This window comes from Enterobacter sp. HK169 (assembly GCF_001719105.1).
In the GTDB taxonomy this organism is placed as follows: Bacteria; Pseudomonadota; Gammaproteobacteria; order Enterobacterales; family Enterobacteriaceae; genus Enterobacter; species Enterobacter asburiae_B.
Genome location: NZ_CP017087.1, coordinates 3,529,373 through 3,642,329, shown reverse-complemented (window position 1 = coordinate 3,642,329; position 112,957 = coordinate 3,529,373). Strand labels below are relative to the sequence as shown.

Here is a 112,957-nt window from a genome sequence, read left to right as displayed (position 1 = left end):
AACGTGCTTTTTCAACTGCCCAGATTTGATTTTTTTCAGGTCCACACACTGCGGTTGACTACAAGATGGGGTCGCGACGGCATCCATCAAGGGGCAAGCATAAAAAAAATTTTAATTTCACCCTGATGAGATCATAGACGCCACCGATTGCGCCCATTATGATGCCGCGCCCAGTCAGGGAGAACTGACGCGGGTTTAACCATTTCACCATATTAATGATGATTTTTTTGAGGACTTATGGGCAACACTAAGTTGGCTAATCCGGCTCCGCTGGGCCTGATGGGTTTTGGCATGACCACTATCCTGCTGAACCTGCACAATATCGGGATGTTCCCGATGGATGGCATCATCCTGGCGATGGGCATTTTTTACGGCGGTATCGCGCAAATCTTCGCGGGCCTGCTGGAATATAAGAAAGGCAATACCTTCGGCTTAACCGCCTTCACCTCTTACGGTTCTTTCTGGCTGACCCTGGTTGCCATTCTGCTGCTGCCTAAAATGGGCATGGCAGACGCGGCAAACGCCCACTTCCTGGGCGTTTACCTGGGCCTGTGGGGCGTCTTCACCCTGTTCATGTTCTTCGGTACCCTGAAAGGTAACCGCATGCTGCAGTTCGTTTTCCTGAGCCTGACCGTGCTGTTCGCCCTGCTGGCGATCGGTCACCTGGTGGATAACGAAGGCATCGTTCATGTTGCAGGCTGGATTGGTCTGGTTTGCGGCGCAAGCGCTATCTACCTCGCAATGGGTGAAGTGCTGAACGAGCAGTTTGACCGCACCGTTCTACCGATTGGTGAAAAACACTGATCCCTCTGTCGTGTCCGCCTCGCGGGCACGACATCCCCCCGCCTGACGAAGCCAAAATCCTAATACCAGCCCCATCAGCGAGAGCGCGAGTACATACCAGGCTGGCGCCATCGGCGACACGCCCATCAGTACGGTAACCGCAATAGGCGTCAGCCCGCCGAAAATGGCATATGAGACGTTGTAAGAGAACGAGATCCCGGTAAAACGAACTTCCGGCGGGAAAGCTCGTACCATGACGTAAGGCACAGCACCCACTACGCCCACGCACAGCCCTACCACGCCGTACAGCAGGAACAGCTGTTCAGGATGGCTGCCCGCCAGATGGTAAAACGCCCAGCTTGACGCGGCCAGTAGCAGGCTGCCGACGATAAAGGTAACGCTGGCACCGAAACGATCTGCTGCCAGCCCGGCGGCCAGACAGCCAAAGCAGAGCATGATTGTCGCGATACTGTTCGCCTGTAGCGTCACGGCAGGGGCGAAACCGTACTGCTTTTGCAGCCACACCGGGGACATCAATATCACCACCACAATGCCCGCCGAGAGCAGCCAGGTGAGCAGCATCGACACCACCACCGCTTTTTTATGGCGAACCACGACCGCCTTCACCGGCAGCTCCTGCGCCAGCGCTTTGCGCTGCTGCATCTCGAGGAAAATCGGCGTCTCCTGCAGCCAGCGGCGCAGGTACATCGCGACCAGACCAAACGCCCCGCCCAGCAGGAACGGAATACGCCAGCCCCAGTCATGCACGGCCTGCTGCGTCATGCTGGTGTTTACAATTGTCGCGACGACGGAACCGAGCAAAATCCCTACCGTTAAGCCCGCGGTTAAGGTTCCGCAGGCGATTCCAATGCGGCGCGCCGGAACATGCTCCGCGACAAACACCCACGCGCCCGGCACTTCACCGCCAATCGCCGCGCCCTGAAGAACGCGCATCAGCAACAGCAGCAACGGAGCGAGAATGCCCATCGAGGCATAGGTGGGCAGCAGACCAATAGCCAGCGTCGGCACGGCCATCAGCAGGATGCTAAGGGTAAACATCTTCTTACGCCCGACCAGATCGCCAAAGTGGGCCATGATAATGCCGCCCAGCGGACGCGCCAGATACCCGGCGGCAAAAATGCCGAAGGTTTGCACCTGACGCAGCCATTCCGGGATATCCGCCGGGAAGAAGAGTTCTCCCACCACGGCGGCAAAGAAAACAAAGATGATGAAGTCGTAAAACTCCAGCGCGCCGCCTAAGGCCGCGAGCGTGAGAGTTTTGTAGTCCTGTCGATTCAGAGGTCGGGTGTTATGTGACATAGCGAACCATTTGCGTATATTGTGGAATTATTTTTACAGCAATCGTAAAGAAAAAATTACTATACCGTAAAAGCTTTACCACGCCATCGCCGCTTCAGCTAATGCCACATATTGGTTAATTTCAGGAGATTGTTTCGCGACGTGCGTTTTTCGGGCGAAAAGCTGCTACCACTTTCTCATCGGTTTCCACATACGGACCGTCAAGCAGCTGTATACAATACGGTACACTTGCAAAGATGCCGTGAACGAGGACGCTGCCATCTTCCGCTTTCAGCCCTTCAAGCGTCTCTTTGATCGACTTCGGCTGCCCCGGCAGGTTCAGAATCAACGCCTGCTTGCGGATCACTCCCACCTGGCGGGAAAGAATGGCCGTCGGGACAAAGTGTAGACTTATCTGGCGCATCTGCTCGCCAAAGCCCGGCATTTCGCGATCGGCAATCGCCAGCGTTGCGTCCGGCGTCACGTCGCGGCGCGCGGGGCCGGTTCCGCCCGTCGTCAGAACAAGGTGGCAGCTCATCTCATCCACCAGCTCGCAGAGCGTCTGCTCGATGATCGGCTGTTCGTCAGGGATCAGGCGGGTCTGAATGTCAAAGGGGGTGGTCAGCGCGCTGCCAAGCCACTCTTCCAGAGCGGGGATGCCTTTATCCTGGTAAACGCCGCTGGAGGCGCGGTCAGAAATCGACACTAAGCCGATGCGTAAGGTATTCATATCCATTCCATTCAAAAAGTACTGATTAAAGGGAATGATACACGCAGAGAGGAGATTCAGACAGGGTACGAAAGAAGTCGCGTGACCGGGAGCCCGGTCACGCAGAATGATTACAGCAGGTCGCCGATCATTTTTTCCAGTTTACCCTGGTCAACAGCAAACTTACGGATACCGTCCGCCAGCTTATCGACAGCCATTGGATCCTGGTTGTGCTGCCACAGGAACTCGGATTCAGTGATGCGCTCTGGGCGTGCTTTCACTTCACCGGTGTAAGACAGCTTACGCTCGATGGTACCTTCGCTTTCTGCCAGCTCTTTCAGCAGCGCAGGGGCGATGGTCAGGCGGTCACAGCCAGCCAGCTCGATGATTTCACCGACGTTACGGAAGCTTGCGCCCATAACTACAGTCTCATAGCCGTGCTGTTTGTAGTATTCGTAGATTTCAGTAACAGAAACCACGCCTGGATCTTCAGCCGGCGCGTACTCTTTCTTATCGGTGTTGGCTTTGTACCAGTCCAGAATACGGCCCACGAACGGAGAAATCAGGTATACGCCTGCTTCTGCACATGCACGCGCCTGCGCGAAGGAGAACAGCAGGGTCAGGTTACAGTTGATACCGTCTTTTTCCAGCTGCTCTGCCGCGCGGATACCCTGCCAGGTGGAAGCCAGTTTGATCAGGATACGGTCGTTGCTGATGCCAGCGTCGTTGTACATTTTGATCAGACGTTTCGCTTTGGCGATAGACGCTTCGGTGTCGTAGGAGAGACGTGCATCCACTTCGGTAGAGATACGGCCAGGAACCAGCTTCAGGATTTCCAGACCGATGTTCACTGCCAGTTTGTCGGTGGCATCCACAACCTGCTGCGCGCGGTCGTTGCTCTGTGCTTTCGCCCAGGTCACTGCGTCGTCAATCAGTTTGCGATACTCAGGGATCTGTGCGGCGTTAAGGATCAGAGAAGGGTTAGTTGTGGCATCCTGCGGCTGGTACAGCTTCATTGCCGCGATATCTCCGGTGTCAGCTACGACAGTGGTGAACTGACGAAGGGAGGTCAATTTATCCGTCATGATAGTGTTTCTCTTTTAACGTGCCCTGGATAATTCACGCTACCGACAGCATGCCTGCAGCGGAAAAATGACAGGTTTACTTGTTAGGGGGATGTAACCGGTCTGCCCTGATGATAACACGACGGAGGGGTAGCGCAACCGCAGACAGTGCGCTTAGGTAGAGTATGGTAAACTCGGAAGATTAACAGGCTGCTAAGCAACAGCATGCCCAATCAGTGGTAGCGCTTACATATTCACTTTGGCATCAACAAGAGGGACGTTAATGCCTGATTTCTTTTTCTTTATTAACGAAGTCCTGTGGGGTTCGATAATGATTTACCTGCTTCTGGGAGCAGGTATTTGGTTTACGCTACGCAGTGGGTTTATCCAGTTTCGTTATATTCGCAAGTTTGGCAGAAGTCTGAAAAACAGCGTTACGCCCCAGCCGGGCGGATTAACGTCGTTCCAGGCACTCTGTACTAGCCTGGCGGCACGCCTCGGCAGCGGGAATCTGGCGGGCGTTGCGCTGGCAATCAGCGCCGGCGGGCCAGGCGCGGTCTTCTGGATGTGGGTGACGGCGCTACTCGGAATGGCCACCTCCTTTGCCGAAAGTTCGCTCGCCCAGCTGTATAAAGAGAAAGATAAAAACGGCCAGTTTCGCGGCGGTCCCGCGTGGTACATGGCGCGTGGCTTGGGGATGCGCTGGATGGGCGTTCTGTTCTCGCTTTTTTTACTGCTCGCGTACGGCCTTATTTTTAATACCGTCCAGGCAAATTCTGTCGCCAATGCCCTGCGCTATGCCTTCTCCTGCCCGGAGTGGGTCGCCGGTATTGCTTTAGCCCTCGTCGTTCTGCTCACCATTTCTGCCGGTCTCAGGGGCGTTGCCCGCCTGATGCAGTGGCTGGTTCCCGTTATGGCGCTGCTTTGGGTTGTCGCGAGCCTGTTCGTCGCCGCCCTGCATATCGACCAGGTGCCTGGCGTGATTGCGACCATCGTCAAAAGCGCTTTTGGCTGGCGCGAGGTAGCCTCCGGGGCGCTGGGCTACACCTTTAGCCAGGCGCTGATGGCGGGTTTTCAGCGGGGCATGTTCTCCAATGAAGCCGGTATGGGATCAACCCCCAACGCGGCCGCTGCCGCCTCTTCCTGGCCGCCGCACCCGGCCGCACAGGGCATTGTGCAGATGATTGGCGTCTTTACCGATACCATTATCATCTGTTCCGCCAGCGCCATGATTTTGCTGCTGGCAGGCCCCGTCCCGCACTCCTCTGGAACCGCCGGGATACAGCTTCTCCAGCAGGCGCTGGTGAACCTGACCGGCGGCTGGGGTGCAGGTTTTGTCTCGCTCGTCCTGGTGCTGTTTGCCTTCAGTTCGATTGTGGTGAATTACCTCTACGCCGAAAATAACCTTATTTTCCTGAAGCTCGACTCCCGTACCGCAATCGGAGCCCTGCGGCTCGCGGTCATTCTGATGATCATCGCTGGCTCCTTCCTCAGTATGCCGCTGGTCTGGCAGCTGGCCGATATCATTATGGCGCTAATGGCGATCACGAACCTTACGGCGATCCTGCTGCTCTCTCCCGTTGTGACCCTGATTGCCAGAGACTATCTGCGTCAGCGCAAACTCGGCGTTCCGCCGGTATTTGATCCCGCCCGTTATCCCGATATTAAGGCGCAGCTTGCCCCCGGCACGTGGGATGATTTGCCGCGGCAATAACAGCTATCGATCAATTCAGGGCGATTTTTTGCTAAAGTCGCTCTAAATTTCCTGCAAGGACTGGATATGCTGATTCTGATCTCACCTGCAAAAACGCTCGACTACCAGAGCCCGCTCGCCACCGAGCGCTATACCCAGCCTGAACTGCTGGACTACTCGCAGCAGCTGATCCGCGAAGCGCGTAAGCTCTCTGCGCCGCAAATCGCCTCGCTGATGAGCATCAGCGACAAGCTGGCCGATCTTAACGCGACCCGCTTTCACGAGTGGCACCCGGATTTCACCCCGGCTAACGCTCGCCAGGCGATTCTGGCGTTTAAAGGTGATGTCTACACCGGCCTGCAGGCGGAAGATTTTAGCGAAGCCGATTTCGATTTTGCCCAGCAGCATCTGCGCATGCTGTCGGGTCTGTACGGCGTACTGCGCCCGCTGGATCTGATGCAGCCGTATCGTCTGGAGATGGGGATTCGCCTGGAAAATGCCAAAGGCAAAGACCTGTATCATTTCTGGGGCGATATCATTACCGACAAGCTGAACGCGGCGCTGCACGCTCAGGGCGATAACGTGGTGATTAACCTGGCATCCGACGAATACTATAAGTCGGTGAAGCCGAAAAAGCTGGATGCGGAGATTATCAAACCGGTGTTCCTCGACGAGAAGAACGGTAAGTTCAAAGTGATCAGCTTCTACGCTAAGAAAGCGCGCGGCCTGATGAGCCGCTACATCATCCAGAACCGCCTGACGAAGCCGGAGCAGTTAACCAAATTTAACAGCGAAGGCTATTTCTTTGACGAGGCGTCGTCAGGGAAAGGCGAGCTGGTGTTTAAGCGCCACGAGCAGTAAAAACAAACCCCGCCAGCTGGCGGGGTTTTGCATTAATGGTGTTTCCAGTCCGGGCCGCGATCGTCACGGCGGTCATCGTGGTGATGGTCATCGTGACGATCGTCGTGTTTACGATGCTCATCATGTGGGCGCCAGTGGTTATCACGCCAGTCATAATGCGCCTTCCACCAGTCGTGGTCGCGCCAGCGGCCGCCGTCCCAGTAATGCCCGTTGTTATCCCGGTCGCCAATCTGCAGTTTGACTGCAGGTACGAGGGTAATTTCAGATGCCTGAACCGCCATGGGGGCGGCCAGCACCAGTGAAAGCGCGATGAGTGCAGGTTTCAGTGTAGACACAGGTGACTCCTTATTCTTCTTGCCCAACGTGGGCCGATGTAAGGAGAGTACGCGAGGGGAACGGGGGATGTTATTCTCTGCAATCCTAAACGCTAAGTGACCGCATTTATTGGGAATTTCTGCTTTTTTCCTGCTTTTTCTCTCCTTAATTTCTCCACAAAAAAGCCGGGTGGCGGCTTCGCCTTACCCGGCCTACGATCAGGTCGTCGTGGTCGTTGTAGGCCCGGTAAGGCGTAGCCGCCACCGGGCAACACAATCACGCGCGCGTCATCATCAGCTTACGCAGCGCGGCAAAATCCGCGGGCAGCTCATGTGACAGCAGCGGCAGGTCGGCGCGCTCGGCCAGCTCTTTCGGCAGCGGCAGCGTTTCGCCCAGGATCGCTTCCACGCTCTCTTTGAACTTCGCCGGATGCGCGGTGCCCAGGAACAGGCCATATTCACCCGGGTTAAGCTGGTCGCGCAGCGCGCGGTAGGCAATCGCCGCGTGCGGTTCAGAGATATACCCCACCGCTTTCATCTCGCGCATGGTCTCTTTGGTGGTTTCATCCGTCACCGCGGCGTAGCCCAGGTCACCCAGACGCCAGATCTTACGGCGGAACAGCTCTTCCACGCGCGGCCAGTTGTTCGGCTGTGACACATCCATCGCGTTGGAGAGCGTCGCCTGCGTGGCGTTCGGCGCCCACTTCCCGTCTTTCAGGAAGCGCGGCACGGTGTCGTTGGCGTTGGTCGCCGCGATAAAGCGTTTCACCGGCAGACCCAGGGATTTCGCCAGCAGACCTGCCGTCAGGTCACCGAAGTTACCGCTCGGCACGGAGATCACCAGCTGGTTGCGCGCTTCCTGCGGCAGCTGCGCCACCGCTTCGAAGTAGTAGCAGATCTGCGCCAGCAGACGGCTGATGTTGATGGAGTTGGCAGAGTTCAGACCCAGAGCCACCTTCAGCTCTTCGTCGTCGAAAGCCTGCTTGACCAGCGCCTGGCAGGCATCGAAATCACCGTCGATCGCCACGGTTTCAATGTTGCCGCCGAGCGTACAGAACAGTTTTTCCTGCAGCGGGCTGATTTTGCCTTTCGGATAGAGGATCACTACGCGGACATTTTTCAGGCCGTAGAAGGCATGCGCCACCGCCGCACCGGTATCGCCGGAGGTCGCGGTCAGGATGGTCACCGGTTTGTCGCCGCTGATGTGGGTCAGCATCTGCGCCATAAAGCGGCCGCCGAAGTCTTTAAACGCCAGGGTCGGGCCGTGGAACAGCTCCAGGCAGCCAACGTCAGGCTCAACCTGCTTCACCGGCGCCGGGAAAGCGAACGCCGCACGCACGCGCTCTTCCAGAAGCTCCTGCGGAATTTCGTCGCCGATAAACGCAGACAGAATTTTGGTGCTGCGGGTGACGAAGTCCTGCTTCAGCAGCTCGTCAATCTCGGTCAGCTGGAATTCCGGCAGGTCATGCGGGAAGAACAGCCCCTGATTTTTGCCCAGCCCCTGAGTTACCGCCTGCGCGAAGCTGACCTGCTCGTTATGATCTTTAAGGTTATAGAGTTTCATTAATTATCCCAGTACTCGTGCGCCAGCCGTGTCCAGACGGCAAATATGAACAAAGCCTTCCTGATTTTGCAGGTAGTGTTTAGAGAGCCAGTCCGCCACGCGCTGCGCGGTGTCAGGCTTGTCGCACAGGGCGAACAGCGTCGGGCCGGAGCCGGAGATGCCGCACGCCTGCGCGCCGATATCCATCGATGCCTGTCGCGCCTCGTTAAAGCCGGGCAGCAGCTTCGTGCGGTACGGCTCGGCAATGACGTCCTTCATCAGCTTCGCCGCCAGCTGCGGCTGACGGGTGTAGCAGGCGTGAATAAAGCCCGCCAGATGACGCCCGTGGGCGATACAGTCCTGGCGACGATACTGCGCGGGCAGGATCGCACGCGCTTCCGCGGTAGAGACCTTAATGCCCGGATAGGCCAGCACCCACAGCCACTCATCAAACCCTGGCACCTGCTGGCTGATGATGCCATTTTCTTCGATCATCAGCTGCATGCCGCCGAGGAAGCACGGCGCCACGTTGTCATAGTGAATGCTGCCGGAGATGCGCCCTTCCAGCTCGCCCATCAACCCCAGCAGGCGGTTGTTGTTCAGCGGCTTGCCGCAGTGCTCGTTCATCGCCACCAGCGCGGCGACCACCGAACAAGCGCTGGAACCCAGCCCCGAGCCAATCGGCATACTTTTTTCCAGCGTCATGGCAACCGGCACGTTTTTGCCGATCTCCTGACAGAAGCGTTCCCAGCACTGATAGACGATATTTTCGCGCGGCTCAGGCGGCAGTTTGCTGGCGAAGCGGCCGACGTTGTTCAGGCTGAAGCTGTCTGCCGCTTCCACCGTGACCGTATCGCCCAGCAGTGAACCATCCACCGGCGTCACCGCCGCGCCCAGCACGTCAAATCCGACGCTCATATTCGCGCTGGAAGCCGGGGCATAAACTTTGACCATGTTAAACTCCTAACTTCCATGACAGGGTACGCAGCAGATCGGCAAACACACCCGCCGCCGTAACATCGTTCCCTGCGCCATAGCCGCGAAGCACCAGCGGCAATGGCTGATAATAGTGGCTGTAAAACGCGAGGGCGTTTTCGCCGTTTTTAACTTTGTACAGCGGATCGTTGCCATCCACTTCGGCAATCTTCACCCGGCACACGCCATCTTCTTCAATGTTGCCAACATAGCGCAATACCTTACCTTCATCACGGGCTTTCGCAACGCGCGCGGCAAAAGCATCGTCAAGCTGCGGCAAATTTGCCATGAATGCAGCGACATCACCGCTGCTGTCAAATTCTGCCGGCAGGACCGGTTCAATCACGATATCGGAAAGCTCAAGCTCACGGCCCGTTTCACGTGCCAGAATCAGCAGCTTACGCGCCACGTCCATACCAGAGAGATCGTCGCGCGGATCCGGCTCGGTATAGCCCAGCTCGCGCGCGGCGCGGGTCGCTTCCGAGAGACTCATCCCCTCATCCAGCTTGCCGAAGATAAACGACAGCGAGCCGGAGAGAATGCCGGAGAAACGCTGCAGTTCGTCGCCCGCGTTCAGCAGGTTCTGCAGGTTCTCGATAACCGGCAGGCCCGCGCCCACGTTGGTGTCGTACAGGAACTTGCGGCGCGACTTGCTCGCCGCCAGACGCAGCTGGTGATAGTAATCCATCGACGAGGTGTTGGCCTTTTTGTTCGGCGTCACCACGTGGAACCCTTCGCGCAGGAAGTCGGCGTACTGGTCGGCCACCGCCTGGTTAGAGGTACAGTCGACAATCACCGGGTTAAGCAGGTGGTACTCTTTCACCAGACGGATCAGGCGGCCCAGGTTGAACGGCTCTTTCGCCTCGTTCATCTCGGCCTGCCAGTTTTCCAGGTTCAGACCGTGAACGTTGGTGAGTAGCGCTCTGGAGTTGGCGATCCCGCAGACGCGCAGATCGATATGTTTCTTCTTCAGCCACTCCTGCTGACGCTTCACCTGCTCCAGCAGCGCGCCGCCCACGCCGCCGACGCCAATCAGGAACAGCTCGATGACCTGATCGGTGTTGAACAGCATCTGGTGAACCACGCGTACGCCGGTGGTCGCGTCATCGTTGTCCACGACAACAGAAATTGAACGCTCTGACGAGCCCTGGGCAATCGCCACGATATTGATATTGGCGCGCGCCAGCGCGGCAAAGAACTTGGCGGAAATACCACGCAACGTACGCATGCCGTCGCCAACCACAGAGATAATCGCCAGACGCTCCTGAATGGCGAGCGGCTCCAGCAGCTCTTCTTTGAGTTCCAGATAGAACTCCTCCTCCAGCGCGCGACGGGCGCGCAGGCAGTCAGCCTGCGGCACGCAGAAGCTGATGCTGTATTCGGAAGAAGACTGGGTAATCAGCACCACCGAGATACCGTTGCGGGACATAGCCGCAAACACGCGCGCCGCCATGCCGACCATCCCCTTCATCCCCGGGCCGGAGACGCTGAACATCGCCATGTTGTTCAGGTTGGAGATGCCTTTGACCGGCAGACCGTCTTCATCGGTACTCGCGCCAATCAGCGTACCCGGCGCCTGCGGGTTACCGGTGTTTTTAATCAGGCAAGGGATCTGGAACTGGGCAATCGGGGAGATGGTACGAGGGTGAAGCACTTTGGCGCCGAAGTAGGAAAGCTCCATCGCTTCCTGGTACGACATCGACTTCAGCAGCCTGGCGTCCGGTACCTGGCGCGGGTCGCAGGTATAAACGCCGTCGACGTCAGTCCAGATCTCACAACAGTCCGCGCGTAAACAGGCGGCCAGCACGGCGGCGGAGTAGTCGGAGCCGTTACGGCCCAGCACCACCAGCTCGCCCTTCTCGTTACCGGCGGTGAAGCCTGCCATCAGGATCATATGGTCAGAAGGAATTTTGCTTGCGGCGATACGGCGGGTTGATTCGGCAATATCAACGGTGGATTCGAGGTAGTGGCCCACCGCCAGCAGTTTTTCAACCGGGTCGATCACGGTCACGCTATGTCCGCGCGCTTCCAGCACGCCGGCCATGATGGCGATAGAGAGTTTTTCGCCCCGGCAGATCAGCGCCGCGTTGACGCTGTCCGGGCACTGGCCGAGAAGGCTGATGCCGTGCAGGACATGTTTGATTTGCGCGAATTCCTGCTCAACGAAGGACTTCAGCTGAGCGTGTGGGAAGCCTGGCAGCGCCTCTGCCAGCCCTTGCAGCAAGTCAGCGAAGATACGCTCTGCGTCGCTGATGTTCGGGAGTGCATCCTGGCCACCGATGGTTTTTTCAATCATCGCCACCAGATGGTTCGTGATTTTTGCCGGGGCAGAGAGCACGGTAGCAACCTGCCCCTGCCTGGCGTTACTTTCCAGGATATCGGCAACACGCAGAAAACGTTCTGCATTTGCCACTGATGTACCGCCGAACTTCAACACTCGCATGGTTCTACCTCGTTTCCTTTAGCCGAAAAAAAAGCCCGCACTGTTCAGGTGCGGGCTTTTTTTTGTTTTTCCTGTACGCGTCAGCCCGCATCGTTACCTGTGGTAATGATGATGGTTGTAGTAATGGTGGTGATGCTGATGCGTTTCATGGATGTTGTGTACTCTGTCATTATTATCTGTCTGTCCTGTATTCTTTTAGGGTTAAAGGATCGGGCACCTTAAGTCAACGAATTTTTAATTTGATCACAATTCGGGAGACTCTCACGTCCCGCTGTTTGCAGATTTATTTTCATCCGATTCGCCCAATAGCAACCCTTCTGGACAGACTTATTCGCCATAGTAAAAACTTATGGCAGGATTTTACTCCGCCAATTTTTTTTCAATATCGTGCAGCAAACGGTGCAGCATTGCGGTGTCCCGCTGCTCAAGACGCCCCAAACGCTGCTGCAGCCAGTCAGCCATTTTTTGATCGTCCGCCACACCCAGCTGAGACAACAGTTGCTCAACGCGAGCGCGCAGGGCAGCCAGCTGATTTTCATTTGCCCCTTCTGCCGGAGGCTGGGGGATTTGTATTAGGGAGGCTAATTGATAGCAATAGACCATGACCGCCTGGCCTAAATTCAGGGAGGGATAATCGGCGACCATCGGCGCACCGGTAAGAACGTCCGCCAGCTCCAGCTCTTCGTTGGTCAATCCGGAATCTTCACGACCAAACACCAGCGCGGCTTTATCCAGCCACTGGCTTTTCTCGCTCAGCATCGGCACCAGCTCCGCTGGCGTGGCATAGTAATGGAACTTCGCCCGGCTGCGCGCGGTGGTCGCAACGGTAAACGAAATGTCGTGCAGCGCATCAGCAAGCGTCGCGTAAGTGGTTATATTATCGAGGATATCTCCCGATCCGTGCGCTACCCAACGTGCCGCAGGCTCCAGGTGGGCAGTGCTGTCCACGATACGTAAATCGGTAAAACCCATGGTCTTCATGGCGCGCGCGGCAGCGCCTATATTTTCGGCTCTGGCTGGGGCAACCAGTACAATCGACAGATGCATTTATGCTCTCTTTTTAATCAGTTAGCGGGCAAAAATGTGATGCACTTCAACATATTACGCGGCGCGAATTTACAAAAATGCAACACAAATCACCGAAATAGCGTTTCATAACAAATTAAAAACGCTAAACTATTCCTTGTCTGAACAATCAGTTAGAATGTTAACAGAACACTATTATCCCTATGTTTTATAATGATAATAGCGACATGAATACCCTATTCTGATTGGATTCGCTTCGTTTATAAATCAATGTCCGCAACTAGTTGGTTTATTGAAAAATTGTGACAAAGGCTAGCATTCCGCTACGATGATTTCATCAAACTGTTAACGTGCTACAATTGAACTTGATATATGTCAACGAAGCGTAGTTTTATTGGGTGTCTGGTGTCACTTAGCCTGTTATGTTGCTGTTAAAATGGTTAGGATGACAGCCGTTTTTGACACTGTCGGGTCCAAAGGGAAAGTACCCAAGACCAAGCTAATGATGTTGTTGACGTTGATGGAAAGTGCATCAAGAACGCAATTACGTACTTTAGTCACGTTAAGCCGATCATGTTAATTTGCGACATGCATCAGGCAGGTCAGGGACTTTTGTACTTCCTGTTTCGATTTAGTTGGCAATTTAGGTAGCAAACATGCAGACCCCGCACATTCTTATCGTTGAAGACGAGTTGGTAACACGCAACACGTTAAAGAGCATTTTCGAAGCAGAAGGCTACGATGTCTTTGAAGCGACCGATGGCGCAGAGATGCATCAGATCCTTTCTGAAAATGATATCAACCTGGTGATCATGGATATTAACCTGCCGGGCAAAAACGGTCTTCTTCTGGCGCGCGAACTGCGCGAGCAGGCGAACGTCGCGTTAATGTTCCTGACGGGCCGTGATAACGAAGTTGATAAAATTCTTGGCCTGGAAATCGGTGCGGATGACTACATCACCAAGCCATTCAATCCTCGCGAGTTAACCATTCGTGCACGCAACCTGCTGTCCCGCACCATGAACCTGGGTACGGTCAGCGAAGAGCGTCGTAGCGTAGACAGCTACAAATTCAACGGCTGGGAACTTGATATCAATAGCCGTTCGCTGATTAGCCCGAACGGTGAGCAGTATAAACTGCCGCGCAGTGAATTCCGCGCGATGCTGCACTTCTGCGAAAACCCGGGCAAAATTCAGTCCCGTGCAGAGCTGCTGAAGAAAATGACCGGCCGTGAGCTGAAACCGCACGACCGTACCGTAGACGTGACCATTCGTCGTATTCGTAAGCATTTCGAATCTACGCCAGATACGCCGGAAATCATCGCCACGATCCACGGCGAAGGGTATCGTTTCTGCGGCGATCTGCAGGAGTAATCCCGCAGTTAACGCATTAAAAAACGGCGCATTTGCGCCGTTTTTTTTATTTCCAAATCCGCATAGTATCGTTATCAGGTGCTGCGGGTGGCTCTGGTCGCTTCGGCTGAGAGAGCGAGTACCAGTCGAAATGCCGGGTCAGGTACATCACCGCGAACAGCGCCAGGGCAAGAACAGCAGAGCCCAGTAACAATGCGCTTTCCTCCGAGCGCAGCAGGAACCACATCACGACATCCAGTCCGAGTAGTGCCAGCACAAACAGCCCGCTGCGTTTCCAGCTTTTCAGCACGGCCTGCAGGTACATTCCGTTCATCGCTGCGCCAACCAGGCTTGCAACAATCCAGGCTGGCGTAAACCCGACGTGTTCAGACAGCGCCAGCAGCACCAGATAGAACAGGACCAGCGACAACCCCACCAGCAGATACTGCATCGGATGAAGGCGTAATCCGGTTAAGGTTTCGAAGACAAAGAAAGCCATAAACGTCAGCGCAATAAGCAAAATAGCGTATTTAATTGCCCGGTCGGTCAATTGATATTGGTCAGCCGGCGTCGCTACCGTCACGCTAAAGGCCGGGAGCGCCTCCCACTCCGGCGATTCCTTGCCGTAGAACCAGCTCTCAAGGTTATTTGCAAACCAGCTGCTCTGCCAGTTCGCCTGGAAACCAGACTCGCCTATTTGATGCTTAACAGGGAGATAATCGCCCATAAAACCCGGATGCGGCCAGTTGCTGTTGAGCGTCATTTCGCTATTACGCCCTACCGGCACCACCGCAAAACTGCCGGTTCCCGCCAGGCTGAGGGACATATCAAGCGCAAACGTTTTGGCTTCCAGCGCTTTGTCGGTCAGCAGGATATGGATCCCAGCAAGCGCACCGTAGACGCCTGAACCGGGTTCCACGCTTAGGGTCTCACCATTGATTTTAGAGATACTGACCGTGCCAATACCCCGCGCGTCGCCAACGCCCGTCACGATAAACGGCTGCCCTGTCGCGATCGTTTCCCCTTTCAACTGCTTCAGCTCTTCGGTATTAAACTGCGCTTTTATCTTCAGGTCCGTGTTCCAGATCTGCCCGTCATAGATACCAATATTTCTCGACTCAACGCGCTGGTTCCCTTCAACAACCAGAGATTCCGGCAGAATGAAATGCATGTAGCTTTTCTTGTATTCGACCTTCTTCTCGTCCTCTATCTTGTAGAAGATCTCCGTCATCGGAATCGCAATCATCGGGCCGACCAGTTTTTGCGGTCCGCTGGTACTCTGGCGAAGCGTATTTTCGACATCATTGCGGTAGCTCTCCCGCTCTGATATCAGGTTACTGACCATAAAAAGCGGGACTAACAGCAGCAGGATGCACCCCAGCAGGGTGCTAATTTTCCAGAACAGTGGGGATTTCATCATTACGTCTCCTTTATGATGAGGAGAGCGTAACCAGGCCGTGTGGGGTCAGTTTGAAGTTATGTGAAGGGACGGTGAAGTATCAGCGTGGCCATCACGCCACCTTCATCACGATTACGCAATATAATCTCTCCCTGATGCAGACGCGCCACCTCCTGAACAAACGCCAGCCCGAGTCCGCTGCTCTTCAATCCGTTCTCGCGCGGCAGAGAATAAAAGCGTTCAAAAATACGATCCAGCGCGTAATCCGGGATCCCGCTTCCGCTGTCGGTGACGATCAGCTGTATCTGCCCCTGCTCTTCCCGGGCCGCCAGTTCAATGGCGCCGCCCTGCGGCGTAAAACCGATAGCGTTATCCAGTAAATTACCGAGTGCCTGTTCGAGAAGGTCGGGATCGCCTTCAACATGAATCGAAGCGGGCTGAAGGGTCAGTACAATCTCTTTTGCTGCCAACAGCGCCGAGCGCGCGTCGGCAAGACGCGTAAACAGCAGGTCGACACGGACGATCTGAGGCGTAATTTCGACCCGATTTTCAAGACGCGACTGAGTGAGCAGTTTTTCAACCAGCGACTGCATACGCGCGTTTTGCACCAGAATATTATCGATAAACCGCGCGGCCACCTGCGGCGGCGGCTGCTCGGCGAGAATTTCCGCCGCGCCGCGTATGGCGGCGATGGGGCTTTTCAGCTCGTGGGTCAGCGCATGGACATAGTGTTCAATGTAGTTTTTCCCTTCCAGGCGAATGCGCATACTCTCCAGCGCCAATGCCAGCTTGTGCAGTTCGCTACTGCCAGGATTAGGCAGCGGGAGAGGCGTATCCGTGGTCACCGAGTCGGCATAGCGCGATAACGTCGCGATAGATCGATTGATCCACCACGCCACAACGAGGCCAATCAGGAGGGCAATGCCGAGCAGCGCCCCGCCTGCCCACAGGATCCGCCGCTCGCTGCGATGGATAACCGGTGCCATCGCGCTGTTAGGTTTCCCGACCGACAGCACGCCGATAATCTTGCCCTGCTCCACAACCGGCGCGGCAACATACATCACCGTGCTTTCCGGATCGTCGGGATGGCTTTGCGTACTGCGCGCGCCGTATTCGCCGCGAAGCGTCAGCCAGACATCGTTCCAGCGCGAGTAATCTTGACCCATGGCCAGACCGGCGGAATCAAACACGACGCGGCCCTGCGCATCGGTCATGTAGACGTGGTACTCGTTACGCACTTTATGAATCCCGCCGATATTGGCGCGGAAGGGGCGCTGATGAAGCTGAGAAAAGGCCTGCGCCAGTTTACCCTGCTGCGCATGGCCCGAAAGCAAATCATTACGCCCAATTTCAGCCAGCAGGGTCGCGGTATCGATTAACGTGCCCTCGGTTGCCCTGCGCACGCCGGGCTTTACTTCCTGAACAAAGATCGACAGCACAAACCACGCGGCGATGGCCACGATCAGGAAGTACCCCAGCAATAGCCGCATCCCAATGCGCATCAGTAAAGGCCCAGACTGTAGCCCATACCGCGATGGGTGCTGATGGGTGAGAGTTCCTCGTTCACAGCCCGCAGCTTGGCGCGCAGGGTTTTGATGTGGGTGTCCACGGTACGATCGAAGCTGTCGCCGTCTTCACCCCACACCTTGTCCATGAGCTGCTGACGAGAAAAGACCCGCCCGGGGGCCTGCAACAAGGTTTTGAGCAGCAAGAATTCGTAGCGGGTCAGGGGCAATGCTTCCCCGCACCAGCTGATTCGCGCGGCAGGCTCGTTCAGTTCAAACTGCCCGATACGCAACGTTTCTGATGGTGCGACGGATTTCTGCATGCGCCGTAAAATCGTCCGCACCCGGGCGCAGACTTCACGAGGGGAGAAAGGTTTCGCAACGTAGTCATCAGCCCCCATTTCCAGGCCAAGCAGCTTGTCTACCTCATCACTGCGCGCCGTCAGAAACAGCACGGGCAGTGAGGGATGCTGCGCCAGAAGCTGGCGGCAAAGCTCAAATCCACTGATGTCCGGCAGCCCGACGTCCAGAATAGCGAGCGCCGGAACCTGCCGCCGCGCCTCCTCCAGCACGGGTAAACCGCGTTCAAACGCCTTTACCGCGAATCCTTCCTGCTGAAGCATGTAGATCAGCGTATCGGCGATACTGGTTTCGTCTTCAACCAGCCAGACCACAGGTTGTTGCATAGTTCATCCCTGAATTAATGCCACGGCATAATCGGCACCGCGCTGATCGCGTTTTTCGGCGAGCCTTCCACCACTTTGTCAGAGTAGGCAAGGTAAGCCAGGGTGTTGCGTTTGGCATCATAGAAACGCACCACCTGCAGCTTTTTGAACACCAGCGAGGTCCGTTTCTGGAACACCACGTCGCCCTGCGCTTTGCCGTTTTTAATTTTATCACTCAATTCAACTGGCCCCACCTGCTGACAGGAAATCGCCGCATCGGAGGTATCTTCCGCCAGTCCCAGCCCGCCTTTGATACCACCCGTTTTCGCGCGGCTGACGTAGCAGGTGACGTTTTTCACGTCCGGATCGTCAAACGCCTCCACCACGATTTTGTGGTCCGGGCCGAACATTTTGAACACGGTATCGACGGAGCCAATCTGTTCTGCCTGCGCCACACGCCCAACCATCAACATCAACGCGGTGAAGATCAAAGTCTTGTATTTCATATTGTTACCATTCTTTAAAATTACACTGAGCGATTATTCAACACTTTAGACAAAAATGTAGCAAGATCACAGGATTAGAATATATCTGCCTGTAATGTGCTCTAAAAAGCATGAATGCGCAAAAAAAACACTGAATGCTAAAACATCAAAAAATGCTATTATCCGCTAACCTGTTATCAGGCACCTGCTGTTTTAAGGATGAGGATAGTATATGGATCAGGCTGGAATTATTCGCGACCTGCTCACCTGGCTGGAAGGTCATCTCGACCAGCCTTTGTCACTGGATAATGTGGCGGCTAAAGCAGGCTATTCCAAGTGGCATCTGCAAAGGATGTTCAAGGATGTCACCGGTCATGCTATCGGGGCCTATATTCGCGCACGTCGTTTATCAAAATCTGCTGTGGCATTGCGCCTGACCGCGCGGCCTATTCTGGATATTGCCCTGCAATATCGTTTCGATTCACAGCAGACCTTCACCCGCGCCTTCAAAAAACAGTTCTCGTTGACGCCAGCGCTTTATCGTCGCTCGCCTGACTGGAGCTCGTTTGGCATGCGTCCGCCGCTGCGTCTGGGCGAGTTCGCGATGCCAAAATACGAAATTGTCACGTTGCCTGAAACCCATCTGATCGGCACGACACAGAGTTACTCGTGCTCCCTGGAGCAGATTTCAGAGTTCCGTCATCAGATGCGCGTCCAGTTCTGGCGCGACTTCCTGAGCCACGCACCGACGATCCCGCCAATCCTGTATGGCCTCAACGAAACGCACCCAAGCCAGGAAAAAGACGACGAGCAGGAGGTGTTCTACACCACCGCGCTGACGCCAGAGATGGCCAATGGGTATATTCAGGGTTCGAAGCCAGTCGTGCTGGAAGGCGGCGAATACGTGATGTTCGCCTATGAAGGGCTGGGAACGGGGGTTCAGGAGTTTATCCTGACCGTTTACGGAACCTGCATGCCGATGCTGAATCTGAATCGCCGTAAAGGTCAGGACATTGAGCGCTACTACCCGGCGCAGGATGCCAAACCGGAAGAAGGCCCAATCAATCTGCGTATGGAATTCTTGATTCCGATACGTCGTTAACGCTGCAGTTCGTCAAGCGCAGGGGCATCAAGATGCGAAATGTCCCCTGCCATCTCTACTACCCAGCCCGACGCCAGCCACGCGCTTTCCTGATAATCAATCCGGGAAATGGAGCAGTTACGCAGGCGCAAACGGCGCTCAGCGTAAGCCGGTAACCCCAGAATGGTGCTCACCAGGCAACCCAACGCAATCCCGTGACTCACCAGCAGCGGACGGCTTCCCACCGGCAGCTTCAGGCACTCCGCCAGGGCGGCATGCATGCGTACGCTAAGCTCCTGCATGGACTCGCCTTCAGGAATACGGCCATCTTCGGTACCGTTCACCAGCGTGCGGCGCCAGCCCTCCTCCGCTTCCGTCAGCGTATCGATATGGCGTTTCTCCAGCACGCCCATATCCAGCTCGCGCAGGCGCGGCTCCAGCATGACGTCACAGCCGCAGGCATCTGCGATGATGCGCGCCGTCTGCTGTGTGCGACCTAAATCGCTGGTGATCACGTGGGTAATGCCCAGCGTTCTGGCGCGTTCCGCCACCTGCCACGCTTGCTGCACACCCTTCTCAGTGAGAGGACTGTCTGACTGGCCTTGAATACGTCGCTCGGCGTTCCACTGCGTTTCACCGTGGCGAACAAGGTATACCTGTAACATGCTTTTTTTCCGTTATACTGCGATGAGTTTTTTTTGAATCGAGCTTAATTATGCACCATGTTGTCTCTGCTACCACTAATCCTGCCAAAATTCAGGCAATTCTAAGGGCATTTGACGAGATCTTCGGCGCAGGATCCTGCCATATTGAGGCCATCGGCGTCGAGAGTGGCGTACCTGAACAGCCGTTTGGCAGCGAGGAAACGCGCGCTGGCGCACGAAATCGCGTGGCAAACGCTAAGGCCGCGGCACCGAATGCTGACTTTTGGGTAGCGATTGAAGCAGGTATCGACGAAGGCGCAACCTTTAGCTGGGTGGTCATCGAAAGCCGCGAGCAGCGCGGTGAAGCACGTTCGGCCACCCTGCCGCTGCCGGAGATCATTCTGGAAAAAGTCCGTGCGGGTGAAGCGCTCGGGCCGGTGATGTCGCAGTACACCGGCATCGATGAGATTGGCCGTAAAGAAGGGGCGATTGGCGTCTTTACCGCAGGCGCGCTGACGCGTTCAGGCGTTTATCATCAGGCCGTGATTCTGGCCTTAAGCCCGTTCCATAACGCGATTTATCGGTAAGTTTTTTGGCCGGATAAGGCAAAGCCGTCATCCGGCGTTTTTCAGCAATACCGCTTCCAGCCACTGGCGCAGCTCAACCGGGGCCGACTTCAGGCTGTTCGAGCCGCGGGTGATCGTTGCAATACCCGCGCCGAGCTCATTTTTCAGCTCGCGCTGGCTCATCTCTCCGCGCAGCAGCTCTTCAATGATCCGCACGCGTGTGCCCAGCGCCTCACGCTCGTCCGGCGTGAGCATCAGCTGCATAAGGGGTAAATGCAGATCCTGTTCGTAAGACTGACGCAGCAGCTCCACAAAACGAAGCCACTCCAGATGACGTTGTTCGGCCATTGCCGAGGAATACGGGGAATGCTGGGTCATGTTATGCTGCCTCTTGTACTCTTTAGCGAGTACAGCATAACACAACCCACGCCGATCAGTAACGTCTCTGCCACTCGGCATCGCTCATCAGGGTATCTTTCTGCCCCATGAAGTAGCGATAGTAAGCGTCATAGGCCAGCACGTTCTTCACGTAGCCGCGCGTTTCCGAGAACGGGATGCTCTCCACAAACGCTAACGCGTCGATGCGTCCGGCGCTGTTGCCGAGCCAGGTGCGCACGCGCCCAGGACCCGCGTTATACGCCGCAGAAGAGAAGATGCGGTTATTGCCGAACTGCTGATACACGTACTGGAGATAGCTGGTACCGATGTTGATGTTGGTATCCGGATCCAGAAGCTGCGACGGACTGCTGTAGCCCGGAATATTAAACATCTTCACCGTGTGCGTCGCCGTGCCCGGCATAATCTGCATCAGGCCGCTGGCGCCCACCGGGGAACGGACTTTCGGGTTCCACGCGCTCTCCTGACGGGCAATCGCCATCGCGTAGCTTTGCGGGATATCTTTGCCGCTGGTGTAGCGATCGAACAGATCTTTGTACGCCAGCGGGAAACGCTCTTCCAGATGATCCCAAAGCTTGCCGGCGATCGTCGCCTGCACGCTGAGATCCCACCAGTGATTATCAAACGCATAGCGGGCAAGCTGGGCTTTCTCATCGGTGGTGCGGCTGGTCACCAGATTCGCCCACTCGCTGCGCGCGGTGTTATCCATATTCCAGTACATCAGCTCGCGAACGCGCGCCATTTCTGGCCCCTGCGTCAGTGCCGGGTTCGCGTTAGCGGGCGCTTTATCTATACGGAAAGTGTATTCTTCGCCCAGACGCTGCGCGGCAGCCATTGGGTAAAACCCGCGCTGCTGCATCAGCGAATGGAGGATCTCTTTGGCCTCATCATCACGGCCGCGCTCCATCAGCAGATCGGCCTGCCAGTATCGCCATTCGTCTTTCTCTTTGGCCTCCATGGGCAACCGCGCGAGCCAGGTATTCAGCCCACGACGATCGCCCGTGCCCAGCGCCATGCGCACGCGGCGTTCCACCAGCGACGTAGAATTCGAACGCATAATCGCATCGTCACGCCAGCGCGCCTGTTCATCGGTCACATCGGTGCCCATCAGTCGCCACGCCACGATGTCGCGCAGCTCCTGGGTTTGCTCCTCATTGAGCTGCTGCGCCTGCACCAGCTGCGGGATCATCAGCCGCGCGTTTTCCACATCGTCACGCGCCACGCTGGCAAAGGCCACCGCCGCCATCTGGCGGGTAAAATCGGTCGCGCCCGTACTGCGGGCAAAGGTCAGGACGCTGTTTGGATCGTTAGCCAGCGAGATAACCGCCGTGGAGATCGTCTGGTAATCGGACGGCATCTGCCCCGCCAGCGTGGTCACCAGACGCGTGTTACCGGCTTTCATCGCCAGACGGATGCGTTCAAGGTAGGAGAGCGGATCCTGCTTGCCGGAAGCACGCCACGCGCTAAACAGAGAATCACAGGCGTTCGGCTGGTTTTTTCCGGTCAGCCAGAGCTCTTTCGCTCCGGCCCAGGCCTCTTCCTGCTGGCCGGTCGCCCATTTTGCGTAGTAATAGTTACACTGGGCTTCGGTGGCGTTCGGCTTTTCCGGGCTAAACGCCAGCAGTCCGCGCCAGTCTTCGCGACGCGCCAGCTCATTCACAAAACGAGACTGGAGATTTCGGGCTGGCGGCAGGGTTGGGTTCGCCTGAATGAAGTTATTCACGGTGACGGTAGGCTGGTTCATCAGATCGTCGGTTATCTGGCGATACTCCAGATACGGATACAGCGGATAATCCTTTAGCGTCGGCATCAGCGCCTGCACGGTATCCATCTGCTTGTTGTCCCACGCCTGTTTAATCTGGGCGTAGCGGTTACGTTGTTCATCCAGTGAATCGGCATGCACCGCCTGGCTTACCGCCATTACGCATACGCTGGCAGCCAGCAGACGCCAGACCACCCGTTTGGCTTTTTCCACAAGCTCTTCCTCATTGTTTTTTCGTCAATTGCAGCGTCTTGCCACGTCAAAGTCTAATTAACTTATGCTAACCAGGCATCCTTCAACGCGCCACGTCATGGACACTTTTTTACCTTTCTTGCGCGTTTTAACACTCCCGACGTTCCTGGCTGGGATTAGGACGTGAAAAAGGCTACACTTCGAGGCTGAAATTCCTTCTCATTACGATAAAAGAGGCGAAGTCCAACGTGGCTCAATTCGTTTATACCATGCATCGTGTCGGCAAAGTTGTCCCGCCGAAACGTCATATTCTTAAAAATATCTCGCTGAGCTTCTTCCCGGGCGCAAAAATCGGTGTTCTGGGTCTCAACGGTGCCGGTAAGTCCACCCTGCTGCGCATCATGGCCGGCATTGATACAGACATCGAAGGTGAAGCCCGTCCGCAGCCTGGCATCAAGATTGGTTACCTGCCGCAGGAACCTCAGCTGAACCCGGAACACACCGTTCGCGAATCCGTTGAAGAAGCGGTATCCGAAGTGGTTAACGCGCTGAAAGGTCTGGATGAAGTGTATGCCAAATACGCCGAGCCGGATGCGGACTTCGACAAGCTGGCCGCGCAACAGGGCAAGTATGAAGAGATCATCCAGGCGCACGACGGTCACAACCTGAACGTGCAGCTGGAGCGCGCGGCTGATGCCCTGCGTCTGCCGGACTGGGATGCGAAAATCGCGAACCTCTCCGGGGGTGAACGCCGCCGCGTGGCGCTGTGCCGCCTGCTGCTGGAAAAACCAGACATGCTGCTGCTCGACGAACCGACTAACCACCTGGATGCAGAATCCGTGGCGTGGCTGGAGCGCTTCCTGCACGACTTCGAAGGCACCGTTGTGGCGATTACCCACGACCGTTACTTCCTCGACAACGTCGCCGGCTGGATCCTGGAGCTGGACCGCGGTGAAGGTATTCCGTGGGAAGGCAACTACTCTTCCTGGCTGGAGCAGAAAGATCAGCGTCTGGCGCAGGAAGCTTCTCAGGAAGCGGCGCGTCGTAAGTCTATCGAGAAAGAGCTGGAGTGGGTTCGTCAGGGCGCGAAAGGCCGTCAGTCTAAGGGCAAAGCCCGTCTGGCACGCTTCGAAGAGCTGAACAACACCGAATACCAGAAACGTAACGAAACCAACGAACTGTTTATTCCACCTGGAGCACGTCTGGGGGATAAAGTGGTTGAAGTGACCAACCTGCGTAAATCCTACGGCGACCGTCTGCTGATCGACGACCTGACCTTCTCCGTACCGAAAGGCGCTATCGTCGGGATCATCGGTCCGAACGGCGCGGGTAAATCGACCCTGTTCCGCATGATGTCCGGTCAGGAACAGCCTGACAGCGGCTCTATCACCCTGGGTGAAACCGTGAAGCTGGCCTCCGTTGACCAGTTCCGTGACGCAATGGATAACAGCAAAACCGTGTGGGAAGAAGTGTCCGGCGGTCTGGATATCATGCGTATCGGCAACACCGAGATGCCAAGCCGCGCCTATGTTGGCCGCTTTAACTTCAAAGGCACCGACCAGGGCAAACGCGTGGGCGAGCTGTCCGGCGGTGAGCGCGGTCGTCTGCACCTGGCGAAGCTGCTGCAGGTGGGCGGTAACGTTCTGCTGCTCGATGAACCAACAAACGACCTGGATATCGAAACCCTGCGCGCGCTGGAAAACGCCCTGCTGGAGTTCCCGGGCTGCGCGATGGTTATCTCGCACGACCGCTGGTTCCTGGACCGTATCGCGACCCACATCCTGGACTATCAGGACGAAGGTAAGGTGGAGTTCTTCGAAGGTAACTTCACCGAATACGAAGAGTACAAGAAACGCACGCTGGGCGCCGACGCGCTGGAGCCGAAGCGTATTAAGTACAAGCGTATTTCGAAATAAAAGCAAAACGGCAACCTCGGTTGCCGTTTTTTATGTTTGTACCCTCTCCCCGTGGGAGAGGGCCAGGGTGAGGGCATCAGGCCGCACAAAATCACCCACCCACGTAATACCGCTTCACCTCGTCAAACTGCATCGCAAAGTCGATATAGCTCATCAGCGCAGGCGAATTCAGCTTGCGGCTTGGGTAGGCCAGCCACAGATCGTTACCTTCAACATTCCACTCCGGCAGCACCTGAACCAGCGCCCCTTTTTCAATTTTATCTTCTACCAGGAAGGCGGGAAGCAGAGTGATCCCCGCACCGGCAATCGCACACTCGCGGGCGTAGACCAGATTATCGGTCATGTGCGCGTTATCCGGCAGGTAGCGGTAATCCTCGCTCTCGCTTCGCAGAAGCCACTCCGACCACGCCCGGTGCGTAATGCAGCGGTGCTCCACCAGCTGACGGGGATGCGTCAGCGGCTCCCGACGCGCCAGATAGTCCGGCGAGGCCAGCATGTAGCGCGGGCAGTGCCCGATCATCCGGCCAATCAGGGAGGAGTCCTGCGGCTTGCCGGTACGCAGCGCTACGTCAAAACCGGCCTCGACCAGATCCACCACGTCATCAGAGATCGACACATCCAGCGACACGTCAGGATAGCGAAGCTGAAACTCGGCATTCATGTGCGCCAGCAGCGTCGCCCCAATTCCCGCCGGACAGGTGATCCGCAGCCGCCCGCTCGGGTTTTCGCGCAGCCGCTGAATGGCGTACTCGGCCCGCTCGCTGGCCGCCAGCATCTCGCGACAGTGCACCAGATAGTGCTCGCCCGCAAACGTGAGGCTGATCCTGCGCGTGGTGCGGTTCAGAAGGCGGATCCCCACCTGCTGCTCCAGCTGGCTAATTCGCTGGCTAACGCTGGATTTCGGCAGTTCGGCTTTCTGCGCGGCAGCGGTAAAGCTGCCCATCTCCGCCACCAGCGCGAACAGCGCCATATCCTGCAGCTGTTTAAACATGATTGTTCATCCTGTACGAACGCTGAGTTCTTGATTGTCCATCTTATCATGCAGCTGGCCACTTAATAGACTAGCCTCAACAAAACGCATGCCATTGAGGAACACACCATGTCTGTTAAAGCTATTGCCGTTAACCCAGAAAATCCGTCCACCTTCATTGAAATCACCCCGCCAATGCCGCGGCCCGGCGAGCACGATCTGCTGGTAGAGGTGAAGGCCGTCTCCGTTAACCCGGTCGATACCAAAGTCCACGCGGGCATCGCTAAAAACGGGCTGAACGAGCCGCGCATCCTCGGCTGGGATGCCAGCGGGATCGTCAAAGCGGTGGGGGCTGGCGTGACCGGATTTAAACCGGGTGACGAGGTCTGGTACGCGGGCGATATCACCCGCCCGGGCAGCAACACCACGCACCAGCTGATCGACGCGCGGATTGTCGGGCGCAAGCCTGACAGCCTCAGCTGGGCGGCTGCCGCTGCACTGCCGTTGACCGCGCTCACCGCGTGGGAAGGTCTGTTTGAACGCCTGAACATTCAGGATGCCGGGGCGGAAAAAACGCTGCTGATCATCGGCGGCGCGGGCGGCGTGGGATCGCTGGCGATCCCCTTTGCGAAGCACAACAGCAAGGTGAAGATCGTCGCAACGGCTTCACGAGAAGATTCCGCCCGGTGGTGCCGCGATCGCGGGGCTGATATTGTCGTCAACTACCGCGATCTGAAAGGCGAGCTGGCGAAACAGGGGCTCACCTTTGTGGATTACATTTTCATCCTCAACGACACCGACGGGCACTGGGATGCGGTCAGCGAACTGATTGCGCCGCAGGGGCATATCTGTTCCATCGTTGAAAATGAACATCCGCTGAACCAGGACAAGCTGAAGTCCAAATCCGCCGCCCTGCACTGGGAGTTTATGTACACCCGCAGCATGTACCAGACCGCGGATATGGCGCGTCAGGGTGAGATCCTCAATGAGGTGGCAAAGCTGGTGGATAACGGCGTGGTGGAAAGTTCGCTCAGTGAAACGCTGCACGGGCTGAGCGTGGAAAGCATTACCGAGGCGCACCGTAAAGTGCTGGAGGGACATATGCGTGGGAAAGTGGTGATTGAGTTCTGAGTGGCTTGATGCCCTCACCCCGGCCCTCTCCCACAGGGAGAGGGAGGTTAAAGTCCCCTCTCCCTTTGGGAGAGGGTTAGGGTGAGGGGTAAGTTTTTACCCCTGCTCCCCCATCATCTCCTTCACCAGCTCGACGCAGCGCAGGAAGCGGGAGTCGTAGTCAGACTCTTCCACATGGACAAACTCAACGTTGTTTTCGTTGAGCATCTCCACCAGCATGGACTGGAATTCCCGCCTGTCCACGGAGCTGCCGAGGCTGCGCATGCCGTCAGCGACCCACGGGGTGTTGTTCTCCAGCAGGATCACCAGGTCAAAGCGGTATTCGTCAATCAGCGCCTGCACGAACGGGTGCTCGCGCCCTTCGTATTTTTTACAGAACGCCTGTGTGGTCACGAAATCGGTATCGATAAACGCCACTTTGTTGGCGTATTTGACCGCAAAATCAATGTACTGGGCATGACCGAGCGCGATTTTGTCGTAATCGGAATATTGCAGCGCCATCTCGTCGCCGCCAAGGTGCGAGAAGACATAATCGCGGCCGTACTCCCACGCGCTGGTGGTATTGAAGATGTTCGCCAGCTTGTTGACCAGCGTCGATTTCCCGCTCGACTCGCCGCCCAGGATCGCGACGGTACGCACGAAGAACGGCTTCACTTCGGTCGGAATGTAATCCCAGTAGCGGAACGGGTTTTCGCGGATCTGCGCCCCGCTGATGTTCATAAAGGTGCGTTTCGGGTCGATCAGCACCGTCTCGATGCCCAGATGCTCGCGGAACTGCGGCGCGTCGGACTCTTCAGAGGTGTAGATCCAGTTAGGTGCAATGCCCTTCTCTTCCATAAACGCTTTGATGCCGTTGCTCCACACGTCCCAGCCGTGCGGATACGGCTCCATGCCCTCTTCGTTAAAGGCATGAATACGAATATTTTTCTGGTACTTAAAGGTCTGGAGCAGCCAGCGCAGGCGATCCGGCACGGTCGGCTGCTGCGACATGGCGCTGTCTTCAAACAGCTGACGGTCGCGGGTTTCGTCGTAGCCCATGATGATGTGCAGCTCGTCAACCTGGCTACAGGCGCGCTGGATCAGATAGATATGTCCGGTATGCAGGGGGTAAAACTTGCCGAACACCACGCCGATGTTCTTTTGCATACGCGGGAACTCCAGCCCCAGAAAGCGGTGCAGCGCTTCCAGCTTCTGCGCGCTGGGGCTTTTGATTTTGGCGTTCAGCAGCTGGCTCAGGTAGCCTTTGGTCATGCCGCTGGCGTCCGCCACCTGCTGCAGCGTGCAGCCCTTCTGGCGGATTGCGGTCTTGATGTAGTCAAATGATGACATAAATTACGGTGCCTCCTGCAAAATCAAATTTACGTAATTATAAGTCGTCAAAGACATTTAACGCATCTGCGAGTTTTTTCACGCCAAATACCTGCATCCCTTCCGGGATCTTTTTCGGCACGTTGGCGGCTGGAACTATCGCCCGGCGGAAACCGTGTTTTGCCGCCTCGGAGATACGCTCCTGGCCGCTGGGTACCGGACGGATTTCCCCGGCGAGGCCCACTTCGCCGAAGACCACCAGGTCCTGCGGCAGCGGCCTGTCGCGCAGGCTGGAGACCATCGCCAGCAGCAGCGCCAGGTCTGCGCTGGTCTCCGTGACTTTGACGCCGCCGACCACGTTAACGAAGACGTCCTGATCCGCCATCTGCAGCCCGCCGTGACGGTGCAGCACCGCCAGCAGGATCGCCAGACGGTTCTGTTCCAGACCGACCGCCACGCGCCGCGGGTTTCCCATCATCGACACGTCCACCAGCGCCTGAATTTCAACAAGCAGCGGGCGCGTTCCTTCCCATAGCACCATCACCGAGCTGCCGGAGGTGATCTCATCGCCGCGGCTCAGGAAGATGGCCGAGGGATTGCTGACTTCGCGCAGCCCCTGTTCGGTCATGGCAAACACGCCCAGTTCATTCACCGCCCCAAAGCGGTTCTTGTGGCTGCGCAGGGTACGGAAACGGGAATCCGCGTCGCCGTCGAGCATCACGGAGCAGTCGATACAGTGTTCAAGCACCTTCGGTCCGGCCAGCGAGCCGTCTTTGGTCACGTGGCCGACCATCACAATCGCCACGCCGCGCGTTTTGGCAAAGCGCGTCAGGTAAGCCGCGGTTTCACGCACCTGCGCGACGCTGCCCGGCGAGGACTGAATGTCCGCCATGTGCATCACCTGGATGGAGTCGATCACCATCAGCTTCGGCTGCTCTTCTTCGGCAATCATGCAGATCTGCTCGATGCTGGTTTCGGAGAGCATGTTCAGGTTGCCGGTCGGCAGGCCCAGACGGTGCGCGCGCATCGCCACCTGCTGCAGAGACTCTTCGCCCGTGACGTACAGGGTTTTCATCTGTTCGGCAAGCTTGCAGAGCGTTTGCAGCAGCAGGGTCGATTTACCCGCGCCCGGGTTACCGCCGATCAGGATCGCGCTGCCCGGTACCACGCCGCCGCCGAGCACGCGGTCAAACTCTTTGAACCCGGTGGAGAAGCGCGGCAGCTCTTCGAGGCTGATGTCCGAAAGTTTTTGCACCTTCGCCACGCCCGCGTTACCGGCATAGCCGCTCAGGCGCTCATTGCGCGCCACGCTCGGCGAAGCCGCCACACCACGCACTTCGGTGATGGTGTTCCAGGCATGACAGGCGCTGCATTGCCCCTGCCAGCGCGGATAATCCGCACCACATTCATTACAGACAAATGCGCGTTTTGGAGCTTTCGCCACGGTTTACCTCGTTATTTCTGTGCGGCCTGCGTGCCGGGTGGCGCTTACGCTTACCCGGCCTACAAAGCAGGCCGTTATTTCTGATTAATGCTGCCGGAGAGAATGCAGAACACCCCCATCAGGTCAGCGTGACGGATAGTGACTTCCGTCTTTTCATTCACTTTTGGCTTGGCATGGTAGGCAATGCCCAGACCGGCGGCTTTGATCATCGGCAGGTCGTTCGCGCCATCGCCGATGGCGACGGTCTGGACAACCGGAATTTCATATTTTTCCGCCAGACGCGTCAGCGTATTGGCTTTGTACTGGGCATCTACGATATCGCCAATCACCTGGCCGGTCAGCTTGCCGTCCATGATCTCCAGCTCATTGGCCACCACGGTGGTCAGATGCAGTTTTTCCCGCAGGTAATCCGCGAAGAAGGTGAAGCCACCGGAGGCGATCGCCACCTTCCAGCCGAGGGACTGCAGCTTCAGCACCAGCTGCGTCAGCCCTGGCATCAGCGGCAGCACGTCGCGCACCTGGCGCAGAATGTTGGCGTCGGCCCCTTTCAGGGTCGCCACGCGCTGGCGCAGGCTGGCGGTGAAGTCCAGCTCGCCGCGCATCGCACGTTCGGTGACTTCCGCCACCAGCTCGCCGCTGCCCGCCAGCTTCGCAATCTCGTCAATACACTCGATCTGGATCGCCGTAGAATCCATGTCCATGACCAGCAGGCCCGGGGTTTTCAGATGCGGAATTTTACCCAGCGGCGCGACGTCCAGCCCGGCGTCATGCGCCAGACGCGTTGCGCGCTGCGTCAGGGAACCCGCCAGGCGAATAACCTGGTAGTCTTCCACGCACCAGGCGGCGACGATGACCATTGCCGCACCCAGCTTGCTTTGATACTGGGTCAGGCGTTGCTTATCCAGACCGCGTCCGTAGAGGAGCCAGCCGCTACGACCGGCGTGGTAATCCAGAGGCATCACCTCATCGCCACTTAAAGAGAGCGGCAATCCTGGCCATAAAGAGACATCCGTTGGCAGGTCACACCAGGTAATGTTCGGCATTAAAGCTCCTGTAATTTCGTTCGCGCCGGAAGGTTGCAGAGGGAAAATAACGCATGAGGCTACCCTGTAACCATCACTTCTGGCAACATTAAGCCGTAAATTTTCAGCAGGTGGAATATGGCTCGCGCAAAACTGAAATTCCGGCTCCATCGCGCCGTGATTGTCCTTTCCTGTCTCGCACTATTAGTGGTGCTGATGCAAGGGGCATCGTGGTTTAGCCAGAACCATCAACGGCAACGCAACCCGCAGTTTGAAGAGCTGGCCCGCACGCTGGCACGCCAGGTGACGCTCAACGTCGCGCCGTCCATGCGTACCGAAACGCCGGACGAGAAGCGGATAGGCCAGGTTTTACGCCTGCTCACGGAGAATAGCCGCATTCTTGATGCCGGCGTCTATGATGAGCAAGGCAACCTGATTGCCCGCGCGGGCGAACACGTCGACGTGCGCGACAGGCTGGCGCTGGACGGGAAAAAAGCCGGGGGCTACTTTAACCAGCAGATTGTCGAACCTATTCAGGGGAAGAATGGCCCACTGGGCTATCTGCGCCTGACCCTCGATACCCACACCCTGCCTACTGAAGCCAAACAGGTCGATAATACCACCAATATTCTGCGCCTGATGCTGCTGCTTTCACTTGCCATCGGCGTTGTGCTGGCGCGCACCCTGCTTCGCGGCAAGCGCTCGCGCTGGCAGCAATCCCCGTTCCTGCTGACCGCCAGCAAATCCGTCCCCGAAGACGAAGAGAGCGAGAAGAAAGATTAGTGATAAAGTAGGCGAACGATTCGGAAAAGGAACTTTGCCATGACGACGTTACGCCTGCTTATCTCTGACTCTTACGATCCCTGGTTTAATCTCGCGGTAGAAGAGTGCATCTTCCGCCAGATGCCCGCCACCCAGCGCGTACTGTTTCTCTGGCGGAACGCCGATACGGTGGTCATCGGCCGCGCGCAAAACCCTTGGAAAGAGTGCAATACGCGGCGTATGGAAGAGGACAACGTCCGTCTCGCACGTCGCAGCAGCGGCGGCGGCGCGGTGTTTCACGATCTGGGCAATACCTGCTTTACCTTTATGGCGGGTAAACCGGAGTACGACAAAACCATCTCAACCTCCATCGTCCTTAATGCCCTCAATTCACTCGGCGTGACGGCAGAAGCGTCCGGGCGTAACGATCTGGTGGTGAAAACCCCCGAGGGCGACCGGAAGGTCTCCGGCTCCGCCTACCGCGAAACGATGGATCGCGGGTTCCACCACGGCACCCTGTTGCTTAACGCTGACCTCAGCCGTCTGGCGAACTACCTGAATCCGGATAAGAAAAAGCTCCAGGCCAAAGGAATTACCTCCGTGCGCGGCCGCGTGGCAAATCTGGTGGAACTGCTGCCGGGAATTACGCACGAGCAGATTTGCGATGCCATCCGTGACGCGTTCTTTGAACATTACGGCGAGCGCGTGGAAGCAGAAGTCATCTCCCCTGACAAAACCCCGGACCTGCCCAACTTCGCCGAAACCTTCGCCCGCCAGAGCAGCTGGGAATGGAACTTCGGTCAGGCTCCTGCCTTTTCCCATCTGCTGGACGAGCGTTTCACCTGGGGCGGCGTGGAGCTGCATTTTGACGTGGAGAAAGGCCATATCACCCGCACGCAGGTGTTTACCGATAGCCTGAACCCGGCACCGTTAGAGGCGCTGGCGGCACGTTTGCAGGGCTGTTTGTACAGGGCGGATATGCTGCAGCAGGAATGCGACGCGTTGATCGGGGATTTTCCGGAGCAGGAAAAAGAGCTGCGGGAGCTGTCGGCGTGGATTGCACAGGCCGTGCGCTAGGTACGGTCTGGTGCCCTCACCCCTGCCCTCTCCCATAGGGAGAGGGAGGGAAGAGACAGAATTACTCTTTATCGCCCAGCAGAACGGATTCCAGCGCGATTTTGATCATGTCGTTGAAGGTGGTCTGACGCTCGGCAGCGGTGGTCTGCTCGTGGGTACGGATGTGGTCAGACACGGTGCAGATGGTCAGCGCTTTCGCACCAAACTCAGCCGCGACGCCGTAGATACCTGCCGCTTCCATTTCCACGCCCAGGATGCCGTATTTCTCCATCACGTCGAACATCTCGCCGCCGTCCGGGGCATAGAACAGGTCAGCAGAGAAGATGTTACCCACGCGCGCTTCAACGCCCAGCGCTTTTGCCGCGTCAACCGCGTCACGCACCATGCCGAAGTCAGCAATCGCCGCGAAGTCATGGTCTTTGAAACGCATGCGGTTAACTTTGGAATCGGTGCAGGCACCCATACCGATAACGATGTCGCGCAGCTTAACGTCCATACGGACCGCGCCGCAGGAGCCAACGCGGATGATTTTCTTCACGCCGAAGTCGGTAATCAGCTCTTTGGTGTAGATAGAGCAGGATGGGATACCCATACCGTGGCCCATAACGGAGATTTTGCGGCCTTTATAGGTACCGGTGAAGCCCAGCATGCCGCGAACGTTGTTCACTTCACGCACGTCTTCCAGGAAAGTTTCTGCAATGTGCTTCGCGCGCAGCGGGTCGCCCGGCATCAATACGACGTCAGCGAAATCACCCATTTCTGCGTTAATGTGAGGAGTTGCCATCTTCAGTTCCTTTTACATTGTTGTTTTTGCCGGGTGGCGGCTACGCCTGACCCGGCCTACATTCTGTTCTCCCTCTCCCTGTGGGAGAGGGTCGGGGTGAGGGCATCAGGCCGCACCCAATCCGTTTAGAACATGGCCTTGCCATATTCCATGTCAGACGTACCAAAATATTTCGCCAGGGTCTGGCCGATGTCCGCGAAGGTTTCACGGTGACCGAGCGAGCCCGGCTTCACTTTCGGGCCGTACACCAGCACCGGAATGTGCTCACGGGTGTGGTCGGTACCGGTCCAGGTTGGGTCACAGCCGTGGTCCGCGGTCAGGATCAGAATGTCATCTTCACCCACCAGCTCCATCAGCTCCGGCAGACGGCGGTCGAACAGCTCAAGACCCGCTGCATAGCCCGCAACGTCGCGACGGTGGCCCCAGGAGGAGTCGAAGTCCACGAAGTTGGTGAAGACAATGGTCTTGTCGCCCGCTTCTTTCATCTCTTTGATGGTGGCATCGAACAGCGCATCCAGACCGGTGGCTTTCACTTTTTTGGTGATGCCGCAGTTGGCGTAGATATCCGCGATTTTACCCACGGAAACCACGTGGCCGTCTTTCTCTTCAACCAGCTTCTGCAGCACGGTTGGCGCCGGTGGCTCAACCGCCAGGTCGTGACGGTTACCGGTACGCTGGAAGTTACCCGCTTTGTCGCCCACAAACGGACGCGCGATCACGCGGCCGATGTTGTAGCCGCCTTCGGTCAGCTCTTCACGGGCGATTTCGCACAGCTCGTAGAGTTTATCCAGGCCAAACGTCTCTTCATGGCAGGCAATCTGGAACACGGAGTCAGCAGAGGTGTAGAAAATCGGCTTGCCGGTTTTCATGTGCTCTTCGCCGAGCTGATCCAGAATCACGGTACCGGAAGAGTGGCAGTTACCGAGGTAGCCCGGCAGGTTGGCACGCTTCACCAGCTTATCGAGCAGCTCCTGCGGGAAGCTGTTTTCGTGATCGGAGAAATAACCCCAGTCGAACAGCACCGGCACACCGGCGATTTCCCAGTGGCCAGACGGGGTGTCTTTACCGGAGGAGAGCTCGTGAGCCCAGGCGTAGGCGCCCACGACTTCCGCGTTGCCGTCCATACCGGCTGCGATTTTACCGGTAGAACCTTCATGCGCTTTCACCAGACCAAGGCGGGTCAGGTTAGGTAGAGTCAGAGGGCCTTTACGACCGTTGTCCGCTTCGCCTTTTGCACAGGCTTCCGCGATATGGCCCATGGTATCGGAACCCACGTCACCAAAACGTTCTGCATCTTCGGTTGCGCCGATGCCGAATGAGTCCAGCACCATAATAAATGCACGTTTCATAATTGTTCTCCGTACGTAGTGCTTCAAAAATTATCGATCAGATCAGTATACCGCTATTCGGTGATACGGCGATAGACAGTCGGTGTGGTTTCCGGCGCTTTATCGTCAAGCGTAATTGCCGCTTTCACCGCTTTAGCCGCTTCCTGCCAGCTGGCTTCGTCTTTCGCGTGGATCACCGCAAGCGGACGTTGACCGTCAACGCTGTCGCCCAGACGGGCCATATCGGTAAAGCCGACGCTGTAATCAATGGTGTCTGACGCCTGACGACGGCCGCCGCCCATCGAGACTACTGCCATACCCAGCGCACGGGTGTCCATTGCAGAGACAAACCCTTCGCTATCGGCATACACCGCTTTGCTGAGCGTCGCGGTTGGCAGGTATTTCGCGTAGTTTTCGACGAAATCGGTCGGGCCTTTCTGGGCTGCGACCATGCGGCCGAAAATATCCGCCGCTTTGCCGTTATCCAGCACCGCCTGCAGCTTCGCGCGGGCTTCTGCGTCGTCTTTGGCCAACTTGCCGGAGATTAACATCTCAACGCACAGCGCCATGGTGACGTCGAACAGACGCGGGTTACGGTATTCACCGGTGAGGAACTGTACCGCTTCACGCACTTCGACGGCGTTACCGGCGCTGGAGGCCAGCACCTGGTTCATGTCGGTGAGCAGCGCGGTGGTGCGCACACCCGCGCCGTTGGAGACGCCAACGATCGCTTCGGCAAGCGCAGCAGAAAGTTCATAGGTCGGCATAAAGGCGCCGCTGCCCACCTTCACGTCCATCACCAGCGCGTCCAGCCCTTCTGCCAGTTTCTTCGCCAGGATAGAGGCGGTGATCAGCGGGATGGAGTCAACGGTCGCGGTGATGTCGCGGGTGGCGTAGAAACGCTTGTCTGCCGGAGCAAGAGAGCTGGTCTGGCCGATAATCGCCACACCAACGTCTTTAATAATGTCGCGGAAGCGGTTGTCGTCCGGGAAGATATCGAAGCCCGGAATGGCTTCCAGTTTGTCGAGCGTACCGCCGGTGTGGCCCAGGCCGCGCCCGGAGATCATCGGGATGTAACCGCCACAGGCTGCCACCATAGGGCCGAGCATCAGAGACGTCACGTCACCCACGCCGCCGGTGGAGTGCTTATCCACAATCGGGCCGTTAAGGTTGAGGCTTTTCCAGTCCAGAACGGTTCCTGAATCTCGCATCGCCATGGTCAGCGACACGCGCTCAGGCATCGACATATCGTGGAAGAAAATGGTCATCGCCAGAGCCGCAATTTGCCCTTCTGAGACGGTGTTATCACGAATGCCGTTGATGAAGAAGCGGATCTCTTCATCGCTTAATGCATGACCATCACGTTTTTTACGAATAATTTCTTGTGCGAGAAACACGGTAACCTCCATGCGGAATCGGGGGAGTTGTGGCGGGTGGCGCTACGCTTACCCGCCCTACGATCCTGTCGACCGGATGAGCGAAGCGTCATCCGGCATTGTCTGGCAATCAGTAGCTGCTTGCGCTCTTACCGTCGCCATGACCCAGCGCTTTCAGCAGGCTGGCCAGCAGGCTGGACGCACCGAAGCGGTAGTGACGGGAATCGGCCCAGTCGGCGCCAAACAGCTCGTCGGCAATCGCCAGGAATTGCTGCGCGTCTTCAGCAGTACGCACGCCGCCCGCAGGTTTGAAACCAACGGTTTTGGATACGCCCATGTCGCGGATCACTTCCATCATGATGCGCGCGCTTTCCGGGGTCGCATTCACCGGCACTTTACCGGTAGAGGTTTTAATGAAATCCGCACCGGCTTTGATGGAGATTTCAGATGCCTTACGAATCAGCGCCTCTTCTTTCAGCTCGCCGGTTTCGATGATCACTTTCAGCAGCACATTTGCCGCCGCGCACGCGTCTTTACAGGCTTTCACTAGGTCAAAACCGACCTGCTCGTTACCGGCGATCAGCGCGCGGTACGGGAACACCACGTCAACTTCGTCTGCGCCGTAAGCAATCGCCGCGCGGGTTTCTGCCAGCGCGATCTCGATATCGTCGTTGCCATGCGGGAAGTTAGTTACGGTTGCAATGCGCACGTCCGGCGTACCCTGCTCTTTCAGCGTCTTACGGGCAATCGGGATAAAGCGCGGGTAGATACAGATGGCTGCGGTGTTACCCACCGGCGTTTTCGCCTGATGGCACAGGGCGATGACTTTTTCATTGGTGTCGTCATCGTTCAGGGTGGTCAGGTCCATCAGTTTCAACGCGCGCAGGCTGCTTGCAGTTAAATCGGTCATAACATTCTCCAACGGCAGTGCCGTATAAATTTTACCTTGCGGGTCTGTGAGTATTCTAACATTCACCCGCATCCACACTTCGACATTCATCACAGTTAATGAAAACTGCATACAAATTTGCATTACTGTAATGAGATCTTCTTCAAACTTTAGCGCGTAAATTGCTGACTAAAGCAGCGATACCCCCTGTCGGATCAAAAGCCCCGACAGGCTGGCTTCCTACAATCCGTTCATCATCCGCAGAACACTCAAGGAAGCGACTATGCCCCACTCCAGCCCCGACGCCCTGCAACAACGTTGCCAGCACATTGTGACAAGCCCGGTGTTAACCCCGGAACAAAAACGTCATTTTCTGGCGCTGGAAGCGGAAAACAACCTGCCTTACCCGGCACTTCCTGAGGCCGCACGAGCCGCGCTGGACGAGGGGGTTATCTGCGACATGTTCGAAGGCCATGCGCCTTACAAACCCCGTTACGTTCTGCCGGATTACGCAAAATTTCTGGCTAACGGTTCAGAGTGGCTGGAGCTGGAAGGCGCGAAAGATCTCGACGACGCCCTCTCGCTGTTAACCATCCTCTACCATCATGTTCCGTCCGTCACATCGATGCCGGTCTATCTCGGTCAGCTTGATGCGATATTGACTCCATATGTTAGAATTCTAACACAAGAAGAGATCGATAGCCGAATAAAACGTTTCTGGCGCTATCTCGACCGTACGCTGCCGGATGCGTTTATGCACGCAAACATCGGGCCTGAAGATACGCCCGTCACGCGCGCCATTCTGCGTGCCGATGCAGAGCTGAAGCAGGTCGCGCCGAACCTGACCTTTATCTACGATCCCGATATCACCCCACATGATTTGCTGCTTGAGGTGGCGAAAAACATTTGTGAATGCAGCAAACCGCATATTTCTAATGGCCCGATGAATGATAAAATTTTCACAAAAGGCCGTTACGGCGTGGTGAGCTGTTACAACTCCCTGCCGCTTGCAGGCGGTGGCAGCACTCTGGTGCGCCTTAACCTCAAAGCCATTGCTGAACGCAGCGCATCCATTGACGACTTCTTCACCCGCACGCTCCCGCACTACTGCCAGCAGCAAATTGCCATCATCGATGCGCGCTGCGGTTTCCTGTACGAGCAATCTGGCTTCTTTGAGAATAGCTTCCTGGTAAAAGAGGGGCTGACTGATGCGGATCGGTTTGTGCCCATGTTTGGCATGTACGGCCTGGCGGAAGCGGTAAACGCGCTCTGTGAGAAAGCAGGATTAGCGGGACGCTACGGAAAGGATGAACAGGCCAACGCGCTGGGCTATCGCATCAGCGAACAGCTTGCAGCGTTCGTTGAAAGCACGCCGGTGAAGCACGGCTGGAAGCATCGCGCGATGCTTCACGCGCAGTCGGGGATCAGTTCCGATTCGGGCACCACGCCGGGCGCGCGCCTGCCCTACGGCGACGAGCCGGATCCCATCAGCCATCTGCTGGCCGTTGCGCCGCATCACAAACACTATCACTCCGGAATCAGCGATATTCTCACCCTGGAGGAGACGGTCAAACGCAACCCGCAGGCGGTGGTTCAGCTTTGCCTGGGCGCATTCAGGGCGGGAATGCGTGAATTTACCGCCAACGTCGCGGGTAACGATCTGGTCCGCGTGACCGGATACATGGTTCGCTTGTCGGATCTGGAGAAATACCGGGAAGCCGGATCGCGCACCAATACTACCTGGCTGGGGGAAGAAGCCGCACGTAATACCCGTATTCTGGAACGTCAGCCGCGCGTGGTTAGCCATGAACAGCAGATGCGCTTTAGTTAGTCAGGTCATTCCTTTTTCCTGCGTGGACGGGCCGGGCAGCCGCCTGGCGCTGTTCCTGCAGGGCTGCAACCTGCGCTGTAAAACCTGCCACAACCCGTGGACGATCGGCCGCTGCAACGACTGCGGGGACTGTGTGCCCCACTGCCCGCACGACGCGCTGACGATTCAGGCCGGACGCGTCTGGTGGCAGGAGAGTGACTGCCTGCAGTGCGACACCTGCCTGCACCTGTGCCAGCAGCAGGCAACGCCTATGGCGCACCGCTTCAGCGTGGAAGAGATCCTCGCTCAGGTCCGCAAATCCGCACAGTTTATCGAAGGGATCACCGTCAGCGGCGGCGAAGCCACAACGCAATTGCCGTTTTTGATCGCCCTGTTCACCGCGATCAAAGCCGATCCCGCCCTGCGTCACCTCACCTGCCTGGTAGACAGCAACGGTCTGTTAAGCGAAACCGGCTGGCAAAAGCTGCTGCCGGTACTGGATGGCGCGATGCTGGATCTGAAGGCGTGGGGGAACGAGCATCACCGCTTCCTGACCGGGCGCGAAAACCCGCAGATTAAGCAGAGCATCCGCTGGCTGGCAGATCGTCACCGTTTGACGGAACTCCGCCTGCTGGTGATTCCGGAGCAGTGTGATTATCTGGAACACCTCAAACCGCTAACGACCTTTATCCACGGGCTTGGGAATGTGCCGGTGCGCATCAACGCGTTTCATGCGCATGGCGTTTACGGTGAGGCGGCCTCATGGCGCAGCGCCACGCCCGAGGACGTTGAACCGCTGGCGCTGGCGCTGGAAAAACAGAAGATAACGGTGATCCGTCCGGCGCTTTACCTATAGCGTGATGCCAAATACCGAACGGGTATTTTCCAGCAGCGCATCGGCAATCACCTCTTCAGGCTCTTTTCGCAGTTCACACAGGGTGGTAAACACGCGCGCCGCCTGTTCCGGGCGATTCGGCTGGCCCTGAAAACCATTCAGCGGCATATCCGGCGCGTCGGTTTCCAGCAGAAGCGCCGACAGCGGCAGCTGTGCCATCACGTCCCGGGTTTTACTGGCCCGCGGATAGGTGATGGTGCCACCGACGCCGATTTTATAGCCCAGTTCAATAAAACGCTGCGCCTGCTGCAGGCTGCCGGAGAAACCGTGCACGACCCCTTTTCGCGGCAGATCGATGCGTTTCAGGTGCATCGCCAGCTTATCGTGCGTGCGTCTTGAGTGGAGGATCACCGGCAGATCGTGGCGCTTCGCCAGCCTGAGCTGCGCGTCGAGGATCGTCTGCTGGCGCTCAAACTGTGGATCCTCACGATAAAGATCGAGGCCGATCTCACCGATGGCGACAAGTTTGTCTCCTGCGGTTTGCACAACCTCATCAAGCCTCTCAATGTGCTCATCAAGATGCCGTTCAATCACAATCGGATGCATGCCGAGCGCGGCATAGAGCGCGGGGTGCCGCGCGGAAAGATCCAGCACCCGGGAAAAATAGGCCGCTTCCACTGCCGGCACAATGATAGCCTGAACGCCTGCTTCGGCCGCTTTCGCTATGCTTTGCGCTTCATCCCCGGTAAACGGCGGAAAATCAAAGTGGCAGTGGGTATCGACAAAGCGGAGCGTCACGCCAGATCCTCGTTATCCAGTAAAGCGTCATTCGCCTGCGGAATATCCACCAGCGGCATCGTCAGGGCGTCGTTGGCGACAATCGCAGGCGGCAAAATAATGCGTTTATGGCGATGAAGCGGCGGTTGCTCCGCCAGCATTTTCCCCACCGTCGCCAGGAAGTAACGCCCGCACAGCCGCCCCGTTTTGTAATCCATGCGCAGCGCAGGGACACGGCTGCCCAGGGCCATGCTCAGCAGCGGCTTAGGTGGATAGATTTCAAAAATACGCAGCTTGCCCGGCGGTTTTTCAATGAAGCGCTGCATCGCGCCGTAGGTGGTTTCATGCTGCTTCGCGATGTTCACCAGCGGCTGCAGGCTGCTGTCGCCCAACCAGCGCTCCATCCGTTTGAACCACTGGGGCGTGTAATACATTTGCGACGGTACGGTACGGATCACCACAATGGTTTTCGCCCCGCGACGCGCGGCTTCCTGCACCGGCACCGCGTCACTGATCCCACCGTCCAGATAGCTAATGCCGTCCAGTAGGGCACCGGTACGATAAAAGCCGGGGATCGCGCTGGAGGCGCGGATGATGTCCAGCCAGTTCTCCTTCTGAGGAGAAAAATAGCCCGGCGAATAGTCATCGCCCCGGCTGGCGCACATCCAGAACTCTTTGCCGCTATCAAACAGACGGGCAGCGGTATCCATGGCCAGCGGCATCTGGCTGGAGGTCGATTCCAGCAGCCAGTCGAGATCGATCAGGTTGCCGCCGCGCACAAAACGCACCGGATTAAAAAATTCTTTCGCCGTGGTGTAGCGCATGATGACCTTTCGCGCATAGCCAGGCTGGTTACAGACATAAGCAGAGAGGTTCTGCGCCCCGGCAGAGGTGCCGAAGTAAAGGTCAAACGGGTTGAACTGCGCGCGCATAAATTCATCCAGCACGCCGGCGGTGAAAATGCCGCGCTGTCCTCCACCCTCGCAGACCAGCGCGAGTTGACCTGCGCGAAACGGTTTTAACGTCAGCGGCGCAATATTGCCGAGCGTAACGGGAATTCGTTGCCCCACCTCTGCTTTCCTGTTTTGATTATTTTATAACACCACAGTAACGCACCCGACCTGTTCCGCAAATAAGAAAAAGCCAGTCACAGTGACTGGCTTTATTTTGTTGAAGGAATATTGCGTTTGCTACGGACGTCTACGACCCGTAAACAGGCTGACCAGGAACAGAATAATACCCACAACGAAGACAATTTTAGCTGCCCATGCCGCTGTACCTGCCAGTCCACCAAAGCCCAATGCGGCGGCAATTAACGCGATAACCAGAAATATAATGCCCCAACGAAACATAAGCTTCTCCTTTACCATAGTTAATGTCGGCCGCTAAACGTGAGCGCTCAGGTCACTCACCGGCGTTTTTCCAGAGTCGTTCTTATTTCGCCCGCAGGTTTTAACCAGACGGGCGAATGGTCCAGATTTACTTCGTTTTCAGATCGTTTTTAACACTTTTCACACCGTCAATCGCTTTCGCGATGGACTCGGCGCGTTCACTTTGCGCCTGCGAATCTACCGTACCGGAAAGCTGAACCACACCATCGGTGGTTTCCACTTTCACCTTACGGGACGGCACGATGTCATCTGCTAAAAGTTTAGCTTTGATTTCGCTGGTAGTAGCGGCATCACCGGCATAACCTTTCACCGACGCGTTTTTACCGTCACGTACGTGCAGCTTATCGCTGACGGACGCAACGCCTTCAACGCCTTTCGCGACTTTCACCGCCTGTTCGGCCTGAGCCTGGCTTTCCACGAAGCCGCTCAGCGTGACCACTTTCTTGTCGGTCTTCACGGAAATATCGGTACTTTTGATGGCTTCATCATCCACCAGTGCGGCTTTCACTTTTGCTGTGATTGAGCTGTCGTCCATGAAGTTGCCGACTTTATTCATAGAGCTATCGATTTTTTGCCCTGCGGTATCGGCCGTGGACTGGGCTTTATCCATTGTGCTGCTTTCCGCCAGAGCGGAACCGCTCATCAGAACGCTACCCAGGGTTACAGCCAGCAGAGTTTTCGAAATCTTCAGTCTTGTCATATTCATCGATCTATTCCTGTGTTTACCCGTTATTCGGGCTACATACTTCCTTAGTAGTTTTATATATTGCGAATAAACACACGGGCAAAATGGATAACCTAAAGTCATGCATTGAACAGTTAATTTATCCACGCCCGGTGTTAAACACTGAGTTAAATATAGATCACTCTCACAGAGCCGCTTTCAGAATTGGGTAAAAAACGCGCGAATAGCGTGAAATTGCGTTGAATTAAGAACATTCCGCAAGGGATTAATAAGACAGGAATTAAAGAAGAGCACGGCGGGAGCCGTGCTCTGAGAGGGATTAGTGCTCGCGGGTTTTACGGAACTGAACGTCAGGGTAACGTTCCTGCGTCAGGTTCAGGTTCACCATGGTTGGCGCGATATAGGTCAGGTTATCGCCGCCATCCAGCGCCAGCTGAATTTCGTTCTTACGCTTAAATTCTTCAAATTTCTTCACGTCAGAACACTCAACCCAGCGCGCGGTCGCGACGTTCACGGACTCGTAAATCGCTTCCACGTTGTACTCGCTCTTCAGACGCGCGACAACCACGTCGAACTGCAGCACGCCGACCGCACCCACGATCAGGTCGTTGTTCGCGATTGGGCGGAACACCTGCACGGCGCCCTCTTCGGAGAGCTGAACCAGGCCTTTCAGCAGCTGTTTCTGCTTCAGCGGATCGCGCAGACGAATACGACGGAACAGCTCCGGTGCGAAGTTCGGAATACCGGTGAACTTCATCATTTCACCCTGGGTGAAGGTATCGCCGATCTGAATCGTGCCGTGGTTGTGCAGACCGATGATGTCGCCCGGATACGCCTCTTCAACGTGCGAACGGTCGCCCGCCATAAAGGTCAGCGCATCGGAGATCACCACGTCTTTCCCGGTACGCACCTGGCGCAGCTTCATGCCCTTTTCATACTTACCGGACACCACGCGCATAAAGGCCACGCGGTCGCGGTGTTTCGGGTCCATGTTGGCCTGAATTTTGAACACGAAGCCGGTGAATTTCTCTTCCTTCGCTTCCACTTCACGGGTGTCGGTTTTACGCGGCATCGGACGCGGCGCCCACTCCACCAGACCGTCCAGCATGTGGTCAACGCCGAAGTTACCCAGCGCGGTACCGAAGAAGACCGGGGTGATTTCACCGCTCAGGAACAGCTCTTTGTCGAATTCGTGAGACGCGCCTTTCACCAGCTCCAGCTCGTCGCGCAGCTGCGCGGCCAGCTCTTCGCCGACTGCCACGTCCAGCTCAGGGTTATCCAGACCTTTCACCACGCGAACTTCCTGAATGGTGTGGCCTTTACCGGTCTGATACAGGTAGGTTTCGTCTTTATAGAGGTGGTACACCCCTTTGAACAGCTTACCGCAGCCAATTGGCCAGGTGATGGGCGCACAGGCGATCTTCAGCTCGCTTTCCACTTCGTCCATCACCTCCATCGGGTCACGGATGTCACGGTCGAGTTTGTTCATAAAGGTGAGGATCGGCGTATCGCGCAGACGGGTAACTTCCATCAGCTTACGGGTCCGGTCTTCTACACCTTTGGCGGCGTCGATCACCATCAGACAGCAGTCCACCGCCGTCAGGGTACGGTAGGTATCTTCGGAGAAGTCTTCGTGGCCCGGGGTGTCCAGCAGGTTCACGAGGCAGTCGTGATACGGGAACTGCATCACTGAGGTGGTAATCGAAATACCACGCTGCTTTTCCATCTCCATCCAGTCAGATTTTGCATGCTGGCTGGAGCCACGGCCTTTAACGGTACCCGCAGTCTGGATCGCCTGTCCGAACAGCAACACCTTCTCAGTGATGGTCGTTTTACCGGCATCCGGGTGCGAGATAATGGCAAAAGTGCGGCGCTTGGCCACCTCTTGCAGATAAGGAGACAACGTCATAATTAAATCTTCTTTTATAAGCGCGGCAGCACGCCACGCATCATGGAATACAAAATTGCGGCTATTTTACCCATCAATGGGGGGCAGGCAATCATTGTTTACACAGGAGTTGCTCCAGTTCGTTCAACGACGTCACGGTCCAGGTCGGCTCGATGCCTTCAGGCTTCACGCGGCCATGCGCGTTGAGCCAGACGGTCGACAAACCTGACTTCATGCCGCCCAGGATATCTGACTCTGCCGTATCACCCACCATCAGGACGCGATCGCGGTCAGGATGACCGGCCTGGGCCAGCGCGTAGTCGAAAATACGCGGATCCGGTTTAGGTACGCCCACCTCTTCGGAGATCACCAGCGCGTCGAAATGATCGCGCAGGCCGGTGCGCTCGAGGCGGATCTGCTGCAGGGCGGTAAAACCGTTGGTGATGATCCCCAGTTTGACCTTGCCTTTCAACGCATTCAGCAGGGAAACCGCACCCGGCAGTGGCGCACAGATATCGGCCATCGCGTTCAGGAAGGCATCATTCAGCGTTCCCGGACTGACCTTTAAGCGTTCCGCCCAGACGTCAAAACGCTGGTGCTGAAGCTGTAACGCGGTGATGGCACCGTTCTGGTAATCCACCCACAGCGGCTTGTTTACCGCCTGATAGTCCTGAAAATCTTCAGCGGTGAAGGTCACGCTATAGTCGAGAAACATCCGCTGCAGGCCGCCGAACGAATCGAACGTAAACAGCGTTTCGTCGGCATCAAAGAAAATCCAGTCCCATTTCATCGTTACAACCTTATATTCGTTATCCAATCGGCAGAGCCATTATGATGGCGTCTTCACGTCCCTCTGCGGTGGGGTAGTAGTTACGGCGGACTGTCGCCTCGTTAAAGCCTAAGCTTTCATAGAGCGCGATGGCGGCGACATTCGACGCGCGCACCTCCAGCCACAGGGTGAAAACGTCAAGGGTTTCGAGCTCACGAATGAGGTGCTCGAGCAGTTCTCTTCCCAGCCCACGGCGCTGGAACGCGGGATCAACCGCAATATTAAACAGCGTCGCTTCATCAAGAACAACCTGCGTGATCGCGAAGGCGGCCATGGTGCCGTCAACGTCCAGACGGAAGTTCAGATACCGTTCGCCCTGATTGCTGGCGAAGGTTTTTTCGCTCCACGGAAACGCGTGGGCGCGTGTTTCAATCGCGAACGCGGTGGTCAGGTCAGGCGTCGTGAGGGAAGAAATCGTGTTCATATTCGCAGATTTGTTGCCATAGCGCGCTGCGCGCTTTTGGGTTGGCTTTCAGTTCGTCCAGCGCTGGCGTGCAGATCTGGCTCCCCTGGAGGGGGATCTCGTTTGTCTCTCCGATACGCCAGCTGTTACAGCGGCTATCAGGAGGAAGCATCGCGACACGCTCTGGCGTCAGCTGTAAAACCTGGTCGGCCGTCATCTTCAGGCTGCGAAGGACATCATCGATCAGGGGTTCATTCAGGGCAGGCAGTTCTTCCGCCACCATCACCAGGCGTACGTGCGCAGGGATGGAAATGGCGATTTCGCCCTGCAACGCCGTCGGGCGACGCAAAGCCCACTGGGTAATGCCCAGCTGCTGCAACTGCCAGTCTCGTCGGGATGTCATAGGGAAAACTCCTGTCTCTCAGGCGCGCAAATATAGCAAATGTGTCGAAAGTGCGCCATCTACCTACTATAATCCCCGCCTGAGTTTATTGAGGAACAATTCATGTCTGCATTTACCCCGGCAAGTGAAGTCTTGCTGCGTCACAGTGATGATTTCGAAGAAAGCCGTATTCTGTTTGCCGGAGATATGCAGGATGACCTGCCTGCGCGTTTCGACTGTGCTGAAAGCCGTGCCCACACCCAATACTACCACCACTGGCAGGTGCTGAGCCGCCAGATGGGCGAGCGCGCACGCTTTAGCCTGGTGGCGGAGCAGAGCGATATCGCCGACTGCGATACGCTGATCTACTACTGGCCGAAGAACAAGCCTGAAGCCCAGTTCCAGCTGATGAACCTGCTCTCCCTGCTGCCGGTAGGCTGCGATATTTTCGTGGTGGGTGAGAACCGCAGCGGCGTGCGTAGCGCTGAACAGATGCTGGAAGGCTACGCGCCGCTGAATAAAGTCGACAGCGCACGCCGCTGTGGTCTGTATCATGGCCGTCTGGAAAAACAGACAACGTTCGATCCACAGGCATACTGGGACGAGTACCAGCTTGACGGCCTGACCATCAAAACCCTGCCGGGCGTGTTCAGCCGTGACGCGCTGGATACGGGCAGCAAGCTGCTGCTCTCCACCCTGACGCCGCATACCAAAGGCAAAGTGCTGGACGTGGGCTGCGGCGCGGGCGTGCTCTCTACCGTGCTTGCCAGCCATTCACCAAAAGTGCGCTTAACCCTCTGTGACGTGAGCGCCCCGGCTGTTGAAGCCAGCCGCGCAACGCTTGCCGCAAACGGCATTGAAGGCGAGGTGATTGCCAGCAACGTCTTCTCCGACGTCACCGGTCGCTTCGACATGATTATCTCCAACCCGCCGTTCCACGACGGTATGGAGACCAGCCTTGAAGCGGCGCAAACGCTGATCCGCGGCGCAACCCGTCATCTGAACAGCGGCGGCGAGCTGCGTATAGTCGCGAACGCCTTCCTGGCGTACCCGAAAGTGCTGGACGAAACCTTCGGCTTCCACGAAGTGATCGCCCAGACCGGCCGCTTTAAGGTCTACCGTACCGTCATGACGCGCCAGGCCAAAAAGTAATCTCCGCTCCAGCAGGCCGGATAAGCGCAAGCGCCATCCGGCTCCGCATAGCGCCTGCATCGGCCATTTTTGCAGCAATCAAGGCGTCGCGCGCACTTTTCTGTTGACGTAAAGCTGAAAACATCTAGAATGCGCCTCCGTGGTTACGATACTTTTACAGTATCGATGGTATGCGAAGGTGGCGGAATTGGTAGACGCGCTAGCTTCAGGTGTTAGTGTCCTTACGGATGTGGGGGTTCGAGTCCCCCCCCTCGCACCATAAATCACAATGATATTGCTCGCACTGGGCGAAGGTGGCGGAATTGGTAGACGCGCTAGCTTCAGGTGTTAGTGTCCTTACGGATGTGGGGGTTCGAGTCCCCCCCTCGCACCAACGAGGCGATATCAAAAATAGTAAGATGACTGTGCGAAGGTGGCGGAATTGGTAGACGCGCTAGCTTCAGGTGTTAGTGTCCTTAGGATGTGGGGGTTCGAGTCCCCCCCCTCGCACCAATTATCTTACATCCCTTCTGAAGTTCCTCTTGTTTTCTCTGTTATTTCAAACTCATCAGTATCACCAGAATTCCACTGACCAGTGCTACGCATGATGGCAGTAAAACAAAGTGGCGCAGCTGCTTATGCCAGATCATGCCTGACGTGACTAACAGTCCTGACACAATGATCGCTTTCCAGGTATCAAGGGAGAGATCGGCAAACATCAACCCGCCGAGAATGGCTCCCGGTAGCAATACCCCCCAACCACTGCCAAGCGCCCTGTTCAACATGATCTGCCCTCTCACAACGATAATGATAACCAATATCATATGACACAGATTATCATTTGTCAGCTGAATGAATCAAAATCCATCGACCTTTACCTTTCCCGTAATGACAGGAATTGCCTAAGGTGATAAATTGCACACCTGTTAACAACATCTAAAGATTTTCTGATAATTACTCTTTGAGTTTTTTGCATGTTTTATTGCGAAACAGCACCTACTTATTTGTTTTAATTAAATTTTAATAAAAACGCACGACTATGACATCACAATCCTGGCGGTCTTTGGTTCACAGAAAATATCAATTGTCGTTACGTTTATTTTTATTTCTGAACGCAACCTCGGCAGTGTTCTCGGTAACAAATCCGCTCAATTCTGTACGCCTGTTATCTGCCCCACTTATTGCTATTTTCTCCATCAGCACCGGCCTGTTCGTCTGGCACTGGAGAAAGCGCGCGCGGAAGATAAATATTCCCGTTGTTTCAGGGATCTTCGGTATTTTGTGGGCCTGGCAAATTGAGTCTAAATTCGCCTTAATTACCCACGACCACGCGACGTATTTGTTAATCGCTCTATTAACGGTACTTTTTATCGGAACGCTGGCATTCGCGAGTAATATCAAAGCATTTACGCTGCACTCATTGCCCACCTTTATTGTCTGCCTGTGGCTAAGCGATCACGATATATGGCTGAGAATGACCTATTCTTTCGCACTTCCTGTGGTGGCAATTGCTATACATAACATTTTGCAAACGCGTAACGATCGTTTCGCTCAGGAATTGCTCTCGCGCCTGTTGGAAGAGCGAGAAACCCTTACCGATCTCAGCATGATGGACCCGCTTACCGGGCTCTATAATCGTCGCGGTCTGCAAAGCCGTCTGGAGAACCTGCCGACGGTAGAAAATGGCGAGCACTTTGTCCTGCTGATGGATATCGATCACTTCAAAGCCTATAACGATCACTATGGCCATATGATGGGCGATCAGGCGCTGAAGCGCGTCTCTGCGGCAATCCGCGACGCCGTGCGTTCTCGCGATATTGTGGCGCGTTTTGGCGGAGAAGAGTTCATGGTGCTGCTGACCAATATTTCACTCGAACATGCCCGCCAGACGGCCGAGCGGATCCGTCAGAAAGTCTACGATTTGAAAATCCCGCATCTGTTTAACGAGAGTGTCGCGACAAACGTCACCATCAGCATTGGTATTGCCATTTTCGAGGATGAAGACGTGGAAGGCGCGCTGGAAAAAGCGGACAAAGCCCTCTACGAAGCAAAGCATATGGGGCGCAATAACATTCTGTTAAGTGAAGAGCTGCAGACGGCATAAACATCACGGCGGTGTCTTAAAGACAAAAGTCTTGCCATTGATATGAGCAATAGTTAGGATTGGCAATCATTATCATTTAGATTTCTATCTATACTATGGCTACGCATACCGCACACATCGTCGAACCCCTCCTCTGGCGAGCGCCCCTCACCAGCGGGAATGCTTCGCTTGCGGATGACATACGGGATAAGATTGCGGAGACGCGCGCCCACCTGCTGGACTTTATCCGCCTTGATGAAGCGCACCCGAACCACGCCATGACGCTCTCAGAGTGGCGTCAACCGACAAAACTGCAGTCGCTGTTGGCCACCTATTCCGACCATATCTATCGCAATCATCCCACTCTTACGCGGGAAAATAAACCACTGCTCTCTCTTTGGGCGCAGTGGTATATCGGGCTGATGGTGCCTCCCCTCATGCTGGCGCTGTTAACCCAGAAGAGCATGCTGGAACTCTCGCCGGATAATTTCCACGTCGAGTTTCACGAAACCGGGCGCGCAGCCTGTTTCTGGATTGATCTGCACGAAGACCAGAACGCGGAACGCCTGACGGCTCAGGAACGCATGGAGCAGCTTATCACCCAGGCCCTGATCCCGGTCGTGGACGCGCTTGAAGCGACGGGAGAAATTAACGCGAAGCTTATCTGGAGCAATACGGGCTATTTAATCCACTGGTATTTAACGGAAATGAAGCCTCTGCTTGGTGATGAGAACGTTGATGCCCTGCGTCAGTCCTGTTTCTTTGCAAAACAGCTTTCCGATGGCCGTGACAACCCGTTATTCCGTACCGTCGTGCTCCGTGATGGGCTTCTGGTTCGCCGCACATGCTGCCAGCGCTATCGCCTGCCAGATGTTAAGCAGTGCGGGGATTGCACGCTGAAATAATCGGCCACGGCCTGATGCCCTCACCCTGCCCCTCTCCCACAGGGAGAGGGAACAAACACTAAAAACGGCAACCTGAGTTGCCGTTTTGCTTTAACCTAAGCCACCTGCTGATTGTCCTCTTCCGCGTTACGCTGTGCTTCTTCCGCTTCCTGCTCCAGCAGCTGTTTCTCGTACACTTTGAAGAACGGGAAGTAGATGATTGCCGATACGCAGGCCAGGACCACAACCAGAATAGCCGCGCGGAAATCCCAGCCCAGAGCCCACGCTGCGCCTATTGGCGCCGGTGCCGTCCAGGGAACCACTGAGATGACGCGGCCAATCAGGTCAAACGTCATCGCCGCCCAGGCTAGCACGGCATTTACCATCGGTGCCAGCAGGAACGGAATAAAGAACACCGGGTTCATCACGATTGGCGTACCGAAGATAACGGGTTCATTGATGTTGAAGAAGCTGGGTACCACGCTCAAACGCCCGATAGAGCGTAAATGCGCTGAACGGCTACGCAGATAGCAAATGACCAGCCCCATCGTGGCACCCGACCCGCCAATCACGATAAAGAACGTCCAGAACGCCTCCATAAAAATATGCGGCAGAGGCTGACTGGCGGCCAGCGCGGTCTGGTTCGCACCTAGGTTAGTCAGCCAGAACATCTGCAGCATCCCGGAGACGATGGCGGCTCCGTGGATCCCGGCGAACCACAGCAGATGACCAATCAACACGGCCAGCAGGATCGCAGGCAGGGAATCCGCTGCGGAAACCAGAGGTTTAAAGACCGACATAATGGCCTGCGGGATCAGCATGCCGAACTGAGACTGAATGAGCAGGCTCAGAGGATAAAGCGTCAACACCACTACCAGCACCGGGATGAGCAGATCAAAAGAGTTTTTGATCATCGGAGGAACCTGGTCCGGCAGGCGAATACCGATGTTATGGGCCTTGAGGAAACGCATCATCTCAACGCAGTAGATCGCCACCAGAATCGCGGTAAAAATGCCCGTCCCACCCAGGCTATCGACAGGCAGCGTGCCTTTGGTTTTCGGTGCCGCGACCAGCAAAAACGCCATCAACGACAGCATGGCGCACATAAACGGGTCTAACTGGTGTGATTTGACATAATGTTTGCCAAGGTTATAGGCGATGGCCGCACAGATATAAATGGACATAATGCCCATCGTCATATCAAACGGCGTCAGGATTTGGCCTTCAAACTGCTTCGCCATATCCAGCCAGGCTCGGGCGAAACCCCAGGTGGTATCCGGCGAAAACGGCGGGTATGCGAACACTAACAGAAACGAACCCACAATCATAAATGGCATCGCAGAGATAAACCCATCACGGATAGCCATGACATGACGCTGGGAAGAGATCCGCCCGGCAATCGGGCTCACGTAATTTTCAACAAAACGGAATATCAGGTTAAACGCAGCATGGTTGGCAGACATGGCAGATCTCCTGTCAGACGTTTGTTACGGGCGCATTTGCGCCGCACGTTGTTCCATAAATCACCTTCACAACCTTGCTGGCTTGTGGACCAGTGGTACTGCTCAGACGGAATGGTTTCATAATTTGCTCTTATTATTGGATACAGGGGACGTTACGTACTCAGTATTAATCGACGCATCACGCTCTGCAACCGGTTACTGTAACCGGTTTCCGTGATTGTGAAGAGGATCCAGAAATCAGCCGTTCGGGATATTTGTTACTGAAGAGATATTTACAGAGCATAAATTCTTATGACAGATTACGCAGGATATTTGTCAGGAGGAAACAATGAGTTTGCAGTCTGTACAGCAGTTTTTTGCCGACAACGCGCCGGATATAGACGTCATTGAACTTAGTCAGAGTACCGCTACCGTTGCGTTGGCTGCTGCCGCCCATCGTGTTGAACCGGGACAAATCGCCAAAACCTTGTCATTAAAGGTGAAAAATGAGGTGATACTGGTGGTGGCGAAAGGCGATGCGCGCCTGGATAACAAAAAGCTGAAAGATACGTTTGGTGCGAAAGCGCGCATGCTCAGCAGTGATGAAGTGGTGACCATCACAGGTCACCCCGTTGGCGGCGTGTGCCCGTTCGGCCTTGAAAACCCGCTCGCGGTTTACTGCGATATCTCATTAAAGCAGTACGCCGAAGTTCTGCCCGCAGCAGGCGCAATTCACAGTGCCGTGCGTATTTCACCTGACAGAATGGCAGAGCTGACTTCCGCAAAATGGGTTGATGTTTGCATCTGATTGATGCGCCAGAGCCTGTCTGGCGCGCAACAGACAGGTTATAAAAAAGTCGGCTTGCTGAGTATCGAACTTCGCGGTTCTCTTGCCGAAAGGTGGGTAATAATATCCGCCGCATCGAGCAGCCCTACGTCAGAGTTCACCCCCAGCTTGACCATCGCATTAAACTTATGCGCCCGGATGGTCTTAATATTGCGTTCAAGCTGTGCCGCGATTTGAGGAATGGAATAGCCGCAAGACATATAACGCAATATTGCCCGTTCCGTTGGGCTTAACATTCTGCTTTGACTCTGGTACCAGTGATTCATCATATTGTCATTGATGCGCAGGGTTTCGCTCAGCAACACCATGAGTTCCTTCTGCAGGTGCTCAAGCTTCAGCGATTTACTGACCACACCGTGAAGGCGTGACGGGGAAAGATGGCTAATCAATCTTGCTTCCATCTCATCAGCGACCAGGATAATGCGCTGGATATGGCCATGCGTAAACGCAAAATCCCGCAGGTGCGCCAGGCAGCTACGACGCTCTTCTCGCGCATCGGAATATGAATAGATCAGCGAGAAAAAATTGATGTGCTGAAGTGCTTTCTGAAAGCTATCAAATTCACTAAACAGATGCAGCTGATAATGATTCAGGCCGGGCATCGCAAAAAGATGCTGCAGCCCAACAGCACTCATCGTGCAATTTTCGACGATGGCGATATGTCTTGTTGAATCGGTTTTTTCCATTCCTCGAACTCTCCATAGGCTGACATCAAACTCAGCTCTCGCATTCCCTGTGTACTGTTTATCCAGGCGTACATATCGGCATTACTGCGTAATGACAGCCGTCGCATCGCACTGTTTTTCTGTGCACTGACGGTTTTATTGCTCTTCTTGAGCAATGTGGCGATTTGGTTAATCCCCCATCCTTTACCTAACAGCCGCAATACTTTGCGTTCGGAGTGCGTAAGGGCAATAATGTTTTCGTCTTCATCCCCCGTACTTTGAGGTTCAGGGGCTAACAACGTCTGGCTTACCCGCTCTGCGCGTTCGCTACCTGCCCGAATAGCGTTCACCAGGCCTTCAATGGGTTCCATATCAGAAAGCAGCGTACTTTCCGGGCGCACAAGTAGCTCAACGGCAATAGGGTTAAGCGGCCGCGAAACTAAAAAGATCCAGTGAATGTTCCGGTATTGATTCAATAAATTGAAATACTCTTCGAGCGCGCCCCGAGGATTCCAGTATTCGCCTGTAATATCAGCAATGATGACGTCAGCGCGGCGTAGCTGGAGCAGTGTTAACTCCTGCAATGAGCTGCAATAGGTCAATTCAAAATCGGGGAAATGGCGAGTCATTACGCCCCCCAACCCGTTTTGCATGACCGGTATCCGGCTAATGATAACGCTATGCTTACCGTGCAAAGACAACATAGACCCTCCGTGTCCATTCTTCATGTGATGAGTAACGTTAAAGTGCATCAACGTATGAGTATTTTCGTCCCTGAGTGTAAAGCAGGTTAATACAAGCAGAAGATGAGATGTATTCTTAGTTTAAGAAATACCTAAACAGCAGTAATATCTCACAAAGCGAAATTAAATTTAATTGCAGTGTCATTAAAATAACTACAATATAAAATTAGAATAACTAAATATATATAACTTATCTTTCAATAATTATAATTCACCAGAATGATGAATTAATCCCAACCCCTTCCGCACGTAGGGGCTGCAACTGTTTGCATAAACCTTGATCTGGCCCACAGCAAGAGGCACTGCACTTTGTGCTAAAAGTAATCGCTATGGGCCAACCGGCAACTTTCCACCTTCTTCAGGACAATACATGCAGGCAGATCGGTCAACGCAGCGTGCTATCACGCGGCTATGTATTCAGTGCGGTCTTTTTCTGCTCCAGCACGGCGCGGAAAGCGCGCTGGTTGAGGAGCTTTCCACCCGGCTGGGACTGGCGCTGGGTATGGATAGCGTTGAAAGCGCTATTTCATCTAACGCCATCGTGCTGACCACGATCAAAGACGGCCAGTGCCTGACCTCCACCCGCAAAAACCATGATCGCGGCATTAACATGCATGTCGTGACCGAAGTGCAGCACATCGTCATCCTTGCTGAACATAAGCTTCTCGATCTTCGGGAGATTGAAAAACGGTTCAGCCAAATTAAGCCATTGCGTTATCCGCGCTGGCTTGTCGTGGTGATGGTAGGGCTGTCTTGCGCCTGCTTTTGTAAGCTCAACAAAGGCGGCTGGGACGGCGCGATCGTCACCTTTTTCGCCAGCAGTATCGCCATGTATGTTCGCCAGCTGCTGACGCACCGGCAGCTGCATCCGCAAATTAACTTCTGCATTACCGCGTTTGTCGCCACCACGGTTTCTGGCCTGCTGCTGCGCCTGCCGCAGTTTGCCACTACCCCGACGATTGCCATGGCCGCCAGCGTGCTTCTGCTTGTTCCGGGCTTTCCGTTGATCAACGCCGTTGCCGACATGTTTAAAGGACACATCAATACCGGTCTGGCACGCTGGGCTATTGCCAGCCTGCTGACGCTGGCGACCTGCATCGGCGTTGTGATGGCCATGACACTCTGGGGGTTACGCGGATGGGCGTGATAGATTTTCTGCTGGCGCTGGCACAGGACATGCTTCTGGCCGCCATTCCTGCCGTCGGCTTTGCGATGGTGTTTAACGTTCCGCAACGCGCTCTGCGGTGGTGTGCGCTGCTGGGCGCGATTGGTCATGGCTCGCGAATGGTGATGATGACCGCAGGATTTAACATCGAATGGTCGACATTTATGGCCTCCATGCTGGTTGGCAGTATCGGCATTCAGTGGTCGCGCTGGTATCTGGCGCATCCCAAGGTGTTCACCGTCGCCGCCGTGATCCCAATGTTCCCCGGCATATCTGCCTATACGGCGATGATTTCCGCGGTGAAAATCAGCCATTTTGGCTACACCGAGCCTCAGATGATCCTCCTCCTGAGCAACTTTCTTAAGGCGTCGTCCATCGTCGGCGCGCTTTCCATCGGGCTGTCGATCCCCGGGCTGTGGCTGTACCGCAAACGCCCACGCGTTTGATATTTGTGTTATTTCGCTGCCATGGAGATAATCTTTCTGGTCCGTTTGGTGAAAATAAGGAAAGGATGTGGCTAACCCTGGCAGCGAACACCCCGAGCACAGCGAAGAATCCAGCCTGAAAGAGAAAATTTTTCAGAGCGCCATCGCGCTTTTTGCCGAGTATGGATTGAACGGTGCCCGCATGGAGCAGATCGCGGAGAAAGCGGGTACCACCAAACGCATGGTGGTTTATCATTTTAAGAATAAAGAGAATCTCTATCTTCTGGTTCTGGAACATGTTTACACCCAGATTCGCGCCAGTGAAAAAGCGCTAAGCCTGGCGGGAATGCCCCCCGTCGAAGCGCTGGTCAATCTGGTTGAAGCCACCTTTGACTATCATGCCGACCACCCGGACTACATCCGGATTATCTGCATGGAAAACATGCAGCGCGGCCGCTTTATGCAGCAGTCGAGCTATCTGCGCCAGGTTAACCGTAGCGCGCTCGACCTGCTGGAGGGCATCCTGCTCCGGGGCAAAGAAAAGCAGCTCTTCAGCCAGACGGTTGACGCCCGCGATCTTCACCGCCTGATAAGCAGCTTCAGCTTTCACTACGTTGCCAACAGCTATACCTTCACGCTCCTGTTTGAAGACGGGGCGGACGAACAGGCTCAGCGCCAGCACTACCGCAAAATGGCCGTTCAGGTGGCGCTCCGCTACACCTGCCCATAAAATTGCTTGCAATTAAATCGCACACTACCTATATTCATCTCATGAACGCGAAAACGAACGACGCAACCGCTGCGCTCAAGCTGGATAACCAGCTCTGCTTTGCACTCTATTCGGCAAATCTGGCGCTTAATAAGCTGTACCGGCAACTGCTGGCACCGCTGAACCTGACTTACCCGCAATATCTGGTGATGCTGGTACTGTGGGAGCAGGATGACGTCACGGTGTCGGACATCGGCGAACGCCTGTTTCTGGACTCTGCAACCCTGACGCCGCTGTTAAAACGGCTGGAAAGCGGTGGGTTAATCAACCGCCACCGTTCGCGCAAAGACGAACGTCAGGTCGCCGTCACCCTGAGTGAAGCGGGACGTGAACTTCAGCAGCAGGCATTGGGTATTCCCCATGCGGTGGGTTGCGCAGCGCAGTGTGATACCGACACTTTGCTGGCGCTCAAACAGCAGCTCGAACTTTTGCGACAACAGCTACACCGCGCGTAAAGCTATACTTTACGCGTGATTATTACCCATATATATCGCACGCTATTTAATAGCACACATCAAAGCAAGATGAGGAACCTGCCATGTCTTTAGAAAAAGTAGTGTATACCGCCAAAGCAAAAGCAACCGGTGGCCGTGACGGCCGCGCGACCTCTTCCGATGGCGTACTGGACGTAAAACTGGGCGTGCCAAAAGAGATGGGCGGCATGGGCGGAGAAGTAACGAACCCTGAGCAGCTGTTTGCTGCGGGCTACTCTGCCTGCTTCCTGGGCGCGATGAAGTTCGTGGCCGCACGCGACAAATTTACCCTGCCAAAAGATGCCTTTATTGAAGGCGAAGTGGGTATTGGCCCGCTGCCAACCGGTTTTGGTATCGAAGCAAAACTGAACATCCACGTTGAGGGTATGGATCCCGCGGAAGCCAAAAAGCTGGTCGATGCGGCGCACATTGTTTGCCCGTACTCTAACGCGACCCGCGGCAACATCGACGTGACCCTGAACATCATCGCGTGATAAATACCTGATGGCGCTGCGCTTTTCAGGCCTACGACCGTAGCCCCGGTAAGCGCAGCGCCACCGGGGAAATCCCCTCCTTCCCTTTCCTCTCTCTGTGCTACCATAAGCCCATATCACGCCCGTAGTAATCAGTAGAGTAAGCGTTATGTCCTCCAGAATTCTGACCACCAGCATTGCTGGCATTGATGCCTTTATGCGCGACCCACGCGGTGTGTTGACCCATGCCGAAGGCGGCACGGTTGCGGTTTTTGCCGACAACGCGCCGGCGTTCTACGCAATCACGCCGGAACGCCTGGCACAGCTTCTGGAGATTGAAGCGCAACTGTCACGCCCGGCGAGCGATATCACGCTGGACAACCAGTTCTTTGATGAACCGGTTAACGTCCCCGTGACCGTTCCGATGGGAAAATTTGCCCTGTACGCGGGCTGGCAGCCGGATGCGGATTTTCAGCGGCAGGCCGCGCTGTGGGGCATTGCGCTAACCCAGCCGGCCACCGCGGAAGAGCTCGCCGCGTTTACCGCCTGGTGGCAGGCGGAAGGTAAAGTCTTCACCCATATTCAATGGCAGCAAAAGCTCGCGCGTCATCTTCAAATTACCCGCGCCGGCAACAACGGCCAGCCCAAACGCGATATCAACGCGTTTTCCGAACCGGATAAACAGATCCCCAGCGGATTCCGAGGTGCGAAATGAAGAACGTCGGCGACCTGATGAAACGTCTGCAAAAAATGATGCCTGCCAACGTGAAGCCCGCTTTCACCACGGGTGAAGAGCTGCTGGCGTGGCAAAAAGAGCAAGGTGAGATCCGCGCCGCCGCGCTCGCCAGGGAAAACCGGGCGATGAAAATGCAGCGCACCTTTAACCGTTCCGGTATCCGTCCCCTGCACCAGAACTGCTCGTTCGATAACTATAAAGTCGAAACCAACGGACAAATGAACGCCCTTGCCGCCGCCCGTCAGTACGTGGATGAATTCGACGGCAATATCGCCAGCTTCATCTTTAGCGGCAAGCCGGGTACCGGAAAAAACCACCTTGCAGCCGCCATCTGCAACGAGCTGCTTCTGCGGGGTAAATCGGTTCTTATCATCACCGTGGCCGATATCATGTCCGCGATGAAAGACACCTTCAGCAACCGCGAAACCAGCGAAGAGCAATTGCTCAACGATCTGAGCAATGTCGATTTACTGGTCATCGACGAGATTGGCGTTCAGACAGAATCCCGCTATGAAAAAGTGATCATCAACCAGATTGTCGACCGCCGCTCCTCGTCCAAACGCCCCACCGGCATGCTGACGAACCACAATATCGACGAGATGACCCGCTTACTGGGTGAACGCGTCATGGACCGCATGAAGCTGGGTAATAGTCTTTATGTCATCTTCGACTGGGAAAGTTACCGCAGCCGCGTTACCGGCAAAGAGTATTAAGACAGTTCCAGGAATCGCCGCCTGGGCATAGGTATATACTGGAACCCCTTCGGCCCAAAACGGACCTTTTTGAGAGAGCCATGATGAAAAAACAGATTCTAATCAGCACCTTTTTAGGCGCGCTGCTGGTGACCGGCGCAGCGCAAGCGGCGTCCTGGCAGGAGTCCCTGTCAAGCGCGGCAAATGAGCTGACCAAAGAGAGCAGCAGCTCTCAGGGTGGACTCTCCGCCTCTTCCCTCACCAGCCTGCTGGGCAACAGCTCTCAGAGCCTTAGCGCGGGCACGATGAACAACGCGGCGGGGATTCTGGAATATTGCGCGAAGCAAAAGCTGGCCTCCGTGACCGACGCGCAAAACGTGAAAAACCAGGTGCTGGGTAAACTGGGGCTGGATACCCAGGAGCAAAAAGCGGACACCAACTATATGGACGGCATTCAGGGCCTGCTTAACGCGCAAAACGGGCAGCAGCTAAACCTGAGCACCCTCGGCAACTCTTCTCTGGCAAAACAGGTGAAAACCAAAGCCTGCGATCTGGTGCTGAAACAAGGCGTTAATTTCATCTCCTGATCCACCCCCTTTTTCTGCCACAACACGCCGCGTTTAATGCGATAGTCTTGCAACGCGGCGCTAAACGAACGTTTTTCCCACCTGCCACCGTCTCAGCGTCCGTTTGTCAGGATGCGACCTTCTTCATAAAAACGATTTTCTAAACCAAATCCTAACAACAGCACACTTTCGTGACACTAAAATTGCAGCTTAACGACATCGCAATTACATTGTATGACCCAAAAAATAAACAGTTAGCCAGCGAAGCACCTGGCGTCATGAGGATATGCTGTTGTCAGAATTCATGTCTCTTATCCTTTTTCTGGCTTCTGTCGGCGTTTACGCCTGGAAAGCCGGCCGTCACACCTGGTGGTTTATCGCCACGCTGGTGGTACTCGGCATTTTTATTATTTTAAACATTACCTTATACGCCAGCGACTACTTTACCGGTGACGGTATTAACGATGCGGTGCTCTACACGCTGACGAACAGCCTGACGGGCGCGGGCGTGGGCAAATACATTCTTCCGGGGCTCGGCCTTATCGTCGCGCTGGTGACGATTTTTGGCGCGCTGGCCTGGGTGCTGCGTCGACGTCGCCATCTTCCGCACCATCATGGCTACAGCCTGCTGGCGTTATTCCTGGCGCTGGCCTCCGTCGACGCCAGCCCGGCGTTCCATCAGATCACCGAGCTGGTGAAATCCCAGTCGCGCGACGGCGATCCGGATTTCGCGGCTTACTACAAAGAACCGTCCAAAACGATCGCCAGCCCGAAGCTCAATCTGGTCTACATCTACGGTGAAAGCCTGGAACGCACGTACTTTGATAACGATGCCTTCCCGAACCTGACGCCAGACCTGGGCGCGCTGAAAAACGAAGGGCTCGACTTCAGCCACACCATGCAGCTGCCGGGTACGGACTATACGATTGCCGGGATGGTTGCCTCCCAGTGCGGTATCCCGCTGTTCGCGCCTTTTGAAGGTAACGCCTCAGCCTCGATGTCGACGTTCTTCCCCCAGAATATTTGCCTCGGCGATATCCTGAAAAACTCCGGCTACGAAAACTATTTCGTGCAGGGGGCAAACCTGCGCTTTGCCGGAAAAGACGTGTTCCTGAAATCCCACGGTTTTGACCACCTGTATGGCTCAGAGGAGTTAAAAACGACGGTTGCCGATCCGAGCTACCGTAACGACTGGGGCTTCTATGACGATACGGTACTCGACGAAACCTGGAAGAAATTCGAGGAGCTTTCCCGCGCGGGCAAGCGTTTCTCCCTCTTTGCGCTGACGGTGGACACCCACCATCCGGACGGGTTCGTCTCGCGCAGCTGCAAACGCAAAAGCTATGACGTGGACGGCAAAAACAACACGTCTTTCAGCGCCGTGACCTGCAGCCAGGAGCACATTGCCGCGCTGGTCGATAAAATCAAAGCCTCGCCCTGGTTCAAAAACACGGTCATCGTCGTTTCGTCTGACCATCTGGCGATGAAAAACAGCGCATGGGATCGGCTCAACAAGCAGGATCGCAGCAACCTGTTCTTCGTCCTGCGCGGCGACCAGCCGCAGCAGGAGGTCATCGCCACCAAACGCAACTCCATGGATAACGGCGCAACCGTGCTGGACATTCTGGGCGGCGACAACTTTATTGGCCTGGGCCGCAGCACACTGTCGGGGCAATCCCTGTCGGAAGTGTTCCTCAACATGAAGGATAAAATCCTCGCCTGGAAGCCAGACATTATCCGCCTGTGGAACTTCCCGAAAGAGATGAAGGACTTTACCGTCGATCGGGATAAAAACACGATTGCCTTCTCGGGCAGCAGCTTCCGTCTACCGCTGCTGGTGCGCGTGTCGGCGGGGCGCGTCGAGCCGCTGCCGGAAAGCGAATATTCCGCGCCGCTGCGCTATCAGCTGGCCGATTTTGCCCCACGCGATAACTTCGTCTGGATCGACAGATGTTACAAGATGGGCCAGCTCTGGTCGCAGCCGCTGGCGCTTTCTACCGACTGGTGCGTCTCTCAGGGTCAGCTCGGCGGGGAGCAAACCGTACAGCACGTGGATAAAGCCCAGTGGAAAGGCAAAACCGCGTTTAACGATACGGTGATTGATACCGCGCGCTATCAGCGTAACGTCGACATGCTGAAAATCAGCGATAACGACATTCGCTACAAAGCGGACAGCTTTATCTTTAACGTGGCCGGCGCGCCCGAGGAAGTGAAGCAGTTTAGCGGCATCTCGCGTCCGGAGTCCTGGGGGCGCTGGTCCAACGCGCAGCTGGGCAATGAGGTGAAAATTGAGTACGCCCATCCCCTGCCGGAACAATTCGACCTGGTGATCACCGCCAGAGCGTATGGCCCCAACGCTAACAAGCCCGTACCGGTTCGCGTGGGCAGCCAGGAGCAGATGCTGACGCTCGGGAACGACGTGAGCACGCACACGCTGCATTTTGAGAACCCATCGCGCAGCAATACCCTGGTGATCGTGCCGCCGGATCCGCAGTCCACCAATGAAGGGAATATTCTCGGCCATTCACCGCGAGAGCTCGGCATTGGCATGGTCGAAATTAAAATTGTGAGTCGCGCAGGCTAATGGTCGACGTTAACATCACCGTCCGCCCCACGCGTCCCGGCGACGTTGCCTCCCTTCCCGCCATTGAACGCGCGGCGGGCGAGCGCTTTCGTGAAAGCCCGGATCTCGCCTGGCTTGCCGACGGTGAGGTCATTTCCGCTGAGCAGCACCTTGAGTATGCCGAACGTGGGCTAAGCTGGCTGGCGCTGGCGAACAGCCAGCCCGTCGGGTTTATCCTCGCCGAGGCCCACCCTTCATCACTGTTTATTGTCGAACTCTCGGTTGATCTGGACTGGCAGGGAAAAGGGATCGGCAGGCAGCTTATCGCCTGCGTGGCAGACCATGCCCGCACGCTGGGGCTGGCGTCGCTGACGTTGACGACGTTCAGGGACGTACCGTGGAACGCGCCGTTCTATGCAAAGCTGGGGTTTGAATACGTAGCTGAACTCACGCCTGAACTGCGTGAAAAACGTGAAGAAGAAGCAGCGCACGGCTTAGCGTATAACTCCCGCTGTGCCATGCGTCTGGCGCTTTGATATCGCCCGGTGGCGCTTCGCTTACCGGGCCTGCAACAACCTTCCGTAGGCCGGGTAAGGCGCAGCCGCCACCCGGCACAACGCACCGGGTTAGAACGTTTCCCAGTTATCGCCTGAATCGGCTGTCGCGGTTTTACGCGCCATCACCGGCGTGGAAACCGCTTTAGCCGCAGCGAACTCGCGCGCTTTCATCTGCTCCTGCTGAATGCGGAACACCGCCACGGCCTGAGTCAGACGGCTCGCCTGCTCTTCCAGTGCGGCCGCCGCTGCGGCAGATTCCTCTACCAGCGAGGCGTTCTGCTGGGTCACGCGATCCATCTCAGCGACCGCCAGACCCACCTGGTCGATACCGCGGCTCTGCTCGTCAGACGCAGAGGCGATTTCACCCATGATGTCCGTTACGCGGGTCACCGCGTTCACGATCTCACCCATGGTTTCACCGGCGCTTTCTACCAGCGTTGAGCCCACTTCCACGCGGCCCACGGAGTCTTCAATCAGGCTCTTGATTTCGCGAGCCGCCTGGGCGCTGCGCTGGGCCAGGTTACGCACTTCACCTGCCACCACCGCAAAACCACGGCCCTGCTCGCCCGCACGCGCCGCTTCTACCGCCGCGTTCAGTGCCAGAATGTTGGTCTGGAAGGCAATGCCGTCGATCACGCTGATAATGTCGGCAATTTTCTGCGAACTGCCCGCGATATCGCGCATAGTCTGGACCACGTTATCCACCACTTTGCCGCCTTTCTGCGCGGTTTCAGAGGCGCTCAGCGCAAGGTGGCTCGCCTGACGGGCGTTTTCGGCGTTCTGCTTAACGGTTGCCGTCAGCTGCTCCATGCTGGCAGCGGTCTCTTCCAGGGAAGCGGCCTGCTGTTCAGTACGGGAAGAGAGGTCGTTATTGCCCATCGCAATTTCGCTCGCGCCGCTGTAGATCGCGTTCGCGCCGTTACGCACGTCGCCGACGGTACGCACCAGCTCACTCTGCATATGGCGCAGCGAGTCGGCCAGTTCACCCATCTCGTTGGTGCCCTGAACCTCAATGCGCTTCACCAGGTCGCCGCTGGCGATATGGCGAATGTTGTCGATCAGACGATTCAGCGGAGAGATCAGCGTCTGCTTGATGTTGAGCCAGACGGCCACGATCACCACCAGCACGGCAATCAGGACGCTGATCAGCACCCAGATAGCCTGGCTGTAGGAGCTGTTGCTGTCTTCGACCGCCGTCTGATACAGCTTGTCGTTCTGCTGCAGGTAACTCACATACTGCTTCTCAAAACCGTCCTGATAGCTCTGGGTCGGCTGGTCGAAGAAGGCGTTGATTTTGCCGGCACCCAGCAGCTGAATCAGCTCCGCCAGCGCGCCGTGGTAAATATCATAGTTACGCTTGATCTCCATGGCATCCGCATCGCTTTGACGCGGATCGCGCGGCAGGGCTTCGTAGGCAGCCCAGTTTTTTTCCGCCTGTTTCAGAGACGTAGACGCGATTTGCATCAAATCGTTAACGGTCGCGCCGCTGCCGATATTGCTCTGATCCATCATGTAGCGGATACCCGCACGGTTCAGGGTATTACGGGTTTGCAGCAACGCGACCCAGCTGGCGTTCAGCGTGGATTGTTGCTGGCGAATGGTTTGCAGGACGGTGAAATTCTCTTTGTCATTCTTAAGGGCATTAAAGAAAAGACCACCGGACGTGAGTTGTAAAAGGCCAAATATCGCTAAAACCAGCATTAAGCTGGTGACAATCTTGATACGGTTTAACATGTTTTCTCTTTCCTCAGACAGATACAGAATTTTCGGCCTGGAAAGGGAAAACTTTACGAAAATCATCCTGGAATTTGTGGTTTTTACTCTTCTTCCCGCGCTGCGTTATGCCGGTTTCCGAGTTCAATAAACTCTTCCAGCAGCGCCGTCAGCTGTTTCATCTTCTCAGGCGTGTATTCCGCCTCGATCTGCTGATACGCCTCTTCGACCTGCGCCTGGGCGTGTTCATACAGCGCATTCCCCTCTTTGGTCAGCGACACGTACAGCTTGCGCTGGTCGTTCACCGGCTTTAAGCGCAGCACCAGGCCGTCGCGCTCCATGCGCGTCAGGATGCCGGTCAGGCTCGGGCGCAGGATGCAGGTGCGAAACGCCAGATCGTGAAAATCCATCGACGGATGTTCAGCCAGCACGCGCACGATGCGCCACTGCTGCTCGGTCAGGTTATGGCGCTTCACGATCGGGCGGAAGTACGACATCGCCGCTTCCCGCGCCTGCAGCAGCGCGATGGTTAATGAATCATGCATAGCCTTTCCCCTTCCCATCATTAACAAGTAAACAATCCCTAAAAGATGCTTTTATAAACAACACGTTTTCCGTCAAAAAGTCTAACAGAAACCATTCATTTTTATTAAACATCTGATTTACATATAAATAAAATCCAACATGTAAATTTATTGTTATTCCCATCACAAATATTTCACTTCTGATTGCGAAATAAACAGCAAAAGCATAAAACCAGATCATTAACATATTAATGAAATCATAACCCGGACCGTCGGAGTGAGGAGTATGTGAATGAAAGGTACCGTTTTTGCCGTCGCCCTCAACCATCAAAGCCAGCGTGAAGCCTGGCGTGAGGCCTTTGAAAAAGCTCCCTACAACACGCCGCCGAAAACGGCGGTGTGGTTTATCAAACCGCATAACACGGTGATCCGCGCGGGCGAGCCGATCCCCTTCCCGCACGGGGAAGCGGTATTAAGCGGCGCGACGGTGGCACTGGTCGTGGGCAAAACCGCCAGCAAGGTTCGCGTGGAGGTCGCCGCGGAGTACATCGCGGGATATGCGCTCGCCAACGAGGTGAGCCTGCCGGAAGAGAGCTTCTACCGCCCGGCCATCAAGGCCAAATGCCGGGACGGATTTTGCCCGCTCGGCGAACTGGTTGCCGTGGATAACGTGGATAACCTGACCATCATCACCGAGATCAACGGCCGCGAAGCGGACCACTGGAGCACGGCCGATCTTCAGCGCAGCGCCGCCGAACTGCTGAGCGCCCTCAGCGAGTTCGCCACCCTCAATCCCGGCGATGCGATCCTGCTCGGCACCCCGCAAAGCCGCGTGGAGATCCGCCCGGGCGATCGCGTGCGCGTTCTGGCGGAAGGTTTTCCGCCGCTGGAAAACCCGGTGGTAGATGAACGCGACGTCGCTAACACGCACCGCACGCCGCCGCACGCCACGCTGTTTGCCCTCGGTCTCAACTATGCCGATCACGCCAGCGAGCTGGACTTCAAGCCGCCGACCGAGCCGCTGGTATTTATCAAAGCCCCGAACACCTTCAACGGCGACGGCCAGACGTCGGTGCGCCCGAACAATATCGAATACATGCATTACGAAGCGGAGCTGGTGGTGGTCATCGGTAAAACCGCGCGTAAGGTCAGCGAAGCCGAGGCGATGGACTATGTTGCGGGCTATACGGTCTGCAACGACTACGCCATCCGCGACTACCTGGAAAACTACTACCGACCGAACCTGAGGGTAAAAAGCCGGGACGGGCTGACCCCCATTTCCCCAAACATCGTGCCAAAAGAAGCCATCCCCGATCCGCACAACCTCACCCTGCGCACCTTCGTCAACGGCGAGCTGCGCCAGGAAGGGACCACTGCGGATCTGATCTTCAGCATCCCGTACCTGATTGCGTACCTGAGCGATTTTATGACCCTGCAGCCGGGCGACATGATTGCCACCGGCACGCCGAAGGGGCTGTCCGACGTGGTACCGGGCGATGAAGTGGTGGTGGAAGTGGAAGGCGTGGGACGCCTGGTGAACCGGATTGTCAGCGAGGAGACTGCAAAATGAAAAAGATTAACCACTGGATCAACGGTAAAAACGTCGCCGGAAGCGAGTACTTCCACACTACCAACCCGGCCTCCGGCGAGGTATTAGCGGAAGTCGCCGCCGGCGGTGAAGCTGAAGTTCACCAGGCCGTCGCCGCCGCCAAAGAGGCGTTCCCGAAATGGGCCAACCTGCCGATGAAGGAGCGCGCGCGCCTGATGCGTCGTCTGGGCGACCTGATCGACCAGAACGTGCCCGAGATCGCCGCCATGGAAACCGCCGACACCGGCCTGCCGATCCACCAGACCAAAAACGTGCTCATTCCGCGCGCCTCGCACAACTTCGAGTTCTTCGCCGAGGTGTGCCAGCAGATGAACGGCAAAACCTACCCGGTCGACGACAAGATGCTCAACTACACCCTGGTGCAGCCGGTGGGCGTCTGCGCGCTGGTGTCGCCGTGGAACGTGCCGTTTATGACCGCCACCTGGAAGGTCGCGCCGTGCCTGGCACTCGGAAACACCGCGGTGCTGAAGATGTCTGAACTCTCCCCGCTGACCGCCGACCGTCTGGGCGAGCTGGCGCTGGAGGCGGGCATTCCGGCGGGCGTGCTCAACGTGGTGCAGGGCTACGGCGCGACGGCAGGCGACGCGCTGGTGCGCCATCACGACGTACGCGCCGTCTCCTTCACCGGCGGCACCGCCACCGGGCGCAACATCATGAAAAACGCCGGGCTGAAGAAATACTCCATGGAGCTGGGCGGCAAGTCCCCGGTGCTGATTTTTGAAGATGCCGACATAGAGCGCGCGCTGGACGCCGCCCTGTTCACCATCTTCTCCATCAACGGCGAGCGCTGCACCGCCGGCTCGCGCATCTTCATCCAGCAGAGCATCTACCCGGAATTCGTGAAGCGCTTTGCCGAACGCGCCAACCGCCTGCGCGTGGGCGACCCGACCGATCCGAACACCCAGATTGGCGCACTCATCAGCAAGCAGCACTGGGAGAAAGTCTCCGGCTACATCCGCCTCGGCATTGAAGAGGGTGCGACCCTGCTGGCGGGCGGCCCGGACAAACCGACCGATCTGCCTGCACACCTGAAGGGCGGCAACTTTCTGCGACCAACCGTGCTGGCGGACGTCGACAACCGCATGCGCGTGGCGCAGGAGGAGATCTTCGGGCCGGTGGCCTGCCTGCTGCCGTTTAAGGACGAAGCGGAAGGCCTGCGCCTGGCCAACGACGTGGAGTACGGCCTGGCGTCGTACATCTGGACCCAGGACGTCAGCAAAGTGCTGCGCCTGGCGCGGAATATCGAAGCGGGGATGGTGTTCGTCAACACCCAGAACGTGCGCGACCTGCGCCAGCCGTTTGGCGGCGTGAAGGCCTCCGGCACCGGCCGCGAGGGCGGTGAGTACAGCTTCGAGGTGTTCGCGGAGATGAAGAACGTCTGCATCTCCATGGGCGACCATCCGATTCCAAAGTGGGGGATCTGACCATGGGTAAATTAGCGTTAGCGGCAAAAATCACCCACGTTCCGTCGATGTACCTCTCCGAGCTGCCGGGGAAAAACCACGGCTGCCGCCAGTCGGCCATCGACGGGCATAAAGAAATCAGCAAGCGCTGCCGCGAGCTGGGCGTGGACACCATCATCGTGTTCGACACCCACTGGCTGGTGAACAGCGCGTACCACATCAACTGTGCGGACCATTTTGCGGGCGTCTACACCAGCAACGAGCTGCCGCACTTTATCCGCGACATGACCTACGACTACGACGGTAACCCGGAACTCGGCCAGCTGATCGCCGACGAGGCGGTGAAGCTCGGCGTGCGCGCCAAAGCGCACAACATCCCGAGCCTCAAGCTGGAGTACGGCACGCTGGTGCCGATGCGCTACATGAACGCGGATAAGCACTTCAAGGTAGTCTCCATCTCGGCGTTCTGCACGGTTCACGACTTCGCCGACAGCCGCAGGCTGGGCGAGGCCATCGTCAGAGCCATCGAAAAATACGACGGCACCGTGGCGGTGCTCGCCAGCGGCTCGCTGTCGCACCGCTTTATCGACGACCAGCGCGCGGAGGAAGGGATGAACAGCTACACCCGCGAGTTCGACCGCCAGATGGACGAGCGCGTGGTGAAGCTGTGGCGCGAAGGCCAGTTTAAGGAATTTTGCAGCATGCTGCCGGAGTACGCCGACTACTGCTACGGCGAGGGCAACATGCACGACACGGTGATGCTGCTGGGGATGCTCGGCTGGGACCAGTACGACGGCAAGGTGGAGTTCCTCACCGAGCTGTTCGCCAGCTCCGGCACCGGCCAGGTCAACGCCGTTTTCCCGCTGCCCGCGTAAGGAGCCACCATGCCGCACTTTATTGCTGAATGTACCGACAACATCCGCGAGCAGGCCGACCTGCCGGGGCTGTTTGCCAAAGTGAACGAGGCGCTGGCCGCCACGGGCATCTTCCCCATCGGCGGCATCCGCAGCCGCGCCCACTGGCTGGACACCTGGCAGATGGCCGACGGCAGGCACGATTACGCCTTTGTGCATATGACGCTGAAGATTGGCGCCGGGCGCAGCCTGGAGAGCCGGGAAGCCGTGGGGGAGATGCTGTTTGCGCTGATCAAAACGCACTTCTCGGCGCTAATGGCGAGCCGCTATCTGGCGCTGTCGTTCGAGCTCGACGAGCTGCATCCGACGCTCAATTACAAACAAAACAACGTTCACGCGCTGTTTAAGTAAAACCGTCCCCTCTCCCTTTGGGAGAGGGTTAGGGTGAGGGGAAATCTCTGCGGCCTGATGCCCTCACCCCGTCCCTCTCCCACGGGGAGAGGGAGAAAACAAACGTAAAACAGGATATCGCCATGCTCGACAAACATACCCATACCCTGATCGCCCATCGTCTGCATCAGGCGGAACAGTCCCGGGAGCAGATCCGCCAGATCTCTCTCGACTACCCGACGATCACCATCGACGACGCCTACGCCGTCCAGCGCGAATGGGTCAGCCTGAAGATTGCCGAAGGACGCGTGCTGAAGGGCCACAAGATCGGCCTGACCTCCAAAGCGATGCAGGCCAGCTCGCAGATTAGCGAACCGGACTACGGCGCGCTGCTGGACGACATGTTCTTCCACGACGGCAGCGACATTCCCGTCGATCGCTTTATCGTCCCGCGCATCGAAGTGGAGCTGGCCTTCGTGCTGGCAAAACCGCTGCGCGGCCCGAACTGCACGATCTTCGACGTCTACAACGCTACGGACTACGTCATCCCCGCGCTGGAGCTGATCGACGCCCGCTGCCACAACGTTGACCCGGAAACCCAGCGCCCGCGCAAGGTGTTCGATACCATCTCCGATAACGCCGCCAACGCGGGGGTGATCCTCGGCGGCCGCCCGATTAAGCCCGACGAGCTGGATCTGCGCTGGATCTCCGCCCTGCTCTACCGCAACGGCGTGATCGAAGAGACCGGCGTCGCCGCAGGCGTGCTTAACCACCCGGCGAACGGCGTGGCGTGGCTGGCAAACAAGCTGGCACCGTACGACGTGCAGCTTGAGCCCGGCCAGATTATTCTCGGCGGCTCGTTTACCCGCCCGGTGCCCGCCAGCAGAGGCGACACCTTCCACGTCGACTACGGCAGCATGGGCTCCATCAGCTGCCGCTTTGTTTAGGAGAGGACAATGCAAAACGCATTCAAGGCGGCGCTGAAAGCGGGCCGTCCGCAAATCGGGTTATGGCTGGGGCTGACCAGCAGCTACAGCGCCGAGCTGCTGGCGGGGGCAGGCTTCGACTGGCTGCTGATCGACGGCGAGCACGCGCCGAACAGCGTGCAGACCGTGTTAACCCAGCTGCAGGCCATCGCGCCCTATCCCAGCCAGCCGGTGGTGCGCCCGTCGTGGAACGACCCGGTGCAGATCAAACAGCTGCTGGACGTGGGGGCACAAACCCTGCTGGTGCCGATGGTGCAAAACGCCGACGAAGCGCGGCTGGCGGTACGTGCCACCCGCTACCCGCCCGCGGGCATTCGCGGGGTCGGAAGCGCCCTGGCGCGCGCCTCGCGCTGGAACCGCATCCCGGATTACCTGCAGCAGGCCAACGACGCCATGTGCGTGCTGGTGCAGATTGAAACCCGTGAGGCGCTGAAAAACCTGCCGCAGATCCTGGACGTGGAAGGCGTCGACGGCGTGTTTATCGGCCCGGCGGATCTGAGCGCCGACATGGGCTTTGCCGGCAATCCGCAGCACCCGGAGGTGCAGGCCGCCATCGAGCAGGCTATCGCGCAGATCCTCAGCGCGGGCAAAGCCCCCGGCATCCTGATGGCGAACGAGCCGCTGGCGAAACGCTACCTCGAGCTTGGCGCGCTGTATGTCGCCGTCGGCGTCGACACCACCCTGCTCGCCCGCGGCGCCGAAGCGCTGGCGGCACGCTTTATCGAACAACCGGTTACGTCAGTTAATAACAATAAATCCGTCTACTAAACGTAAGATCTGGAGCGCACCATGACGACCTCTACCCTGCAAACCCATGATAATAAAGCTGTTGAACATCGCGCCATTAACAAGCTGTTCCGACGCCTGATCGTCTTTCTCTTTATCCTGTTTGTCTTTTCGTTTCTCGATCGTATCAACATCGGCTTTGCCGGGCTGACGATGGGCAAAGATCTGGGCCTCACGTCCACGATGTTTGGCCTGGCCGCGACGCTGTTTTACGTCACCTACGTGCTGTGCGGGATCCCGAGCAACATCATGCTGGCGAAGATCGGCGCGCGGCGCTGGATCGCCGGGATCATGGTGGTGTGGGGCATCGCCTCCACCTGCACCATGTTTGCCACCAGCCCTGAAACGCTCTACGTCCTGCGCATGCTGGTAGGCATTGCCGAAGCGGGCTTCCTGCCGGGGATTTTGGTCTACCTCACATGGTGGTTCCCGGCCTATCACCGCGCCCGCGCCAACGCGCTGTTTATGATCGCCATGCCGGTGACCATGATGCTCGGCTCGATCCTCTCCGGCTACATTCTGGCGATGGATGGGCTGTGGAACCTGAAGGGCTGGCAGTGGCTGTTCCTGCTGGAGGGGCTGCCCTCCGTGGTGCTCGGCGTGGTGACCTGGTTCTACCTCAACGACACGCCGGATCAGGCCACCTGGCTGGACGACGACGAAAAGCAGGCGCTGAAAACGATGATCGCCCGCGAGCAGGAGGTCGCCATTGCCCAATCCGTCACGCCGCGATCGACGCTGCGCGAAGTGCTGACCCCGGCGGTGCTGCTCTACACGCTGGCCTACTTCTGCCTGACCAACACGCTCAGCGCCATCAACATCTGGACGCCGCAGATCCTGCAAAGCTTCAACACGGGAAGCAGCAATATCGTCATCGGCCTGCTGGCGGCGATCCCGCAGTTTTGCACCATTCTCGGGATGATCTGGTGGAGCCGACGCTCCGACAGGCTGAAAGAGCGAAAAAAGCACACCATCCTGCCGTACCTGTTCGCCGCGGCGGGATGGATGCTGGCCTCGGCCACCGATCACAGCCTGATCCAGCTGCTTGGCATCATTATGGCCTCAACCGGATCCTTTACCGCCATGGCGATATTCTGGACCACGCCGGATCGGGTGATTAGCCTGCAGTCCCGCGCGGTGGCGCTGGCGGTGATCAACGCCATCGGCAACGTCGGATCCGCCGTCAGCCCGCTGCTGATCGGCATTCTGCGCGACGCGACCGGCAGCTTCAGCTCCGGACTGTGGTTTGTGGCCGGGCTGCTGGTGGTCGGCGCGCTGGTGCTGACGCGCATTCCGATGACGCAGCGGGATCAACAGAGGAACGAGCATGTGCCAGAGCCCTATCGCCAACATTGATATCAGCAAGGAGTACGACGAAAGTCTGGGCACCGACGATGTGCACTACCAGTCGTTCGCGCGCATGGCGGCCTTTTTTGGCCGCGACATGCAGGCGCACCGTCACGACCAGTATTTTCAGATGCACTTTCTCGATACCGGGCAGATTGAGCTCCAGCTCGACGATCACCGCTACTCGGTGCAGGCCCCGCTGTTCGTCCTCACGCCGCCGTCGGTGCCGCACGCGTTTATCACCGAATCCGACAGCGACGGACACGTGCTGACGGTGCGCGAGGATCTCATCTGGCCGCTGCTGGAGGTGCTCTACCCCGGCACGCGGGAAGCGTTTGGCCTGCCGGGGATCTGCCTCTCGCTGGCCGACAGGCCGGACGAGCTGGCGGCGCTGAAGCACTACTGGCAGCTCATTGCCCGGGAATCCACGGAACAGCTGCCGGGGCGCGAACATACCCTGGTCCTGCTGGCGCAGGCGGTGTTTACCCTGCTGCTGCGCAACGCGAAGCTCGACGACCACGCTTCGGGCGGCATGCGCGGCGAGCTGAAGCTGTTCCAGCGCTTTACCCAGCTGATTGACGTTCATTACCATGAGCACTGGACGGTGCCGGAATACGCCAGCGAGCTGCACCTGACCGAATCCCGCCTGACCGATATCTGCCGCCGCTTCGCCAACCGCCCGCCGAAGCGGCTGATCTTCGACCGCCAGCTGCGGGAAGCCAGGCGGCTGCTGCTCTTCTCCGACAGCGCGGTGAGCGAGATTGCCTGGCAGCTGGGGTTTAAGGATCCTGCCTATTTTGCCCGATTTTTTAACCGCTTAGTGGGGTGCTCGCCGAGCGCGTATCGGGCGCGGAAAGTACCAGTGTCGTAAAACCTTACCCCTCACCCTAACCCTCTCCCCATAGGGGAGAGGGGACGATTTCTCCCTCGCCCCTTTGGGGAGAGGGCCGGGGTGAGGGGACAACGATCACAAATCCCAATCCAGCCCGAAAAGTACCCGCCGTTGTCCCAATCGTCCCTTCACGTTCCGCCCCTCTCAGGCTTCAATTAAACAACAAAAACAAAACATAAATTTAACAACTCTATTCCGATACGAGGTCCCTATGAAGCCTGAAGATTTCCGCGCTGATGCCAAACGTCCGTTAACCGGCGAAGAGTATTTAAAAAGCCTGCAGGACGGCCGTGAGATTTATATCTACGGCGAGCGCGTCAAAGACGTCACCACCCATCCGGCGTTTCGCAACGCGGCGGCCTCCATCGCACAGATGTACGACGCGCTGCACAAGCCGGAGATGCAGGACACGCTCTGCTGGGGCACCGACACCGGCAGCGGCGGCTATACCCACAAGTTCTTCCGCGTGGCGAAAAGCGCCGACGACCTGCGCCAGCAGCGCGACGCCATCGCCGAGTGGTCGCGCCTGAGCTACGGCTGGATGGGCCGCACGCCGGACTACAAAGCCGCGTTCGGCTGCGCGCTCGGCGCCAACCCGGCCTTCTACGGCCAGTTCGAACAGAACGCCCGCAACTGGTACACCCGCATTCAGGAAACCGGCCTGTACTTCAACCACGCCATCGTTAACCCGCCGATCGACCGCCACAAGCCGGCGGACGAGGTGAAAGACGTCTACATCAAGCTGGAGAAAGAGACCGACGCCGGGATTATCGTCAGCGGCGCGAAGGTGGTGGCAACCAACTCGGCGCTGACCCACTACAACATGATCGGCTTCGGCTCCGCGCAGGTGATGGGCGAAAACCCGGACTTCGCGCTGATGTTCGTCGCGCCGATGGATGCCGAAGGCGTGAAGCTGATCTCCCGCGCCTCTTACGAGATGGTGGCAGGCGCAACCGGATCCCCGTACGACTACCCGCTCTCCAGCCGCTTCGACGAGAACGACGCGATCCTGGTGATGGATCATGTGCTGATCCCGTGGGAAAACGTGCTGATCTACCGCGATTTCGACCGCTGCCGTCGCTGGACGATGGAAGGCGGCTTTGCGCGGATGTACCCGCTGCAGGCCTGCGTTCGCCTGGCGGTGAAGCTCGACTTCATCACCGCCCTGCTGAAGAAATCCCTGGAGTGCACCGGTACCCTGGAGTTCCGCGGCGTGCAGGCGGATCTGGGCGAAGTGGTGGCCTGGCGCAACATGTTCTGGGCGCTGAGTGACTCCATGTGCTCCGAAGCCACCCCGTGGGTCAACGGCGCGTATCTGCCGGATCACGCCGCGCTACAAACCTACCGCGTGATGGCGCCGATGGCCTACGCGAAGATCAAGAACATCATCGAGCGTAACGTGACGTCCGGGCTGATCTACCTGCCGTCCAGCGCCCGGGATCTGAACAACCCGCAGATCGACCAGTATCTGGCGAAGTACGTGCGCGGCTCCAACGGCATGGATCACGTCGAACGCATCAAGATTTTGAAGCTGATGTGGGACGCCATCGGCAGCGAATTTGGCGGCCGTCACGAGCTGTACGAAATCAACTACTCCGGCAGCCAGGATGAGATCCGCCTGCAGTGTCTGCGCCAGGCGCAGAGCTCCGGCAACATGGACAAAATGATGGCGATGGTCGACCGCTGCATGTCCGAGTACGACCAGCACGGCTGGACGGTGCCGCACCTGCACAACAACAGCGATATCAACATGCTCGACAAGCTGCTGAAATAGCGCAGCGGGAGGTTGCAATGCATTCAGATGAACAACGCCTGCGTTTTCGCGACGCAATGAGCAGCCTGTCGGCGGCGGTTAATGTGATCACCACCGAGGGCGAGGCGGGCCGCTGCGGCATTACTGCCACCGCCGTCTGTTCGGTCACGGACACCCCGCCGTCGGTTATGGTGTGCATCAACGCCAACAGCGCCATGAACCCGGTATTTCAGGGCAACGGCAGGCTGTGCGTTAACGTGCTGAACCACGAACAGGAGATCATGGCTCGCCATTTCGCCGGGATGACCGGTATGACGATGGAGGAGCGCTTTGCCCTCTCCTGCTGGCAGAAAGGGCCGCTGGCGCAGCCGGTGCTCAAGGGCGCGCTCGCCAGCCTTGAGGGCGAGATTAGCCAGGTGCAAACCATCGGCACGCATCTTGTCTACCTTGTTGAAGTTAAGAACATCATTCTGAGTGACGCGGGACACGGTCTGATCTACTTCAAGCGCCGTTTCCACCCGGTCATGCTGGAGGCGGAAGCCGCCGTGTGATCCCCCCTTCGCGCTGGCCTTTTTTTCCGGCCAGCGCCGCTTTCTACAAAAACTCCTAAGGTTTCCGCTAAATCACGCCGTTATATACCCATAAGAGAAATTTTCTGTGACTGAATACTGACACCTTTTGTCAGTGCATCCGCATCATTCAGCGCATACCTAAATATACAGGATGACCTTATGGCTAAAACGACGCGGAGCCGCTCGGCTGAACGTCTGGTCGATATTCTGGTTGAGCTACATTTAAACGGTGTGGTAAACCGCAGTGCGCTAATGGAAAAATTTAAAATTACCGAGCGTACCGTCTACCGGGATTTAAATGCCCTCTCTCCCATTGTTGAGCATACCGGTAACGGGCTATATCGGCTGATCCATTCTGCGCAATCGCCCGGCGGACAAGGCTTACATCACACCATTGCTAACTTCCTGAATGCTGACAGCTTTTTCCCTGAAAGAAATATGGAATTCTGGCAAAAGCTTGAAACGCGCGTTGACGAAAACCATATTCTTATTCTTGGCAATGAGGCAGAACACACGGTAGAACGCGATATTCGCCGTCATTTAACGAAAATCGAGAAATCGATTAAAAACCATAATGTTTGTCAGATCGTTTATAAGGGAAAAACCCGTCTGATTAATCCCTATAAACTCATTAACAAAAAAAATATATGGTATTTACAAGCCACCGAAAATAGCCGCCTGAAATCCTTCTCATTGAGCCAGATTAGCTGGTTTGATATTCAGAAAACGACCTTCACGCCCGAAGAAAATGTCCTTGAGCTGCTGGAGAAAAGCCTCGATCCCTGGGTGTCTGAAAATACTTTCGCGGTGAAAATATTTATCAAAGATAATATTTCACATTACTTCCTGCGCCGCGATCTTCTGCCGGAACAGGAGCTGCTGGAGGAGCAGCAGGGCGGCGTCACGCTGCGCTGCCAGGCGGCGCACGAGAACCAGATCCTACCGCTGCTGTTCTACTGGCTGCCCCACATTCAGATTCTGGAACCGAACTGGCTGAAGGAAAAACTGATTAGAACGCTGGAGAACTATCTGGCGGTGGAGCGTAACCCGAATAATCAAGTGATCTCAATCACATAATTTCGCCCCCTGGCGGCGAGCCGGAACCGCTCGTCGCCCCCTTTGACCGCTCACCCGGCACTTTCAACCACTCATTCATTTACCGTCCTTTACACGCGCGAGGATCTGGCACGATCGCTCCAGCATTAATCAATAACTCCTCACAACGAACCCTGACCCTTTTTTCTTTACATAAAAAACCAGGTCTTACTATGGATACTAAAAAACTACTGAAGCACGTGCCCTGGGCCTTACTCGGGATCCTCGGCGCTTTCTGTCTGGCGGTTGTCGCATTACGCCGGGGCGAACACGTAAGCGCCCTGTGGATCGTGGTCGCGTCGGTTTCCGTCTATCTTGTTGCTTATCGCTACTACAGCTTGTACATCGCGCAGAAGGTCATGAAGCTCGACCCGACGCGCGCCACCCCGGCGGTCATTAACAATGACGGCCTGAACTACGTGCCAACCAACCGCTACGTGCTGTTTGGTCACCACTTTGCCGCTATCGCTGGCGCAGGCCCGCTGGTAGGCCCGGTGCTGGCCGCGCAGATGGGCTACCTGCCGGGAACCCTGTGGCTGCTCGCCGGCGTAGTGCTGGCGGGTGCGGTGCAGGACTTTATGGTGCTGTTTATCTCTTCTCGCCGTAACGGGGCCTCTCTGGGTGAGATGGTCAAAGAAGAGATGGGCCGCGTGCCGGGGACTATCGCGCTGTTCGGCTGCTTCCTGATTATGATCATCATCCTCGCGGTGCTGGCCCTGATCGTGGTGAAAGCGCTGGCCGAAAGCCCGTGGGGTGTCTTCACCGTCTGCTCAACCGTGCCGATTGCGCTGTTCATGGGTATCTACATGCGCTTCCTGCGTCCGGGCCGCGTGGGTGAAGTGTCGGTGATTGGTATCGTGCTGCTGGTAGCGTCTATCTACTTCGGCGGCGTGATTGCGCACGACCCGTACTGGGGCCCGGCGCTGACCTTCAAGGACACTACCATTACCTTCGCGCTGATTGGCTATGCGTTTATCTCCGCGCTGCTGCCGGTCTGGCTGATTCTGGCCCCGCGTGACTACCTCGCGACCTTCCTCAAAATCGGCGTTATCGTTGGTCTGGCGATCGGTATCCTGGTGATTAACCCGGACCTGAAAATGCCGGCAGTAACCCAGTACATCGACGGTACCGGCCCGCTGTGGAAAGGCGCCCTGTTCCCGTTCCTGTTCATCACCATCGCCTGCGGTGCGGTCTCCGGCTTCCACGCCCTGATTGCGTCCGGTACCACGCCTAAACTGCTGGCGAACGAGAAAGACGCGCGTCTGATCGGCTACGGCGCGATGCTGATGGAGTCCTTCGTGGCGATCATGGCGCTGGTTGCAGCCTCCATTATCGAACCGGGTCTCTACTTCGCGATGAACACCCCGCCTGCGGGCCTCGGCATTACCATGCCAAACCTGCACGAAATGGGCGGTGACAACGCGGCGCTGATTATGGCGCAGCTGAAGGACGCGAGCGCACACGCGGCGGCGACCGTCAGCTCCTGGGGCTTCGTGATTTCGCCTGAGCAGATTATGCAGACGGCGAAGGATATTGGCGAACCGTCCGTGCTGAACCGCGCCGGTGGCGCACCGACGCTGGCGGTAGGTATCGCACACGTGTTCCACAAAGTGCTGCCGTGGGCGGACATGGGCTTCTGGTACCACTTCGGTATTCTGTTCGAAGCGCTGTTCATCCTGACCGCGCTGGACGCCGGTACCCGTGCGGGCCGCTTCATGCTGCAGGACCTGCTCGGTAACTTCGTGCCGTTCCTGAAGAAAACCGACTCTCTGGTGGCGGGCATTCTGGGTACTGCGGGCTGCGTAGGCCTGTGGGGCTACCTGCTGTATCAGGGCGTTGTCGACCCGCTCGGCGGCGTGAAGAGCCTGTGGCCGCTGTTCGGTATCTCTAACCAGATGCTCGCAGCCGTTGCTCTGGTGCTCGGTACCGTGGTCCTCGTGAAGATGAAGCGCACCAAATACATCTGGGTAACCGTTGTTCCTGCGCTGTGGCTGCTGCTCTGCACCACCTGGGCGCTTGGCCTGAAGCTGTTCAGCGCCAACCCGCAGCTGGAAGGCTTCTTCTTCATGGCTAACCAGTACAAAGAGAAGATTGCCGCAGGCGGCGCGGACCTGACCGCGCAGCAGATTGCCAACATGAACCATATCGTGGTGAACAACTACACCAACGCGGGTCTGAGCATTCTGTTCCTGGTGGTGGTATACAGCATCATCTTCTACGGCATCAAAACCTGGCTGAACGTGCGCAACGCCGACGGCCGTACGGATAAAGAAACCCCGTACGTGCCGGTGCCGGAAGGCGGCGTGAAGACCTCTTCACACCATTAATCCGCAATCCTCCCCCTCTCCCTTTGGGAGAGGGCTGGGGTGAGGGGAACATAAGCCCAGCGGACTCACATCGCCGGGCTTTTTCTGTCTGGAACCCACAATGTTTGGTAACTTAGGCGAAGCAAAAAAATACCTCGGTCAGGCGGCGAAAATGCTGATTGGCATTCCGGACTATGACAACTACGTTGAGCATATGAAGACCAACCATCCGGATAAGCCCTACATGACCTACACCGAATTCTTCCGCGAGCGTCAGGAAGCGCGCTACGGCGGAAGTGGAGAAGGCGGCGTTCGCTGCTGCTAAAGGAGAGACCATGACCCCGATTGCCGTTACCCTGCTGACCGGTTTCCTCGGCGCCGGTAAAACCACCCTGCTGCGCCACATCCTGAACGAACAGCACGGCTTCAAAATCGCCGTCATCGAAAACGAATTCGGCGAGGTCTCGGTAGACGATCAGCTGATTGGCGATCGCGCCACCCAGATCAAAACCCTGACCAACGGCTGCATCTGCTGCACCCGCTCTAACGAATTAGAAGACGCCCTGCTGGACCTGCTCGACAGCCGCGATCGCGGCGAGATCGACTTTGACCGCCTGGTGATCGAGTGCACCGGCATGGCCGACCCCGGCCCGATTATTCAGACCTTTTTCTCTCACGAGATCCTGTGCCAGCGCTACCTGCTGGACGGCGTCATTGCCCTCGTCGACGCGGTTCACGCCGACGAGCAGATGAACCAGTTCACCATCGCCCAGTCTCAGGTGGGCTACGCCGACCGCATCCTGCTGACCAAAACCGACGTGGCGGGCGAAAGCGTTAAGCTGCGCGAACGCCTGACGCGCATTAACTCTCGCGCGCCGGTTTACACGGTGACGCATGGCGACATCGATCTGTCTCAGCTGTTCAACACCAACGGCTTTATGCTGGAGGAGAACGTCACCGCAAAACCGCGCTTCCACTTTATGGGAGACAGGCAAAACGACGTGGCATCGATTGTGGTGGAGCTGGACTACCCGGTGGACATCGGCGAGGTTTCGCGCGTGATGGAAAACCTGCTGCTGTCGTTTGCCGACAAGCTGCTGCGCTACAAAGGGATGCTGTGGATTGACGGCGAGCCGAACCGCCTGCTGTTCCAGGGCGTGCAGCGCCTGTACAGCGCAGACTGGGATCGCCCCTGGGGCGAGGAAGCGCCGCACAGCGTGATGGTGTTTATCGGTATCCAACTCCCGGAAGAAGAAATTCGGGCGGCGTTTGCGGGTCTGAAGAAATAACAGCCATGCATCCCCTCTGCCCAGTAATTTATTAACCTGAAGCGATGAACGTTGCTTCAGGTTAATTAATGACTTACAGCGACGCCCTGGTCCGGCTGTAAATCGCCGAGGCGTTTCCGTAAGGCCGGGGCGAGGCGCAGGGATGCGCCGAGAGGGCGTGGCCTGCAGGGATGCAGGCTCATGCCCGACCCGATAGCCTGAAGGAATAAGCTGAGGGTACCGCGAAGCGGCGATTTACCGCCGGGAGCCCGGGTCGCCAGGGTGGTGGCGATTGAGCCACCCTGGCACGTTCACCGGTCATGCCGTTACAGAGTAGCAAGGAACATGAAGTGAACGGAATGACCACTAGAGCCGTATGTTCCCCCTCACCCCAGCCCTCTCCCTCAAGGGAGAGGGGGCGTCTGTGCAGGCATTATCTTGTGGGGATACCCCAGCCTTTAGCAAGAAGGGTAAACTTATTTCACCGCCTCCGGCAGCGTCACAATCCACAGCTCGCTGTCCGACTCCGGCTTCTTCAGCGGCTTCACGCCGAGCGTGGTTTCCACCGGCTTATCATCCAGCGTCAGCTTGCCTTCCGCGTTCACCCGATAATCCTTGAGCTTCTTGCCCTCGACCGGGTTTTGCATCGCCACCTTCACGCCAAAGTCGTTATCGTTCGCTACCGCAAGCGTTTTGCTGTCGATCAGCGCCAGCCCTTCGGCCTTCTCCTGCTGCCAGCCCAGCGCGCGGAGATCGACGACCTGCGTTTTAGCCGCAAGGGTAATGCCGCGCTGCGCCAGGGTTTTCTCATCATCAAACTCCGGGTATTCGCCCGGCTTGTCGAAGGTGGTCAGGTCGCTCGCCTTGCTGAGATCCACCTTGTAAATCAGGTTACGCATCCCGTCGTTTTTATCGCTTCCCTGCTCAATCAGCAGGATGTGCTGGTCATCGAGCGCCACGATGTCGCCGATTTTGGCGTCGCTGTTTTTGCTGTAGGCCGCGCTGTCGATAGGGTAACCGTACATCGCCGTTTTCCCGGTCGCCGGGTCGAAGCTCACCAGACGCGTAAACAGCGCCTGCTTTTTGCTCTTGCCGTCAATATCCAGCGTGCTTTGCACGGCGGCGATAATCCGCCCGTCCGGCATCCGGGTCAGGCCTTCATAGCCCCGGTTCGCCTGGCGCCATTTGATGATGTTTGGCAGGCCGCCCGCGATGGATTTCTCCCCTTCCGCGGCCTGCGGCCCGTGGATCGCCAGGATCTTCCCTTTGCTGTCGACGTTAATCAGGAACGGACCATATTCGTCGCACAGCCAGTAGCCGCCTTTGCCGTCCGGGGTGATGCCTTCCGTGTCCAGCCCGCGGTTGTCGCCCTTCAGGATCTTGAGGGTGTCGCTGAACGCCACTTCATTGGTGGAGCCAATCACGCCGCTTTGCAGCGGCAGACCGTTGATCTCGCCTTTATCATCATGCAGCGGGCGGGCGTCGACAGCCTCCGCTTTGCCGTTCTGAACGCGGATGGTCATCAGCAGCGGCGCGAAATCTGGCGTGACAAATATTTTGGCTTCGTTTTTACCCATTTTTGGCGCATCGGCGTTTGGACCGCGATCGGTCACGGTCGCAAAGGTCAGGGCGTCGCCCTGCTTGCCCGTAAACAGCAGGCCAGAACCGATTCCCACAGGGAGTCCGTTCGGAAACGCGCTGGCAAACGCGCCGCTGTAGCTCACGTGGGAGCCTTCAGGGAAGCTGACGACATAGCGCTCAGCAGTGGGCTGCGCCGCCAGGCCAGAGAAAGAGAGCGCACAGCCGATAAGTACAGGAATAATTTTTCTTTTCATATTGTTAGCATCCAGTTAGTGAAGCCAACAACGTAAAGAATAAACGTGTCAGAAAAATGACATGGAAGGGAAACCGGCCTGCGCGATTGAACGTATATTCATCGCTCGAAATGTAAGGCTTTGTTGTTTTGTGTGACAGGCGAAACATTTTTGGAAATTATTAGAAACCCAATTAATTCATCTCAAATCACTATCCCCGCCTCGTTCAGTTTATGTTTAGTCAAAAAACTAAACGGTTCCTAAACGCTAAAAACATCCCCTGTTGACACCCCGACAATCAAACATCATTGCAACAACTTCAATAAAAAAGTTAACAATATCAGTATAAAACCGCGATTTATATCACATTTGCAGTCATTAACATCGCTTGTTAAGGTGCGCCCAGATGAATTTAATGACGAGGCAAAAAACATGAAAAAACTGAATATCCTTCTTCTTTCTGCTCTGGCTGCCGTATCGGGTTCCGCACTGGCGATGGGCGGCACCGTTGAGCAGGGTAAAAACTTTACCAACCTCAACCTGGAAATGGGGAAATCCTCATCCGGTGTTTATCTGGAAAGTAACTGGCTGAAAAACACCGACGACGGTACCCAGACCGGCGGCGTGGGCGCAGGCTACAACCTGGGTCTTGGCCCGGTGATGCTGAACGCGGGCGCAAAAGCCATCTACCTCGGCCCGAAAAAAGGCGATAACGGCGTGGCGTTCCCGATTGGCGGCGGCGTAAACGTTGCCCTGACCGACAGCATCCACGTGTACGGTGAAGGCTATGTCGCACCAGAAGGCCTGAACAACAGCGTGAAAAACTACGTCGAAGCCAACGGCGGCGTAAGCTGGACGCCAATTACGCCAGTGACCCTGAAAGTGGGCTACCGCCACGTGAGCGTGGACGGCAAAGACGGTCGTCCTGGCCACACGCTGATTGACGGCGCATATGTAGGCGGTGGAGTCACCTTCTGATGAAACACCGCATGACCGCGCTTTGCGTTCTGAGCCTCACGCTGATGCTCGCCGGCTGCGTCCAGTACAAATGGGTGAAACCGGGCGTCAGCGATGCGGAAATGAATAAAAAGCTCACGGAATGCGAAGCGCAGGCGCTAATCGATCTGCCCCCGGATAACGTCGTAACCGGATCCAGCTCGGAAAAAACGGACAAAAAGAACAAGAAAAAGGATATTTCCACGAGCTACACGGTTGAAGACGCGAATGAATATCGCCGGGATACGTTAGTTGACAGCTGCATGTTTAAAAGCGGCTGGGACAAGATCGAAGTGCAATAATCTCTTTAAAAAAACCTGCCGGCTGGCAGGTTTTTTTATGACCTCTTACTTATGCACCACCACCAGCTTCTGGTTCACAAACTCTTTGATCCCCAGACCCGACAGCTCGCGCCCGTAGCCGGAGCGCTTCACGCCACCGAACGGCAGCTCTGGCGCGGTATCGGTGAGCCAGTTGATGTACACCATCCCGGTCTCAATCCGCGACGCCATTTTCTTCGCGCGCTCGATATTCTGGCTGAATACCGCCCCGCCCAGGCCGTAGTGGGAGTCGTTCGCCAGCGCGACCGCCTCGTCGTCGTTTTTCACCACGTACATCTGCGCCACCGGGCCGAAGAACTCTTCGAAATACGCCGGGTTATCGCGGGAGATATTCGTCAGGATCGTCGGTTCGAAGAAACTCCCGTCGCGCTGCGCCGGTTTGCCGCCATAGTGCAGCGTGGCGCCGTTTTTCACCGCCTCGTTAACCTGTCTGGTCAGCGTTTCGAGCGCATCTTTAGACGACAGCGGCCCCAGCGTGGTGCTTTCGTCCAGCGGATCGCCAATCTTCACCTGCTTAAACGCCTCGGTGAATTTGCTCAGGAAGGCCTCTGCAATCTTTTCATGCAGGATAAAGCGCTTCGCCGCGGTACAGACCTGCCCGGCGTTGTTGAGCCGCGCGTTAACGCCAATTTTCACGGCCTTCTCAAGGTCTGCATCGTCCAGGACCACGAACACGTCATTACCGCCCAGCTCCAGCGTGGATTTCTTAATGTGCTTCGCCGCCTGCGCGGCCACCGCGCTGCCGGCCTTTTCGGAGCCGGTTAATGCGGCGCCCTGCACGCGATCGTCAGCAATGATGTTCGCCACCTGCTCGGACGAAATAAACAGGTTGGTCCATGCCCCTTCCGGCGCCCCCGCCTCGCGCACCAGATGGGCAAAGGTCTCGGCGCAGTGCGGCACGATGCTGGCATGTTTGGCGATGACGGGGTTACCTGCCGCCAGGTTCGGCGCCAGGACGCGCATCAGCTGGTAATACGGGAAGTTCCACGGCTCAACGGCCATCAGCACGCCTATGGGGTGATGCTCCACCCAGGCTTCACCGAGTTCTGAGTCATATTTCACCGGGGCCAGGAACCGCTGCGCGTTGTCGGCGTAGTAGCGGGCGATCTGCGCGCACAGCTTCACCTCGCCGCGGCTCTGTTCGATGAGCTTACCCATCTCCTGGCTGGCGATTTTCGCCAGATCCTCCACGCGCTCGTCGATCAGATCGGCAAGCTTATGCAGCACCGGCAGGCGCTGGCTGATGTCGCCTTTCGCCCAGTCCGAATGATAAAGCGCATCGGCCGCGCTGAGCGCCGCTTCGATATCCGCGTCGGTATGTGAGGGGTATTCTTTGATGAGCTGGTTAGTGGCAGGATTTACTGTCTGATAAGCCATGTCGAATCTCCTTGTTTTACCGCTTAGGGTATTAAGGGTAGTCAACATGACTGGCTATGGACGTAAAGTTGGGTATATCCGGAAGGTTCTTAATGAAGCGCTGCCGGACGGTTCGCTGACGTGGTATAAAAAATCTTCAGAAGGAGCGCCCATGACCGATACCCGACATATCCGCCAGACTTTTCACCGCGCCTCAGGCCTTGAGCTGCGCAGCACCTGGCAGAGTACGCAGGCGTACAAACGCCACAGTCACCCTCAGCTTTCCATCGGCGCGATTGTGGAGGGCCAGACCCGCTGCGTGTGTCATGACAGAGAGTACATCCTTAACCCCGGGGACCTCATCGCGATCCCGGCCGGTGTGCCACACAGCTGTAACCCCGTCGCCGGGCAACCGCGCAGCTACCATATGCTCTATATCGACACCGGGTTTCCGCTGGCGCTACAGGTGATTCGTAGCCCAACCCTGTTTGCCCATTACCAGGACGTTGTCGAGACCCTGTCTCCGGCATCACTGGAAACGCTGCTTTCTGCCCTTCCCCGCGCCGCGGATAACGCTGACGCGCTTCGCGCAACCAGCCAGCAGGTTCAGCAGGCGTTTCTTTCCGATCTCACCTGCCCGCCTTCCCTCGACGAGCTTGCCCAACGCTTCTCGCTGCGCAAGGAGACGCTGATCCGCACCTTCAGGCAGGACACCGGCCTGACGCCGGGCAGCTTTCTCAACATCTCCCGCGTGGAGTACGCCAAGGCGCGGCTGCGTGCCGGGGATGATATTGCCGACGTTGGCTACCAGAGCGGCTTTGCCGACCAGAGCCATTTTCATAAGACCTTCGTCAGCTATACCGCCGCCACGCCGCGCCAGTACGCCACCGGCCGATCAATATCAGACAATAAATAGGTTCTGCAGCGCCGTACTCTGACCTCGGATTGTTAACCGAGGTCGCTATGGAACTGTTCTTCCCTTCCGCTTTTCTCGCCCTGGCGCTGGCGCACTTTGTTGCCCTGTTAAGCCCGGGCCCGGATTTCTTCCTGCTGGTGGGCTACGCCGCGCGCTATCGGCTGCGCGGCAGCGCCGGACTGTGCCTCGGCATTGCCGCGGGTAACGCGCTCTATATTCTTCTGGTGATTATCGGCTGGAGCGCGCTGCGCCAGTTTACGTGGCTGTTTACGCTTATCGAGCTTTGCGGGGCGCTGTACCTGCTGTGGATCGGATTGCATCTGATTAGCAGCCGCCAACAGGTGCTGGCGCTGAATGAAACCCACCAGCGCTTTCCCTCGCTGCAAAAGCAGATCCTGCTGGGGCTCGGTTCGGCGCTGTTAAACCCGAAGAACGCGCTGTTCTATCTGGCGCTGATGACGGCGTTACTGGGGTCGGACGTCACGCTGCTTCAGCAATCGATCTGCGGCGTCTGGATGGTGGTGGTGGTGCTGGCGTGGGATCTGGCGCTGGTATCGCTGATGGGGCTATCGTCGGTGCAAAAGAAGCTCAGCCGTTCGCTGTGGTGGATTGAGCGCACGGCGGGGGTGGTGCTGATGGGATTTGGCGGGTGGGTGCTGTGGCGATTGTGCGTTAATACTATATGACCCGGCTCCATCATTTGCATTGAAATACACATTCATGACACCCATGAATTGTTGCAACTCATAGATATAAGATATTGATTTAGATCGATTTTTAAGTCGATCTATATTTTTAACCATGATAAAAAGAGGGTTTTAATTCATCATCAAAAATGCCTGAAAAATGGGCAAGGACGCTTTTATGAGTACCCTGAATTTCTCCCAAACGGCAGCCTTTATCTGGTCTGTTGCAGATCTCCTGCGCGGTGATTTTAAGCAGTCTCAATATGGGCGCATTCTTCTTCCGTTTACCCTGTTGCGCCGCCTGGAATGCGTGCTTGAAGAGACTAAAGAGGCCGTCGTTATTGAGGCTCAAAAAGTCCGCTCTTCTCCCCTGCCTGAAGAAGCGAAAGAAAAGTTAATCCTGCGCGCCACCAACGGGCTGACGTTTTTTAACGCCTCGCCGTTGAACCTGAGCAAAATGGGCCAAAACGACATCAAGGCCAACCTGGAAAACTACATCCAGTATTTTTCCAGAGACGCGCGGGAAATTTTCGAGCACTTTAAATTCAGCGAATTCATTGGGTTACTTGATGATGCCAACCTCCTCTACAAAGTGGTGCAGAAGTTTTCCACCACCGATCTCAGCCCGCAGGCCATCTCCAACCATGACATGGGGCTGGTCTTTGAAGAGCTGATCCGTCGTTTTGCCGAAAGCTCGAATGAAACCGCCGGTGAGCATTTCACGCCGCGCGATATCGTTCGCCTCACCACTTCGCTGGTGTTTATGGAAGACGACGAGGCGCTTACCAAAGAGGGCGTTATTCGAACCCTATACGACCCGACTGCGGGTACTGGGGGCTTTCTCTCTGCCGGAATGGAGTACGTTCATGAACTGAATCCGAATGCGGTGATGCGCGCGTTTGGGCAAGAGCTGAACCCGGAGTCCTACGCTATCTGCAAGGCCGATATGCTGATAAAAGGTCAGGACGTCAGCCGCATCAAGCTGGGCAACACCCTTTCTAACGATCAGCTTCCTGCCGACCGCTTCGATTACATGCTGTCGAATCCGCCGTTTGGCGTGGACTGGAAGAAGATCGAAGCCGACGTTAACAACGAGCATCGTAAAGGATTTGATGGCCGTTTCGGGCCTGGCCTGCCGCGCGTTTCCGACGGCTCGCTGCTGTTCCTGCTGCACCTGATCAGCAAAATGCGCGAAGCGGATACCGGCGGGCGCATCGGGATCATTCTCAACGGTTCGCCACTGTTCACGGGCGGTGCGGGCAGCGGCGAAAGCGAGATCCGCCGCTACATCCTTGAAGCCGATCTGCTGGAAGGGATCGTCGCCCTGCCCACCGACATGTTCTACAACACCGGGATCGCCACCTACGTGTGGATCCTGTCGAACAAAAAGGCGGCGGAGCGTAAGGGCAAGATCCAGCTGATCGACGCCAGCAAGCTGTGCAGCAAAATGCGTAAGTCACTGGGCGCGAAGCGCAACATGATGAGCGAGGAGGATATTCGGCTCATCACCCGCACCTTTGGCGACGCCGAGGTCGTGGATCTTAAGGACGCGGACGACAAGCGCGCCGTCGCCAGCAAGATTTTCAACAGCACAGACTTTGGCTTCCGCCGGCTGACGATTGAGCGCCCGCTGCGCCTGACGGCGCAGGTCACGGATGAATCCATCGCCGCGCTGCGCTTTGCGCCAAAACCGCTTAACGCACCGATGGCGTGCCTGTACGACGCGTTCGGTGCCTTCTGGCAGGACGAGAACTACGGCAGCTTTGCCGGGTTCGAGGTGGAAGCGCGCGCCGTTATCAAGGCTGAATTCCCTGAGCTTAAAGAGAAGCAGATTAAAGATCTGCTCGACGCAACGCTGTGGCGACAACAGCGCGCGCTGATGTTCAAAGCGCAAAAAATCCAGACGGCGCTCGACGGGAAAGCAGGTGGTCTCGCTCAGCCGAGCGATGATTTCAATCAGTTCCAGCTGACGCTCAAAGAGGCGTTTAAAACCGCCGCCCTTAAGCTGGATGCCAAAGAGCATAAGCAGTTCATCGAGGCCATTACCCGCAAAAACCCGGATGCGGAGCCGGTCGTCAAAAAGGTGCTCAGGGAAGATGCGCAGCCGCTGTACGGCGCGTTTGCGTACCGCGGACAGGTGGTGGAGTTTGAGCAGGACGGCGACCTGCGCGACAACGAGAACGTGGCGCTCGATCCGTCTGTTTCGACCAGCGATTTGATTGAAGGTTACGTGAAGGCGGAGGTGCTGCCGCACGTGCCGGACGCCTGGATTAATGCCGATAAGCGCGACGCCCGCGACGGTGAAGTTGGGGTTGTTGGGTACGAGATTCCGTTTAACCGGCATTTTTATGTGTATAAGCCACCGCGCCCGCTGGAAGAGATTGACGCGGAGCTGGATGCGCTGAGTGCGGAGATAATGAAGCTGCTGCAGGAGGTACACTCCTGATGGCTAAGTATAAGGCGTATCCGGAATATAAGGATTCTGGGGTTGAGTGGTTGGGTGATATTCCAAAAAATTGGGATCTAAAAAAACTTAAATATCTAAGCTCAATCCAAACTGGAAACAAAGACACAGTTGATGCAATCGAAGACGGGATTTATCCTTTTTTCGTTCGTTCGCAAATCATTGAGAAAATCAATTCAATTGGAGCCAATTGCGAAGCAGTTCTCACTGCTGGAGATGGTGCTGGCGTTGGTAAAATATACCATCACTATAAAGGGAAGTTTAACTTTCACCAGCGTGTTTATATGCTAAGTAATTTCACTAAAGTTAATGGCAGGTTTGTATATTACTATTTATTAGCAAATTTTTATAAAGTAGCGTTAGAGGGAAACGCAAAATCAACAGTAGATTCTCTACGACTACCTCAATTTTTAAATTTCGAATTTTCATTTCCTGACACAAAAGAACAATCAAGCATTATAAGGCAACTAGATATTTTATGTAGTTATACTGACAGCCTTATTGAAAAAGCTGAAAAACTCATCGAACTGCTAAAAGAAAAACGTCAGGCAGTGATAAGCCATACCGTAACCAAAGGACTAAACCCTGATGCGTCGATGAAAGATTCTGGGGTTGAGTGGTTTGGAGATGTTCCCGACAACTGGAAAATTGCAAGCATAAAATATGTATCAAAAATTATAAATGGTTCAACTCCCAAATCTGACGTTGATAAATACTGGAATGGTAACATTAGCTGGTTCACTCCCTCAGATTTAAGTCAAAAAGAAAATATTTACATAAAATCTAGCATCAGGCAAATAACGATTGATGGGTTAAATTCCTGTGGGACATCCCTTGTGCCTGAACACTCTTTAATTCTCTCAACAAGAGCACCAATTGGTTCAGTGGCAATAACCGCATCAGAAGCATGCACAAACCAAGGATGTAAGGCTTTGGTTACGACAAATAAAAACCTTAGCCTCTTTTTATATTACCAACTGTCTTCGTTAACTGAGCAACTCAATAACATTGGAAGAGGTAGTACATTTTTAGAGCTATCTACAGATGATCTTGGCTCATTTAAATTATCCATACCTGACAGTGATATTGAAAAGATCGTTTCTTATTTGAGAAATAAAACAACAAAAATCGACACCCTAATCCAAAAACAACTCCAACAAATCGATCTCCTAAAAGAGCGCCGTACCGCCCTCATCTCCGCCGCTGTCACCGGCAAAATCGATCTCCGCGACTGGACGCCTCCCGCCAGCAGCACCGAAGCATCCCTCACCGCAGAGGAGGCCACAGCATGATCGCCGACGTCACCAAAGAATCGAACCTGCAGGCAGATATCATCAATCAGATGTGTCAGAACGGCTGGATCCCCGGCACGGGCAGCAAGTACGATCGCGAACGTGCACTCTATCCGCAGGATGCGCTGACGTTTGTCCAAATCACCCAGCCGCAGGAGTGGGAAAAATTCACCCGCATCTATCCCAACGACACCGAGCGTCATTTTCTCGATGCGCTGGTCGCACAGCTTAAAAAAGCCGATGCCAACGCCACCGATCTTCAGTCACGAACCTACGGCACCCTGGGGGTGCTTCGTCACGGCATCAAAAGCCATAACGCGCGCTTCTCGTTATGCCAGTTCAAGCCGGATCACAACCTCAACCCGGACACCCTTGCGCGCTATCGGCAAAACATTTGCCGTATCGTCCCGGAACTTGTCTACAGCCCTCACGCCACCAGCAGTGCCACGGATGCAAAAGCCAAACGCTGGCGCATCGACCTGGTGCTGTTTATCAACGGCCTTCCCGTTGCCACTCTCGAACTGAAATCCGAATTCAAGCAGACGGTCAACAGCGCCATAAACCAGTACAAAAAAACGCGCCTGCCAAAAGATCCGGAGACCAACAAGCCTGAGCCGCTGTTGACCTTCAAGCGCGGCGCGCTGGTGCATTTCGCCGTCAGCCAGTATGAGGTCTACATGACCACTCGACTTGCCGGTGATGACACGTTCTTTCTGCCGTTCAACAGAGGCACGAAAGAAGGTGGCGCGGGTAACGACGTCCCGGAGGATAACCATGAATACGCCACCCGCTATCTGTGGAACGAGGTATTACTCCCCGACAATCTGCTGAAAATCCTCGCCTGTTTTGTCCATCTGCAAATCGAGGAGAAAGAGGACTGGGACGGTAAAAAGGTCAAAAAAGAGAGCCTGATCTTCCCGCGCTATCATCAGTGGGACGTGGTGAACAAGCTCATTGCCGCCGCAGATGTAGAAGGCACCGGCAACAAGTACCTTATCCAGCACAGCGCCGGATCCGGGAAATCGAACTCCATCGCCTGGACGGCGCATCAGCTCTCGTGTCTGCATAACGAAAAGGGTGAAAAACGCTTCCACTCGGTGATTGTGGTGACTGATCGCACCGTGCTAGACGATCAGCTGCAGGACACCATCTATCAGTTTGAGCATGCGGACGGCGTGGTCGGGCGAATCAACAACCGCGAGGGGGAAGGCTCGAAATCGGAGAAGCTCGCCTGCGCGCTGGAGCATTCGCAGCCCATCATCATCGTCACCATTCAGACTTTCCCGTTCGTACTTAAAGCGATTGAAAACAGCACCTGTCTCAAAGAGCGAACCTACGCGATTATCGCAGATGAAGCGCACTCCTCCCAAAGCGGCTCCACGGCACGCCAGCTGAAAGAGGTGCTGATGAGCGAAGGGGCCGACGACGATGTGGTCCTCACCTCCGAAGACATCCTCGACGCCACCCTTGCCGCGCGAAGCGGGAGCAGCAATCTGAATTTCTACGCCTTCACCGCGACGCCGAAGGCGAAAACCCTGGAGCTTTTTGGCCGCAGACCCAACCCGCACGAGCCCGCATCCAGAACCAATAAACCTGCGGCGTTTCATGTTTACTCTATGCGCCAGGCCATCGAGGAGGGCTTTATCCTCGACGTGCTGAAGAACTATACCAATTACAAAGTGGCCTATAAGCTGCTGCAAAAAATGGGTGATAAAGACCGGGAAGTGGACAGCAATCGGGCGAAGATCAGGCTCAACCAGTGGGTAACATTGCACGACCACAATGTCTCGCAAAAGGTAAAAGTCATCATTGAGCACTACCGCCAGCACGTGATGCATCTGCTCGGCGGACAGGCAAAAGCGATGGTGGTCACCAGCTCTCGCAAAGCCGCCGTGCGCTATAAGCTGGCGTTTGATAAATACATTGCCGACATGGGCTACGGAAAGATCGCTGCGATGGTGGCGTTCTCAGGCGAAGTTGAGTTTCAGGAAAATGACATGAACAGCCTTGCGCTGTTGCACCAGAAATTCACTGAAATCAATATGAACCCGGCGCTCAAGGGCCGCGACATGCGTAGGGCGTTTGATACCGATGATTATCAGGTGATGCTGGTAGCCAACAAGTTCCAGACCGGCTTCGACCAGCCGAAGCTGTGCGCCATGTACGTGGATAAAGCGCTTGGCGGCGTGGAGTGCGTACAGACGCTGTCGCGGCTGAACCGAACCTATCCTGGTAAAAAGGAATCCGGCACCTTTGTACTCGATTTTTATAACGAACCTGACGACATTCTGGCTGCCTTCCAACCCTACTACCAAACGGCTGAATTGACCGATGTCAGCGATCCAGGTCTGGTGTTCGATCTGTACGAGAAACTTCGCGCGACGGGGATATTTTTATGGCACGAAGTCGAACAGCTATGCGAGGCTTTTTACAGTAAGAAGAAATCGAATGCGACGCTCAGCAATATTTGCCTGCCCGCAGTAAACCGCTGGGCAATGCGCTATACCTCCGCGAAAGAGGCGTATATCAGCGCTAAACAAATCTATGAATTAACAAAAAAGGATTCCCCTAACCCCATTTTGCTCGCGAACGCGGAAAACTGTCTTAAAGCCTGCAAGCAGGAAAAAGATCGTCTGGAGATCTTCAAAAAAGATCTCGGCAGCTTTGTACGCTTTTACGAATTTATGTCCCAGATTGTCGCCTACGATGACAAGTCGCTGGAGAAGTTAAGCCTGTATTGTCGACACCTTCGCCCCCTACTGCGTGAAGAGGCAACAGATGAAAATGACGTCGATCTTTCCAATGTTGAAATGAGCCACTATCGGCTTTCAAAAATCCTGGAACAGCATATCAAGCTTCAGGAGGATGCGGCAGAGTATAAGCTCAACCCGGTTAATGACGTCGGCACCGCAAAAGCAAAAGATAAGAAAGAGGAGTTTATGTCGCAGGTGCTGTCGCAGCTCAACGAGCTGTTTATCACCGAAAACCTGACCGACAAAGATATGCTCAACTATGCCTTTGTGGTTTACGATAAGCTCGCAGAAAACAAACTTGTCATGACCCAACTCGACAACAACACCCGTGAGCAGGCCATGCTGGGCGACTTTACGAAAGCCATTGATGACGCCGTGATAGACAGCAACGAAGCGCACAAGGAGATGATGATGCAGTACTTATCATCTCCTGACGTTGCCAGAGGGTTTGCTCACCTGATGTATGACATCGCAAAAATGCGCAGGGAATTAACTCATGAGTGATATTCAACTCTTCCGCTATAGTGCTAGCGGCGTAAAAGAACTTTCCGGTAAAGCAGCAACCATCGAAAAACAGCTGCAATCCTTGATAGAATCCCGAATGGATACCTTTCTCGGCGTTCGTTTTCTCGACAGTGAATACAGTACCGGTAAGACCCACCGTGGACGCATTGATTCACTGGGTCTGGACGAATAACTGCCTTTTGCTCCGGGGAAGATTTTTCTCCCGGAGCAGGTTAATCAAGCCCCTAACCGATAATCCCAGTCATCCGAATGAATAACGTTACCGTCACGGTAATGCCAGGTAATCTTTTCATAACGAAGCTGAACAAGCTCAAGATGCCCCTGTTTTTCATGATAAGTCTCTTTCACGTCATGCATTAATGAAAACAGCGTGACGACTTTTACCGATTCCAGCGTTATCGTGAAATAGATTTCTTCCTGACCGGCATCATTGATTCTGTAAAGGTCGATAGTCGCTTTCCTGAGCGTACCGCCCGTGCTGAGCGCTTTATAGAGATAAACGCTGGAGGCATCAATTTCCTTTTCAATCAGAAAGGGGCGATGCTGGCGTTTGCTCAACACTCTGCCATTATGCAGGTCAGAATTATAGCTTACGTTATGGTAGAGCCCTAAAACCTCAATCTGGTTTTCACAGTCTTTAACTCTCACGCTCCCTTTTATAATATTACCCGCATCGTCAGTTAATGACATATATCCCGGAATGGCCATTTAAATATCCTTATCGAATGGAACAGAGTGTTCAACGGTGGCGATCATAACGGCGAGACATTTTTTACCCTTCGGACTGTTTACCTTAAACATCTCCCTGATGGAATCTACATAAAGCTTATTGCTCTCTGCTTCCGTCTCAGGGAAATTAGCAAAAGCGCAGACTTGTTCAATAGTGAGCAACGGTTTATCGTCTTTTAATATTGCTAAGACAGCCTCAGGGTTATGCGGGATGGCTTCTGAAAGCGCCGCCTTTAAATCTTCAGCCGTACTGGCGTCTACTCCGGGTTCAAGGGCACTCGCCACCGCTAACCATGCTTGTGTTCCGCTCCTGATTTTCGGGATGACATGGTTCCACCATTCCGACTCACCGTTATCATTTGAGTTCATTTCACCAACAACAGTGCTGGCCCCCTTGTCGTTTATCATTTGTAAAATCTGTTCAGGCGTATGATTTTTGGCAAATAAGCCCATCGGTAAGGACAAAAAGAATAGCGCAATAATATATTTCATTATCGTACCACCAGTATTGTGTCACCAGAATCATAAATTATATGGCGCTTGTCCTGGCCGTTCATAATGATGCAACCTGCTGACGCAGTACCTGGCGGCAGCCCTTTTTTATCACCATGAATTTGAAAGTGATCTCTACCAAAGGTATTGGTTCCGGCTATAGGCTCAAGAATTATGGCCTCTGCACTTTTATGATTATTCCATCCGGCAATAAAATAAATACCTCTGGGGATGGGCCCTCTGTTTCGTTGACTTTCACACTCGGGTTTATCTTTCGATTCACCAGCGCCGCTGTAGCAGTTAGCGACAAACTCACCGTTATGGCTCAATACTCCTGTCGATACTTTATATTCCCATGTCATTAATACCACCTCCTTTTACAAATAGTTCTTTATCTTATGACGGACAAGAAAATAGAAATTACCATGAAGGTCACAAAAACTTACTGTCGGGAATAAACAAGCACAAAAAATATATAAAAATTAATAATAGATAATTTTAATACATATATTTTTTAATATAATAGCGGTCTGTTCGCTCAAATTATGCATTCCCTCCTCTTACACCAGTTTTGCACTTTTGGTGAACTTCCCTCTATCCTTAACCCATGGAAAAAATAGCTGAACTCAAACGCGCCAAGCTGCTGGCGCTGTCGCTGCTGCTGGTTGCCGCCGCGGCGTTTATCACCACCCTGTTCCTGCCGCAGACCTTCTGGGTGCGCGGCGTGAAGGCCATTGCCGAGGCGGCGATGGTCGGCGCGCTGGCAGACTGGTTTGCCGTGGTTGCGCTGTTCCGCCGGGTGCCCATTCCGTTTATCTCGCGCCATACGGCGATTATCCCGCGCAATAAAGACCGGATCGGCGACAATCTCGGCCAGTTTGTGCAGGAGAAGTTTCTTGATACCCAGTCGCTGGTGGCACTCATCCGCCGCTATGAACCTGCCCAGATGATCGGCGCCTGGTTCAGCAAACCGGACAACGCCCAGCGCGTCGGGCTGCATTTGATGCAGGTGATGAGCGGTTTTCTCGAACTCACCGACGATGGACGCATTCAGCGCCTGCTCAAACGGGCGGTGCATAAGGCCATCGACAAGGTCGATTTCACCGAAACCAGCGCCGTGATGCTGGAGAGCATGACCAAAAACAACCGCCACCAGGTGCTGCTGGATGCGATCATCAACCGTCTGATTACCCTGATTCAGCGGGAGAGCACGCGGGACTTTATTGCCGATCAGATTGTCCACTGGCTGAAGACCGAACACCCGCGCAAAGCGATGGTGCTGCCCACCGAGTGGCTGGGCGATCAAAGCGCGGAAATGGTGTCGAACGCGGTGAACACGCTGCTGGACGATATCAGCCACGACCGCACGCACCAGATCCGCCAGGCGTTCGACCGTGCCACGCTGAAGCTTATCGACAACCTGAAAAACGATCCGGAAATGGCGGCGAAAGCCGACAACATCAAGCACTACCTGAAAAACGATGAGGCGTTTAACCGCTATCTGGGAGAGATGTGGGCCGACCTGCGCCAGTGGCTGAAAGCGGATATGCAAAGCGAGGATTCGCGCGTGAAGCAGCGCATCGCCAACGCCGGGCTGTGGTTTGGCGAAACGCTGTCTAACGACGCCAGCCTGCGGGCGTCGCTGAACGAGCATCTGGAGCAGGCGGCACACCGCCTCGCACCGGATTTCGCGGCGTTTCTGACGCGCCACATCAGCGACACGGTCAAAAGCTGGGACGCCAAAGACATGTCCCGCCAGATTGAGCTTAACATCGGTAAAGACCTGCAGTTCATCCGCGTCAACGGCACGCTGGTCGGCGGGACGATAGGCCTGATCCTGTTTTTACTCTCGCAGCTGCCTGCCGTGCTGGGGCATTAATCTACTTTGGGCGGCGCGATGACGTAGCGCGTCGCCTCAAAGCGGTTGAGGATCAGGTGCACCAGGAAGACCATCGTCAGCGTTGCGACCAGCGAAAAGGTAACGGAGGTGATGCGGTAGAGATCGCTGAACACCAGGTCAGTGTCCGGGTGCATGTTCTGCCCGAACATAATGCCGATGGTCGTGATGCTGGAAAATCCCACGCCCGCGCCCACCTTTTCCATCACGTGCAGGCGCGCGCCAAACGCCAGCCCGAGGCCGATCAGCGGCATCATCAATAGCATATGGCTGCTGTGATCGTAGAGAATCAGCTGCACCACCAGAATGTAGAGACAGCCCAGCACCACGCCGACCACGCGCCAGATCGAGCTCATCACCGAACCGCGGTAGTGCATGGGGAACAGAATCAAAATCCCCGCCATCAGCGCCGAAAGCGAATCGCTTAAGTCGCTAATCTGAAACACCACGAATATTAGCGTCGCGACGGTGCCGGAGAGCAGCGACTCGTGGCGCACGCGGGCATCGTCTTTCTCAATCAGCGGCGGCGGCCTGCGGGGCTCCACGTCCGGCAGGAGATAGTTCATCAGCGCGCTCAGGCACACCGCCATCACGCTCGCTTCGATGTTGGAAAACAGCAGCGTGTGCCAGCTGGTGGTGGGGTAGCTCATAAAGTTGAGCATCACGCTCTGGCACACCACGCCCATTGAGCCAAACAGGAACAGCGGCCCCTTGCTCATAAAGCGAAAACGCATTACGTACAGGGCGAACACCACCAGCGTCATGATGACCGGCCATTGCGACAGATAGCCGATGATGAAGATCATTTCGACGCAGTTTAGCGCGGCGCTGAAGATAAACTGCTTCGCCACGTGGCGGTTAAACACCGGCACCAGCGACAGGAGCATGATCGGGTAGACCACGAAAAATACGCCGTAGCTGGTGTTGTAGAAGCTGGAGATGCTCAGCGCAATCATCCCGGCGAAGACGATGCGCAGGGTCTGGCGAAAGTCGTTTGCCGTATAGACGATGTTGCCGTGCGGGGTAAACACCCGCGCCAGGGTGCTAATAGACATAGTGAAGCAGGCTCACCAGGTGGATCTGCATCCCGGAGAAAAAGCGCGCAAACGGCCCTTCGCTGTTGTAGAGCTGCACGGTCGCGCGGGCGCCGGTCGGCAGATGCTTCGGCAGCGCTTCATCCAGCGTCACGTGAATGCGCATGCGTTGGGCATCGCGCACCCAGCGGTTGGAGGTTTCAGGTTCGGACAGCTGACCGTTAACGGCCTCCTGACCCGCCAGTATTCCCGCGTCGCTGCTGGTCACGTGGGCGCGGAAAACGTGCCCCGGAAAGGCGTCAAACACCACGGCGGCATCGGTGCCCTGATGGGTATGGCGCAGGCTCTTCTCGCGAAAATCAGCGACGATATCGGTCTGGTTGTTCACCAGCGCCAGCGCGGCGGAGCCGGATGAGGCATAGAAACCGGGACTTAACTGCAGATTACTGACCGTGCCGTCCGCCTGGGCGTAGACCTTCGTCCAGCCGAGGTTAAGCTCCGCGTCATCCAGCGCGTTACGGTATTTTTGCAGCGTCACGTTGCGATGCTCGTCCCGCTCGCCGCGCTGAATGCGCAGGTTATGGATATTGGCCTGGATAGAGCTGACGGACTGCTCGCTGCTCTGCCAGGTGGTGCGAACCTTATCCAGATCCGCCTGCGAGACGTTCTGCAGGGTGCTCAGCTTCTGGTAGCGGTCGAAGGTCACTTTGTCGTTACGCGCGGTCAGCACGGCGGTTTTCAGGCTAGCCTGCGCGGCAGCGATCTGCGCATCCAGCTGTTCGTTGGAAAGGCGTGCCTGCTCAAGCGCGATTTGCGCCGCTTCCACTTTATTGCGAAACGGCGTGTCGTCGAGCTCAAACAGCAGATCGCCTTTTTTCACCTGGCTGTTGTTGTGGACATGTACCGCCGCCACGTAGCCGGAGACGCGCGGAGAAACCGGCGTCACCACGCGCATCACGGTGGAGTCCGGCGTCAGCGGGATCCAGATATCCGCGACGATAAAGTAGACAAACATCAGCAGGAAAGAGGCGATACTCACCCTTACCCAGCGGGCAAACTTTTGTTCAGGGGTCATTATTTTTCGGTCTTGTTATCTTCTTCGCGGATTGTCCGCAAATTGCAGGCGAATTGATTCAGGGTGGCGCTGAAAATGTCGATATGTTCCGACGCGATGTTTTGCGATACGCGCGCCTGATAGGTCTCAATCACCTGAGTGAGCCTTTTTAATATGGCTTTTCCCTCAGGCGTCAGCGTCAGAAGCCGGATGCGCTTGTCATAAGGCGATACGGCGCGCAGCAGGTAACCCTGCTTTTCCAGCTGTGTCAGGGTGCGCATCAGCGGCGGCAGTTCAATGCCCTGCACCTCCGCCAGCTCACTCACGGAGACGTTATCCCCGAGCTGATGAAGCTGCATCATCACCGTCCAGCTCGACTGGGTTAACCCGGTATCGAGAATGGCGTCGTCGATTACCGCACGCCACTGGCGCACGATCATCGCCATCCGCATGCCCATCGGCCTGCGGCTAAACAGTTCTTCTTCGCTCATGGGGAAACCTCTCGTCACACGCGGTCAAGATAATAGTTATCATGATAAGTATCAAGAAACGAGAGGTAAAAGAGCAGGAATTGCGAAACGACGTCTCCCTCTCCCCGTGGGAGAGGGTCGGGGTGAGGGCACCAGCCCGCAGCAGAGTTTAGCGGCTAAAAAGTCTCCTGACGGCACTTTTCCCCGAAACCGTCACCACCACCTCCCTGTACCCCGCCACCCGCTGGATCCACCCTTTGCTTTCCAGATGAATGAGCAGCGCCGCGCCCGCCTCACCGCCCAGATGAAACCGCCGCTCGCTCCAGTCCAGACAGGCGCAGCAGGCCTTGCGACGTGTATTGGGATTTAACGGAATACCAAGCTTCAGAAACTGCTCCCGGCCATACGGCGTGAGCGCTGAACCGTCTGCCTCCAGCCAGCCTTCCGCCTGCATAAAATCGTAGATTTGCACCGCAACCCTTCCGGCAAGATGGTCGTAGCAGGTTCGGGCCTCGCGCATGGCTTTCGGCGCGGTTGTTTCCGGCGGGGTGATGCGGCTCCAGGAGAGCCCCATCATATGCTCGACCAGCGCCGCCACGTCGTGCCCCGCCAGACGATAATAGCGGTGCCGCCCCTGCGACAGGCAGGTAACCAATTGCCCTTCCACCAGCCGGGCGAGATGGCCGCTGGCGGTCGACGGCGCAACGTCTGCCGCCGCGCTCAGCTCGGTGGCGGTCCACGCCCGCCCGTCCATCAGCGCGCACAGCATCTTTACGCGCGACGGATCGGCCATTGCGGCAGCCACCGCGGCAATGGCCTGTTCCAGCGCCGCGCCGTTATCAGGAGGTAGGCTCGTTTTTAACATGTGTCGCCCAGGGTTCGGTGATCTCTGCGGCCAGCTTATCATCATCCGTCAGCAGAATAAGGTGATTCGCGTGGTCGCTGTACTGGGTAAGGATAGACACGCCGCGTGCAGCCAGAGCCGCCGCAATTTCACCCAGCTCGCCGGGGCGCTCCTGCCTGAGTTTCCGGATCACCGGCTTACGCACCGCCTGCACGGTAAACCCGGCGTCGAGCAGCACGCATCGCGCTTTTTCCCCGTCTTCCACCAGAAAATGGGCATCGGTACCAAATACGCCTCCGCCCTCCAGCCCCACGCCGTTGCGCCCGAGCAGCTGTCCAAAGCGCGCCAGCTCGCCGGGCCTGTCGCTAAAAATCACATGAACGTCATACATCCGTGTGCCCTCCGGTTTCGGAACTGTACTCCCGCACCAGTTGCGCCACTCGAATGCGGTAGTACGCGAAAATCGACTCCCGCCCTTCGGCCTGCGCCGCCTGATGGAAGACGTTCTGCTTCCAGCGGCGGACGGCCTCTTCGTCGCGCCACCAGGAAAGGGACAGGATTTTGCCGTCGGTCGTCAGGCTCTGAAAACGTTCGATATCAATGAAGCCGTCGATGTCCGCCAGCAGAGGTTTGAGTTCGGCAGCGAGCTGCAGGTAGCGCGCCTGATGGGCGGGCGCGGCTTTGGCTTCGAAAATGACTGCAATCATGATGGTCTCTCCGTAGTGATTTGGAGAGAGAATGCAGGGTAGAGAGGAACGATGCTTCGGCAAAGAGCGAAATGTTGTGCCGGATGGCGCTGCGCTTATCCGGCCTGTGGGCTCCTGTAGGCCCGGTAAGCGCAGCGCCACCGGGCAGGTTTTAGCTCAGAATCGACCTCGGCTCCATAAACGCCCGGATCCCCCACTCGCCCATCTCGCGCCCCACGCCGGAGTGCTTAAACCCGCCGAACGGCGCCTTCGGCTCATGGGCAAGGGTATTCACCAGCACGCGACCGGAAACAATCTGCTGCGCCACGCGTCGCGCGCGGTTCGCATCGCCGCCCAGCACCATCGCGCTCAGTCCGTAGTCGGTATCATTGGCAATGGCGACAGCCTCCGCCTCGTCACGATAAGGGATCGCGCACAGCACCGGGCCGAAAATCTCATCACGGGCGACCGTCATCTGGTTGTTCACGTCGGCAAACAGCGTAGGGCGCACAAACCAGCCGTCTCGCGTGCCGTCCGGTCTCCCTTCACCACCCGCCAGCAGGCGCGCGCCCTCTTCGATTCCTTTACGGATATAGCCCTGCACCCGCTGCCACTGCTTTTCGCTGACCATCGGGCCGACGTCCGTCGCGCTATCGCGCGGATCGCCCGATTTCACCGCCGCCACGGCCTGCGCCAATGCGGCTTCGATCTCCGCCTTGCGCGCCTGCGGCACCAGAATGCGCGTTCCGGCAACGCACGCCTGCCCGCTGTTCATAAATCCGGCCTGAATCACCAGCGGGATCGCCTGCGCCAGATCCACATCATCCAGCAGGATCGTCGGCGATTTACCGCCTAACTCCAGGGTAACGCGCTTAAAGCTCTCCGCCGCGTTGCGCAGGATCGCCTTGCCGGTATTCGTCGAGCCGGTAAACGAGATTTTTGCCACGTCGGGATGACGGCTGATGGTTTCACCGACGGTTTCGCCGCGTCCGGTGACGATATTAAACACGCCCGGCGGCAGTGCGGCATCGCGCAGCGCTTCGGTGACAATCCGGGTTTGCAGGGCGCTCATTTCGCTCGGCTTGATGACTGCCGTACAGCCCGCAGCCAGCGCGGCCGCCAGCTTGCCGCAGATAAACCCCGCGTCGCTGTTCCACGGCGTGATGAGCCCAGCCACGCCAAGCGGCGTCATCTGCACCGTCGCTGCGCCTGCGGGGGTGATAAATTCAAACGCCTCCAGCGCCTCAATGGCCTGAGCAATCACCTCCGCCGGATAGCTGGCCATCCATGCAGAGCGCGAAGCGGGCGCGCCGTACTCTTCAATGACCGCTTCCAGCAGATCGTCGTGACGGGCGGCCACGGCGGCGTGCATACGTTTTAGCGCCGCGAGGCGTTCCTGTTTAGTGGTCTGCGACCACGCCGGGAACGCCGCTTTCGCCGCCGCAACGGCGCGCTCCGCGTCAATCTCATCCGCCAGACGAACCTGGCCGATGACCTGCGCCGTCGCCGGGTTGTACAAATCAAACCACTCGTTGCCGTGCGGGGTAACAAATTCGCCGTTAATAAAGATCTGTTCGATGGTGTGCATATAAACCTCCTCAGGCTGTGTGAGCACAGTCTGTCACGGTTTCTCCATTGCGATAATCCACGCTATGCTGCAAGGGTTGTTTCGATTTTCAGGATAATCTATGCATCGTTCAGGTCTGACAGAGCTGGAAGTGGTGATGGCGGTCGTGCGGCGCGGCAACTTTCGCACCGCGGCGCAGGAGCTGGGCATGTCCGCCACGGCGGTCAGCAACGCCATCGCCGGGCTGGAGAGCCGCCTTGATACCCGCCTCTTTAACCGCACCACCCGCAGCGTGGCGCTCACCGACGCCGGACAGCGCTACGTGGCGCGTATCGGCCCGGCCCTGCAGGAGATCCGTCTCGCCAGCGAGGAGATCCACAGCGACACCGGGGAACCCGCCGGCACGCTGCGTCTGAACGTGCCGAACCATATCGGCACCCTGTTTCTGGACCAGCTGCTGATCGACTTTATGATCCGCTACCCGAAGATGCGCGTAGAGACCGTCAGCGAAGCGCGAATGATCGACATCGTCGCGGAAGGCTATGACGCGGGGATCCGCCTTGAAGAGTCCGTGCCGCAGGACATGATCGCCGTGCCGCTGACCGGAGAGATCCGCCAGCTGGTTACCGCCACGCCGGACTATTTTGCCCGTCACGGCATTCCGCAGACGCCGGACGATCTGCTTTCGCATCAGGGGATCGGCATGCGCATGGCCCACGGCGGGATCTACCGCTGGGAGCTGGCGCGTCGGGGGGAAACGTACGCCCTTGCCGTGCCGCCGCGCTTTGCGACGTCCGATCTTTTTGCCTCGATCCGCGCCGTAAAAGCGGGATTAGGGGTGGGATTTTTGCCGGAACTGTATATCCGTGAAGAGCTGGAGCGTGGAGAACTGGTGAGCGTCTTAAACGACTGGGCGCAGCCCTTTGCCGGACTGCGCCTTTACTACCCCGGCCATCGCCACGTCCCGCCAGGCCTGCGGGCGCTGGTGGCGACGATCCGCGAGCGCGGGATTATTCCAGGTTAGCCTTGTTCAGCCCGTAAGCCGCGTCCAGCGAGCCCGGCGCCATGCGGGAGGTGATCCCCAGACGGTTCCAGGCGTTGATCGCCACGATGGCGAAGTTCAGCTCTGAAATCTCCACGTCCGAGAAGTGCTCCGCCACGCTGCGGTACAACGCGTCGCTCACGCCGTGAACGCCAATCTGGGTCAGCGCTTCGGTGAAGGCCAGCGCGGCTTTCTCGCGGGCGCTGAACAGCGGGGACTCGCGCCAGGCCGCCAGATGGTACAGGCGCAGCTCGCGCTCGCCGGCGATTTTGGCCTCTTTCGAGTGCATATCCAGGCAGAAGGTACAGCCGTTCAGCTGCGACACGCGAATGTCGATCAGGTGCTTCAGCGCCGGGTCGATGGAGGTTTTTGCCACCTCCATGCTCAGGGCGGACAGGGCGTTGGCGAGGGCGGGTGTAACTTTGTGGTGGTTAACGCGAGTGCTCATTGTCTTTCCTCTTTTTTGTGCGGCATATGTCATGCGATGCGGCAAATCTACGCCGTTCATGACATAGTAAAAAGATACAAAACGCGTGAAATGAGGTAGGACATGAAGCCAGGCTATCACGAGATTTATTCCCGCTATCGCGACAACATCACGCGCGGCGTGCTGAAGCCGGGCGATAAGGTGCCTGCCATCCGCGTGCTGGCGGAAGAGCTGAAGGTGGCGCGTAAAACCGTCGAAACGGCGTATGCCATTCTGACGGGGGAAGGGTATCTGGTGAGCCGGGGCGCGCGCGGCACGCGGGTCAACCCGGACCTGCTGTTGCCGGATAAGAGTGCCCCTGGGGAACAGCCCACCGGCACGCTTCCGGCATCGCTCATCAGCCAGCGCGAGCGGGCCGGGTTTCTGCGCCCTGGCATCCCCGCCCTCGACAGCTTCCCGTATAAAAAATGGCTGTTGCTGGCGGGTCAGGCGACGCGCGCCATGCGTCAGGAGGAGATGCTCAATCCGCCCGTTCTGGGCTGGTATCCGCTGCGCCAGGCCATCGCCAGCTATCTTAATATCTCACGCGGGCTGTCCTGCAGCGCCGAACAGGTGCTGATCACCAGCGGCTACAGCGGCAGCCTGCGGCTGATCCTCGACACCCTCGCCAGCCGCAGCGACAAGGTGGTGTTTGAGGATCCGGGCTACTTTATGGGCCAGCAGCTGCTCAAGCGGATCGTGCCGCGCCTGCACACGGTGCCGGTCGACCACTGCGGCATCGATACGGACTACCTGCTCCGTCACCATCGCGACGCCCGTTTTGCCATCGTCACCCCGTCGCACCAGAGCCCGCTGGCGGTCACGCTATCGCTGCCGCGCAAGCAGCAGCTGCTCGACTGGGCCAGCCAGAACGAGGCGTGGATCATCGAAGACGATTACGACGGTGAGTTTCACTACACCCGCAAGGTGCTGCCGTCGCTGAAAAGCCTCGACCAGCACGACCGGGTAATTTTTATGGGCACCTTCAGTAAAACCATCATGCCGTCGCTGCGCATGGGCTACGTGGTGATGCCCGCCAGCACCGTCGGGGCCTTTACCGACTGCGCGGACATTACCACCAGCGGCCAGCCGGTGCTGACGCAAAAGATCCTCACCGCGTTTCTCAACGAAGGGCATTTTTTCCGTCACCTGAAAAAGATGCGCGCGCTGTATCAGACCCGCCGCGACTGGATGATTGCGGCTCTCCGCGAGGTGTATGGCGATCTGTTTTTCACCGAGCAAAACGACGGTGGGATGCATATCGTGGCGTTCCTGACCAGAGGCAGCGGTGACCGGGAAGTGGCGCGCTGCTGGCAGGAACAGCAGCTGCAGGTGAATGCGCTTTCGGAGTGGTATTGCGGGTCGGGCAAACGCTACGGGCTGGTGATGGGCTATAACAACGTGCGGTCGTATGAAGAGGCGCTGGCGTTGCTGGAGAGGCCGAAACGGCAGACGCTTGCGCTGTTGAGCTGAAATCGCCGGGTGGCGGCTACGCCTTACCCGGCCTACGGTTTAAACATCATTGCGGGATAAACCAACGTCCTTGAGCTGCTCGTCGCTCATCTGGCTCAGGATGTGCCGGGTGCGGTTGATACGATACCAGTTGCAGATCGTTTTGCCGATCCAGACAAACACGACGAACGGACGTTTTGAACGATTCTCATAGAATTCCATGATGCTCTCCTCACAGTACCAGTGGGGTTATCATCCTGGAAATCGGCCTGTGCAATACAGACTCAAAAACACCTTTTGTTTAACATACAGATCCGCTAAAACAATATCTGCATGCCAATTTTTACGGCAATCTGTACTGGTTTTACAATCTGTATGGTGAAAACAAAGGATACAGCATGACGCGCTATCAACATCTGGCCAACCTTCTGGCAGAACGTATTGAACAAGGGCTGTATCGCAGCGGCGAACGTCTGCCGTCGGTGCGCACGCTGAGCCAGGAGCACGGCGTGAGTATCAGCACCATACAGCAGGCCTATCAGATCCTCGAAAACCTCCAGCTGATCACCCCCCAGCCGCGCTCCGGCTATTTTGTTTCGCAGCGCAAAGCCCAGCCGCCGGTTCCGGCCATGACGCGCCCGGTGCAGCGCCCCGTGGACGTCACCCAGTGGGATGAGGTGATGATGCTGCTGGACGCCCGCGCCGACAAAGAGATGATCTCCTTCGGCGGCGGCTCGCCGGATATTAACCAGCCGAGCCTGAAGCCCCTGTGGCGCGAGATGAGCCGCATCGCGCAGCATAATCCTGCCGAGATGCTGAGCTATGACGTGCTCGACGGCCGCCTGGAGCTGCGCGAGCAGATCGCCCGCCTGATGCTGGACGGCGGCTCCACCGTAGCGGCGAACGAGATTGTCATCACCAACGGCTGCCACGGCGCGCTGTCGATTGCCCTGCTCTCGGTGTGCAAGCCGGGGGATATCGTGGCGGTGGAGTCGCCGTCGTTTCACGGCACCATGCAGATGCTGCGCGGGTTTGACATCAAGGCGATTGAAATTCCTACCGATCCCGAGACCGGGATCAGCATCGAGGCATTAGAGCTGGCGCTGGAGCAGTGGCCGATCAAGGCCGTGATTCTGGTGCCCAACTGCAATAACCCGCTCGGGTTTATCATGCCGGAAGCGCGGAAAAAGCAGGTTTTAGCCCTGGCCCAGCGGCACGATATCGTGATTGTCGAGGACGATATTTACGGCGAGCTGGCGGCGGAGTACCCACGCCCGCGCACCATTCATTCGATGGATATCGACGGCCGCGTGATCCTCTGCAGCTCGTTTACCAAAACCGTGGCTCCGGGCCTGCGCGTCGGCTGGATTGTGCCGGGGCGCTATTACGACCGGGTGATGCACATGAAATACGCTGCGGGCGGGTTTAACGTGCCGGGCACCCAGATGGCGGTGGCGGCGTTTATTCGCGACGGGCATTACCATCGCCACGTGCGTCGTATGCGCCAGATTTATCAGCAGAATATGGAAACCTACACCTGCTGGGTGCGGCAGTATTTTCCGGCAGAGATTTGCGTCACGCGCCCGCAGGGCAGCTTCCTGCTGTGGATTGAGCTGCCGGAAAAGGTCGACATGGTGTGCGTCAGCAAGCAGCTGTGTCGGCTGAAGATCCAGGCCGCGGCCGGGTCGCTGTTTTCCGCCTCCGGGAAGTACCGCAACTGCCTGCGGATCAACGTGGCGCTGCCGCCGACGGAGAAGAATCGCGAGGCGCTGAAGAAGATGGGTGAAGCGATTGTGATTGCAATGGAGGAGTAGTGCGGCCTGATGCCCTCACCCCGACCCTCTCCCACAGGGAGAGGGAGAAAACCGATCCTGTAGGCCCGGTAAGCGCAGCGCCACCGGGCAACAGGCAGGTTACTCGTCGAAGTACCAGTATCCCTGGTTAATCAGCCCGGTGAGCTCTTCAACAAACGCCGGGTTTTTCAGCGCATCGCCCAGCTCGGCCTGGCCGAGTTCGGTGTAGCGGCACAGCGCATCCGCCGCCTTTGCGTCTACCGTCTCCAGCTGTTCGCTGTTGATGAAGAAGCTGCCGTTGACGTTCAGCACGCGCAGGCCGCTCAGGCGGGACAGCGTTTCGCCGCCCTGCAGCGCGTCCAGCACCTCTTCCGGCGCGTACGGCGGCTCGGCGGTGGCGATATCCAGCTCGTGGCGCGGCGTGGAGACAAAGCTGCCGAACCATTTTGTGAAATCATCCGGCTTGCTAATCATGTCGAACATCATCTGGCGAATGCGATCGAGTTCGTACTGCTCCACGCGGCCCGGGTGTTCGCAACAGGTCAGATCCGGATCGCTGTAGTGCTCGCCGCCCAGATCGTTTTCCAGCGCATAATCGGCGAAACTGCTGATCAGATCGCGACCGTTCGGCCCGCGGAAACCGACCGAGTAGTTAAGCGCCGTCTCATGGGTAAAGCCGTCGTGCGGGAATCCAGGCGGGATGTAGAGGATATCGCCCGGGGCCAGATCTTCGTCGATGATCGGCTCGAACGGATCGACATGCAGCAGCGCCGGATGCGGGCAGAACTGACGCATCGGCAGCTTGTCGCCCACGCGCCAGCGGCGGCTGCCCATCCCCTGAATGATAAACACGTCGTACTGATCGATATGCGGACCCACGCCGCCACCCGGCACGGAGAAGGAGATCATCAGGTCATCCAGACGCCAGTCCGGCAGGACGCGGAACGGACGCACCAGCTCAGCGGCGGGCATATGCCAGTGGTTCACCGCCTGCGCCAGCAGCGACCAGCCGGTTTCGCCCAGATCGTCAAAGTGCTCAAACGGACCATTGCTGGCCTGCCATTTGCCGTTGAAATGGCTCACCAGACGGCTATCGACTTCCGGCTCCATCGCCAGCCCTGCCAGCTCGTCCGGGGTGATCGGGTCGACAAAATTCGGGAAGGCATTTTTCAGCACTACGGGTTGTTTTTGCCAGTATTTCTCAAGAAATTCCGGCCAGTTCAGGTTCAGTTGATACGCCATGGGTAGCACCAGTGAGAGGGGAAACAGGCGCGATTATGGTGGAGAGCGTGGAGGGCTGCTTTGTCGTGGGTCAAGCGCAGATGATTTGCCTGCCACGCGCGTGTTGGCAATGATTAAACCTGGTCATTAGGTGAAGTGGTATTAAAGTAAAACTTAAATGATAATTTTTCATGAACCTTTTCCCCCGTCCGACGTTTACTTTTACTCAAGGCATCTTACCTCTTAAAACTGGTAGTTTTTTAATTTTAAGAACAAGATTAGCATTAGAGATTGTCATTCTTTATATTTAGCTCTAAGCTATTTTCTTTTGCATACCTGGCTCATTAAAGGCAATGATTAGAATCACAAGGACTGTTGAAAGCGAACATTGCTTACAAGAATATATTTCAACGTTTTCTGCCTTAAATAATCTTATTGACCGACACCTTTCTAAAACTTATCTCAATCTTTTTGCCCGCCCTCAGCAGGCTGAAGATGGTGCGGTTGAATGGTATAGCGAAATAAATGGCAAACCCCAACGCTTTAACGCTTTAAACGTCGTTGAGCGAGACAAAATCGCCATACTCCTCTCACAAAAGCTGGCGGCACTCACTCAACTTCATCAAACACTCTCGACTAGCGCGCAGACTTCTCCCGAAACACTGCAGTTACTGGCAAAAATAGCCAGACAGCCCTCACCAGAAAGAATATGGATCGTTGACGGTCAGCCTGTGATTACAGGCTGGGACATCATGCCTGAAACTAAGTTGCCGGCAGAACCGCTGGCTAAAAAGCGTGGGTGGTTATGGCTGGGGCTTTTAGCACTGGCTCTGCTTCTGGCTCTTGTTCTCCTGCGCGGCTGCTGGCCGACTGTCAAAGTAGCCACTCCTGCCGTTTCTCCCGTCCAGCCAGCCCCTGAGCATCAGGTCAAAATGCTCTGCCCGGCACAGCGGACAAAACAGCAGGCACCTGAAATGGTTATTATTTTTGATGCTTCTGGCTCTATGGCCATGAGCATGGATGCCACACCAGAAGAGATAATGCGGTGGATGCAGGATAAACCTGTACCCGGTATCGATCGTGAACCTCGTCGCATTACGCTCGCGCATCAATCCGCTAAACACATTATCGATGACGTGCCAAATGACATGGACATTAGCCTTATTGCCGCAGCTAATTGCCACCAGGTGAACGCAACTCCGGCTTTCCTGCCGGAACAACGCGCTGAGCTAAAAAAGTTAATTGATAAAATCCAGCCGGTGGGTAAAACCGCTCTGGCAGAGGCGTTAGAAGAGGCGGGGAAACGAGTTAATGGCGTTGACCGTGATGCCATAATTCTACTGGTGACGGACGGGGAAGAGACATGCGGAGGCTCGCCTTGCGATGTCGCGCTTGAGCTAAAAAAACGTAAGCCCCGATTACAGGTCAATGTTGTCGATATCATGAATACCGGCGCCGGAAACTGTATTGCCAGCAATACAGGTGGAAAGGTATTTGCTGTCAATAATACGCAGGAGTTTAATAAGATGATGAACAACGCCGTGAAGGAATATATACCGCAGGGTTGTGATTAACACATTAGAGAAAATGAATACATTGCCAGAAATATAGTTTCACAGCGAAACTTTTTTTTGCGGCAATCGGATATGCGCACGTCCCAATAATAAGTTTAGTTTAGGTCTAAACGTTTTCGGCCATTTGCCGATAATACTCAATATTTTGTTGCCATAAACAATTGACGCAGATTACCCGGCGTATTTGCGGCGTCCTTTTTCACAGTGGAACTTGCTTTCACTTGTTCGTTTAACAGCAAAGGCATGCAGCGTGAAAGAAATTTTTCTATGCAGTGACAAGCTCGATAAATATCAGTCGATGGGTGAGAATGGACAGGCAGTATATATTTCCGCATTACAGCTGCGTGAAACCCTACGACTTAGAAAACAAACGGCGGTTGCTGACACTTTAGCCATCCCGCAAATCAGCGAGCATGGCGATCGAATCGACTGGTATGCCCCGCTGGCCGGTGACGTTATTCCATGGACGGCCGCAACGGAAGCTGAGCGCCAGGCCGCGCTCGCGCAACTCGAAACCACCCATGCAGCGTTTCGCCAGATAAGTAATGAATTTGCCCAAAGCCAGCAGCCGGAACGCCGGCTCTTTGGGAAATTACTTGAAAAAGCGATGCAATTCCCCGATCAGCAGCACGTGTGGCTGGTAGGTGGAAAGCCGGTCATCAGTTTTTGGGGATTTGTGAACGCCACTAACCAGGCCCGCATCGAGCCGTTAGACTGTTTGCGTCCCATATCTACAGCCTTGCCTCCGCAATCAGCCAGTATTGAACCGGTGATACCAGAACGCACTTTCACGCATCAAAGGCACGCCAAAAGACGCTGGTGGTTGCTCTTACCCGCATGGTTGCGTTGGCTACTGCCGCTACTTCTGTTACTCCTTTTAGCGTTACTGTTCTTACGGGGTTGCATGCCAGGCATAACGATCCCTGGTATTTCATCTTCCGTACCCGCTTTGCCCGCGCCCCACCTTCCAACAGCCGAATCTCTTGCGCCGTCGTCAAGGGCCATCATCAGCACAACAACGTCTAAGGCGAACCTGCATTCGACAACGGGCAGTGAGATTTTAAGCACCACGGGCACTTCACTCACAACGTCACAAGAGCAATCAGCATTACAAACGCCGTCACAAAGCGCAGCAGCAACGGCATCTGCTGTGGATCCTGCGTCAGCCACGAATAGCCCTCATCCCGGCGGAACAGCACCTGCTCTCGAAGCGCCATCGGCCAATACCTCAACTGGCGCTAAAGTCCCGTTGACCCTGCCCGCATCTTCACTGGCCCAAGGAAACACCCGTTTTCTGGACGGGAACTGGCACGCAGGGGCTGGTATTCAGGATCAACGCACAGGAAAGCCCCTTAGTCTGAGTTACCAAATCAATGACGGTAAGGGCGAAGTACAGATGATCCGTGGCGACGGTGTGACCTGTCGTGGCGCGGTCAACGCGGCCATTCAGTCAGGTCATCTCGCCATTAACAATCAGGGAGAAGCACAGTGCTCCGATGGCTCACGCTACCAAATGCCAGAAATTCTGTGTGCTCCCGGCGCGCAAAACATTGCGGATTGCAAAGGCCGTTACGACGCCAAAACACTTTTCCCTATTTCGATGAAGCAGGAGGCAAGTCAGTAAATGCTCGCTGAACTCACTGATTTTAAAAAACAGGTCAAACTTATTCGCGACAGCGGGATCCAGTTCCTTGATTTCGCCTTTACCCTGCCAACGCGTAAAGAATATGGGGAATTTCTTCGTCAACAGGGCGACGAGGCTATTATGCGGCTTATCTATAATGAGAGGGAAGATAAGCTGCAGATCCCTCAACCTGACAGCGAACCTCCTCGCTACGCAGACTCCGACTACACATTGACGACCGAAGAGTCGCTACGCCTCTATCGCGGCCTCTGGTTACCGCTGCCATTTTTCCGCTTCAACCCGCCACGAGCCTTTGCTCACGGGCCGTATAACTGGTCACGCGTCCAGTTCCATGAGCTGCCTGAGCCGGATGAAAAGGGCAATACCTGGCGCGCTACTCTGATTTTTGATACCAAAATTTTCCCGGATCGCGAGAATACGCAGTATCTCGCACCGGGCGAGGATGATATCCGTTCAGGGGCGGGATTTGCTCTGGCACGCCATCCTCACGAGATGGGGGAGTTTCTCTCACTGCCATGGGTGAATGAATGGCTACGGGAAATTTTCAGTACTCAGGCTCGCGAAGTATTACGCCAACATATTGATGACATTGATGAACAACTACTGCAGAAGGAACATCAGGCGCATTATCTTAACCTGCTGCATGTCCTGGCGACGACGATTGTCGTTCCTGAAGTACAGGTCAACGACGTAAAAATCCGGGACTCAGCGATACCTGTAGATCTCGTGCTGGACATTGGTAACTCACGTAGCTGCGGCATCCTGATCGAAGAACATCGTGACGACAATAAAGGGCTTTCTCAACTTTATCAGCTTCAGCTCCGAGATTTGAGCCAACCGCAATTTGTTTATAACGAGCCTTTTGACAGCCGTCTCGAGTTTGCCCAGGCCGAATTCGGCAAGCAGGATTTCTCGCTAAAAAGCGGGCGCAGCGATGCCTTCACATGGCCAACCATTGGACGCGTCGGCGGAGAAGCCTTCAGAATGGCGGCTCAACGCCTGGGTACCGAGGGCTCAACAGGGATCTCCAGCCCTAAACGCTACCTCTGGGACGATCAACCCTATTCACCGGGATGGCGCTTTAGCCAGGCCTTCGTGAAAAGTGACAGAGAGCCGTTAGCCACTGCAGCACCGCTGCTGTATATGATCAACGATCAGGGGAAATTGCTCATTCGCCTGAAAAATGAAGAAGACCGTATGCCCGTCTTCACGCCGGTATACAGTCGTAGCTCGCTGATGACGATGATGTTGTCAGAGGTATTAAGCCAGGCTCTCATGCAAATCAACAGCCCTTCACAGCGGCTGAAGATGAACCACGCCAGCACACCGCGTCGTTTACGAAATGTCATTATGACTGTCCCTCCGGCGATGCCAAAGCCTGAGCGCGCTATCTTTGAGGAGAGCATGCATGACGCTATCCGCATGGTCTGGAAAGCGCTCGGCTGGGAAGAGATGGATTATGAAGGCGATGACCCGCAGTGCTTGAAATACGCCCATCCAGGCGTACACGTGAAGTGGGACGAAGCCACCTGTGGGCAGTTGGTATATCTCTATAACGAAACGCAGAACTACTTTGGCGGTCGCACGGACGAATTTTTTGCAGCTACTCGCCGTCCCGATACTCAAAAGGACACCAGCGATACACGCTCATTAAAAATCGCGTCGATTGACATTGGCGGAGGAACGACCGATCTCGTCATTTCTCGCTACACGCTGGATGAAGGCCAGGGCATTAACGTCCGGATTACCCCGAAACAGCTTTTCCGTGAAGGGTTTAAGGTAGCAGGCGACGACATACTGCTGGATGTTATACGGCTTTTCCTCCAGCCAGCAGTAAAAGCGGCCATGACCAAAGTCGGCCACAGCGATCTTGCAGCCGAATCAATGATGTCACAACTGTTCGGTAGTGAATCGATCGAAGCCGGAAAACAGGTATTACGTCAGCAGCTAACATTGCAGATCTTCGCGCCTCTGGCGTTATCTATTTTGCATCGCTATGAAGAGTACTCCCCGGAAAATGGTCGGGAGATACTGAATTACACTTTCCGTGAGCTACTTGCCGATAATCTTCCAACCGAGAAAGTACAGGATTACGTCAACGACGTTGCCCGTTCCGGACAGCTTGCGAGCGAAGTACCGTTCTCCATTCTGGATGTACCGCTGGAGTTGGATCTTGCGCGTCTGCACAATGAATTTATCGACCCTCGCAGCGGGCGAATGAACATTTGCCACAGCCTGCGCGCGTTGTGCGAAGTGCTTTGGCACTACAACTGCGATGTATTACTTTTAACCGGTCGTCCATCCCGCCTGCCGGGAATTCAAGCGCTCATTCGCCAGCTTCAACCTGTTCCCCCTTCTCGCGTGCTGCCACT

Annotated in this window: 107 protein-coding genes, 3 tRNA genes, 2 pseudogenes and 1 other annotated feature (1 of these 113 only partly in view); of the genes and pseudogenes, 58 read left to right on the top strand and 54 right to left on the bottom strand. The window is 56.3% G+C overall.

Annotated elements, in window-relative coordinates; all coding sequences use genetic code 11:
* Positions 1-237: 237 nt before the first annotated feature.
* Positions 238-804: an acetate uptake transporter gene (gene satP / locus EnteroDNA1_RS17325; RefSeq protein WP_008502042.1), complete on the top strand. Its 567-nt coding sequence runs from the start codon at positions 238-240 to the stop codon at positions 802-804.
* On the opposite strand, the gene EnteroDNA1_RS17320 is transcribed toward satP, so the two are convergent.
* The 3 genes from EnteroDNA1_RS17320 to tal form a co-directional block, all read right to left on the bottom strand.
* Complete coding sequence (locus tag EnteroDNA1_RS17320) at positions 781-2,103, bottom strand: MFS transporter (RefSeq protein ID WP_029740862.1); 1,323 nt, start codon at positions 2,101-2,103, stop codon at positions 781-783. The genes satP and EnteroDNA1_RS17320 overlap by 24 nt on opposite strands.
* A 121-nt stretch (positions 2,104-2,224) precedes the next feature.
* Positions 2,225-2,812: a molybdopterin adenylyltransferase gene (gene mog, locus EnteroDNA1_RS17315; RefSeq protein WP_023310343.1), complete on the bottom strand. Its 588-nt coding sequence runs from the start codon at positions 2,810-2,812 to the stop codon at positions 2,225-2,227.
* A gap of 110 nt (positions 2,813-2,922) precedes the next feature.
* Positions 2,923-3,876 carry a transaldolase gene (gene tal / locus EnteroDNA1_RS17310; protein ID WP_023310342.1) on the bottom strand — a complete coding sequence of 318 codons (954 nt, stop codon included), beginning with the start codon at positions 3,874-3,876 and terminating at the stop codon, positions 2,923-2,925.
* Positions 3,877-4,138: 262 nt separating this feature from the next.
* Between tal and EnteroDNA1_RS17305 the strand changes: the two genes are divergently transcribed.
* Together EnteroDNA1_RS17305 and yaaA are read left to right on the top strand one after the other, a co-directional pair.
* The gene (locus EnteroDNA1_RS17305) at positions 4,139-5,569 is read left to right on the top strand and encodes an alanine/glycine:cation symporter family protein (protein WP_069303649.1); all 1,431 of its coding nucleotides are present in this window, start codon (positions 4,139-4,141) and stop codon (positions 5,567-5,569) included.
* Positions 5,570-5,635: 66 nt separating this feature from the next.
* Positions 5,636-6,409: a peroxide stress protein YaaA gene (gene yaaA / locus EnteroDNA1_RS17300; protein WP_039260860.1), complete on the top strand. Its 774-nt coding sequence runs from the start codon at positions 5,636-5,638 to the stop codon at positions 6,407-6,409.
* 32 nt (positions 6,410-6,441) lie between these two features.
* On the opposite strand, the gene EnteroDNA1_RS17295 is transcribed toward yaaA, so the two are convergent.
* From EnteroDNA1_RS17295 to yjjY, 7 genes are all read right to left on the bottom strand, one after another.
* The gene (locus tag EnteroDNA1_RS17295; RefSeq protein WP_048979033.1) at positions 6,442-6,744 is read right to left on the bottom strand and encodes a DUF2502 domain-containing protein; all 303 of its coding nucleotides are present in this window, start codon (positions 6,742-6,744) and stop codon (positions 6,442-6,444) included.
* A 256-nt stretch (positions 6,745-7,000) separates the two neighbouring features.
* On the bottom strand, positions 7,001-8,287 hold the full coding sequence (gene thrC, locus EnteroDNA1_RS17290) for a threonine synthase (RefSeq protein ID WP_064673211.1): 1,287 nt from the start codon (positions 8,285-8,287) through the stop codon (positions 7,001-7,003).
* Positions 8,288-8,290: 3 nt separating this feature from the next.
* Positions 8,291-9,220, bottom strand: coding sequence for a homoserine kinase (gene thrB, locus EnteroDNA1_RS17285; RefSeq protein WP_064673210.1), 930 nt, complete (start codon positions 9,218-9,220; stop codon positions 8,291-8,293).
* A 1-nt stretch (position 9,221) separates the two neighbouring features.
* Positions 9,222-11,684, bottom strand: coding sequence for a bifunctional aspartate kinase/homoserine dehydrogenase I (gene thrA / locus EnteroDNA1_RS17280; RefSeq protein ID WP_069303648.1), 2,463 nt, complete (start codon positions 11,682-11,684; stop codon positions 9,222-9,224).
* Between the two features lie 24 nt (positions 11,685-11,708).
* Positions 11,709-11,826, bottom strand: a sequence feature (Thr leader region).
* Positions 11,765-11,833 (bottom strand): thr operon leader peptide, encoded by a 69-nt coding sequence (gene thrL / locus EnteroDNA1_RS22050; RefSeq protein WP_015572623.1) that lies wholly within the window; start codon positions 11,831-11,833, stop codon positions 11,765-11,767. (Overlaps the previous feature by 62 nt.)
* A 211-nt stretch (positions 11,834-12,044) precedes the next feature.
* Entirely contained in the window at positions 12,045-12,731 is a 687-nt protein-coding gene (locus EnteroDNA1_RS17275; protein ID WP_029740855.1) for a tRNA/rRNA methyltransferase, read from the bottom strand.
* Between the two features lie 399 nt (positions 12,732-13,130).
* Positions 13,131-13,271 (bottom strand): protein YjjY, encoded by a 141-nt coding sequence (gene yjjY, locus EnteroDNA1_RS22385; protein ID WP_085928893.1) that lies wholly within the window; start codon positions 13,269-13,271, stop codon positions 13,131-13,133.
* Positions 13,272-13,366: 95 nt separating this feature from the next.
* Between yjjY and arcA the strand changes: the two genes are divergently transcribed.
* Positions 13,367-14,083, top strand: a complete 717-nt coding sequence (arcA, locus tag EnteroDNA1_RS17270) for a two-component system response regulator ArcA (protein WP_003856501.1) — start codon at positions 13,367-13,369, stop codon at positions 14,081-14,083.
* Between the two features lie 46 nt (positions 14,084-14,129).
* Here the strand turns inward: arcA and creD are convergent, their stop codons facing one another.
* The 4 genes from creD to creA are packed head-to-tail and all read right to left on the bottom strand — an operon-like array spanning position 14,130 to position 18,137.
* Positions 14,130-15,482 carry a cell envelope integrity protein CreD gene (creD, locus tag EnteroDNA1_RS17265; protein ID WP_069303647.1) on the bottom strand — a complete coding sequence of 451 codons (1,353 nt, stop codon included), beginning with the start codon at positions 15,480-15,482 and terminating at the stop codon, positions 14,130-14,132.
* A 56-nt stretch (positions 15,483-15,538) separates the two neighbouring features.
* Positions 15,539-16,963 (bottom strand): two-component system sensor histidine kinase CreC, encoded by a 1,425-nt coding sequence (gene creC / locus EnteroDNA1_RS17260; protein ID WP_069303646.1) that lies wholly within the window; start codon positions 16,961-16,963, stop codon positions 15,539-15,541.
* On the bottom strand, positions 16,963-17,652 hold the full coding sequence (gene creB, locus EnteroDNA1_RS17255; protein WP_069303645.1) for a two-component system response regulator CreB: 690 nt from the start codon (positions 17,650-17,652) through the stop codon (positions 16,963-16,965). The genes creC and creB overlap by 1 nt, the downstream gene beginning before the upstream one ends.
* 14 nt (positions 17,653-17,666) lie before the next feature.
* On the bottom strand, positions 17,667-18,137 hold the full coding sequence (creA, locus tag EnteroDNA1_RS17250) for a protein CreA (protein WP_023334448.1): 471 nt from the start codon (positions 18,135-18,137) through the stop codon (positions 17,667-17,669).
* A gap of 211 nt (positions 18,138-18,348) precedes the next feature.
* Here creA and robA point away from each other — a divergent pair, with 211 nt between their 5' ends.
* On the top strand, positions 18,349-19,218 hold the full coding sequence (robA, locus tag EnteroDNA1_RS17245; RefSeq protein WP_033144587.1) for an MDR efflux pump AcrAB transcriptional activator RobA: 870 nt from the start codon (positions 18,349-18,351) through the stop codon (positions 19,216-19,218).
* On the opposite strand, the gene gpmB is transcribed toward robA, so the two are convergent.
* The gene (gene gpmB, locus EnteroDNA1_RS17240) at positions 19,215-19,862 is read right to left on the bottom strand and encodes a 2,3-diphosphoglycerate-dependent phosphoglycerate mutase GpmB (protein ID WP_047060202.1); all 648 of its coding nucleotides are present in this window, start codon (positions 19,860-19,862) and stop codon (positions 19,215-19,217) included. The two genes, robA and gpmB, sit on opposite strands and share 4 nt — an antisense overlap.
* A gap of 50 nt (positions 19,863-19,912) precedes the next feature.
* Between gpmB and yjjX the strand changes: the two genes are divergently transcribed.
* Positions 19,913-20,428 carry an inosine/xanthosine triphosphatase gene (gene yjjX / locus EnteroDNA1_RS17235; RefSeq protein ID WP_023334447.1) on the top strand — a complete coding sequence of 172 codons (516 nt, stop codon included), beginning with the start codon at positions 19,913-19,915 and terminating at the stop codon, positions 20,426-20,428.
* 27 nt (positions 20,429-20,455) lie between these two features.
* On the opposite strand, the gene trpR is transcribed toward yjjX, so the two are convergent.
* The gene (gene trpR / locus EnteroDNA1_RS17230) at positions 20,456-20,785 is read right to left on the bottom strand and encodes a trp operon repressor (RefSeq protein ID WP_023310330.1); all 330 of its coding nucleotides are present in this window, start codon (positions 20,783-20,785) and stop codon (positions 20,456-20,458) included.
* Between the two features lie 55 nt (positions 20,786-20,840).
* Positions 20,841-22,778 carry a murein transglycosylase gene (sltY, locus tag EnteroDNA1_RS17225; RefSeq protein WP_033144584.1) on the bottom strand — a complete coding sequence of 646 codons (1,938 nt, stop codon included), beginning with the start codon at positions 22,776-22,778 and terminating at the stop codon, positions 20,841-20,843.
* 227 nt (positions 22,779-23,005) lie between these two features.
* Here sltY and ettA point away from each other — a divergent pair, with 227 nt between their 5' ends.
* Positions 23,006-24,673 carry an energy-dependent translational throttle protein EttA gene (gene ettA / locus EnteroDNA1_RS17220; protein WP_047060206.1) on the top strand — a complete coding sequence of 556 codons (1,668 nt, stop codon included), beginning with the start codon at positions 23,006-23,008 and terminating at the stop codon, positions 24,671-24,673.
* Positions 24,674-24,764: 91 nt separating this feature from the next.
* On the opposite strand, the gene EnteroDNA1_RS17215 is transcribed toward ettA, so the two are convergent.
* On the bottom strand, positions 24,765-25,664 hold the full coding sequence (locus tag EnteroDNA1_RS17215; RefSeq protein ID WP_039260881.1) for a LysR family transcriptional regulator: 900 nt from the start codon (positions 25,662-25,664) through the stop codon (positions 24,765-24,767).
* A gap of 108 nt (positions 25,665-25,772) precedes the next feature.
* Here EnteroDNA1_RS17215 and EnteroDNA1_RS17210 point away from each other — a divergent pair, with 108 nt between their 5' ends.
* The gene (locus tag EnteroDNA1_RS17210) at positions 25,773-26,774 is read left to right on the top strand and encodes a zinc-binding alcohol dehydrogenase family protein (RefSeq protein ID WP_069303644.1); all 1,002 of its coding nucleotides are present in this window, start codon (positions 25,773-25,775) and stop codon (positions 26,772-26,774) included.
* 96 nt (positions 26,775-26,870) lie between these two features.
* On the opposite strand, the gene nadR is transcribed toward EnteroDNA1_RS17210, so the two are convergent.
* The 3 genes from nadR to serB all read right to left on the bottom strand — a co-directional run bounded on the left by nadR (position 26,871) and on the right by serB (position 30,569).
* On the bottom strand, positions 26,871-28,103 hold the full coding sequence (gene nadR / locus EnteroDNA1_RS17205) for a multifunctional transcriptional regulator/nicotinamide-nucleotide adenylyltransferase/ribosylnicotinamide kinase NadR (protein WP_006810194.1): 1,233 nt from the start codon (positions 28,101-28,103) through the stop codon (positions 26,871-26,873).
* A 37-nt stretch (positions 28,104-28,140) separates the two neighbouring features.
* Positions 28,141-29,526 (bottom strand): DNA repair protein RadA, encoded by a 1,386-nt coding sequence (radA, locus tag EnteroDNA1_RS17200; RefSeq protein WP_014068810.1) that lies wholly within the window; start codon positions 29,524-29,526, stop codon positions 28,141-28,143.
* A 74-nt stretch (positions 29,527-29,600) separates the two neighbouring features.
* On the bottom strand, positions 29,601-30,569 hold the full coding sequence (serB, locus tag EnteroDNA1_RS17195; protein ID WP_023310325.1) for a phosphoserine phosphatase: 969 nt from the start codon (positions 30,567-30,569) through the stop codon (positions 29,601-29,603).
* Positions 30,570-30,686: 117 nt separating this feature from the next.
* Here serB and EnteroDNA1_RS17190 point away from each other — a divergent pair, with 117 nt between their 5' ends.
* Both EnteroDNA1_RS17190 and lplA read left to right on the top strand, forming a co-directional pair.
* A complete protein-coding gene (locus tag EnteroDNA1_RS17190; RefSeq protein ID WP_032660794.1) occupies positions 30,687-31,331 on the top strand; it encodes a YtjB family periplasmic protein in 645 nt (214 codons plus the stop codon).
* Positions 31,332-31,370: 39 nt separating this feature from the next.
* Complete coding sequence (gene lplA / locus EnteroDNA1_RS17185; protein ID WP_033144580.1) at positions 31,371-32,387, top strand: lipoate--protein ligase LplA; 1,017 nt, start codon at positions 31,371-31,373, stop codon at positions 32,385-32,387.
* 61 nt (positions 32,388-32,448) lie between these two features.
* Here the strand turns inward: lplA and deoD are convergent, their stop codons facing one another.
* The 4 genes from deoD to deoC all read right to left on the bottom strand — a co-directional run bounded on the left by deoD (position 32,449) and on the right by deoC (position 36,785).
* Complete coding sequence (gene deoD, locus EnteroDNA1_RS17180; protein WP_010427122.1) at positions 32,449-33,171, bottom strand: purine-nucleoside phosphorylase; 723 nt, start codon at positions 33,169-33,171, stop codon at positions 32,449-32,451.
* 125 nt (positions 33,172-33,296) lie between these two features.
* The gene (deoB, locus tag EnteroDNA1_RS17175) at positions 33,297-34,520 is read right to left on the bottom strand and encodes a phosphopentomutase (protein ID WP_069303643.1); all 1,224 of its coding nucleotides are present in this window, start codon (positions 34,518-34,520) and stop codon (positions 33,297-33,299) included.
* A 53-nt stretch (positions 34,521-34,573) separates the two neighbouring features.
* Positions 34,574-35,896, bottom strand: a complete 1,323-nt coding sequence (gene deoA / locus EnteroDNA1_RS17170) for a thymidine phosphorylase (protein ID WP_047060215.1) — start codon at positions 35,894-35,896, stop codon at positions 34,574-34,576.
* Positions 35,897-36,005: 109 nt separating this feature from the next.
* On the bottom strand, positions 36,006-36,785 hold the full coding sequence (gene deoC, locus EnteroDNA1_RS17165; protein WP_023310320.1) for a deoxyribose-phosphate aldolase: 780 nt from the start codon (positions 36,783-36,785) through the stop codon (positions 36,006-36,008).
* Positions 36,786-37,047: 262 nt separating this feature from the next.
* Here deoC and EnteroDNA1_RS17160 point away from each other — a divergent pair, with 262 nt between their 5' ends.
* Positions 37,048-38,595 carry a YjjI family glycine radical enzyme gene (locus EnteroDNA1_RS17160; RefSeq protein ID WP_069303642.1) on the top strand — a complete coding sequence of 516 codons (1,548 nt, stop codon included), beginning with the start codon at positions 37,048-37,050 and terminating at the stop codon, positions 38,593-38,595.
* Positions 38,570-39,430, top strand: coding sequence for a YjjW family glycine radical enzyme activase (locus tag EnteroDNA1_RS17155; protein ID WP_069303641.1), 861 nt, complete (start codon positions 38,570-38,572; stop codon positions 39,428-39,430). Before EnteroDNA1_RS17160 ends, EnteroDNA1_RS17155 begins: the two co-directional genes overlap by 26 nt.
* Here the strand turns inward: EnteroDNA1_RS17155 and EnteroDNA1_RS17150 are convergent.
* From EnteroDNA1_RS17150 to EnteroDNA1_RS17115, 8 genes are all read right to left on the bottom strand, one after another.
* The gene (locus EnteroDNA1_RS17150; protein ID WP_064673200.1) at positions 39,425-40,207 is read right to left on the bottom strand and encodes a TatD family hydrolase; all 783 of its coding nucleotides are present in this window, start codon (positions 40,205-40,207) and stop codon (positions 39,425-39,427) included. The two genes, EnteroDNA1_RS17155 and EnteroDNA1_RS17150, sit on opposite strands and share 6 nt — an antisense overlap.
* Positions 40,204-41,256 carry a patatin-like phospholipase family protein gene (locus tag EnteroDNA1_RS17145; protein ID WP_048979045.1) on the bottom strand — a complete coding sequence of 351 codons (1,053 nt, stop codon included), beginning with the start codon at positions 41,254-41,256 and terminating at the stop codon, positions 40,204-40,206. Before EnteroDNA1_RS17145 ends, EnteroDNA1_RS17150 begins: the two co-directional genes overlap by 4 nt.
* Positions 41,257-41,376: 120 nt before the next feature.
* The gene (locus EnteroDNA1_RS17140) at positions 41,377-41,538 is read right to left on the bottom strand and encodes a DUF1328 domain-containing protein (RefSeq protein WP_003856556.1); all 162 of its coding nucleotides are present in this window, start codon (positions 41,536-41,538) and stop codon (positions 41,377-41,379) included.
* 127 nt (positions 41,539-41,665) lie between these two features.
* Positions 41,666-42,283 carry a molecular chaperone OsmY gene (gene osmY / locus EnteroDNA1_RS17135; RefSeq protein WP_069303640.1) on the bottom strand — a complete coding sequence of 206 codons (618 nt, stop codon included), beginning with the start codon at positions 42,281-42,283 and terminating at the stop codon, positions 41,666-41,668.
* A gap of 298 nt (positions 42,284-42,581) precedes the next feature.
* Complete coding sequence (prfC, locus tag EnteroDNA1_RS17130; RefSeq protein WP_032660822.1) at positions 42,582-44,171, bottom strand: peptide chain release factor 3; 1,590 nt, start codon at positions 44,169-44,171, stop codon at positions 42,582-42,584.
* 91 nt (positions 44,172-44,262) lie between these two features.
* Positions 44,263-44,940 carry a pyrimidine 5'-nucleotidase gene (gene yjjG, locus EnteroDNA1_RS17125; RefSeq protein ID WP_039260913.1) on the bottom strand — a complete coding sequence of 226 codons (678 nt, stop codon included), beginning with the start codon at positions 44,938-44,940 and terminating at the stop codon, positions 44,263-44,265.
* A 19-nt stretch (positions 44,941-44,959) separates the two neighbouring features.
* Positions 44,960-45,403: a ribosomal protein S18-alanine N-acetyltransferase gene (gene rimI, locus EnteroDNA1_RS17120; protein ID WP_069303639.1), complete on the bottom strand. Its 444-nt coding sequence runs from the start codon at positions 45,401-45,403 to the stop codon at positions 44,960-44,962.
* A complete protein-coding gene (locus EnteroDNA1_RS17115; protein WP_029740017.1) occupies positions 45,372-45,785 on the bottom strand; it encodes a DNA polymerase III subunit psi in 414 nt (137 codons plus the stop codon). The genes rimI and EnteroDNA1_RS17115 overlap by 32 nt, the downstream gene beginning before the upstream one ends.
* Before the next feature lie 102 nt (positions 45,786-45,887).
* On the opposite strand from EnteroDNA1_RS17115, the gene rsmC reads away from it, so the two are divergent.
* The 4 genes from rsmC to EnteroDNA1_RS17095 all read left to right on the top strand — a co-directional run bounded on the left by rsmC (position 45,888) and on the right by EnteroDNA1_RS17095 (position 47,408).
* Entirely contained in the window at positions 45,888-46,916 is a 1,029-nt protein-coding gene (rsmC, locus tag EnteroDNA1_RS17110) for a 16S rRNA (guanine(1207)-N(2))-methyltransferase RsmC (protein WP_029740018.1), read from the top strand.
* Positions 46,917-47,088: 172 nt separating this feature from the next.
* Positions 47,089-47,175: transfer RNA gene (locus tag EnteroDNA1_RS17105), tRNA-Leu, on the top strand.
* Positions 47,176-47,203: 28 nt separating this feature from the next.
* Positions 47,204-47,289, top strand: a tRNA-Leu gene (locus EnteroDNA1_RS17100).
* 33 nt (positions 47,290-47,322) lie between these two features.
* Positions 47,323-47,408, top strand: a tRNA-Leu gene (locus EnteroDNA1_RS17095).
* Between the two features lie 41 nt (positions 47,409-47,449).
* Here EnteroDNA1_RS17095 and EnteroDNA1_RS17090 read toward each other — a convergent pair.
* Positions 47,450-47,719, bottom strand: a complete 270-nt coding sequence (locus EnteroDNA1_RS17090; protein WP_032660829.1) for a DUF1435 domain-containing protein — start codon at positions 47,717-47,719, stop codon at positions 47,450-47,452.
* Between the two features lie 215 nt (positions 47,720-47,934).
* Here EnteroDNA1_RS17090 and EnteroDNA1_RS17085 point away from each other — a divergent pair, with 215 nt between their 5' ends.
* Positions 47,935-48,999 (top strand): GGDEF domain-containing protein, encoded by a 1,065-nt coding sequence (locus EnteroDNA1_RS17085; RefSeq protein WP_047060227.1) that lies wholly within the window; start codon positions 47,935-47,937, stop codon positions 48,997-48,999.
* A 95-nt stretch (positions 49,000-49,094) separates the two neighbouring features.
* Positions 49,095-49,883 (top strand): siderophore-iron reductase FhuF, encoded by a 789-nt coding sequence (gene fhuF, locus EnteroDNA1_RS17080; protein ID WP_069303638.1) that lies wholly within the window; start codon positions 49,095-49,097, stop codon positions 49,881-49,883.
* A 95-nt stretch (positions 49,884-49,978) separates the two neighbouring features.
* On the opposite strand, the gene EnteroDNA1_RS17075 is transcribed toward fhuF, so the two are convergent.
* Positions 49,979-51,325, bottom strand: a complete 1,347-nt coding sequence (locus EnteroDNA1_RS17075) for a PTS sugar transporter subunit IIC (protein WP_023310306.1) — start codon at positions 51,323-51,325, stop codon at positions 49,979-49,981.
* A 328-nt stretch (positions 51,326-51,653) separates the two neighbouring features.
* Here EnteroDNA1_RS17075 and EnteroDNA1_RS17070 point away from each other — a divergent pair, with 328 nt between their 5' ends.
* Positions 51,654-52,112 (top strand): YbaK/EbsC family protein, encoded by a 459-nt coding sequence (locus tag EnteroDNA1_RS17070; RefSeq protein ID WP_008502085.1) that lies wholly within the window; start codon positions 51,654-51,656, stop codon positions 52,110-52,112.
* Between the two features lie 38 nt (positions 52,113-52,150).
* Here the strand turns inward: EnteroDNA1_RS17070 and bglJ are convergent, their stop codons facing one another.
* Entirely contained in the window at positions 52,151-52,786 is a 636-nt protein-coding gene (gene bglJ, locus EnteroDNA1_RS17065) for a DNA-binding transcriptional activator BglJ (protein ID WP_069303637.1), read from the bottom strand.
* Positions 52,783-53,520: a helix-turn-helix transcriptional regulator gene (locus tag EnteroDNA1_RS17060; protein WP_069303636.1), complete on the bottom strand. Its 738-nt coding sequence runs from the start codon at positions 53,518-53,520 to the stop codon at positions 52,783-52,785. The genes bglJ and EnteroDNA1_RS17060 overlap by 4 nt, the downstream gene beginning before the upstream one ends.
* A 409-nt stretch (positions 53,521-53,929) precedes the next feature.
* Between EnteroDNA1_RS17060 and EnteroDNA1_RS17055 the strand changes: the two genes are divergently transcribed.
* The 10 genes from EnteroDNA1_RS17055 to EnteroDNA1_RS17010 all read left to right on the top strand — a co-directional run bounded on the left by EnteroDNA1_RS17055 (position 53,930) and on the right by EnteroDNA1_RS17010 (position 61,957).
* The gene (locus EnteroDNA1_RS17055) at positions 53,930-54,706 is read left to right on the top strand and encodes a threonine/serine ThrE exporter family protein (RefSeq protein WP_023310303.1); all 777 of its coding nucleotides are present in this window, start codon (positions 53,930-53,932) and stop codon (positions 54,704-54,706) included.
* Positions 54,697-55,170, top strand: coding sequence for a threonine/serine exporter (locus EnteroDNA1_RS17050; protein ID WP_023310302.1), 474 nt, complete (start codon positions 54,697-54,699; stop codon positions 55,168-55,170). Before EnteroDNA1_RS17055 ends, EnteroDNA1_RS17050 begins: the two co-directional genes overlap by 10 nt.
* Positions 55,171-55,237: 67 nt before the next feature.
* Entirely contained in the window at positions 55,238-55,879 is a 642-nt protein-coding gene (locus EnteroDNA1_RS17045; RefSeq protein ID WP_033144567.1) for a TetR family transcriptional regulator, read from the top strand.
* Positions 55,880-55,920: 41 nt separating this feature from the next.
* The gene (locus EnteroDNA1_RS17040; protein ID WP_033146484.1) at positions 55,921-56,373 is read left to right on the top strand and encodes a MarR family winged helix-turn-helix transcriptional regulator; all 453 of its coding nucleotides are present in this window, start codon (positions 55,921-55,923) and stop codon (positions 56,371-56,373) included.
* 83 nt (positions 56,374-56,456) lie between these two features.
* On the top strand, positions 56,457-56,885 hold the full coding sequence (locus tag EnteroDNA1_RS17035) for an organic hydroperoxide resistance protein (RefSeq protein ID WP_023310299.1): 429 nt from the start codon (positions 56,457-56,459) through the stop codon (positions 56,883-56,885).
* Positions 56,886-57,033: 148 nt separating this feature from the next.
* Positions 57,034-57,579, top strand: coding sequence for a primosomal protein DnaT (dnaT, locus tag EnteroDNA1_RS17030; protein WP_029742210.1), 546 nt, complete (start codon positions 57,034-57,036; stop codon positions 57,577-57,579).
* Positions 57,576-58,313 carry a DNA replication protein DnaC gene (gene dnaC, locus EnteroDNA1_RS17025; RefSeq protein ID WP_023334409.1) on the top strand — a complete coding sequence of 246 codons (738 nt, stop codon included), beginning with the start codon at positions 57,576-57,578 and terminating at the stop codon, positions 58,311-58,313. Before dnaT ends, dnaC begins: the two co-directional genes overlap by 4 nt.
* An 83-nt stretch (positions 58,314-58,396) precedes the next feature.
* Positions 58,397-58,879, top strand: coding sequence for a DUF2501 domain-containing protein (locus EnteroDNA1_RS17020; RefSeq protein WP_073001066.1), 483 nt, complete (start codon positions 58,397-58,399; stop codon positions 58,877-58,879).
* 271 nt (positions 58,880-59,150) lie between these two features.
* Positions 59,151-61,442, top strand: coding sequence for a phosphatidylglycerol--membrane-oligosaccharide glycerophosphotransferase (gene opgB / locus EnteroDNA1_RS17015; RefSeq protein WP_069303941.1), 2,292 nt, complete (start codon positions 59,151-59,153; stop codon positions 61,440-61,442).
* Positions 61,442-61,957, top strand: a complete 516-nt coding sequence (locus EnteroDNA1_RS17010; RefSeq protein WP_069303635.1) for a GNAT family N-acetyltransferase — start codon at positions 61,442-61,444, stop codon at positions 61,955-61,957. The genes opgB and EnteroDNA1_RS17010 overlap by 1 nt, the downstream gene beginning before the upstream one ends.
* Positions 61,958-62,047: 90 nt before the next feature.
* On the opposite strand, the gene tsr is transcribed toward EnteroDNA1_RS17010, so the two are convergent.
* Together tsr and hpaR are read right to left on the bottom strand one after the other, a co-directional pair.
* Positions 62,048-63,712 (bottom strand): methyl-accepting chemotaxis protein, encoded by a 1,665-nt coding sequence (tsr, locus tag EnteroDNA1_RS17005; RefSeq protein WP_033146482.1) that lies wholly within the window; start codon positions 63,710-63,712, stop codon positions 62,048-62,050.
* Positions 63,713-63,795: 83 nt separating this feature from the next.
* A complete protein-coding gene (gene hpaR, locus EnteroDNA1_RS17000) occupies positions 63,796-64,236 on the bottom strand; it encodes a homoprotocatechuate degradation operon regulator HpaR (protein ID WP_023334396.1) in 441 nt (146 codons plus the stop codon).
* A gap of 271 nt (positions 64,237-64,507) precedes the next feature.
* Here hpaR and hpaG point away from each other — a divergent pair, with 271 nt between their 5' ends.
* From hpaG to yjiA, 14 genes are all read left to right on the top strand, one after another.
* A complete protein-coding gene (gene hpaG, locus EnteroDNA1_RS16995) occupies positions 64,508-65,785 on the top strand; it encodes a 4-hydroxyphenylacetate degradation bifunctional isomerase/decarboxylase (RefSeq protein ID WP_069303634.1) in 1,278 nt (425 codons plus the stop codon).
* Positions 65,782-67,248: a 5-carboxymethyl-2-hydroxymuconate semialdehyde dehydrogenase gene (gene hpaE / locus EnteroDNA1_RS16990; protein ID WP_047060239.1), complete on the top strand. Its 1,467-nt coding sequence runs from the start codon at positions 65,782-65,784 to the stop codon at positions 67,246-67,248. Before hpaG ends, hpaE begins: the two co-directional genes overlap by 4 nt.
* Before the next feature lie 2 nt (positions 67,249-67,250).
* Positions 67,251-68,102 (top strand): 3,4-dihydroxyphenylacetate 2,3-dioxygenase, encoded by an 852-nt coding sequence (gene hpaD / locus EnteroDNA1_RS16985; protein ID WP_069303633.1) that lies wholly within the window; start codon positions 67,251-67,253, stop codon positions 68,100-68,102.
* Between the two features lie 9 nt (positions 68,103-68,111).
* Positions 68,112-68,492 (top strand): 5-carboxymethyl-2-hydroxymuconate Delta-isomerase, encoded by a 381-nt coding sequence (locus EnteroDNA1_RS16980; RefSeq protein WP_048978974.1) that lies wholly within the window; start codon positions 68,112-68,114, stop codon positions 68,490-68,492.
* A 122-nt stretch (positions 68,493-68,614) separates the two neighbouring features.
* On the top strand, positions 68,615-69,418 hold the full coding sequence (hpaH, locus tag EnteroDNA1_RS16975; protein WP_045888119.1) for a 2-oxo-hept-4-ene-1,7-dioate hydratase: 804 nt from the start codon (positions 68,615-68,617) through the stop codon (positions 69,416-69,418).
* A gap of 9 nt (positions 69,419-69,427) precedes the next feature.
* Entirely contained in the window at positions 69,428-70,225 is a 798-nt protein-coding gene (hpaI, locus tag EnteroDNA1_RS16970) for a 4-hydroxy-2-oxoheptanedioate aldolase (RefSeq protein ID WP_069303632.1), read from the top strand.
* A 21-nt stretch (positions 70,226-70,246) separates the two neighbouring features.
* Positions 70,247-71,599, top strand: a complete 1,353-nt coding sequence (gene hpaX / locus EnteroDNA1_RS16965) for a 4-hydroxyphenylacetate permease (protein ID WP_048978976.1) — start codon at positions 70,247-70,249, stop codon at positions 71,597-71,599.
* Entirely contained in the window at positions 71,571-72,461 is an 891-nt protein-coding gene (gene hpaA, locus EnteroDNA1_RS16960) for a 4-hydroxyphenylacetate catabolism regulatory protein HpaA (protein WP_069303631.1), read from the top strand. The genes hpaX and hpaA overlap by 29 nt, the downstream gene beginning before the upstream one ends.
* Before the next feature lie 232 nt (positions 72,462-72,693).
* Complete coding sequence (gene hpaB / locus EnteroDNA1_RS16955) at positions 72,694-74,256, top strand: 4-hydroxyphenylacetate 3-monooxygenase, oxygenase component (protein ID WP_033144556.1); 1,563 nt, start codon at positions 72,694-72,696, stop codon at positions 74,254-74,256.
* Positions 74,257-74,273: 17 nt separating this feature from the next.
* Positions 74,274-74,786, top strand: a complete 513-nt coding sequence (locus tag EnteroDNA1_RS16950; protein ID WP_047173281.1) for a 4-hydroxyphenylacetate 3-monooxygenase reductase subunit — start codon at positions 74,274-74,276, stop codon at positions 74,784-74,786.
* A gap of 180 nt (positions 74,787-74,966) precedes the next feature.
* Positions 74,967-75,884 carry a helix-turn-helix transcriptional regulator gene (locus EnteroDNA1_RS16945; protein WP_069303630.1) on the top strand — a complete coding sequence of 306 codons (918 nt, stop codon included), beginning with the start codon at positions 74,967-74,969 and terminating at the stop codon, positions 75,882-75,884.
* A gap of 191 nt (positions 75,885-76,075) precedes the next feature.
* Positions 76,076-78,229: a carbon starvation CstA family protein gene (locus EnteroDNA1_RS16940; protein ID WP_023334384.1), complete on the top strand. Its 2,154-nt coding sequence runs from the start codon at positions 76,076-76,078 to the stop codon at positions 78,227-78,229.
* Positions 78,230-78,329: 100 nt separating this feature from the next.
* Positions 78,330-78,533 carry a YbdD/YjiX family protein gene (locus EnteroDNA1_RS16935; protein WP_003856610.1) on the top strand — a complete coding sequence of 68 codons (204 nt, stop codon included), beginning with the start codon at positions 78,330-78,332 and terminating at the stop codon, positions 78,531-78,533.
* A 10-nt stretch (positions 78,534-78,543) separates the two neighbouring features.
* Positions 78,544-79,497, top strand: coding sequence for a GTPase (gene yjiA / locus EnteroDNA1_RS16930; protein ID WP_069303629.1), 954 nt, complete (start codon positions 78,544-78,546; stop codon positions 79,495-79,497).
* Positions 79,498-79,952: 455 nt separating this feature from the next.
* Here the strand turns inward: yjiA and EnteroDNA1_RS16925 are convergent, their stop codons facing one another.
* Entirely contained in the window at positions 79,953-81,311 is a 1,359-nt protein-coding gene (locus EnteroDNA1_RS16925; protein ID WP_069303628.1) for an esterase-like activity of phytase family protein, read from the bottom strand.
* A gap of 411 nt (positions 81,312-81,722) precedes the next feature.
* Here EnteroDNA1_RS16925 and EnteroDNA1_RS16920 point away from each other — a divergent pair, with 411 nt between their 5' ends.
* Entirely contained in the window at positions 81,723-82,268 is a 546-nt protein-coding gene (locus tag EnteroDNA1_RS16920) for a YfaZ family outer membrane protein (RefSeq protein WP_023310269.1), read from the top strand.
* Complete coding sequence (locus EnteroDNA1_RS16915; RefSeq protein ID WP_039262264.1) at positions 82,268-82,588, top strand: hypothetical protein; 321 nt, start codon at positions 82,268-82,270, stop codon at positions 82,586-82,588. Before EnteroDNA1_RS16920 ends, EnteroDNA1_RS16915 begins: the two co-directional genes overlap by 1 nt.
* A gap of 45 nt (positions 82,589-82,633) precedes the next feature.
* Here the strand turns inward: EnteroDNA1_RS16915 and EnteroDNA1_RS16910 are convergent, their stop codons facing one another.
* Positions 82,634-84,004 (bottom strand): NAD-dependent succinate-semialdehyde dehydrogenase, encoded by a 1,371-nt coding sequence (locus tag EnteroDNA1_RS16910; RefSeq protein WP_069303627.1) that lies wholly within the window; start codon positions 84,002-84,004, stop codon positions 82,634-82,636.
* 151 nt (positions 84,005-84,155) lie between these two features.
* Between EnteroDNA1_RS16910 and EnteroDNA1_RS16905 the strand changes: the two genes are divergently transcribed.
* From EnteroDNA1_RS16905 to EnteroDNA1_RS16880, 6 genes and pseudogenes are all read left to right on the top strand, one after another.
* Positions 84,156-84,899, top strand: a complete 744-nt coding sequence (locus EnteroDNA1_RS16905) for a helix-turn-helix transcriptional regulator (RefSeq protein ID WP_069303940.1) — start codon at positions 84,156-84,158, stop codon at positions 84,897-84,899.
* Between the two features lie 47 nt (positions 84,900-84,946).
* Positions 84,947-85,585, top strand: coding sequence for a LysE family translocator (locus EnteroDNA1_RS16900; protein WP_069303626.1), 639 nt, complete (start codon positions 84,947-84,949; stop codon positions 85,583-85,585).
* A gap of 178 nt (positions 85,586-85,763) precedes the next feature.
* Positions 85,764-88,031 carry a type I restriction-modification system subunit M gene (locus EnteroDNA1_RS16895; RefSeq protein WP_069303625.1) on the top strand — a complete coding sequence of 756 codons (2,268 nt, stop codon included), beginning with the start codon at positions 85,764-85,766 and terminating at the stop codon, positions 88,029-88,031.
* On the top strand, positions 88,031-89,341 hold the full coding sequence (locus EnteroDNA1_RS16890) for a restriction endonuclease subunit S (protein ID WP_069303624.1): 1,311 nt from the start codon (positions 88,031-88,033) through the stop codon (positions 89,339-89,341). Before EnteroDNA1_RS16895 ends, EnteroDNA1_RS16890 begins: the two co-directional genes overlap by 1 nt.
* Positions 89,338-92,598 carry a type I restriction endonuclease subunit R gene (locus EnteroDNA1_RS16885; RefSeq protein WP_069303623.1) on the top strand — a complete coding sequence of 1,087 codons (3,261 nt, stop codon included), beginning with the start codon at positions 89,338-89,340 and terminating at the stop codon, positions 92,596-92,598. The genes EnteroDNA1_RS16890 and EnteroDNA1_RS16885 overlap by 4 nt, the downstream gene beginning before the upstream one ends.
* Positions 92,591-92,788, top strand: a pseudogene (locus EnteroDNA1_RS16880) (DUF91 domain-containing protein); the annotation flags it as partial. The gene EnteroDNA1_RS16885 and the pseudogene EnteroDNA1_RS16880, both read left to right, overlap by 8 nt.
* A gap of 47 nt (positions 92,789-92,835) precedes the next feature.
* Here the strand turns inward: EnteroDNA1_RS16880 and tssD are convergent.
* From tssD to EnteroDNA1_RS16865, 3 genes are read right to left on the bottom strand one after another with little or no spacing between them, the layout of a single operon-like run.
* Positions 92,836-93,327: a type VI secretion system tube protein TssD gene (gene tssD / locus EnteroDNA1_RS16875; RefSeq protein ID WP_069303621.1), complete on the bottom strand. Its 492-nt coding sequence runs from the start codon at positions 93,325-93,327 to the stop codon at positions 92,836-92,838.
* Positions 93,328-93,840 carry a hypothetical protein gene (locus EnteroDNA1_RS16870; protein WP_069303620.1) on the bottom strand — a complete coding sequence of 171 codons (513 nt, stop codon included), beginning with the start codon at positions 93,838-93,840 and terminating at the stop codon, positions 93,328-93,330. It lies immediately after the preceding gene.
* Positions 93,840-94,202 carry a tlde1 domain-containing protein gene (locus tag EnteroDNA1_RS16865; protein ID WP_039262252.1) on the bottom strand — a complete coding sequence of 121 codons (363 nt, stop codon included), beginning with the start codon at positions 94,200-94,202 and terminating at the stop codon, positions 93,840-93,842. Before EnteroDNA1_RS16865 ends, EnteroDNA1_RS16870 begins: the two co-directional genes overlap by 1 nt.
* Positions 94,203-94,447: 245 nt before the next feature.
* On the opposite strand from EnteroDNA1_RS16865, the gene EnteroDNA1_RS16860 reads away from it, so the two are divergent.
* The gene (locus EnteroDNA1_RS16860) at positions 94,448-95,719 is read left to right on the top strand and encodes a DUF445 domain-containing protein (protein WP_032660921.1); all 1,272 of its coding nucleotides are present in this window, start codon (positions 94,448-94,450) and stop codon (positions 95,717-95,719) included.
* Here EnteroDNA1_RS16860 and EnteroDNA1_RS16855 read toward each other — a convergent pair.
* From EnteroDNA1_RS16855 to EnteroDNA1_RS16825, 7 genes are all read right to left on the bottom strand, one after another.
* The gene (locus EnteroDNA1_RS16855; RefSeq protein WP_023310256.1) at positions 95,716-96,792 is read right to left on the bottom strand and encodes a DUF2955 domain-containing protein; all 1,077 of its coding nucleotides are present in this window, start codon (positions 96,790-96,792) and stop codon (positions 95,716-95,718) included. The two genes, EnteroDNA1_RS16860 and EnteroDNA1_RS16855, sit on opposite strands and share 4 nt — an antisense overlap.
* Positions 96,782-97,849: an HlyD family secretion protein gene (locus tag EnteroDNA1_RS16850; protein WP_101744430.1), complete on the bottom strand. Its 1,068-nt coding sequence runs from the start codon at positions 97,847-97,849 to the stop codon at positions 96,782-96,784. The genes EnteroDNA1_RS16855 and EnteroDNA1_RS16850 overlap by 11 nt, the downstream gene beginning before the upstream one ends.
* Entirely contained in the window at positions 97,846-98,316 is a 471-nt protein-coding gene (locus EnteroDNA1_RS16845) for a MarR family winged helix-turn-helix transcriptional regulator (protein WP_069303619.1), read from the bottom strand. The genes EnteroDNA1_RS16850 and EnteroDNA1_RS16845 overlap by 4 nt, the downstream gene beginning before the upstream one ends.
* A gap of 148 nt (positions 98,317-98,464) precedes the next feature.
* A complete protein-coding gene (locus tag EnteroDNA1_RS16840) occupies positions 98,465-99,160 on the bottom strand; it encodes an ArsR/SmtB family transcription factor (RefSeq protein WP_069303618.1) in 696 nt (231 codons plus the stop codon).
* Positions 99,135-99,530, bottom strand: a complete 396-nt coding sequence (locus EnteroDNA1_RS16835) for an amino acid-binding protein (RefSeq protein ID WP_069303617.1) — start codon at positions 99,528-99,530, stop codon at positions 99,135-99,137. The genes EnteroDNA1_RS16840 and EnteroDNA1_RS16835 overlap by 26 nt, the downstream gene beginning before the upstream one ends.
* Positions 99,523-99,846 (bottom strand): antibiotic biosynthesis monooxygenase family protein, encoded by a 324-nt coding sequence (locus EnteroDNA1_RS16830; RefSeq protein WP_069303616.1) that lies wholly within the window; start codon positions 99,844-99,846, stop codon positions 99,523-99,525. Before EnteroDNA1_RS16830 ends, EnteroDNA1_RS16835 begins: the two co-directional genes overlap by 8 nt.
* 151 nt (positions 99,847-99,997) lie before the next feature.
* Positions 99,998-101,413: an aldehyde dehydrogenase family protein gene (locus EnteroDNA1_RS16825; RefSeq protein ID WP_069303615.1), complete on the bottom strand. Its 1,416-nt coding sequence runs from the start codon at positions 101,411-101,413 to the stop codon at positions 99,998-100,000.
* 100 nt (positions 101,414-101,513) lie between these two features.
* Between EnteroDNA1_RS16825 and EnteroDNA1_RS16820 the strand changes: the two genes are divergently transcribed.
* Complete coding sequence (locus EnteroDNA1_RS16820; protein WP_064673174.1) at positions 101,514-102,416, top strand: LysR family transcriptional regulator; 903 nt, start codon at positions 101,514-101,516, stop codon at positions 102,414-102,416.
* Here EnteroDNA1_RS16820 and EnteroDNA1_RS16815 read toward each other — a convergent pair.
* Positions 102,403-102,882: a carboxymuconolactone decarboxylase family protein gene (locus EnteroDNA1_RS16815; protein WP_014882392.1), complete on the bottom strand. Its 480-nt coding sequence runs from the start codon at positions 102,880-102,882 to the stop codon at positions 102,403-102,405. The genes EnteroDNA1_RS16820 and EnteroDNA1_RS16815 overlap by 14 nt on opposite strands.
* Before the next feature lie 102 nt (positions 102,883-102,984).
* On the opposite strand from EnteroDNA1_RS16815, the gene pdxR reads away from it, so the two are divergent.
* Positions 102,985-104,373: a MocR-like pyridoxine biosynthesis transcription factor PdxR gene (pdxR, locus tag EnteroDNA1_RS16810; RefSeq protein WP_069303614.1), complete on the top strand. Its 1,389-nt coding sequence runs from the start codon at positions 102,985-102,987 to the stop codon at positions 104,371-104,373.
* A 39-nt stretch (positions 104,374-104,412) separates the two neighbouring features.
* Here the strand turns inward: pdxR and EnteroDNA1_RS16805 are convergent, their stop codons facing one another.
* Positions 104,413-104,574 (bottom strand): DUF1127 domain-containing protein, encoded by a 162-nt coding sequence (locus EnteroDNA1_RS16805; protein WP_069303613.1) that lies wholly within the window; start codon positions 104,572-104,574, stop codon positions 104,413-104,415.
* Positions 104,575-104,750: 176 nt separating this feature from the next.
* Here EnteroDNA1_RS16805 and EnteroDNA1_RS16800 point away from each other — a divergent pair, with 176 nt between their 5' ends.
* Positions 104,751-106,166: an aminotransferase-like domain-containing protein gene (locus EnteroDNA1_RS16800; RefSeq protein ID WP_033144539.1), complete on the top strand. Its 1,416-nt coding sequence runs from the start codon at positions 104,751-104,753 to the stop codon at positions 106,164-106,166.
* A gap of 99 nt (positions 106,167-106,265) precedes the next feature.
* On the opposite strand, the gene EnteroDNA1_RS16795 is transcribed toward EnteroDNA1_RS16800, so the two are convergent.
* Positions 106,266-107,387, bottom strand: coding sequence for a ribosomal protein uL16 3-hydroxylase (locus EnteroDNA1_RS16795; protein ID WP_069303612.1), 1,122 nt, complete (start codon positions 107,385-107,387; stop codon positions 106,266-106,268).
* A gap of 332 nt (positions 107,388-107,719) precedes the next feature.
* On the opposite strand from EnteroDNA1_RS16795, the gene EnteroDNA1_RS16790 reads away from it, so the two are divergent.
* From EnteroDNA1_RS16790 to EnteroDNA1_RS16780, 3 genes and pseudogenes are all read left to right on the top strand, one after another.
* Positions 107,720-108,940 (top strand): VWA domain-containing protein, encoded by a 1,221-nt coding sequence (locus EnteroDNA1_RS16790; RefSeq protein WP_033144537.1) that lies wholly within the window; start codon positions 107,720-107,722, stop codon positions 108,938-108,940.
* 250 nt (positions 108,941-109,190) lie between these two features.
* A complete protein-coding gene (locus EnteroDNA1_RS16785) occupies positions 109,191-110,564 on the top strand; it encodes an SrfA family protein (RefSeq protein ID WP_231926979.1) in 1,374 nt (457 codons plus the stop codon).
* Positions 110,565-112,957 (top strand): annotated as a pseudogene (locus EnteroDNA1_RS16780) (virulence factor SrfB) (it continues 612 nt past the right edge of the window).

What these genes read in the sequence shown, in the direction of transcription:
- satP (WP_008502042.1), top strand. Translation starts at nt 238, where the DNA reads ATGGGCAACACTAAGTTGGCTAATCCGGCTCCGCTGGGCCTGATGGGT.
- EnteroDNA1_RS17320 (WP_029740862.1), bottom strand. Translation starts at nt 2,103, where the DNA reads ATGTCACATAACACCCGACCTCTGAATCGACAGGACTACAAAACTCTC.
- mog (WP_023310343.1), bottom strand. Translation starts at nt 2,812, where the DNA reads ATGAATACCTTACGCATCGGCTTAGTGTCGATTTCTGACCGCGCCTCC.
- tal (WP_023310342.1), bottom strand. Translation starts at nt 3,876, where the DNA reads ATGACGGATAAATTGACCTCCCTTCGTCAGTTCACCACTGTCGTAGCT.
- EnteroDNA1_RS17305 (WP_069303649.1), top strand. Translation starts at nt 4,139, where the DNA reads ATGCCTGATTTCTTTTTCTTTATTAACGAAGTCCTGTGGGGTTCGATA.
- yaaA (WP_039260860.1), top strand. Translation starts at nt 5,636, where the DNA reads ATGCTGATTCTGATCTCACCTGCAAAAACGCTCGACTACCAGAGCCCG.
- thrC (WP_064673211.1), bottom strand. Translation starts at nt 8,287, where the DNA reads ATGAAACTCTATAACCTTAAAGATCATAACGAGCAGGTCAGCTTCGCG.
- thrB (WP_064673210.1), bottom strand. Translation starts at nt 9,220, where the DNA reads ATGGTCAAAGTTTATGCCCCGGCTTCCAGCGCGAATATGAGCGTCGGA.
- thrA (WP_069303648.1), bottom strand. Translation starts at nt 11,684, where the DNA reads ATGCGAGTGTTGAAGTTCGGCGGTACATCAGTGGCAAATGCAGAACGT.
- EnteroDNA1_RS17275 (WP_029740855.1), bottom strand. Translation starts at nt 12,731, where the DNA reads ATGCATCTGTCGATTGTACTGGTTGCCCCAGCCAGAGCCGAAAATATA.
- arcA (WP_003856501.1), top strand. Translation starts at nt 13,367, where the DNA reads ATGCAGACCCCGCACATTCTTATCGTTGAAGACGAGTTGGTAACACGC.
- creD (WP_069303647.1), bottom strand. Translation starts at nt 15,482, where the DNA reads ATGATGAAATCCCCACTGTTCTGGAAAATTAGCACCCTGCTGGGGTGC.
- creC (WP_069303646.1), bottom strand. Translation starts at nt 16,963, where the DNA reads ATGCGCATTGGGATGCGGCTATTGCTGGGGTACTTCCTGATCGTGGCC.
- creB (WP_069303645.1), bottom strand. Translation starts at nt 17,652, where the DNA reads ATGCAACAACCTGTGGTCTGGCTGGTTGAAGACGAAACCAGTATCGCC.
- creA (WP_023334448.1), bottom strand. Translation starts at nt 18,137, where the DNA reads ATGAAATACAAGACTTTGATCTTCACCGCGTTGATGTTGATGGTTGGG.
- robA (WP_033144587.1), top strand. Translation starts at nt 18,349, where the DNA reads ATGGATCAGGCTGGAATTATTCGCGACCTGCTCACCTGGCTGGAAGGT.
- gpmB (WP_047060202.1), bottom strand. Translation starts at nt 19,862, where the DNA reads ATGTTACAGGTATACCTTGTTCGCCACGGTGAAACGCAGTGGAACGCC.
- yjjX (WP_023334447.1), top strand. Translation starts at nt 19,913, where the DNA reads ATGCACCATGTTGTCTCTGCTACCACTAATCCTGCCAAAATTCAGGCA.
- trpR (WP_023310330.1), bottom strand. Translation starts at nt 20,785, where the DNA reads ATGACCCAGCATTCCCCGTATTCCTCGGCAATGGCCGAACAACGTCAT.
- EnteroDNA1_RS17215 (WP_039260881.1), bottom strand. Translation starts at nt 25,664, where the DNA reads ATGTTTAAACAGCTGCAGGATATGGCGCTGTTCGCGCTGGTGGCGGAG.
- EnteroDNA1_RS17210 (WP_069303644.1), top strand. Translation starts at nt 25,773, where the DNA reads ATGTCTGTTAAAGCTATTGCCGTTAACCCAGAAAATCCGTCCACCTTC.
- nadR (WP_006810194.1), bottom strand. Translation starts at nt 28,103, where the DNA reads ATGTCATCATTTGACTACATCAAGACCGCAATCCGCCAGAAGGGCTGC.
- serB (WP_023310325.1), bottom strand. Translation starts at nt 30,569, where the DNA reads ATGCCGAACATTACCTGGTGTGACCTGCCAACGGATGTCTCTTTATGG.
- EnteroDNA1_RS17190 (WP_032660794.1), top strand. Translation starts at nt 30,687, where the DNA reads ATGGCTCGCGCAAAACTGAAATTCCGGCTCCATCGCGCCGTGATTGTC.
- lplA (WP_033144580.1), top strand. Translation starts at nt 31,371, where the DNA reads ATGACGACGTTACGCCTGCTTATCTCTGACTCTTACGATCCCTGGTTT.
- deoD (WP_010427122.1), bottom strand. Translation starts at nt 33,171, where the DNA reads ATGGCAACTCCTCACATTAACGCAGAAATGGGTGATTTCGCTGACGTC.
- deoB (WP_069303643.1), bottom strand. Translation starts at nt 34,520, where the DNA reads ATGAAACGTGCATTTATTATGGTGCTGGACTCATTCGGCATCGGCGCA.
- deoC (WP_023310320.1), bottom strand. Translation starts at nt 36,785, where the DNA reads ATGACCGATTTAACTGCAAGCAGCCTGCGCGCGTTGAAACTGATGGAC.
- EnteroDNA1_RS17160 (WP_069303642.1), top strand. Translation starts at nt 37,048, where the DNA reads ATGCCCCACTCCAGCCCCGACGCCCTGCAACAACGTTGCCAGCACATT.
- EnteroDNA1_RS17155 (WP_069303641.1), top strand. Translation starts at nt 38,570, where the DNA reads ATGAACAGCAGATGCGCTTTAGTTAGTCAGGTCATTCCTTTTTCCTGC.
- EnteroDNA1_RS17140 (WP_003856556.1), bottom strand. Translation starts at nt 41,538, where the DNA reads ATGTTTCGTTGGGGCATTATATTTCTGGTTATCGCGTTAATTGCCGCC.
- osmY (WP_069303640.1), bottom strand. Translation starts at nt 42,283, where the DNA reads ATGAATATGACAAGACTGAAGATTTCGAAAACTCTGCTGGCTGTAACC.
- prfC (WP_032660822.1), bottom strand. Translation starts at nt 44,171, where the DNA reads ATGACGTTGTCTCCTTATCTGCAAGAGGTGGCCAAGCGCCGCACTTTT.
- yjjG (WP_039260913.1), bottom strand. Translation starts at nt 44,940, where the DNA reads ATGAAATGGGACTGGATTTTCTTTGATGCCGACGAAACGCTGTTTACG.
- rimI (WP_069303639.1), bottom strand. Translation starts at nt 45,403, where the DNA reads ATGAACACGATTTCTTCCCTCACGACGCCTGACCTGACCACCGCGTTC.
- EnteroDNA1_RS17115 (WP_029740017.1), bottom strand. Translation starts at nt 45,785, where the DNA reads ATGACATCCCGACGAGACTGGCAGTTGCAGCAGCTGGGCATTACCCAG.
- rsmC (WP_029740018.1), top strand. Translation starts at nt 45,888, where the DNA reads ATGTCTGCATTTACCCCGGCAAGTGAAGTCTTGCTGCGTCACAGTGAT.
- EnteroDNA1_RS17090 (WP_032660829.1), bottom strand. Translation starts at nt 47,719, where the DNA reads ATGATATTGGTTATCATTATCGTTGTGAGAGGGCAGATCATGTTGAAC.
- EnteroDNA1_RS17085 (WP_047060227.1), top strand. Translation starts at nt 47,935, where the DNA reads ATGACATCACAATCCTGGCGGTCTTTGGTTCACAGAAAATATCAATTG.
- fhuF (WP_069303638.1), top strand. Translation starts at nt 49,095, where the DNA reads ATGGCTACGCATACCGCACACATCGTCGAACCCCTCCTCTGGCGAGCG.
- EnteroDNA1_RS17075 (WP_023310306.1), bottom strand. Translation starts at nt 51,325, where the DNA reads ATGTCTGCCAACCATGCTGCGTTTAACCTGATATTCCGTTTTGTTGAA.
- EnteroDNA1_RS17070 (WP_008502085.1), top strand. Translation starts at nt 51,654, where the DNA reads ATGAGTTTGCAGTCTGTACAGCAGTTTTTTGCCGACAACGCGCCGGAT.
- bglJ (WP_069303637.1), bottom strand. Translation starts at nt 52,786, where the DNA reads ATGAGTGCTGTTGGGCTGCAGCATCTTTTTGCGATGCCCGGCCTGAAT.
- EnteroDNA1_RS17060 (WP_069303636.1), bottom strand. Translation starts at nt 53,520, where the DNA reads ATGTTGTCTTTGCACGGTAAGCATAGCGTTATCATTAGCCGGATACCG.
- EnteroDNA1_RS17055 (WP_023310303.1), top strand. Translation starts at nt 53,930, where the DNA reads ATGCAGGCAGATCGGTCAACGCAGCGTGCTATCACGCGGCTATGTATT.
- EnteroDNA1_RS17050 (WP_023310302.1), top strand. Translation starts at nt 54,697, where the DNA reads ATGGGCGTGATAGATTTTCTGCTGGCGCTGGCACAGGACATGCTTCTG.
- EnteroDNA1_RS17040 (WP_033146484.1), top strand. Translation starts at nt 55,921, where the DNA reads ATGAACGCGAAAACGAACGACGCAACCGCTGCGCTCAAGCTGGATAAC.
- EnteroDNA1_RS17035 (WP_023310299.1), top strand. Translation starts at nt 56,457, where the DNA reads ATGTCTTTAGAAAAAGTAGTGTATACCGCCAAAGCAAAAGCAACCGGT.
- dnaT (WP_029742210.1), top strand. Translation starts at nt 57,034, where the DNA reads ATGTCCTCCAGAATTCTGACCACCAGCATTGCTGGCATTGATGCCTTT.
- dnaC (WP_023334409.1), top strand. Translation starts at nt 57,576, where the DNA reads ATGAAGAACGTCGGCGACCTGATGAAACGTCTGCAAAAAATGATGCCT.
- EnteroDNA1_RS17020 (WP_073001066.1), top strand. Translation starts at nt 58,397, where the DNA reads ATGAAAAAACAGATTCTAATCAGCACCTTTTTAGGCGCGCTGCTGGTG.
- EnteroDNA1_RS17010 (WP_069303635.1), top strand. Translation starts at nt 61,442, where the DNA reads ATGGTCGACGTTAACATCACCGTCCGCCCCACGCGTCCCGGCGACGTT.
- tsr (WP_033146482.1), bottom strand. Translation starts at nt 63,712, where the DNA reads ATGTTAAACCGTATCAAGATTGTCACCAGCTTAATGCTGGTTTTAGCG.
- hpaR (WP_023334396.1), bottom strand. Translation starts at nt 64,236, where the DNA reads ATGCATGATTCATTAACCATCGCGCTGCTGCAGGCGCGGGAAGCGGCG.
- hpaG (WP_069303634.1), top strand. Translation starts at nt 64,508, where the DNA reads ATGAAAGGTACCGTTTTTGCCGTCGCCCTCAACCATCAAAGCCAGCGT.
- hpaE (WP_047060239.1), top strand. Translation starts at nt 65,782, where the DNA reads ATGAAAAAGATTAACCACTGGATCAACGGTAAAAACGTCGCCGGAAGC.
- hpaD (WP_069303633.1), top strand. Translation starts at nt 67,251, where the DNA reads ATGGGTAAATTAGCGTTAGCGGCAAAAATCACCCACGTTCCGTCGATG.
- EnteroDNA1_RS16980 (WP_048978974.1), top strand. Translation starts at nt 68,112, where the DNA reads ATGCCGCACTTTATTGCTGAATGTACCGACAACATCCGCGAGCAGGCC.
- hpaH (WP_045888119.1), top strand. Translation starts at nt 68,615, where the DNA reads ATGCTCGACAAACATACCCATACCCTGATCGCCCATCGTCTGCATCAG.
- hpaI (WP_069303632.1), top strand. Translation starts at nt 69,428, where the DNA reads ATGCAAAACGCATTCAAGGCGGCGCTGAAAGCGGGCCGTCCGCAAATC.
- hpaX (WP_048978976.1), top strand. Translation starts at nt 70,247, where the DNA reads ATGACGACCTCTACCCTGCAAACCCATGATAATAAAGCTGTTGAACAT.
- hpaA (WP_069303631.1), top strand. Translation starts at nt 71,571, where the DNA reads ATGTGCCAGAGCCCTATCGCCAACATTGATATCAGCAAGGAGTACGAC.
- hpaB (WP_033144556.1), top strand. Translation starts at nt 72,694, where the DNA reads ATGAAGCCTGAAGATTTCCGCGCTGATGCCAAACGTCCGTTAACCGGC.
- EnteroDNA1_RS16950 (WP_047173281.1), top strand. Translation starts at nt 74,274, where the DNA reads ATGCATTCAGATGAACAACGCCTGCGTTTTCGCGACGCAATGAGCAGC.
- EnteroDNA1_RS16945 (WP_069303630.1), top strand. Translation starts at nt 74,967, where the DNA reads ATGGCTAAAACGACGCGGAGCCGCTCGGCTGAACGTCTGGTCGATATT.
- EnteroDNA1_RS16940 (WP_023334384.1), top strand. Translation starts at nt 76,076, where the DNA reads ATGGATACTAAAAAACTACTGAAGCACGTGCCCTGGGCCTTACTCGGG.
- EnteroDNA1_RS16935 (WP_003856610.1), top strand. Translation starts at nt 78,330, where the DNA reads ATGTTTGGTAACTTAGGCGAAGCAAAAAAATACCTCGGTCAGGCGGCG.
- yjiA (WP_069303629.1), top strand. Translation starts at nt 78,544, where the DNA reads ATGACCCCGATTGCCGTTACCCTGCTGACCGGTTTCCTCGGCGCCGGT.
- EnteroDNA1_RS16925 (WP_069303628.1), bottom strand. Translation starts at nt 81,311, where the DNA reads ATGAAAAGAAAAATTATTCCTGTACTTATCGGCTGTGCGCTCTCTTTC.
- EnteroDNA1_RS16920 (WP_023310269.1), top strand. Translation starts at nt 81,723, where the DNA reads ATGAAAAAACTGAATATCCTTCTTCTTTCTGCTCTGGCTGCCGTATCG.
- EnteroDNA1_RS16915 (WP_039262264.1), top strand. Translation starts at nt 82,268, where the DNA reads ATGAAACACCGCATGACCGCGCTTTGCGTTCTGAGCCTCACGCTGATG.
- EnteroDNA1_RS16910 (WP_069303627.1), bottom strand. Translation starts at nt 84,004, where the DNA reads ATGGCTTATCAGACAGTAAATCCTGCCACTAACCAGCTCATCAAAGAA.
- EnteroDNA1_RS16905 (WP_069303940.1), top strand. Translation starts at nt 84,156, where the DNA reads ATGACCGATACCCGACATATCCGCCAGACTTTTCACCGCGCCTCAGGC.
- EnteroDNA1_RS16900 (WP_069303626.1), top strand. Translation starts at nt 84,947, where the DNA reads ATGGAACTGTTCTTCCCTTCCGCTTTTCTCGCCCTGGCGCTGGCGCAC.
- EnteroDNA1_RS16895 (WP_069303625.1), top strand. Translation starts at nt 85,764, where the DNA reads ATGAGTACCCTGAATTTCTCCCAAACGGCAGCCTTTATCTGGTCTGTT.
- EnteroDNA1_RS16890 (WP_069303624.1), top strand. Translation starts at nt 88,031, where the DNA reads ATGGCTAAGTATAAGGCGTATCCGGAATATAAGGATTCTGGGGTTGAG.
- EnteroDNA1_RS16885 (WP_069303623.1), top strand. Translation starts at nt 89,338, where the DNA reads ATGATCGCCGACGTCACCAAAGAATCGAACCTGCAGGCAGATATCATC.
- tssD (WP_069303621.1), bottom strand. Translation starts at nt 93,327, where the DNA reads ATGGCCATTCCGGGATATATGTCATTAACTGACGATGCGGGTAATATT.
- EnteroDNA1_RS16870 (WP_069303620.1), bottom strand. Translation starts at nt 93,840, where the DNA reads ATGAAATATATTATTGCGCTATTCTTTTTGTCCTTACCGATGGGCTTA.
- EnteroDNA1_RS16865 (WP_039262252.1), bottom strand. Translation starts at nt 94,202, where the DNA reads ATGACATGGGAATATAAAGTATCGACAGGAGTATTGAGCCATAACGGT.
- EnteroDNA1_RS16860 (WP_032660921.1), top strand. Translation starts at nt 94,448, where the DNA reads ATGGAAAAAATAGCTGAACTCAAACGCGCCAAGCTGCTGGCGCTGTCG.
- EnteroDNA1_RS16855 (WP_023310256.1), bottom strand. Translation starts at nt 96,792, where the DNA reads ATGTCTATTAGCACCCTGGCGCGGGTGTTTACCCCGCACGGCAACATC.
- EnteroDNA1_RS16845 (WP_069303619.1), bottom strand. Translation starts at nt 98,316, where the DNA reads ATGAGCGAAGAAGAACTGTTTAGCCGCAGGCCGATGGGCATGCGGATG.
- EnteroDNA1_RS16840 (WP_069303618.1), bottom strand. Translation starts at nt 99,160, where the DNA reads ATGTTAAAAACGAGCCTACCTCCTGATAACGGCGCGGCGCTGGAACAG.
- EnteroDNA1_RS16835 (WP_069303617.1), bottom strand. Translation starts at nt 99,530, where the DNA reads ATGTATGACGTTCATGTGATTTTTAGCGACAGGCCCGGCGAGCTGGCG.
- EnteroDNA1_RS16830 (WP_069303616.1), bottom strand. Translation starts at nt 99,846, where the DNA reads ATGATTGCAGTCATTTTCGAAGCCAAAGCCGCGCCCGCCCATCAGGCG.
- EnteroDNA1_RS16825 (WP_069303615.1), bottom strand. Translation starts at nt 101,413, where the DNA reads ATGCACACCATCGAACAGATCTTTATTAACGGCGAATTTGTTACCCCG.
- EnteroDNA1_RS16820 (WP_064673174.1), top strand. Translation starts at nt 101,514, where the DNA reads ATGCATCGTTCAGGTCTGACAGAGCTGGAAGTGGTGATGGCGGTCGTG.
- EnteroDNA1_RS16815 (WP_014882392.1), bottom strand. Translation starts at nt 102,882, where the DNA reads ATGAGCACTCGCGTTAACCACCACAAAGTTACACCCGCCCTCGCCAAC.
- pdxR (WP_069303614.1), top strand. Translation starts at nt 102,985, where the DNA reads ATGAAGCCAGGCTATCACGAGATTTATTCCCGCTATCGCGACAACATC.
- EnteroDNA1_RS16805 (WP_069303613.1), bottom strand. Translation starts at nt 104,574, where the DNA reads ATGGAATTCTATGAGAATCGTTCAAAACGTCCGTTCGTCGTGTTTGTC.
- EnteroDNA1_RS16800 (WP_033144539.1), top strand. Translation starts at nt 104,751, where the DNA reads ATGACGCGCTATCAACATCTGGCCAACCTTCTGGCAGAACGTATTGAA.
- EnteroDNA1_RS16795 (WP_069303612.1), bottom strand. Translation starts at nt 107,387, where the DNA reads ATGGCGTATCAACTGAACCTGAACTGGCCGGAATTTCTTGAGAAATAC.
- EnteroDNA1_RS16790 (WP_033144537.1), top strand. Translation starts at nt 107,720, where the DNA reads ATGATTAGAATCACAAGGACTGTTGAAAGCGAACATTGCTTACAAGAA.